Genomic DNA, 108,800 nt, shown 5'->3' with positions numbered 1-108,800 from the left:
CAGAAGCTGGACACCCGCTACGGACCGTCCACCCGGCTCCTCGTCTCCTCGACCCCGCCCGAGCTGCTGCTCGAGGGCGAGGGCGCAGGAACGGACCTCTCCCGCGCCTTGGAGCTGAACCCGGCCGTCCCGGAGGGCGTCCTGCATGTCTCCGCGATGGCCGCGTCCTGCGACGACGACCCTTCCAACGAATACCCGGCCTGCCACGTCCACCAGCAGGACTGGGGCGTACCGGTCCGGCTCACGGAGGGTGGCGCGGAACGGCTGCCGCTCGTCCTCGCGGGCATGGACGACTGAGCCGGCGGAGCTCCGTCATCTCCCGCGTGTGAGCGGCCGGATTACCCCTCCAAGAACGCCACCAGCACGTTCGCCAGCAGGAACGGGTCGTCTGCGCCGCACAGTTCGCGGGCGCTGTGCATGGACAGGATGGCGACGCCGATGTCGACGGTCTTGATGCCGTGGCGGGCCGCGGTGATGGGTCCGATGGTGGTGCCGCAGGGCATCGCGTTGTTGGAGACGAAGGACTGGAAGGGCACGCCGGCCTTTTCGCAGGCGGCGGCGAAGATCGCGCGGCCGGAACCGTCCGTGGCGTAGCGGTTGTTGACGTTCACCTTGAGGATGGGGCCGCCGTTGGCGCGCGGGTGGTGTGTCGGGTCGTGCCGTTCGGCGTAGTTGGGGTGGACGGCGTGGCCCGTGTCGGAGGAGAGGCAGATGGTGCCCGCGAAGGCTCGCGCCCGGTCCTCGTACGAGCCGCCGCGCGCGAACACCGACCGCTCCAGCACGTTGCCGAGCAGCGGACCGTCCGCGCCGGTGTCCGACTGCGAGCCGTTCTCCTCGTGGTCGAAGCCCGCGAGGACGGGGATGTACGACAGGCCGGCGTCGCCCGTCGCGACTGCGACCAGCGCCGACGTCCCCGCGTGCAGGGAGAGCAGGTTGTCCATGCGCGGGCCCGCCACCAGCTCGTTGTCGCGGCCCAGGTAGGAGGGCCGCTCGACGGAGTGGGTCATCAGGTCCCATCCGGTGACCTCGCCCGCGGCAAGGCCCGACTCCTCCTCCAGGAAGGCGATCAGGTCGCCCTCGCTGGGGTCGCCGAGCCCCCAGACGGGCTGCAGATGCCGCTGCTTGTCGAGCTTGAGCCCGTCGGTGGTGACGGAACGGTCCAGGTGGACGGCGAGTTGCGGCACGCGCAGCAGGGCCCGGTCGATGTTCACCAGACGCGTCGTGCCGTCCCGCAGCGACAGCCGCCCCGCGAGGCCCAGGTCCCGGTCAAGCCAGGAGTTCAGCAGCGGCCCGCCGTAGATCTCCACGGCCACCTGCCGCCAGCCGTGCGCGCCGCTGTCCGGCAGCGGCTTGACCCGCAGGTTCGGGGAGTCGGTGTGTGCGCCCACGATCCGGAACGGCGTATGCGCCTCGGCGCCCTCCGGGACGTACCAGGCGATGATCGCGCCCCCGCGCAGCACGTACTTGCCGCCGCTGCTCCCCTCCCACGCGTCCGTCTCGGCGACCTGACGGAATCCGGCCTTCTCCAGCCGCTCGGCGGCGTTCGCCACCGCGTGGTACGGCGTCGGGCTGGCCGCCAGGAAGGACATGAGGTCGTCGGTGTGGCCGCGGTCGAAGCGTGAGGGTGTGCGCATAGGTTCACCTTAACGACGCCCGAGGGCCCGCTCCCGGCGACGGGAGCGGGCCCTCGTAAGGGGGGTGTGGGGGGTGTGCAAGGGCGGACACCTGACCGGACGTGCAGGTTCCGGTCGGGCGTCCGCCCAACTTCTGCCCGAAGCGGTTCGGGGACGCCGCCTCGCCACTTCTGCCCGAAGGGGCTTCAGACCGAGGCGGCCTTAGAACGCCGCCTCGTCCAGCTCCATGAGGTCCAGGACCACGCCCTCGGCGAGCTTGCGCGCACCGGTGACACCCGGCAGGACGTTGGCGGCGAAGAACTTCGCGGCCGCGATCTTGCCGGTGTAGAAGGCCTGGTCCTTGGCGGAGGCGGTCTCCAGCTTCTCGGCGGCTACCGCGGCGCCGCGGAGGAGCAGGTAGCCGACGACGACGTCGCCGGAGGCCATCAGCAGGCGGGTCGTGTTCAGACCGACCTTGTAGATGTTCTTGACGTCCTGCTCGGTGGCCGCGAGGTCGGTGAGCATGAGGCCGACGATGGCCTCCAGCTCGACGGCCGCCTTGGCGAGCTGCTCGCGGGCGGCGGCCAGCTCCTCGCCGCCGGTGCCGAGCGCCAGGAACTTCTTGATGTCCTCGGCGAGGGAGTTCAGCGCCGCGCCCTGGTTGCGGACGATCTTCCGGAAGAAGAAGTCCTGGCCCTGGATCGCGGTCGTGCCCTCGTACAGGGTGTCGATCTTGGCGTCGCGGATGTACTGCTCGATCGGGTACTCCTGCAGGAAGCCGGAGCCGCCGAAGGTCTGCAGGGACTGCGCGAGCTGCTCATAGCCCTTCTCGGAGCCGTAGCCCTTCACGATCGGCAGGAGCAGGTCGTTGAGGGCCTCAAGGGCGGCGGTGTCTTCGCCGGCCGCTTCCTTCAGCGCGATCTCGTCCTGGACGGCCGCTGTGTGCAGCACCAGGGCGCGCATGCCCTCCGCGTACGCCTTCTGCGTCATCAGCGAGCGGCGCACGTCCGGGTGGTGCGTGATGGTGACCTTGGGCGCGGTCTTGTCCATGAAGTTCGCCAGGTCGGGGCCCTGGACGCGCTCCTTGGCGTACTCGAGGGCGTTCAGGTACCCCGTCGACAGCGTGGAGATCGCCTTCGTGCCGACCATCATGCGGGCGAACTCGATGATGCGGAACATCTGGCGTATGCCGTCGTGCTTGTCGCCGATCAGCCAGCCCTTGGCGGGGTGGCGGTCGCCGAAGGTCATCTCGCACGTGTTGGAGGCCTTGAGGCCCATCTTGTGCTCGACGTTCGTCGCGTACACGCCGTTGCGCTCGCCCAGCTCGCCGGTCTCGAAGTCGAAGAGATACTTCGGGACGAGGAAGAGGGACAGGCCCTTGGTGCCGGGGCCGGCACCCTCGGGGCGGGCCAGCACGTAGTGGAGGATGTTCTCCTCCATGTCGTGCTCACCGGACGTGATGAAGCGCTTCACGCCCTCGATGTGCCAGGAGCCGTCCTCCTGCTGGACCGCCTTGGTGCGGCCGGCGCCGACGTCCGAACCGGCGTCCGGCTCGGTGAGGACCATGGTCGAACCCCAGGTCTTCTCCACGGCGATCTTGGCGATGTGCTTCTGCTCCTCGGTGCCCTCCTCGAAGAGGATGCGGGCGAACGCCGGGCCGGAGGAGTACATCCACACGGCCGGGTTCGAGCCGAGGATCAACTCCGCGTACGACCAGATCAGCGACGGGGGAGCCGTCGTACCGCCGAGCTCCTCGGGGATGCCGAGCCGCCAGTACTCGGAGTCCATGAAGGCCTTGTACGCCTTCTTGAAGGAGGCCGGGACCGGAGCGGTGTTCGTCTCCGGGTCGAAGACCGGCGGGTTGCGGTCGGCGTCCGCGAAGGACTCGGCGAGCTCGTTCTCCGAGAGGCGCGTCAGCTCCTCCAGGACGCTCTTGGCGGTGTCCGTGTCCATCTCCGCGAATGGGCCGGTGCCGTACAGCTTGTCGCGCCCGAGCACCTCGAAGAGGTTGAACTCGATGTCGCGGAGATTTGACTTGTAGTGCCCCATGGCGACGGCTCCGTTAAGGGATCGGCGAGGCACTGACTCCTCGCACCTAGTTCACGTACCAACAAGTAGCTAAGATGATGCTACCCGCCAGTAACAACAATCAACCCCTGATGGCCCATATGTGGCCCACTACTCTGTGACCCATGTACGGCTACGACCAGAGCGCAGGCGCCCAGCAGGGGTACGCGCCGCCCCAGCAGCAGATGCCCGGGCAAATGCCGGGCGGGCAGATGCCCGGCGGTTACGGCCAGCAGCCGCCGCTCTACCCCGAGCCGTCGGCGCCGTCCCTCGCGGACGCGGTCCGCGCGTTCACCACGGGGTCGCTGACCGCGGAGGACTTCCAGCAGGTCTTCGCGACGTCGAAGGTGTACTGCCCGCGCGGCGACAACCCCGGATTCCTCGCGCTGCACAACACCCAGCAGCCGGTGATCCCCATGTTCACCTCGCTCAAGGAGCTGCGCCGGTACGCCGGCAAGGAGTCCAAGTACTTCGTGATCACCGGTGCCGAGGTGATCGACCTGCTGCCGACCGGCTACGGCTTCGTGCTCGACATGGAGGGCGAGCACCGCATGGTCTTCGACGCGAAGGCCGTGGAACAGATGGTGGACTTCGCGATGCGCCGTATGTACGGCTAGCGCTCCTCTCGTGTACGGCTAGCACCCGTTCTCGTACGACATCCCGGACGCCCGGAGGGAATGCCCTCCGGGCGTTCGTCGTTAGGGGTGGCGGAAAGTTCAACGTTCAACTAGAATCGCACCACAAGGAGGTACCGACATGCCTGCAGTGACCGTCGAGAACCCGCTGACCCTGCCCCGTGTGGCTGCGCCGGCCGACGCCGTTGCCCGTCCCGTGCTCACCGTGACGACCGCGCCCAGCGGCTTCGAGGGCGAGGGCTTCCCGGTGCGCCGCGCGTTCGCCGGGATCAACTACAAGCACCTCGACCCGTTCATCATGATGGACCAGATGGGCGAGGTGGAGTACGCGCCGGGCGAGCCGAAGGGGACTCCCTGGCACCCGCACCGCGGCTTCGAGACCGTGACGTACATCATCGACGGAACCTTCGACCACCAGGACTCCAACGGTGGCGGCGGCACCATCACCGACGGTGACACCCAGTGGATGACCGCGGGCGCGGGCCTTCTGCACATCGAGGCGCCGCCGCAGTCCCTCGTGATGTCCGGCGGCCTCTTCCACGGCCTCCAGCTGTGGGTGAACCTCCCGGCCAAGGACAAGATGATGGCCCCGAGGTACCAGGACATCCGCGGCGGCACGGTCCAGCTGCTGACCACCCCGGACGGCGGCGCGCTGCTCCGCGTCATCGCCGGTGAGCTCGACGGCCACCAGGGCCCGGGCATCACGCACACCCCGATCACCATGGTCCACGCGACCGTGGCGCCCGGCGCCGAGATCACGCTCCCGTGGCGGGAGGACTTCAACGGTCTGGCGTACGTCATGGCCGGGCGCGGCAGCGTGGGTGTGGACCGGCGCCCGATCCACACCGGCCAGACCGCCGTCTTCGGCACCGGCACCTCGCTGACCGTCCGCGCGGACGAGCGGCAGGACTCCCACACCCCCGACCTGGAGGTCGTCCTCCTCGGCGGACAGCCCATCCGTGAGCCCATGGCCCACTACGGCCCCTTCGTGATGAACACCCGTCAGGAGCTGCAGCAGGCCTTCGAGGACTTCCAGAAGGGCCGCCTGGGGACGATTCCGGCGGTGCACGGGATGTCGGACGGCGGGCTGTAAGCGCCTGCGCCGAGTAAGCCGCTCGTGCTGAGTCAGTCGCCTGCGCTGAAGCCAGTAGGGGGAAGCCCCGTCCGCCGTACCGGACGGGGCTTTCTCGTACGCGTGTGGCCGGCGCCGGTCCGGGCCCTCCCCCTTTCGGCCTTCCCGAGAAGACGCCCCGGCTGACGCATGGTCAGCTGGCAGGGTGCAGCTACTCCCTGAAGGTGCCCGGCGGTTGGCCGCGTGGTGTGCCGTGATCCTGCTCGTCGCCGGCGTCGGGTGGCTGGGGATCGTGCTGTGCGGGGAGTTCCGTACGGCGGTGGTGCCGGTGCTGCTCGCGCTGCTCGGGACCGCGTTGCTCGGGCCGCTGTACCGGCGGCTGGTGAAGATGCGGGTCAACCGGTCGCTGGCCGCCGGGCTCACCTGTGTCGCGGTGGTGGTGTTCGTGGGCGGCGCCGTCTACATCGTCGTGGCCGCGCTCATCGAGACCGGCGACCAGATCATCGCCTCGCTCAAGCAGGCGGCGAAATCCCTCACCGAGCACTTCGGGGCCGCGGGCACCTCCCTCGACGACCTCGCCTCCAACGCCAGGGAACTGCTGACCAAGTTCGGCGGCACGGCCGCGTCCAATGTCATCACCGGCGTCAGCGTCGTGGGCGAGACCATCGCCATTGCCGTACTGGCGCTCCTGCTCGTCTTCTTCTTCCTGCGGGACTCGCACCGGGCGGGCGGGTGGCTGCGGTCGCTGGCGCCCCGGGGGACCGCCGATGTCGTCGTAGCCATGGCCCGCCGTGCCTTCGAGGCCGTCGAGGGGTTCATGCGCGGGACGACGTTCATCGCGCTCATCGACGCGATCTGCATCACCGTCGGGCTGCTGATCCTGCGCGTCCCGGGAGCGGCGGGCCTGGGCGCGCTCGTCTTCGTGACGGCGTACATCCCGTATCTCGGCGCGTTCCTCTCGGGCGCGGTGGCCGTGCTGGTCGCGCTCGCGGACCGGGGGTTCGTCATCGCGCTCTGGGCGCTCGGGGTCGTCCTCGCCGTGCAGGTCCTGGAGGGGCATGTGCTGCAGCCGGTGATCCACAGCCGGACCGTGCAGATGCATCCGGCGGCGGTGATGCTGGCGATCACGGGGGGCGCGTCCGTCGCGGGGATCCTGGGCATGCTGCTCGCCGTACCGCTGACGGCGGCCGCGTTTGGGGTGCTGCACGAACTCCGGAAGCGTTACGCGTCACAGGCGTCAGACGCGTCAGACGCGTCGGAAGCCCCAGGCTCCCCGGGCGCGCCGGAGGCGTCGGGCTCGTAGCACTCGTAGAACTCGAACCAGATGCTCTTCCCCTTCCCGCGCGGGTCCACGCCCCATGAGTCCGCGAGGAGTTCGACGAGGACCAACCCGCGCCCGGAGGACGCCAGTTCGCCGGGATGGCGCCGGTGCGGCAGGTCGTCGCCGGCGTCGGTGACCTCGACCCGCATCCGCCGCTCGCCCGGGTCGCCGGTCACCTCGGCGACGAGCAGCGCGTCGGCGTCGGTGTGCACGAGGACGTTGGTGATCATCTCCGAGACGAGGAGGACCGCGGAGTCGACCCGGTCCTCGGAGTCCCAGTCATGGAGGAACTCCCGCAGTTGCTGGCGCGCCCCGGCGATGCACTCGGGCTCAGCCTGCGCCACGGTCAGCATCGTGCGGCGCGCCGGCCGTACGGTCGTGGCCGTGTCGCCGCGGCCCTCTTCCTCCCGGCACAGCAGCAGGAGGGCTATGTCGTCCTCGCGCCGGTCGATCAGCGGCCCGGGGGTGTGGTGCGAGGAGGGCCCGTGGACGGCCTGGACGAGGGCCTCCGCGAGGGACTCCATGTCGCCGTGGTGGGATTCGAGGGTCCGGCGGATGCGGCGCCAGCCGGTGTCGAGGTCGTGACCGCCGGTCTCGATGAGTCCGTCGGTGCACATGAGCATGGTCTCGCCGGGTTCCAGGACGAGCCGGGTCTTCGGATAGTCGGCGTCCGGGTCGATGCCGAGCGGTAGCCCACCCGCGGTCGGCCGCATCAGCACGGTTCCGTCGGCCATGCGTATCGCGGGGTCAGGGTGCCCGGCGCGGGCGATGTCGAGCGTCCCGGTCGCCGGGTCGACCTCGACGTACAGGCAGGTCGCGAAGCGATGATCGCAGCCCTCTCCTTTGCCGTTGCTGCTGCCGCCGTTGCCCGCGCCGCCGCTCGACCCGTACGTCACCGACTCCGTGACCCCGTACAGAAAGCGCGAGGCACGGGAGAGGACCGCGTCCGGATGGTGGCCCTCGGAGGCGTACGCGCGCAGGGCGATGCGGAGCTGGCCCATCAGCCCGGCCGCGCGGACGTCGTGGCCCTGGACGTCGCCGATGACCAGGGCGAAGCGGCCGGTCGGGAGCGGGATCATGTCGTACCAGTCGCCGCCGACCTGCAGGCCGCCGCCGGTGGGGACGTAGCGGGCGGCGACGCTCATGCCCGGTATCTGGGGGCCCAGGGTGGGCATCATCGAGCGCTGGAGCCCGTCGGTCAGCTCGCGCTCGGTCTCTTCGGCTCCGGCGCGCGTGAGGGCCTGGGCGAGCATGCGGGCGACGGTCGTGAGGACCGAGCGCTCGTCGGGCGTGAAGGTGACGTGGTACGTGAAGGCCGCCATCCACGCGCCCATGGTGCGGCCCGCCACACTGAGGGGCAGGAACGCCCAGGACTGCCGGCCGAAGTGCTGGGCGAGCGGCCAGGAGCCGGGGTAGCGCTCCTTGTACTCCTCCGGGGAGGAGAGGTAGACGGCACGGCCGGTGCGGACGACTTCCGCGGCCGGATAGTTCGTGCTCAGCCCCATGTGGGTGAAGGGTCCCTCGTCGCCCGGCTGGTGCCCGTGGTGGCCGATGAGGGTGAGCCGGTCGCCCTCCGCGCCGAAGACGGCGAGCCCGTCAGGGGAGAAGCCGGGCATCGACAGCCCGGCCGCGACCCGCAGCACCTCCTCCGTGGACCGTGCCTCGGCCAGTGCCCGCCCCGCGTCCAGCAGGAACGCCTCCCGTGATCGGCGCCAGTCGCCGGTGAGGGGCGTGCGAGCGGCGGCGTCCGGCGGCTGTTCGGAGACCTCCTGAAGGGTGCCGATCAGCTCGAACTCCCCGGTCTTCGGGTCGATGATCGGCCTGGAGCGGCTGCGGACGGTGCGGATCACCCGGCCGTGCTCGTCCATGATCCGCATCCGGGATTCGGCGAGGGTGCCCTCGGCGACGGCGAGGTGCACGACCCCGTCGATCTCGTTCCAGTCGGCGGGGTGGAAGTGGGAGCGCGTGGCGGCCACGGTGAGCGTCGCCGGCTGCGCGGGCAGACCGATGAGCCGGGCGGCCTCGGCGTCGAAGGTGACCAGTCCCGTGGCGTTGTCCCAGCGCCACAGGCCGGTCGCGAGGGCGGCCAGCACGTCCCCCACCGTGGGCAGGGCCTCACCAGTGAGCATTGACCCACTGTATGAAGAGGTGATCCGCACCTGCCACCGAGAATGACCTGTATCCGCCACCGAGGATGATCCGTATCCGCCACCGAGGATGACCCATTCCCGCCACCGAGAGTGATCCGTACTTGCCGCCGAGAGTATTGGGGGCGGCGATCTTGGGGTGCCCGGTACCCTTGGGAGGTCCGGGCCCAGGCCTTGGACGTTTCACGTGAAACAGACCCCGATCCGCGAAGACTGGATGAACGACGATGCATCGGTACAGGTCCCACACCTGCGGCGAGCTCCGCGCCTCTGACGTCGAAAGCGACGTCCGGCTGAGCGGCTGGCTGCACAATCGCCGAGACCTGGGCGGCATCCTCTTCATCGATCTGCGCGACCACTACGGCATCACGCAGCTCGTCGCCCGGCCCGGCACGCCCGCCTACGAGGCCCTCGACAAGCTCACCAAGGAGTCGACGGTCCGCGTCGACGGCAAGGTCGTCTCGCGCGGCGCGGAGAACGTGAACCCGGATCTGCCCACCGGCGAGATCGAGGTCGAGGTGAGCGAGGTCGAGCTGCTCGGCGCAGCCGCCCCGCTCCCGTTCACGATCAACGCCGAGGACGGCGTCAACGAGGAGCGGCGCCTGGAGTACCGCTTCCTCGACCTGCGCCGCGAGCGCATGCACCGCAACATCATGCTGCGTACTGCGGTCATCTCGGCGATCCGCCACAAGATGACGGCCCTGGGCTTCAACGAGATGGCGACGCCGATCCTCAGCGCCACCTCCCCGGAGGGCGCCCGCGACTTCGTCGTCCCCTCGCGCCTCAACCCGGGCAAGTTCTACGCGCTGCCGCAGGCCCCGCAGCAGTTCAAGCAGCTGCTGATGATCTCCGGCTTCGACCGCTACTTCCAGATCGCGCCCTGCTTCCGCGACGAGGACGCGCGCGCGGACCGCTCGCCGGGCGAGTTCTACCAGCTCGACGTGGAGATGTCCTTCGTCGAGCAGGAGGACGTGTTCCAGCCGATCGAGAAGCTCATGACCGAGCTCTTCGAGGAGTTCGGCAACGGCCGCCACGTCACCTCCCCCTTCCCGCGCATCCCGTTCCGTGAGGCGATGCTGAAGTACGGCTCCGACAAGCCGGACCTGCGGGCCCAGCTGGAGCTGGTCGACATCACCGACATCTTCGAGGGCTCCGAGTTCAAGGCCTTCGCGAGCAAGCACGTACGCGCCCTGCCGGTGCCGGACGTGTCCGCGCAGCCCCGGAAGTTCTTCGACCAGCTCGGTGACTTCGCGGTCTCGCAGGGCGCGAAGGGCCTGGCCTGGGTGCGGGTGGCCGAGGACGGCTCGCTGTCCGGTCCCATCGCGAAGTTCCTGACGGAGGAGAACGTCGCGGAGCTGACGAAGCGGCTGTCGCTGGCCCCCGGCCACGCGGTGTTCTTCGGCGCGGGCGACTTCGACGAGGTCTCGAAGATCATGGGCGCGGTGCGGGTCGAAGCCGCGAAGCGTGCCGGGCACTTCGAGTCGGATGTCTTCCGCTTCTGCTGGGTCGTCGACTTCCCGATGTACGAGAAGGACGACGACGGCAAGATCGACTTCTCGCACAACCCGTTCTCGATGCCGCAGGGCGGCCTGGAGGCCCTGGAGACCCAGGACCCGCTGGACATCCTCGGCTGGCAGTACGACATCGTCTGCAACGGCGTCGAGCTGTCCTCCGGCGCGATCCGGAACCACGAGCCGGAGATCATGCTCAAGGCGTTCGAGATCGCGGGCTACGACCGGGAGACCGTCGAGGAGCAGTTCGCGGGCATGCTCCGCGCCTTCCGCTTCGGCGCCCCGCCGCACGGCGGTATCGCCCCGGGCGTCGACCGCATCGTCATGCTCCTCGCGGACGAGCCGAACATCCGCGAGACGATCTCGTTCCCGCTCAACGGCAACGCGCAGGACCTGATGATGGGCGCGCCGACGGAGCTGGACGAGACGCGTCTGCGGGAGCTGAACATCTCGGTGCGCAAGCCGCAGCCGAAGTAGGTCACGCTTCGTGAAATGGCCCGGAACCGCCGTCGGTTCCGGGCCACTTCCGTATGTGCACGCGAAGACGGCGACGATCAGTCGCCGCGGCCCCGTGCGTGCTTTCCCCGGCGGGGTCGCCTGAAGAGTCTGCGCAGGGGGGATGTGCGTGGAAGGGGTTCGGGTGAGGGCGCCGGATTCGGGGGCAGGGCCGGCAGCGCGAACTGTGGGAAGGGAGCGATCAGGAGGCGCCTGCGCGGTGCGGGGAGCGTCTGTACGACCGTGCCGTGGCCAGTGGCGTAGTACGGGGGCGCGTAGCTGTCAGCGTTGTACGGGCCGGGGTAGCCGGCGTACGCGTGCGCGTTGTACGGGGCGGAGTGGTCGTACGGGAGCCCGTAGCCGTCGTACTGGAGCCCGGGGCCGTCGTACGGGTCCGGGAAGGCGCCGAACCAGGCGGAGGAGTCGTACTGCGTGCCTGGGTCCGTGAAGTCGGCGACGAGCGGGTGCGGTGCGAGGCTGTACCACGGAGGCAGGCCGGCGGCGGCCTGATCGGTTACGGCTGGAGCTGTGTTGGCGGGAGCGGTCGTGGCTGGAGCTGTGTTGGCGGGAGCTGTGGCGGCTGGAATGGTGTTGGCCGGGGCCGTGGCGGGGGACAGTTGTACGGCGGCCGACTCGCGGGCCCTCGTCTCGTTCAGTGTCATCGTCAGCGCGGCTAGTCGGTCGCGGGCTGCTGCCGCGTCGCCCTCCACACGCTTGAGGCGGGCGGTGAGACGCGCCTGTTGGGCCCGGTAGGACTCCTTCTGACGCCGGCGTACGTCGCGTTCGGCGTCCACGGCCCGTCCCCGAGGGTGTCGACTGGAGAAACCGGCTGGTCAGCGACGGCCGGTCCTGCCGAGACCGGGCCGTGCTTCCTGCTGCCCGCCGGTTCGCAACGGCCCGGTCTCTCCCACCCACTTCATTCAAAGGGGCGATATGTTCAAGCTAAGGCAACCGTGTGCGCGTGGGGTGCTTCCTGGCCGAAGCGGTGGCCGTGCGGCGCCACTGCGGTACCGTTTGCTCGTTTGCGCGCTTCTGCTGGCGAGCCTGCCCGTCGCACCGGCGGCTGGCGCTCCCACCGCGCCCGCTCCCGCGGCGCCCGCGGTTCCCGACGGAGCGACGGGCGGACACTCACTCGTACGTGACGCCCTGCCGGAGTTCCTCGGCTCGCTCGGTGCCGGCGTCCTGCTCGCCCTCGCCGCGGCCGCCATCAGGCAGAGCCGCGCCCGCCGGGCCCGGCGGGAGGACGGCAGTCGGGAATGAGCCAGGGAGCGGGCCGCTCAGAGGCCCTCAGGCCCCGTACGTACCGCAGGTGTCGTGCGTACTTCACGTGTCCTACGTACCGTCACGTGTCGTACGTACCGTCCCAGGGCTCGCCGAACCCGAGGTGGTCCGGGTAGAGCTCGGCCCAGCCCTCGCCCCCGTCCTCTCCCGTCAGCAGGCCGAACCGCACGCCGTCGAAGGTGAGTTGGAAGGGGCGGATCGCGATGTCGGTGTAGGAGCGGCGGGGCAGGCTGCGCAGCAGTTTCGCCAGGTGGACGCGGGCCTGGGAGAGGACCGAGTTGTCGCCGTGCGGGTCGCGCTGCTGCTCGGCCCAGGTGCCCGCGCACCAGATCTCCGAGTCGCGGTAGTGGCCGTCGGCGTCGAAGGTGTGGAGCACCGTGTACAGGCGTTTGTGCTCTTCCCAGCCGTCGTCGGGACGGAACCCTTCGGGGAACGCGTACGTGATCGACGCCAGGAACTGACCGTCCGCGTACCGTCCGATGGTCTCGGTACGGTGCTTCGGCTCATAGGCGATCGGAATGACCTCGGGGACTGCCATGGCGGAAACCATACGGGTGGGCGCGGACATGCCAGCGCCGGGGGCCGCTCCCCGGACCGGCCGCCGCGGTGGTGTCCCGGCGAGGGCCCCGCCCTCGCGCGAGTGAGCGGATGTCAGCAGGCGAGGGAGGGGCAGTGACCAGCGGATCTACCGCGCAACGAACTGCGTGAGGATCGCCTGGACCTCGTAGATGTCGACGCCCTTCGTGAAGGTCTTCTCGACGGGGACCGAGGAGCCGGAGATCCAGATCTTCAGCTCGGCGTCGAGGTCGAAGGTGCCGGCGGTCTCCACCGCGAAGTGGGTGATGCTGCGGTACGGGATGGAGTGGTACTCCACCTTCTTGCCGGTGATGCCCTGCTTGTCGACCAGGATGAGGCGACGGTCGGTGAACAGGATGGTGTCGCGTATCAGCTGGTACGCCGCGTGGACCTGCTCGTTCTGGCCCATCAGGCGCGCGAAGTCCTGCTGTGCCGAGGCCGGGTCGACGGTGTGCGCGTTCCCGAAAAGTGCCATGGATGAACCCCCCACTCAGATGACTCACATGTCGAGCCATGTCCCGTAAAGCCACTGGCTTCACATGATCTTCACGATGTATACCCTCTCGGAGATCGACGTGCATAGAGGACCGGGTGGTTCCGTGTCTGGGACAGACGTGTCCGCCGTCCGTTGCGGTCGTGCGGGTCGAGGGTGCGGGAACGTCCCGTCCGGGGGTGTGGGGCTGCCGAACGACGTGTGGCGTGATTAGAGTGGCGTCTCATCCACCCGCCGTGTCCTGTTTCCGGCGGGTGCCTCTTCGCTCCATAAGGGAGAAAGATGCGCAGACGCGCGATCTTTGCCGTGCTCGCCACCGCCACCGTGCTGGGCGGCTTCGCCGCTCCGGCCGCGCTGGCGGACGAGACCGTCGGCGATATCCAGATCAACCAGGTCCTGGTCAACGGTGGCAAGGACATCGTGATCGGCACGGCCGACCGTACCGTCACGATTTCCGTGACCGCCACCGACCCGTCGGGCATCTGGGACGCGGACTTCTACCTGTGGCGGGGCCCGTCCGGTGTCGACCCCTACGACAACGCCACCGACTACGTCCTGCCGAACGAGGACTTCACCCCCGCGGACTGCGTCGCCTCCAGCGCCACCACGTCCACCTGCTCGAAGACCTTCACCTTCGAACCCGACTCGTGGCTGACCAGCGCCGACGCCGGGACCTGGAAGGCCGGTGTCCAGGTGTCGGCCAACGACGACAGCCGGGCCGAGCGGTGGGCGGCCACCACCACCCGCCTCAAGCGCACATCCAAGCTCACCGTCAACGCGAGCCCGGAGCCGGTCGTCAAGGGCAGGACCCTCACCGTCAGCGGCAGCCTCACCCGCGTCAGCTGGGACACCCTCGATTACCGGGGCTACGCCGGCCAGCCGGTCAAGCTCCAGTTCCGCAAGGCGGGCTCCACCACCTACACGACGGTCAAGACGGTGAACACCTCGAGTACCGGCGCCCTGAGCACCACGGCCACCGCGTCCGAGGACGGCTACTGGCGCTGGTCCTTCGCCGGCACCTCCACCACCCCCGCCGTCAACGCGACCGGCGACTACGTCGACGTGCAGTAGGCGCGTGCGGACCGGGGTGTTTCCACGGTTCTGACGCCGAGGGCCCGGGAACTGTTCGTGACGCTGTCGGTCGGCGTCACTGTTCGTTCCCGGGCCCTCGGTTACGTGGCTGCCGTTACTCCGCGGCGCCGCCGAAGCGCTCCTTGTACGTTTCCAGGTCCTCGTCCGTGATCTTGGCGAAGAGGACCGGGGGAACCGTGAAGGGGGTGCCCGCCGGGACGGAGGACAGCGTGCGGGCCTCGTCCGGGGTCACCCACGTCGCGCGCTTTTGATCAGATGCAGTGTCCGCGAGGGTGAACGCCGAGCGCATGGCCTGGGCGGAGGCCGGGATGAAGGGTTCCGAGACCACCGAGTAGAGGTGGATCAGGTTCATCGCCGTACGGAGGGTCAGGGCCGCGCCCTCCGGGTTGGTCTTGATCTCCAGCCAGGGCGCCTTCTCCTCCAGGTAGGAGTTGCCCGCCGACCACAGGGCGCGCAGCGCGGCGGCCGCCTTGCGGAACTGGAGGGCCTCCATCTGGGTTTCGTACTCGGCCAGCAGGCTCGCGATCTCCTCGCCGAGCTTCGCCTCCGCCTCGCCGGCCTCGGCGCCCGCCGGGACCTCCTCGCCGAAGCGCTTCTTCGAGAAGGACAGGACACGGTTGACGAAGTTGCCGAGCGTGTCGGCGAGGTCCTTGTTGACCGTGGTCGTGAAGTGCTCCCAGGTGAAGGACGAGTCGTCCGACTCCGGGGCGTTGGCGATCAGGAAGTAGCGCCAGTAGTCGGCCGGGAGGGTGTCCAGCGCCTGGTCGGTGAAGACACCGCGCTTCTGGGACGTGGAGAACTTCCCGCCGTAGTACGTCAGCCAGTTGAAGGCCTTGACGTAGTCGACCTTCTTCCAGGGCTCGCGTACGCCGAGCTCCGTGGCCGGGAACATCACCGTGTGGAACGGGACGTTGTCCTTCGCCATGAACTCCGTGTAGCGGACCGGGTTCTCGCCGGAGTCCGCGTCATACCACCAGGACTTCCAGTCGCGGTTCTCCGGGTCCTGGTCCGCCCACTCCTTCGTCGCGCCGATGTACTCGATCGGGGCGTCGAACCAGACGTAGAAGACCTTGCCCTCCGCCGCCAGCTCCGGCCAGGTGTCCGCCGGGACGGGGACGCCCCAGTCCAGGTCACGGGTGATCGCGCGGTCGTGCAGGCCCTCGTTCAGCCACTTGTGGGCGATCGAGGAGGCGAGGTGCGGCCAGACGTTGTCGTGGCGGGCCACCCACTCCCTGACCTCGTTCTGCAGCTTCGACTGGAGGAGGAAGAGGTGCTTGGTCTCGCGGACCTCCAGGTCCGTGGAGCCGCTGATCGCCGAGCGCGGGTTGATCAGGTCCGTCGGGTCGAGGACGCGGGTGCAGTTCTCGCACTGGTCGCCGCGCGCCTTGTCGTAGCCGCAGTGCGGGCAGGTGCCCTCGACGTAGCGGTCCGGGAGGAAGCGGCCGTCCGCCGGCGAGTACACCTGGCGGATCGCGCGCTCCTCGATGAAGCCGTTCTCGTTCAGGCGGCGCGCGAAGTGCTGGGTGATCTCGCGGTTCTCCGGGCTGGAGCTGCGGCCGAAGTAGTCGAAGGCCAGCTCGAAGCCGTCGTACACCGCCTTCTGCGCGTCGTGCGCCTGCGCGCAGAACTCGTCGACCGGGATGCCCTGCTCCTTGGCCGCCAGTTCGGCCGGGGTGCCGTGCTCGTCCGTCGCGCAGATGTACAGGACGTCGTGGCCGCGCTGGCGGAGGTACCGGGAGTACACGTCCGCCGGGAGCATGGACCCCACCATGTTGCCCAGGTGCTTGATCCCGTTGATGTACGGAAGGGCGCTGGTGATGAGGTGTCGAGCCATCGCGGGCTGCTCCCAAGTCGCTACGTGGGGCGACGATCGTCGGCTTCAGGGTCGGCGCGTCGTCGTCGGTGAACCTTGAAATCGTAGCCGACATGGGTGGGCCGCCCGCTTCCCGTTTTGAGGGGTGGGAAGCGGGCGGCCGGGTTCTTCACGGGTGGGGCGGCTACGGGCGCCAGTTCGCCAGTACGCCCTCGTAGAGCTCCGCGTCCGTCAGCTCGCGCGGGGTGGGGCCCGCGTGGAAGAAGGCCGTGTTGTCGGACTTCAGCTTGCGGAGGTAGTCGAAGGCCTTGTTGTCGTGCTCGCCGAAGGCGACGAAGGAGAAGAACACCGTGGGGTGGTTCTTGGCCGCGTCCGTGAGGGACTGGGTGGCCGGGGTCTTCGCGTCCGGGGCGCCGTCCGTCTGGAAGATCACGAGGGCCCGCTCCCCGGCCGGGTGGTGCTTCTCGTGGTGGGTGACTACTTCCTCCACGGCCGCGTGGTAGCTCGTACGGCCCATGCGGCCGAGGCCGGCGTGGAGCTCGTCGATCTTGTTCTCGTGCTCGGAGAGGGTGAGTTCGCCGGTGCCGTCAAGCTCCGTGGAGAAGAAGACGACGTTCACCGTGGCCTCGGGGTCGAGGTGGGCGGCGAGGGCGAGGGCCTGCTCGCCGAGGGCCTGGGCGGAGCCGTCCTTGTAGTACGGGCGCATGGACGCGGAGCGGTCCAGGACGAGGTAGATGTTGGCGCGTGTGCCGGTGAGGTCCCTCTTCTGGAGGGCCGTCCCTGCTTCGGCGTACGCCGTTGCCAGGGTGGGGGCGGTTGTCTTGATGTGGGTGACGGGTACGGCGGGGGTGCCGTGGGGCTCGGTGTCCGCCTCGGCTTCGCCTTCGGCAGGGGTGTCCGCCTCGGCTTCGCCTTCGCCTTCGGCCGGGTCGTTCGCGCCCGCACCACCCGTGCGGCTTTCGCCGTCGGCGGCTGCGGGTTCGTCTGCCTGTGCGGGGATGGGCTCGGCCTCGGTGGGCGGTTCGGTCTCGGCCTCGGCTTCGCCTTCGGCCGGGTCGTTCCCGCTCGCACCACTCGTGCTGCCTTCGTCGTCGACTGCGGGTGGCCCCTGTGGGGCCTCGTCGCCGTCGGCGGCTGCGGGTTCGTCTGCCTGTGCGGGGATGGGCTCGGCCTCGGTGGGCGGTTCGGTCTCGGCCTCGGCTTCGCCTTCGGCCGGGTCGTTCCCGCTCGCACCACTCGTGCTGCCTTCGTCGTCGACTGCGGGTGGCCCCTGTGGGGCCTCGTCGCCGTCGGCGGCTGCGGGTTCGTCTGCCTGTGCGGGGATGGGCTCGGCCTCGGTGGGCGGTTCGGTCTCGGCCTCGGCTTCGCCTTCGGCCGGGTCGTTCGCGCCCGCACCACTCGTGCTGCCTTCGTCGTCGACTGCGGGTGGCCCCTGTGGGGCCTCGCCGTCGGCGGCCGCGGGCTCCTCGGCAGCGACAGGCTCGGCCTCGGCCGCAGCCTCAGCCACCGGCTCGGGCTCGACCACGAGCTCCGCCTCGGTCTCGGCGACCGGCTCAGCCTCGACCTCGGTCACCAGCTCCATCACAGGCTCCGCCTCGGCCGCAGCCTCCGGCTCCGTGGCCGGCTCGGCCTCGGCGGTCGGCACCGGCTCAGCCGCAGCCTCCGCCTCCGGCTCAGCCTCCGCCTCCGGCTCAGCCGCAGCCTCCGCCTCCGCCTCCGGCTCCGCCTGAGGCTCCGGCTCCGGCTGAGCCTGAGCCTCCGCCTGAGCCTCCGGCTCAGGCGCGGCCTCCGGGTCCGGGGAAGTCGTCGGCTTCGGGACCGTCACGTTGTCGAAGGCCGCCGATACCAGGTCGTCCACCACCGACGGGTTGGGCTCGGAGGCGGGGGACGGAATTTTCGGCTCGGGCTCCGCGGCAGGGGCCCGGTCGGCCTCCTGGGCGGGAACCCGGTCGGTCGCCTCGGGGGCGGCCTCCTTGGAGGGGGCCGGCTCCGGAGACGGGGACGGAACCGTCGGAGTCGAAGGCTCTCGCGAGGTCCCGGCGTCGGCGTCACGCCCCTTGCGTGAGCGGCCGAACGCGTTCCGCAGGAGAGTGAGAATGCCCATGTGCGCAACCCTTCGCGTGAGTTGATGCCCGCCAATCCCTGGCCAGGACGGACACGTAAGGTTAGCTGCCGCAGGTGGCGATCTTGGGGAGGGGCGGATCGCGGAAGGGTCACGTTGTCAACACCCCTGCAGATCCCGTGGGTTCACTCTCAGTTCATTCAGCCGCAGGGTTCCTGCACACACGCACCCCTAGCGTCACGCTGACACCAAAGCGCTCACAGGGGAGAGTGTCGTGCGCAGAATGCTGCCGTTGATCGGAACACCCAGCTCGCATCCCGGCGGCAGGTCCGCCATGACCTGCCGGTTCCGCTGTGGTGACGCCTGCTTCCATGAGGTGCCCAACACCAGCGACAACGCCTACGTCGGTGACGTCATCGCCGGCGCGCTGAGCCGCCGTTCGATGATGCGGGCCGCGGCCGTCGTCACGGTGGCCACGGCGACGGGTGCCGCCGTCGTCGGTACCGGCGCCCCCGAGGCCCAGGCCGCTGAGGCCCAGGCGGCCGGGGCCGGGGCGAGCGACGCGGCGTACTGGAGCAAGAAGGGGGCGCGCGGGCTTCGTTTCGCTCCCGTCGCTCCCAACACCACCGACGCCGTCGTCATACCCGACGGCTACCACCAGAACGTCGTGATCCGCTGGGGCGAGCCCATCCTCCGCGGTGCCCCCGCCTTCGACCCGGAGAACCAGACGGCCAAGGCGCAGGCCGGGCAGTTCGGGTACAACAACGACTTCCTGGCCCTCCTCCCCCTCCCGGGCGAGCGCGGGCGCGAACTTCTCGTCGCCAATCACGAGTACACCGACGAGATCCTGATGTTCCGCGGCTACGACGCCGCGAACCCCACCCGTGAGCAGGTCGAGATCGCGTGGGCCGCGCACGGTCTTTCCGCCGTCGTGGTCGAGGCGGACCGCAGGACCGGCAAGCTCACCGCCGTGCCGCGGCACCACCTCAACCGCCGCGTGACCGCCACCACCGAGTTCCGGCTCACCGGTCCGGCCGCCGGCTCGGACCTCCTCAAGACCTCCGCCGACCCGACCGGCACCAAGGTCCTCGGCACCCTCAACAACTGCTCGGGCGGTACGACTCCCTGGGGCACGACCCTGCACGGCGAGGAGAACTTCAACCAGTACTTCGCCAACAGCAGCCGCCCCACGGACAAGCGGTACGGCATCGGCACCGCCGCCTCCGAGCGCAAGTGGGAGCGTTTCGACAAGCGCTTCGACGTCGCCCAGGAGCCGAACGAGGTGCACCGCTTCGGGTACGTCGTGGAGTTCGACCCGTACGACCCGTCCTCCACGCCCCGCAAGCACACCGCCCTCGGCCGCTTCAAGCACGAGGCCGCGACCATCCGCCTCACCGCCGACGGGCGCCCCGTCGTCTACACCGGTGACGACGAGCGCTTCGACTACTTCTACAAGTTCGTCAGCAGCAAGCGGATGAAGCACGGCACCTCCCGCGCCGTCCGCGAGCACAACCTCTCCCTCCTCGACGAGGGCACGCTGTACGTCGCCAAGCTGACCGGCGACTCCCCGGCGATCGAGATCGACGGCACGGGCAAGCTGCCGTCCGACGGAGAGTTCGACGGCAGCGGCGAGTGGATTCCGCTGGCCACCGCCACCGCCAAGGGCGCCGTCTCGCACGTCGAGGGCATGACCGCCGACGAGGTCTTCGTCTTCACGCGGCTCGCCGGTGACAAGGTCGGCGCGACCAAGATGGACCGGCCCGAGGACATCGAGCCCAACCCGCGCACCGGCAAGGTGTACGTCGCGCTCACCAACAACAGCAACCGCGGTGTCGGTACGAACGCCAAGGCGGACGAGGCCAACCCGCGCAACGCCAACAAGCACGGCCACATCCTGGAGCTCACCGAGCGCTGGAACCGGCCGGAGAGCACCACGTTCGCCTGGCTGCTCTTCCTCGTCGCGGGCGACCCGGCCGACCCGGCCACCTACTTCGCGGGCTTCCCGAAGGACAAGGTCAGCCCGATCTCCTGCCCGGACAACGTGGCCTTCGACCCGCACGGCAACCTGTGGATCTCCACCGACGGCGCGCAACTCGGTTCGCACGACGGCCTGTTCGGCGTCGCGACCACGGGCGAGCGGCGCGGTGAGCTGAAGCAGTTCCTGACCGTGCCGAACGGCGCCGAGACCTGCGGTCCGGTCATCGGGGACCGTCAGGTGCTGGTCGCCGTCCAGCACCCGGGCGAGATCGACGGCGCGACCGTCGACAAGCCGGCCAGCACCTGGCCCGACGGCCCCGGCAAGATCGTCCGCCCGGCGGTCGTGGCCGTGTGGCGCGCGGACGGCTGCGACATCGGCAGCTAGCAGCGAGTAGCAGTACGAGAGCGGGGGCGCCCTTCCGGCTGAAGGGCGCCCCCGCTCTCGTACGCCTGCTCACCTATGTCTCCCCCAGCCGCCCCCTCAGTGCGGCGAAGCGATCGCCCGTGCCGCCGCGACCTCCTGCCGCAGGGGTTCGAGCACGCTGTCCGACGGCCCCATCAGATCCGTACGGACGGCCGTGAGTACGTCGCTCTCGCGCAGCCTGTCGGACAGGTCCCGGAGCTGGAGGACTACCTGGGCGACCTCGGCGGCGGACGGCGACGGTGCGCCCTGTCGGACGCGGACCCCGGCCGCGGTCGTGGCGTCCACGATCCGTTCGACGGCGACGACGAGCGGCCACCAGGCGGCGGCGCGGCGACCGGTGGGCGGCGGTTCGGTCAGGGCGCGCTGGAACTCCGTACGGATGGAGGAGAGGTCGCGGTAGAGGCCGCGGCGCCGGCGGGCGCGGGCGTCGGGATCGGCGTCGCTTCTGAAGGCGTACTCCACATACCCGGCCGTGTCGGCGACGGCGTCCGCGAGCCGGTCGCCGACCCGGGTGTGCCAGCTCTCCGGCCACAGCAGATACCCGGCGACGAGCGCGATCGCACACCCGATGAGCGAGTCGAGGAGGCGGGGCGCGAGGAGCCCGATGCCCTGGCGGTGGAGGGTGTCGGTGAGGACGAGGATCACCGGGGTGATGGCGGCGGTCTGGTAGCCGTAGCCGCGCGGGGTGAACACCGGGATCAGCGGGGCGAGCACGAGGACGACGAGCACGTCCCACCAGCCGGGCGGCACGAAGCTGAGGACCGCGGCCGCGACGACGAGCCCGGCCACCGTGCCCAGCGCGCGCAGCAGCGCCCGGGAGAACACGGACCCGAAGTCGGGCTTCATCACGAAGGTGACGGTGAGGACGACCCAGTACGAGCGCGGCACCGCAATGATCGAGACCAGCACCTGCGCGAGGCCGATGCAGACGGCGAGACGCAGGCCGTAGCGCCAGGAACCGGCGGACAGCAGGACGTTGCGGGCGGCTCGGGCGGCGCGGATGCGCAGGGCGGCGGGCCGGCCGAGGCGGTCGCCGACGTTGCGTGGGTCGGGGGCCTGGCCGGTCACGACGTCGGCGGCGTGGCGCAGGGCCTGGTCGACGGCGCGCGCGGTCTCGTTGGTGGGGGCGGGCAGGCGCAGCGTCAGGGGTCCGGTGGCGCCGGTCTCCACGACGTCGGCGAGACGGAGTGCGGCGGCGGGGACCGCGGCGGGCAGCGGCTTGCCGTACTGGTGGGCGGCGGGGGCGGCTTCGACGACGGGGGTGACGGCGTTGAGCTGGGCGAGCAGCCGGACGAGGTCGGGGCTGCGGCCGTGGTGGAAGGCACGCCGGGCGAGAACGACGTCGTACGACTGGTTGAGGGACTGGGTGACGGCGTGACGGGCCTCCTCGTATGTGCCGGTCCCGCCCGCGGCGAGCAGATCGGCGACCGCGCGGTAGGTGTCCGCGACGGCGGTCCGCTCCGGCACGCCCGAGCGCAGCGGCCAGGAGAGCAGCGCGAGGAGCAGGACGAGGAGCCCGCCGCTCGTCATCAGCAGAGGCACCAGCCACCACTGCCCCGGCAGCGGAAGTCCGGCGCCGATCACGCAGTTGAGGAGCAGCAGCAGTCCGGCCGCCGAGGACACGGCGCCGATCGTCGAGATCATCCCGGAGATCAGCGCGACCCCGGTGAGGGCGGCGACGGCGACCCAGCCGTGCCCGAACACGAGCGCGCCGATGGTGACGCCGAGCGCGCCGACGAGCTGCGGGACGGCGATGTTGACGATCCGCAGGCGGTAGGCGTCCGCCGTGTCGCCGATGACCCCGGACAGGGCGCCGATGGAGGAGAGGGCGCCGTAGCCCGGTTCTCCGACAGCGATGCCGATGGCGAGCGGCAGGGCCATGGCGACGGCGGCGCGGACGGCGGCGGCCCAGTTGACGGGGGCTTTCTGCGGTTGGAGGTTCCTGACCAGCCAGTCGGGAGGAGTGAGGCTGATGGGGAACTCGCGCGACATGACCCAAGTATGGCTTTCGTTCGGGTTTGGTACGGGGTCATTGGGACCTCTCCCGGTTTATCTGGGTCCGTACCGGTTCAGTTCATTCGGGTCCGTCGCGTTCATTCGTACTGGTGGAGGGTGAGATCGACGACGAGGGCGCGATGGTCGGTGCCGGACAGGCGCGGGAACATCGCCTCGTGCGCGGAGAAGTCCGCGGAGACGAGGACGTGGTCGATCTGGGCGCCGAGCGTGGGGGTGGTCCGCGCGGGCCAGCTCGGGGTGCGGGGGGCTCCGGCGAGGCGGGAGCTGTCGCGCAGGCCGGTGTCGAGGATGCGGCGGAAGGCGGCGTGGTCCTGGGAGGCGTTGAAGTCTCCGGCGAGGACGGTGAGGCCCTCGCTCGCGGCTGCGTAGTCGCGCAGCTCCCCGAGTTCGCGCCGCCAGACGCCGAGCCGGCCGGGGAGCGGGGGCATGGGGTGGGCGAGCTGCAGCCGTACGTCGTGGCCTTTCACGTCGGCGACGGCGCCGGGCATGCCCATGGTGCCGCGCACACCGTCGGCCCCCGTCAGCGGGAAACGGCTCATGATGACGGACCCGTCGGACGAGGCCCCCTCGACGGCCTCGCGATACGGATAGGCGCCGCCGCTCCCCCCGAAGGCGTCCTCCAGCGCCCGCGCGCATCCGTACTCGCACTCCTGCACAAACAGGATGTCGGGCCTGTGCCGCCGTACGGCGGTGATGAGCGAGCCGGTCCCCTGCCCGAACTCCACGTTGGAGGTCATCACCCGCACCTCGGCCACGGGCGCGCCGCCGGGTTCGCCGGTCTTCCCGTACGGCTCGATGAACCACGCGAGGAGCCCCAGGGCGACCACCCCCCACACCAGCCCGAACCGCCACCGCGCGAGCAGCGCGAGCAGCAGCCCCAGGCCGGTGGGCACGAGCAGCCACGGCAGAAACGCCAGCAACTGCGGCACGGGCGTGATCCCGTCGCTGTCGGCCACCCGGAACCCGGCCACGACACTCACCCCGGCCAGCGACAACCCCGCCGCCCAGGCCGCGACGCCCCGCCCACCGCCTCGCCGCCCGACGGCCCCGTCGGCCCCCTCGGTCCCGGCCCACCCGGCCGCCGCAGTCTCCAAGTCCCGGCCTTCCGCTCGTCCGCTCGGGGTGCGGGCATCCTCCCTCAGAGACGGGGAGCGCGCGGGGAAGGTTGCCCGCCCCGGGCGTGGTCAGCTCTCGAGCCGGGCCAGGTACGCCGCCAGCACTCCGTTGAACTCCTCCGCCCGCTCCAGGTTCGGCAGGTGGGCCGCCGCGTCGATCACGTGAAGGGTGGAGTCGGGGAGTGCCGCGTGCATCGCCTCCGCGTCGGAGACGGGGGTGTACTCGTCGTCGGCGCCGACGACGACCAGGGCCGGGACGGTGACCTGGGTCAGCAGTTCGCGGTAGTCGGGGCGTTCCGCGCGGCCTCTCAGGGCGGCTGCCGCGCCCTCGGGCGGGGTCGAGGTCATCATGCGGTGGACGTGGGCGGCGACCTGCGCGTCGGCGTACGGCGCGACCATCTTGAGCAGCACCTCGTCGGCGTACCCGCGCATCCCCTCGCGCAGCAGACGGTCCGCCATGGCGCCGCGCGCCTTCTTGCCCTCCGGCGTCTCGGCGGCCGGGAAGGTGTCCGCGAGGACGAGTCCCCGGATCCGCTCCGGGAACTGCCGGTAGCACTCCATGACGATCTGGCCGCCCATGGAGAGCCCGGCCAGGGCGAACTCCGGAACACCCAGCTCGTCCAGCAGCGCCGCAATGTCCTCGGCGAAGGTGGCGAGCGGGGTGACGCCGGGGACCACCGGGGACGCGCCGTAGCCGCGCAGATCAGGGGCGATCACCCGGCGGCCCGGCGAGAACGCGGCGATCTGAGGAGCCCACATGGTGTGGTCGAAGGGGTGGCCGTGGATCAGGACGAGGGGCAGCGCCGTCGAGTCGGCGCCCCCTTGGTCCTCGTATGCGAGGAAGGGTGCCATGACCATGACCCTAGGCACCCCCAACTCCTCAGTGCAATAAGGTCTTTGCCCTCGGTGCAATCCTGCCCCGGGGCGTACGAAAGGGGGCTCGCGTGGTGGAGGACGACCGGCGGGACTACCGGCGGATCGCCGATCGGATCGCCGACGACATCGCCGCGGGGCGGCTCAAGCCCGGCGAACGGCTGCCCCCGCAGCGGGTGTTCGCCCGGCGGCGCGGTATCGCCGGGTCGACGGCCGGGCGGGTGTACGGCGAACTGGTACGGCGCGGACTGGTCGTCGGCGAGGTCGGTCGCGGCACGTTCGTGCGGGCCGCACCGCTCCCCTCGGGCCGCGCGCTCACCGAGGCGACGGCCACCGCACCGGTCAACCTGGAGCTCACCTACCCGTCCGCGCCGGGCCAGTCGGAGCTCCTCGCCCCCGCCCTGGCCCCGCTCCTGCGCCCCGACGTCCTCACGGAGTCCCTGCGCACCGCCCCCGCCACCGGTACGGCTGCCGCCCGCGAGGCCGCCGCCGCCCTCCTCGCCACCCCGGGCTGGCACCCCGCCCCGTCCCGGCTGACCTTCGCGGGCAACGCCCGCCAGGCCATCGCGGCCGCGCTCGCCTCCCTCGTACGGCCGGGGGGCCGTGTCGGCACCGAGTCGCTCACGTATCCCCTGGTCAAGGAGATCGCGACCCGCTTGGGCATCACACTGGTCCCGCTGCCCATGGACGCGGAGGGGCTCCGCCCGGAGGCGGTCACGGCCGCCCACCGCTCGGCGCCGCTCTCCGCCGTCTACGTCCAGCCGACCCTGCACAACCCGACGTCGGTGACGATGAGCGGACCCAGGCGGCGGCAACTGGCCGCCGTCGTACGGGACCTGGACCTCCCCGTCGTCGAGGACCGCGTCTGGTCCTTCCTCCACGAGGGTCCGCCCGACCCCTTCGGCGCGTACGCCCCCGAGCGCACCTACGTCGTCGACGGGCTCTCCAAGCGTGTCGCCCCGGGCCTCACGGCCGGCTTCCTCGTCGCACCGGAGGGGCGGGTCGAGCAGGTGGCGGCGGCCCTCCGCTCGGGCGCGTGGACCGCGAGCCGGTTCGCCCTGGAGGCGGCGGTGCGCTGGATCGCCGACGGCACGGTGGACCACCTGGTCCGCGCCAAGCGGGCGGACTCGGCCGGGCGGCAGCGACTGGTCGCCGAGCACCTCGACGGGTACCCCGTGCACGCCGACCCGCACGGCTATTACGCCTGGTGGGAGCTGCCGTTCCCGTGGCGGGCCGACACCTTCGCGGGGGCGGCGGCCGAGCGGGGGATAGCGATCACACCGGGGTCCGCCTTCACCGTCGCCGCGGCGGGCACGGTGCCGGCGGTGGGAGCGCGTGCCCCGGACGTCAACGCGGCGGGCGCGCGGGCCCAGGACTGCGTCAGGCTCGGACTCGCGTCGACTGCTCCGCGGGATCTCGCTCAGGCGCTCCGGGCGCTCGCCGGGATCGCCTGTACGCGCCCGTGAGCAGGGCGGTCAGGGCCACGGTGAGGCCCAGGGCCAGCAGCAGCCAGGAGACGAGCCGGAGCGTTTCCGTGAGCGCGTCGTACACCGCGCCCGCGGCCGTGCGGGACACGTCGGGCGGCAGATCGGCGAGGGTGAGCCGGCGCCCCACGGCGATCGCGATGCCGAGGAGCGCGGCGCCCAGCGCCGTGCCGAGCCCGGTCGCCAAGACCGCCCGGCGGCGGCACACCGCGAGGAGAATGCCCGCGACGGCGAAGACGACCGCGGCGACCGGCAGCCAGAAACCGGCGACTTCGAGCACGTGGAACCCCTTCCGGAGCTGGGCCAGATCCTCCGCTTCGAGCACCGTGATCTCGGTGTGCTCGACGGGGATCCGGTTCGCCAACGGCACGTGGTCGTCGACGAGTTGATCTTTCAGTCGCTCGGTGACGGGTGCGAGGTCGACGGTCACCGCCCTCGCGTGGTCGTCGCGCAGCGCCCCCATCACGGCGTCGTGCGCGGCCATGCTCGCGGCCTCCCACGCCGTCCGGTACGCCTCCGTCTCGGTGAACGAGCGCGCCGCGTCCCGCACGAAGAGGTTCACCGGCCCCTGCAACCGCGGCCGTACGTGGACCTCGCGCAGGATCCCGTCGCTGACACCGGCCGCGATCGCGGCGCGTACGTCCGCGTCGGTGGCGAGCGGCGCCATCGTGGCCTCGTACCGCCCGGAGTCGCCGATCCCGTACATCGCCCAGGCCGACAGCGCGCCGAGCGGCGCGAGCAGGCAGGCGAGGACGATCAGTACGGCCGACAGAGCGCTCCGGACAGCTGGGGACACCCTTCCAGGCAAGGCCGCCCGGCCGCCCCGCGCGAGGGGTTTGACTGCACATGGGTGCATAGCGCAAGCCGAACGGGACCCCCAGGTCACCCGGCCGGAGCCCGCCGACGGGCGCGGCCTGAGCCCCACTAACCACACGGGCCACACCTGCTCCGGTGGAGCACTCACCCGAACGGGTGTTTCCTGGATTGAGGAGCTTGACCATCGACATCTCAGGCTCCTGGGACTGGGGTCCCAGGAGGTAGGTGAGTGAGGGAGACGCAGGGGGCCCCGGCGGGCAGCCGGGGCCCCCTGCGCCATATACCGCGCGGCCCTGGATGCCGCTCGGCAGGTCGGCATGACCGACACAGCCAGGTCCTGTCGTCAAACTCCCGTCGTCCGCCCGGAGGGCGCGCCCTGCGCCCGCCGCGGAGCGGCTGACGTCGCTGTAGGTGCGTGCTCTCGGCGTGCCGGGCCTGGCCCCCGTACTGGATGTACTTGGGCTTGGGCCCGGTGCGGCGAGTGGGGGCACCTCCCACGCCCTCAAGGCAGTGGGGGAGCGTGCATGGCGTCGCGGGGCTGGGGGCACCTCCCACGCCCTTAAGGCAGTGGGGGAGGGAGTTTGACGACAGGGCCTAGCGCGGTACGCGATGCCCCTCCGCGTCCTCGTGTGTGTAGTAGCGGTAGAAGGTCACCGCGAACACGCTGGCCCCGATCCCCAGGGCCATCCACGTGGACCGCACCACGCTGTGGCCGCTCTGGCTGTACAGGAACCCGGACGTGATGCCCGCGAACACGAACCACAGCACCGCGTGCAGTTCGCGCTTCAGCAGCGGCGCCAGCGCGCGCAGGCCCATGTAGAGCGCCGCGAACGCGAAGGCGGTCACGAAGCCGAACAGGAGGTTCCAGCCCGTGATCGGGCCGGCGTCGCGGTTGATGGCCGCGGCCCAGTAGCCGTAGACGAGCCCGACGAGGATGGGCCCCGCCCACCTCGCGACGGCGTGAGTGCGTGCGTCGAAGACATCCGGTGTGCTGGGTCTGCTGGGTACGGCGGGTGTCTTCGGAGCGGGTGACACAGGTGCCGCATGAGCCATGGGAGCACTCCTCTCTCCTCGCCCCGCCTTCCAGGGCACACCCCGCCGGAGCGCCTGGCAAGTCGGGATGCGGGCGCCCTGACCCCGTGTTTCGCTGAGCTTCATGAAGCTCGTACTCTTCGGCGCCACCGGCATGGTCGGGTCCCGTATCGCCAAGGAGGCCTCCGCGCGCGGCCACCAGGTCATCGCCGTGAGCAGGTCCGGGCAGTCCCCCATCCCCGGGGTCACGGCCACGGCGGCCGACGCGTCGGACACGGCGAAGGTGGCCGAGCTGGTGGCCGGAGCGGACGCGGTGGCGTCGGCGGCCGTACCGCCCAGAGACGGCTCGGACCCCCGGGCTCCGTTCCTCGCGATCAACGAGGGGCTGGTGGAGGGCCTACGGCGGGCCGGAGTGCGGCGGCTCGTGGTCGTCGGCGGCACGGGCAGCCTGGAGATCGCGCCCGGACAGGCGCTGGTCGACCAGCCCGGCTTCCCCGAGGCCTACCTCCCCGAGGCCCTGGCCCACCGCGACGTCCTCGCCTACTACCGCACCCTCGGCGACGACGTCGACTGGACCTACATCTCGCCCGCCGCCGAGATCGGCCCCGGCGAACGTACGGGCACGTTCCGTATCGGCGGCGACCAGATGCTCACCGACGAACACGGAAACAGCCGGATCAGCGCCGAGGACTACGCGATCGCCTTCGTCGACGAGCTGGAGAAGGGCGCCCACCCGCGTGCCCGGATGTCGGTCGCCTACTGAAGCGGACGAGGACGAGGTGGGCGACGGCCGGAGACCCCCGTTCGGCCCACTGCCGCGCGCCGGGCGGCCGGACGACGTCGAGCGGCTGGACGGCGCCGAGCGGCAGCTGATGCGGGTGCGCGGCCGCAGCGTCGCGTGGCTGGCGCCGCTGCTCCTGCTCGTCGCCATCGCGCTGATCGACTGGAACACCGCGAGCGAGTTCCGGATCATCTCCTGGCTCGTGCTGGTACCCGGAATCTCGGCGGCGATCTGCGGGGTGTGGGTCACGGCGGCGCTCGCCGCGCTGTCGCTCTTCACATGCGTCGTCCTGGACGCGTCCTGGCCGGACCAGTTCCAGGCCGGCCTGCCCGACTTCATCCTCGTCGCGATCGGCGGCATCCTCGTGACCCTCGCCTGCACGGTCCGGGTCCGCAGTGAGCGGCGCATGCTGCACATGAAGGACGTCGTCGAGACCACGCGGCGCACCGTGCTGCGTCCCCTGGCGCCGGGCTGGGGCGGCCTGGACCACGCGGCCGTCTATCTGGCCGCGGACAGCGAAGCCCGCGTCGGCGGCGACTTCTACGACATCGAGCCCGGCCCGCACGGCACGCGTGCCCTCCTCGGCGACGTCCAGGGCAAGGGGCTCGCGGCGGTGGAGGCGGCGGCCTCGCTGCTCGGCGCGTTCCGCGAGTCGGCGTACCACGAACCGCTCCTCCACACGGTCGCCGACCGCCTGGAGGTCCAGATGGTGCGGCACGGCCGCTACCACGCCGCGCTCGGCCGCGACGACGACGACCGCTTCGCCACCGGCATCCTCATCAGCTTCCCGGAAGCCACCCCTGCCACCATCGAGGTCGTCAACTTCGGCCACGAACCACCGCTCGTGGTCGCCCCCGGCGGCGTACGCCCTCTGCCGCCCGGCGACGGACTGCCGCTCGGGCTCAGCGAGGTGGCGTACATCCCGCCGCCCGTGCTCACCGTCACCCTGGCCCCCGGCGAGACCCTGCTCCTGGTCACCGACGGCGTCACGGAGGCCCGCGACGCGGACGGCGTCTTCTTCCCCCTGCACGACCGGGTCGCCCGCGCCCTCGCCGAGGACCCGCGCACCACCGAACCGCACCACCTCGTCCGCTTCGTCCGCGACGCCACGCTGCGCCACTGCGGCGGCCGCCTGGCCGACGACACGACGATCTTCGCCCTGCGACGGTCGGAGCGACCCATGCCCTAGAAGGCTGCTGAAAATCTTGTTGTTGGGGCTGTCCGGCCGTGGGCCGGGCGGCCCTTGTCGCTATGCGGTGGCCGGGGTGAGGTGCCAGGTGGTGCCGGTTCGGGTGAGTCCGAGGTTGATCAGTCGGCGGAGGTTGAGGGCGGCGGCGCGGTGGTGGAGCCAGATGTTGTTGGCGATGATGCCGCGGTGCGGGACGCGGCGGTTGCCCTTGGCGACCAGCCAGGCGATGGCGCGTTCGACCGGGGGCCGCCATCTGCGGTATTCGGCCTGCCAGGCTGGGTCGGCCGCCTCTCGCCGGGCGGCGGTCAGCAGTTGGTGCTGGGGATGGACGTTGAGGGTGCGTCCGGTCTTGGAGGTGGTGCAGCGCCCGCGCAGGGGGCAGTCGGCGCAGAGGTGTTTGAACTGGGCGGTGCGGGCGCCGTCCGCTTTGACCTGGCCGAGGTTGGCGGTGCGTCCGGCCGGGCAGGTCGCGGTGCCGGCGGCTGGGTCGATGCGGAAGTCGTCGATGGTGAAGCCGCCGGGGATCACCTGTCGCAGCGGCGGTGGCTTGATGACCAGGGTGTGGCCTGCGGCCTGCAACTGTTCGCGCAGGTCGCCGGTCCCGTAGGCGGAGTCGCCGAGCACGGTTAATGCGCCGTCCTCCCCGTCCAGCAGATCACCGGCAACGGCCGCTTCGTGGCTGCCGGGACCATAGCCGCCGGTGAGGGCGACGGCGGTGAACAGCCCGCTCTCCGGCTCGAAGGAGACGTGTCCTTTGAAGCCGTCCTGGTGGCGGGTGCGGTTTTTGTGGATGTGCCGGGCGTCGGGATCGACGGTGGACACCGTCCGGTCGGGCACGGTGCGCTGGGCGATGCGCCAGCGCCCGTCGCGTCCGTCGGAGTCGGGGGCCGGCTCGACGTCCTGCCCGGCGACCAGGGCCAGCAGGCCCACCGCGTTCGCGGCCTTCTCGCCCAGCTCCCGCTCGGGCAGGTGCCCGAGCAGGTTGAGGGCGTCGGTGACCAGCGCATCGACCAGCGCGGCGCGCGCCTGCTCGTCGTTCCAGGCGATCTTCGGTTTGCCCGGGTCGGTGTAGTCGTGCGCGTGGCAGTGCTCTGCGGCCACCTCCTGGGCTCCGGGGACCTCGCGGATCACCCGGCGGATGGCGGAGATGATCTGGGTAACGGTGTCCTGGGTGGCCACCGCGTCATCGAGGACGGTGGAGTCCAGCGCCCGCCGCTGCCTGCCCTTGAGTACGCCGGTCGCGGCCACGACTTCCTTGACCTTGGTGAAGATCCGCATCGGATCGGCCGAGTGGCGCAGACGGCGCCTAAAGTACGTCAGCAGCGACGGATCGAATGCCATGTCGTACAAGCCCAGCCCGCAGGCCGCTTTCCACCGCAGATCACACCGCAGTTCCTGGACCGTCTCGAAGTCCGACAACCCCTGCAGGCTCTGCAGCACCACGGTCGCGGCCAGGACCTGCGGCGGCAGACTCGGACGGCCGTTGGACGAGGGATACATGTCGGCGAACATCGACGGCGGGAACAGTGCCTCCCGGTGCTCGGCCAGGAACGCAAACACGCTCCCGGCCGGGATCAACTCCCGGCAGGTCTCCCACACATCCGGCCCGGCCATCTCCCCGGCCCATTCCCCCTGCATGCCTACAAGACTGGCCCCGGCCCGGCCGGGCCGGGGCCAGAACCCGCAACATTTTCAGTGATCTTCTAGGCAGGTGGTTCGCCGTCCTGCCGTCCCCCCTTTGCATGCGCAGCGGTTACGGTGCTGCCGTACGTGATCGATGGGGAGGGAACCTATGCCCGGAACCGTGCTGCTTCTCGCGGCCTCGCCGGTGGGCAAGGAGCGTCTGGGCGGGCCCACCACCAGTGCGGCCGCGTCGGTGACGCGGCGCGGGCCCGTGAACTCGGCGCCGCACTGGCGGACTTGAGGCTAAGCTTCCCCGGCCGTCGCGAAGGTGCCCTGGACCACGTCCAGCAACACCTGCGCCAGCTCCAGACGCAGACCTGAGCAGGCCGGCTCAGGAAACAGGCCTGAGAGGGCCGGTCAGACCGACAGGATGGCCAACGCCCCCGACACCAGCGTCCGTACGCCCGGCGCGAGCGTGGACAGGTCCGGGGCGAAGTACGGGCTGTGGTTGCTGGGGACGGAGTCGAGCCTCGTCAGCGGGTCGGAGCCCGGCGCCGCGTCCCAGGTCGCGGGCGGGGTGCTCGTCACGAACCAGTAGGCGTACGGCAGTTCACCCTCGGCGAGCTGCGAGAAGTCCTCGCTGCCCATCGCCGGGCCCGGGTCGAAGACCGTGTCCGCGCCGAAGACCTCGCGGTGCACGGCGGCCACACGGCGGTCGGTCTCCGCGTCGTTCACGGTCGCCGGGAACGAGCCGCCCAGCGTCACCTCGGGCTCGCGCGGGCACCCGGCCGCCCGGCACTCGCCCTCCGCGATACGCCGGATCGCGGCGACCATCCGGTCCCGGACCGCGTCGGACTGCGTACGGAGGTTGAGGGAGATACGGGCGGTGGCCGGGATGATGTTGGCGGCCGTGCCCGCCTCGATCCGCCCGACGGTCAGGACGGCCTGCTCGCGCGGCGCGATCTCCCGGCTGACCACGGTCTGCAGCCGGGTCACGATATACGCGGCCGTCACCACCGGGTCGACGGTCGTCTCCGGCCGCGACCCGTGCCCGCCCCGCCCGTGGACGACGATGTCGACGTCCGTCGTGGCCGACATGATCAGGCCGGGGCGGTGCGCGTACTGGCCGACGGGCCCGGGCGTCACATGCTGGCCGAGCAGCACATCGGGCCGCGGAAAGCGTTCGTAGAGCCCGTCCGCGACCATCGCCGCCGCGCCCGAGCCGGCCTCCTCGGCGGGCTGGCCGACCAGGAGCAGCGTCCCGGACCAGACGTCCCGCCCGGCGGCCAGCGCCTCGGCGGCGCCCGCCAGCCAGGTCACATGCAGATCGTGCCCGCAGGCGTGCATCAGGCCGGGCGTCTCGGAGGCGTACGGCAGTCCGGTCAGCTCCTCGACCGGCAGCGCGTCCATGTCGGCGCGCAGCAGCACGGTCGGCCCGTCGCCGTTGCGCAGCAGCCCGGCGACCCCGGTGCCGGCGATGCCGCCTGTCGTCTCGTACCCCGCCTTGGTGAGGCGCTCTGCGAGGAGGGCTGACGTCCGGTGCTCCTGGAAGGACAGTTCGGGGTGGCGGTGCAGGTCCCGGTAGAAGTCCTCCAGGGCCGGGACCGGGAGGTCGGCGGTGAGTTCCAGCGCGGCGCGAGCGGCGGCAGAGGTCATGGGGGCAGCGTAGGCGGGATACGGGGACGGTGCCGGGCATGCGCTGAGGAGCGGGCCGCCGGTGAGACCGAGGGGCTGCCCACGAAGGGCGCCCGGCCTACGGCGACCGGTCCGAGGACGCCTCCGGCGTGTGGTGGGTGAGGTGAGGCGGTTCCTGCGCTCGGGCCGGGCCCACGTTCGCCGCTGTGACCAGTGCGGCGATCGCGATGAGCGCCGCGGCGAAACCTCTGGAGTAGCGCGCGGAAATACGTCGGAGCACGGTGACCTCGCAACATCAGCGGCGTAGAGCTGCGTATGGCGGCGTATTAAGCGGGCTTAACCTCTCGCTTAACGTAGGGGCTGCCGGAGCCAAAGGGCAAGAGGGCCCGGAGAGTTGAACCTTGGTCAGCAGAGAACCTGAATGTAAGTCGGCTTAATGGCATGCTTAACCCATGGCGGACCGCGATGACCCGGAGACCATCGGGCGCAGAGTGCAACGGCTGCGTACCGAGAGGGCGTTGACGCAGAAGCAGTTGGCCGAGCCTGCCTATACGCCGGCGTACATCTCCACGCTCGAGGCAGGGCGCGTCCGCGCCTCCGAACCCGCCCTGCGGCACATCGCCGAGCGGCTCGGCGTCGCCTACGAGGAACTCGCCACCGGGCGGCCCGCCCACCTCGCCACCGACCTGCGGCTACGGCTGACCGACGCGCAGCGGACGCTCGCCACGGGGGAGGCGGAGGTCGCGGCGGAGCAGTACGCCGGGCTCCTCGCGGAGGCGGACGCGCATGGGCTGGTCGCCGAGCAGGCCGCCGCGCTGCTGGGGCTCGGCGAATGCGCCCTGGAGACCGGCGACCTGGCCGCGGCCCAGCAGCGGTTCGAGGAGTCGGAGCGGAGGATGGGCGACGCGCCGCTGCCGCAGCGGGTCCCGGCGGTGCGCGGGCGCGCCGTCGCCCACTACCTCGCCGGTGAACTCCGGTACGCCTGCTATCTGTTCGAGTCCACCCTCGACGAGCTGAACCGGACCGGACTGCACGACCCGGACGCGCTGCTCCTCCTCTATACAGGCGTGATAGCGCCCTACATGGACATGGGCGCCCATGCCCGGGCGGCCCAGGCGGCCGAGTTCGCGCTCGCCCTCGCGCCCCAGGTCGGCGAACCGGCGCTGGTGGCCCGGATGCACCGCTCGGTGGCCCGGACGATGATCGCCGAGGGGCGGATCACCGAGGCGGACGCGTCGCTCGCCAAGGCCGCCGAGCTGTATCGCCAGCTCCAGATCCGTACCGAGCTCGCCAACTGCCATTGGATGCGGGGGTATTTGTACGCCCAGAACGGTGATCTGATGCGGGCGGAGGGCGAGTTGCGCGAGGCGCAGGCCATGCTCTCCGCCAAGCGGGCCGCGCTGTACACCAGCCAGGTGGCGGTGGAGCTGGCCGACGTGCTCCATCGGCGGGGCAAGTCGGACGAGGCCGCCGCGCTGCTGCACGGGGTCCTCGGGGACCTCAGCCCCGAGCGCGGGGCCATCCACTCGGCGGGGGCGCATCGCCTGCTCGGCATCATCGCGGAGGACGCGCGGGACACGGAGGCCGCCGAGGAGCACTACGTGCGGGCGATGTCCCTGCTGGAGCGGGCGGGGGCGGCGGGGGATCTGGCCGACCTGTGCCGGCTCCTCGGCGACCTGCTCCGCCGCACGGGTCGCGTCGAGGCCGCGCTGGATGCCTACCGCACGGGCCTGGGCCACCGCACGGCCCCGGGCACCACAACCCTGGGCCCGGCCCCGGCCCAGCCCCCGCTGTGAGTTTTTTCGCCCCCTCCGCCCCTGCCCGTCCCACCCTGAGGCTCCGCCCCAGACCCCGCTCCTCAAACGCCCCTGGGGCTGGTTCTTCAGTCAGGGCGTGACGACGGGAAACGCCCTGTCCGGGTCGGAGGCGTACGACAGCAGGCGGGCGAGGAGCTCGGTGTCGCCGTCCGTTTCGATGCCGGCGAGGCCCTGACCCGCGAGCAGCCCGTGCAGCTCGGGGCGGGTGAGGATGAGCGTCAGGCCGGCGTGCGGCTTGGGCGTGTGGTGGATCGGCATGCCGCGGTGCGTCAGGGCGCCGTGGTGGAGGTTGACCCGGTGACGTCGCTGTTCGTCGATGACGATGAAGTCGAGGGTCAGGTGCTCGTTCCAGGCGCGCGGGCCGTCGATGCGGACGGCGAGCGCGTCGAGGAGCATGCTCACGGTCAGCGCGGACGCCATCTCGGGGCCGCTGGTGTCGATGTCGACGGCGCTCGCGCCCTCGCGCAGTTCCAGGGCGGCCGTCAGATAGAAGTTGCGCCAGGTGCCGTTCTCGGCGCCGTGCGCGAGCCGCTCGTAGACGCCGGCGAGGGCCTCCTTGGCGGCCGGGTTCTCCGGATCGGCGAAGACGACGTGATTGAGGAGCGTGGCGGCGAAACGAAGGTCACCGTCCTCGGCGTACGTACGGGCCTTCGCGAGCGCCTGTTCCGTCCCGCCCGCCAACTCCACGTACCGGAGGGCGAGTTCGACGGGCGGATGCTCCCAGAGGTGGGCGGGGTTGCCGTCGTACCAGCCCATGTACCGCTGATAGACGGCCTTGACGTTGTGGCTGACCGACCCGTAGTAGCCGCGCGCGTGCCAGGAGTTCTCCAGGGCGGGCGGCAGGCGCAGTTCCTCGGCGATCTCGGGGCCGGTGAGGCCGTTGTTGAGGAGGCGCAGGGTCTGGTCGTGGAGGTAGGCGTACAAGTCCCGTTGCTCGCCGAGGAATCGGACGATGTTCTCGCGCCCCCAGGTCGGCCAGTGATGTGACGCGAAGGCGACGTCGTACAGATCGCCGAAGACATCGATCGTCTCGTCGAGGTACTGGGCCCAGACGCGGGCGTCGCGGACAAGGGCGCCGCGCAGGGTGAGCAGGTTGTGCAGGGTGTGGCTGGCGTTCTCGGCCACGCACAGGGCGCGCTGATCGCGCAGCAGGAAGTTCATCTCGGCGGGCGCCTCGGTGCCGGGCGTCAACTGGAAGAGGAACCGTACGCCGTCGACGGTCTCCTCCTGCCCCGTATGGGTGATGTCGACGGTCGGCGCGATGAGGCTGATGGTTCCGGTGGAGATGACGGTGCCGAGCCCGGTACCGATCTGCCCGTCGGGCCCCTTCGGCAGCCGTGAACCGAACATGAACTCGGCGCGCCGCAGCATCGCGTTGCCGGCGTGGACGTTCTCACTGACCGCGTGCTCCAGGAACCCCTCGGGCGCGAGCACGGGCACCCCGCTGTCGCTTCCGCGCGGCAGGACGCCTCGGGCGCCGCCGAAGTGGTCGACGTGGGAGTGCGTGTAGACGAGCCCGGTGACGGGCCGGGGGCCCCGGTGCGCGCGATAGAGCGACAGAGCGGCGGCCGCACACTCGACGGAGATCAACGGGTCGACGACGACCACGCCCCGCTTGCCCTCGACGATGGTCATGTTCGAGAGATCGAGACCCCGAACCTGATACACACCCTCGGTGACCTCGTACAACCCTTGCCGCGCACACAACCGCGACTGCCGCCACAGACTGGGATGCGCACTGTCGGGACACTCCCCGTCCAAGAACCCGTACGCGTCCCCGTCATAGACCACCCGCCCGTCAGCGTCCCTGACGACACCGGGCACCAACGTCGCGATGAACCCCCGGTCGGCGTTCTCGAAGTCGGCGAGATCGTCGAACGGAAGCTCATCACGCGCCGGGGCAGTCATACGTCCAGCCTGTGGCGCGGGCTGGAGGGCTGCTAGCGGTGTGGGCCGTTCGGGGAGTGGGTCAGAGCCGGTCCATCCGGGAGTACGGGCTGAGGACGCGGACCTGGCGGGCGCCGAAGTCGACGAGCATCGCGATGCCCTCTTCGACGCCGACGATCGTGCCCAGGCCGTACTGGTCGTGGGAGACGCGGTCTCCGAGGCTGAACTCCTTGGCCACGGGGGTGACGGGGGCGGCGAAGGGGCTGGTGGGCAGGTGGCGCCGGGGCGCGGAGGGTTTCGTCATCGTGATGCCAGTATGGGCCCTGTGCCGGTGGGCGGGAGGATCCGAGAGGTCTCGATCCCGCTGCGGTCCGGGGGGCAGCGTGAGAAAACCTCGTCATCGCGAGAAATCCTCGTCGGCGATCACTCCGCCCTTCGCGTCGTACACCGTGATGCTCTCGGTGACGCCGGTCATGGTGTTCGCGGACGTCGCGGACTCCGGGAGCTTCGCCACCAGGTACCAGACGCCCCAGCCGGGCCTGCCCGCGAGGGTGAGGGCGGTGCCGTTGAAGTCGCCCGCGACGGTCCGCACCTCGACGCGGGCCGGTTCGCCCTTGCCGTGGAAGATGCCGGAGAGGAAGTAGCGGTCATCGTCTCCCGACTGCTGGAGGGAGACACCGGGCCGGGTCAGGTCGAGGTTGCCGTCGGTGACGCTGCGGAACTGGGTGCCGGGCGCGCCGGGCTCCAGCCAGTGCTTGCCGTCCTCGGTCAGCCAGATCGTGAAGCCGGGCGCGGCCTGCACCCGCTCGCCGGGCGTCACGACCCGTACCTTCCCGGCCGGCACCGAGGGGGAAGGGCTCGTGGTGGCGGCGCTCGCGACGGGCGGCTTCACGTGGTCGCTCGGCCCCGCGGACGCCCCGTCGCGGAGCACCACCACGGCCAGCGGCACCAGCAGCGCCCCGCAGGCGGCCCCCAGCACGGCCGTCCTGCGGCGGCGCCGGCGGGCGCTGCCCTCGCGCTCGATGGCGGCCAGCGGCACCGCGGAGGGCGAGATCTCGTACGCGGCCCGGGCGAAGGCCTCGCGCAGCCGCTCGGCCTCGGCCGGGGGGTGCGGGGAACGGAACGGGTGGTTCATGGGCGGGCTCCGGAAACGGGGGATCCGTCGGCGAACAAGGGGTGGGCGCGCAGGGCCTCCAGGCCGCGCCGGGCATGGGTCTTGACCGTGCCGACCGAGCAGCCGAGCAGGTGGGCTATCTCGGGCTCGCCCAGGTCCTCCCAGTAGCGCAGCACCATGACGGCACGCTGCCGCGCCGACAGCGTGGCGAGCGCCTGGTCCAGGGCGGCCCGCTGCTCGACGGCCTCCGCGTGCCCGGGCTCGCGCTGGTGCACCCGCTCCGGCAGGAACGGCGTCAGCAGATGCGTGACCCGTCTCCTGCGCACCCGGCTGAGGTTGTTGTTGACCAGCGAGCGGCGTACGTAGAAGTCGACGTCGTCGCCCGGGATCCGCTGCCAGCGTGCGTAGACCTTGGCCAGCGTCGTCTGGACGAGGTCCTCGGCCTCGTGGAAGTCGCCGGTGAGCATGTGCGCGGTGCGGACGAGGCGGGGCCAGGCCGCGCTGGCGTACGCGACGAAGTCCCCGCTCTCGGCGGGGACGCGGGAGGCGTCGGTGGGGGTCTGCGGCACAGCCGGCGGTCCCTCGGGTCGGGTACGTGGGGTGTGGACGGTGCGGGGGAGCCGGGACCTGAACCACCCGGCTCCCCCGCCCGCCCGCTCACTTCAGCTGCGCGTAGACCTTGCCCTTGGTGGTGAAGACGGTGACGTTGCCGAAGTAGCCGAAGCCGCCGCCGTCATCGCCGGCCGGCACGTCGGCGGTGGCGTACCAGACGCCCCAGCCGGGCTTGCCCGCCAGCTCAAGGAGGCTGCCGTGCACGGTCCCGGCCTCGGTCTCCACCTCGACGCGCGACGCGGTGCCCTTGCCGCCGTAGTAGAGGCCGGAGAGGAAGTAGCGGCCGTCCACTCCCTCCGCCTGCATCGACACGCCGGGCCGGCCGAGGTCGATGTTCCCGTCGACCACGCTGCGGAACTGCGGCTCAGGGTAGTCGGGCGTCATCCAGTACTTGCCCTCCTCCGTGAGCCAGATCTCGGCACCACCAGGGACCGTCACATGCTCGCCCGGCGCGACGATACGGGCGGTGGGGGCCTTCTTGGCGGCCTTCTTGGCGGTCTGCTGGGTGACCACCTGAAGGTGGGTGCCGTGCGCCGCCTTCCCCTGTGAGGCGGCGTACGACACCGTCTGCGCCCCGACCAGTGCGACGGCGACCGCGGTGGCGGCGACGTACTTCTGCATCCGTGTCATCGAACGGACAACTCCTCGTGGTGCGTGGACCCTTGAGGGTCCTCGGGTGAAACGGGCCGGAGGGCGCCTCTCCACCCCCTCAAACTCCTGGCGGCCGCGTCCGGGATGACACGACCGCCAGGAATTTTTCGCCGACCGGGGCTGGAACCCTCGCGCCTCAGCCCTGGGTGGGCGGCGGGGTCTTGCCCGCGAGGGTGTCCTCCAGGCGTTTGGTGCCTGCCTGGATGGCCTGCACCGTGGAGTCGGAGTCCGCGCCGTCGAGGCCGCCGTTGGTGAGGTAGAGGGCGTTGTCGCCGACCCGTACGGCGCCGACGTCCAGGGTCAAGGTGTAGGGCTCGCCCTCCAGTTCGCCGGCCATGGTGACCTTGAGGCCAACGTTGGCGTCACCCGCGTCGTCGGGCGGTTGCGCCTCGGTGACCTGCACGGTCTGGCGTCCGCCCTTGTTGTCGACGGCCGTGAACTCGTCGCACTTGTCCGGCAGCGTCTGCAGCCACGCGAACTTCTCGTCCAGCTCGGCCTTGCCGTACGCGGCGACCTGGTAACGCATCTGCGCGTCGTTGTCGCTGTCGTCGAAGCCGGCGACGGCCCGGGCGCCGCTCGGCTCGCCGAGCAGCTCCTCGGCGTACAGGCCGTCGAGCAGTTTCTGGCAGTCGGCGGCGGCGGCCTTGTCCGTGACGAAGGCCTCGGCGTCGACCTTGCTCTTGAGCAGCGCGTCCCGCCAGGTCGCCGCGCCCTCCGTCTCGGACCACTGCGAGCCCAGGTCGGTGTTGGTGATCAGTGCGGTCTTGGCCTGGTCCTCGCTCAGCGTCGGAATGTCCGACGGGGTGGGGGACTGTCGGGCCGCGGGGGACGCGGAGACACCCGTTCGGCCGGAGTCACCGCTGTCACCGAGGCTCGCGCACGCGGCCGTCGACAGCAGCACGCCCGCGGTCAGGGCGGAGGCGAGGAGGCTGGTCGGACGGGACGGAAAGGACGAGAGAGATGTGCGGGACGGACGGGGCGGACGGTTCATGGTGGAGGCCTCCCGGCGGCGCGGTGTGTCCCTCCACGCCACCACCGGGCACCGGCTCCCACCAGCGCAACGGGCCGTCCGGGTGAGCTCGGCGTCACCTGCGCCTCGGATGCGTCGGTCCCTCTGCCGGAGGGATCTAGAGGGATCTGTCAGAGGGATCTGTCAGAGTGGAGGTGATGCACTTTCCCCAGGGATCTTCAGAGACCCCCACCGACCGGTTCGAAGACGACGACTACCCCGCGTACACCATGGGCCGCGCGGCCGAGATGATCGGCGCCACCCCCGCGTTCCTGCGTGCCGTCGGCGAGGCGGGTCTGATCACCCCGCTGCGGTCCGAGGGCGGCCACCGCCGCTACTCGCGCGGCCAGCTGCGTGTCGCCGCCCGCGCCCGCGAACTGGTCGACCAGGGCACGCCCGTCGAGGCGGCGTGCCGCATCGTCACCCTGGAGGACCGCCTCGACGAGGCCCTGCGGCTCAACGCGGAACTGCTCCGGTCGACGGCGACACAGGACGCCTGACGGCTGGCACCTGAGGGCTGACGGCGGGGTCGGTTGGGCGGGGATGAATATCTGCATTGGCCAATGGAGAAATTGGCTCGCGGCGGCGTCAGATTTGTCTATTCCCCGGCCTCGGGTGAGATAGTGCGCCCCCTTCGAGGCCAGTACCGTGCTAGGGTCGATTTCAGTTGCAGTTGTGGTTCCCATAGTTTTTCCGGTGCATTTTCCGGACGGGGCAATCATTGCGGCGACGCGAGTCCACACAGTGTGGGCTTTCGAGCTTTGCCCCGAAGGAGATATGACATGGCTACTGGCACCGTGAAGTGGTTCAACGCGGAAAAGGGCTTCGGCTTCATCGAGCAGGACGGCGGCGGCGCCGACGTTTTCGCTCACTACTCGAACATCGCCACCTCCGGCTTCCGTGAGCTCCAGGAAGGCCAGAAGGTGACGTTCGACGTCACGCAGGGCCAGAAGGGCCCGCAGGCGGAGAACATCGTCCCCGCCTAGTCCGGGACGCCCCGCGTAAGTACGGGACGCAGGATGGCCGGTGCCGCACCGCAAGGTGCGGCACCGGCCATCCGCTTTTCCCGTTCCTTTCGGATGAATTCCCCGCGAATTTCCAGACCTCGTCCTCGAAGTCTTCGAAGTACTTGAAGTACTTGAAATTCGGACAGGTCAGACCGTCAGCACCGCGCGCACCGTCTTGCCGCCGAAACCGGCGCTGACCACCTCGAGGCTGTACGCGAGCTGCTCAACCATCGCGAGGCCGCGCCCGCTCTCCGAGTCGGCGTCCAGCAGGCCGACGCAGGGCCGGCCGGGGCTGTCGTCATGGACCTCGACGGTCAGTTGCCCGTGCCCCAGCTGCAGGCGCAGCCGGCAGCCGGTGCGGCCGTGCCGTACGGCGTTGGCGACGAGCTCGGAGGCGATCAGCGTGGCGTCGTCGACCTGGTCGGCGGTCGGCGGCGCCATCCGTGGCCGCGGCCGGGTGAGGAACGCCGACGTCAGCCTGCGGGCCCTGCCCGCCGAAACGGCCGCGCGCGGCAGGGTGTACTCCACACGGGCGGCCGACCGGACGGCGCGCTGGTGCGCACGCATGACGGACACCTCTCTTCCCCTCCCAGGACGACGGACAACCCAGCACCCGGCGCCAACCCCACCTGCCGGGCGCCGCGCGAAACAGTGCGCGGCCGGTCCTGCCTCCGGGTGATGCCCGCCCCTGGCGATCCGCAACCAACGCCGTACGTCACAAAGCCGCCAAGGGCGTCGGGGCCGTACGGGCCGTACGGGGCTCGGGTGACGGCCTGGAAGAGGTCACCACGTGGCTTACCACGCAGAGGGAAGCAGTTCAACCAACTCCCGGTGCATGCCCCGGGAAGTCTGAAAGGGTGTGGCCATGCCGACCCTTCATAGAAAACTGCTAGGGCTGCTTCCCCGGGTAGGGGTGCGGGTACTGGATCTCGGTTCGGGTGCGGCGGTGGTCTACCGGCGCGGCGAACGCACCCGCGTTCCGGTGGGGCGGGGCGCCGACCTGGTGCTGCGCGGCAGCGCCGCGACGTGGACGAACGTGCCCCTCGGTGACACCGGCGCCCGCCTCATCCTCGACGAGAAGGCGACGGCGGCCGACGAACGCCGTTTCCAGATCGCGGCGGCGAGGTACCTGTGCGGCCAGCACGTCGCCGCCCTCCTCGACCGGTACGAGGTGAACTGCGTCTTCGACGTGGGCGCCAACTCCGGTCAGTACGGACGGCAGTTGCGCCGCCTCGGCTACGCCGGCCGGATCGTGTCCTTCGAACCCACGGCGGAGGCGTTCGCCAAGCTTCACAAGTCCGCCGAGGAGGATCCCGACTGGTGGGTGTACCAGATCGGCCTGGGCCGCGAGGACGCCACCCAGTCCATCCATGTGGGCTGGAACACCATGAACTCCCTGCTCCCGCCCAGCGATTACGGCAAGGACCGCTACAAGCGGTTCGCGAAGACCCGTACGGAGGACATCGAGATCCGGCGGCTCGACGGGGTGATGGACAAGGCGCTGGCCGGGATCGCCGACCCCCGGCCCTACCTGAAGATGGACACCCAGGGGTACGACCTGGAGGTGTTCGCGGGCGCCGGGGAGCGTGTGGCCGAATTCGTCGGGATGCAGTCGGAGGTCGCGACGCTGCGGCTGTACGAGGGCAGCCCGCGGATGAACGAGGCGATCGCCGTGTACGAGGAGAGCGGGTTCGAGATCACGGGCATGTACCCGGTGTCGAGGGAAGCGGCCACGGGGAGGGTCGTGGAGTTCGACTGCGTGATGGTGCGCGCGGCTGCCGTACCGGCCGCTGACTAGTTGCGGCGGAGTGGGTGCCGTACCCGCCGCTGACCGGTCACGGCTGAGCGGCTCCCGTACCGGCCGCTCGCTGGTTACGCTGGATAGGCGTGTGTCTGTGCCGCCTTCACCGTCGCCCAGACCGGGGCGCCCGGCTGCAGGTCGAGCTCCGCCGCGGCGACCGTCGTCAGGTCGGCGGCGAGCGGGAGTTCGCCGGTCAGGTCGGCGCGGATCAGGTCGCCGTGGGTTTCCAGGCCACCGACCCGGCACTGCCACAGATTGCGGGCGCTGGAGCCGGTGGGGCGGTCTCGGTGGAGGGTGACGGCGCTGGGCGGGAAGGCCACGAAGACCGGTCCGGTGAGATTCTCGGTCGTGGTGATCGCCGGGCCCGCGTCGAGGCGTACGGTGTGGCCCTCGGCCTGCCCCCGGTAGAGGTTGAGGCCGACCAGCTGGGCGATGTAGTCGGTGCGCGGATGGCGGGCGATGTCCGACGGCGTCCCGTCCTGGACGACCCGGCCGTGCTCGACGACGACCAGCCGGTCGGCCAGCACCATCGCGTCCAGCGGGTCGTGCGTCACGAGGACGGCGACGGCCTCGAAGTCGGCGAGATGGAGCCGGAGTTGGGCGCGTACGTCGAGGCGCGTCCGGGCGTCGAGCGCGGCGAGCGGTTCGTCCAGCAGGAGCAGCCGGGGGTGGGTGGCAAGGGCGCGGGCGAGCGCGACCCGTTGCGCCTGGCCGCCGGAGAGGCGGCGCGGCTTGGCCCCGGCGTGGTCGGCCAGGCCCATGCGGTCCAGCCACGCGGCGGCCTGCGCCCGGGCCTCCGCCTTCGGTACGCCCTGACAGCGCGGTCCGAACGCCACGTTGTCGAGGGCGGAGAGGTGCGGGAAGAGCAGGTAGTCCTGGAACACCACGCCGACGGGGCGGGATTCGGGCGGCGTACGGTCCAGCGTCGCGCCGTCCAGCCGCAGATGGCCGCCGTCGGACAGCGGGGTGAGCCCGGCGAGCGCACGCAGCGCGGTGGTCTTGCCGGCGCCGTTCGGACCGAGCAGCGCGACGACGTCGCCTGGCGCGGCGGTCAGCGTGACGTCGAGGTGGAAGGCGCCGCGGTGGACGACGAGGCGGGCGTCGAGTCCCGCGCTGTCGGCGGTCGTGGTGTGGGTCATGACGCCGCCGTCATCCAGCGGTCGCGCAGGCCGGCGAGGACCGCGATCGAGACCGCGAGCAGGACCAGGCTCAGCGCGATCGCGGCGGCCGGGTCGTTCTGGAGGGCCAGGTACACGGACAGCGGCATCGTCTGCGTACGGCCGGGGAAGTTGCCGGCGAAGGTGATGGTCGCGCCGAATTCGCCGAGTGCGCGGGCCCAGGCCAGGACGGACCCGGCCGCGATGCCGGGCGCGATCAGCGGCAGCGTGACCCGGCGGAACGCGGTGAAGCGGGAGGCGCCCAGCGTCATGGCGGCCTCCTCGTAGCGCGGATCGGCGGCCCGCAGGGTGCCCTCCACGCTGATCACCAGGAACGGCATCGCCACGAACGCCTCCGCGACGACGACCCCCGCCGTGGTGAACGGCAGCGTGATCCCGAAGGACGAGTCCAGCCACTGCCCGATGACGCCGTTGCGGCCGAGGGCCAGCAGCAGGGCCACACCGCCCACCACGGGGGGAAGGACCAGGGGGAGGGTGACGAGGGCGCGTACGAAGCCGCGTCCGGGGAAGTCCGTGCGGGCGAGCAGCCACGCGAGCGGCACACCCAGCACCAGGCTCACCGCGGTCGCCGCCGTGGCGGAGACCAGGGACAGCTGGAGCGCCTGCCAGACCTCCGTGCTGGTCAGCTGGTCCGGCAGGCTGCGCCAGGGAGCCCGTACGAGCAGGGCGACCAGCGGCAGCAGCAGAAAGGCCAGGCCGACGACGGCGGGCAGGAGCAGCGGCAGAGGCGCCCCCCGGCGGCCCAGCGCGCGCGTGCGGGCGCGCCCGCGCCGTGACCCGCCGGTCAGGGTGTCGGCCTCGCCGCCGGACTTGACCAGCTCCGTCACGGCGTGAGGAACCCGGCCTCGGTCAGCACCTTCTGGCCCTCGGCGGACTTCACCAGCTCGATGAACGCCTTTGCCGCGTCCGCGTTGGGCGCGTCCCTGAGCAGGGCGATCGGGTAGTCGTTGACGGCCTTGGCCGACTCGGGGAACGCCACGCCCTCCACCTTGTCACCCGCCGCCTTCACATCGGTCTGGTAGACGACGGCGGCGTCGGCCTCCTTCAGCTCCACCTTGATCAGGGCGCTCTTGACGTCCTGCTCGTACGAGACCGGGGTCAGCTTGAGGCCGCCGGCGTCCAGCGCCTTCTGCGCGGCGGCGCCGCACGGCACCGTCTTGTCGCACAGGACGACCTTGAGGCCGGACTTGGTGAGGTCCTTCAGGGAGGCGACCTTGTCGGGGTTGCCGGGCAGGGTCGCGATCTCCAGCTGGTTGCGCACGAAGGTGACGGGGGCGGTCGCCGTGTCCTTCTTGTCCGTCACGATCGCCATCGTCCTGGGGCTCGCGGCGGCGAAGACGTCGGCCGGGGCGCCCCCGGTGATGCTCGCGGCGAGCGTGTCGCTGCCGCCGAAGCTGAAGGTCACCTTCGTACCGGGGTGGTCCTTCTCGAACTCCTTGCCCAGTGTCGTGAAGCTCTCCTTGAGCGAGGCGGCGGCGAAGACGGTCACCGTGCCCGAGATCTTCTCCGGCGCGGAGGCGGACGCGTCGGATGCCGAGGAGGCCGGGTCGCCGGAGGCGGCGGAGGAGCAGGCGCTCAGGGTGAGTAGCGTGGCGGCACCCACGGCGGCCACCTGCAGAGTTCGGCGGCTTCGGCCGGTTCGGCGGTCGTAACGGGCCACCACGGGCTACTCCTCTGACTCTGTGCAGCAGACAGGCATGCGACAGCCATACACCGATCATATAGTCGCAGATGCCAGCCGAAAGCCCCCTGTCGCATCGCAAGAGCGAGATGATGGGGCTGGAGTGAACGCATGTGCGTTTGCGTGGGGCCGTCGCCCGTGTGGCATGTGGGGCCGATGCCGATGTGGCGTGCGCGGTCTTGAGTCGTGTGTGCGTGGCCCGTGTGGCTTGCGTGCCTTGTGTGATCTTGCGTGACCCGTGTGGCTTGCACCGTCACGTGCGGTCGATGTGCACGTTGGTCGACTTCACGCGGGCGGTGGCCTCCATGCCGACCTCCAGGCCCAGCTCCTCGACGGCTTCCCGGGTCAGCAGGGAGACCAGCCGGTGCGGTCCTGCCTGGATCTCCACCTGCGCCGCGACATCGCCGAGTTTGATGGCGGTGACGATGCCCGGGAACGCATTGCGGACGGAGGTGTAGGAGGCCTCCTCCTCGCCACCGGATCTGGCCAGCTCGACCGAGAACGCGGCGAGATCCCGCCCGTCGATGAGCCGCCGCCCGCCCTCGTCCCGATGTGTGGGCACCCGCCCGGCGTCCGCCCACCGCCGGGCGGTGTCGGAGCTCACCCCGAGGAGCCGGGCGGCCTGGCCGATTGTGTAGGACTGCATGGGCGTGACGATAACCCGACGGGGACGGGCGACGACCACGGCTCTACTGCGGCTCGCGCCGCGCGTCCGGTACGGCCGGGGGAAGCTGGACATCCGCGTTCACCTGGCCGCCCAGTGTCATCACGTTGAGCGTCGCGGAGTTCTCGTTCGCGATCGCCTTCTCCACGCGGGTGACCAGCGTCCGGAACGCCTCGCTCTCCGAGAGGCCCGTGTAGGGGCCGACCTTGGTCTCGAAGTAGATGCGCTCGTGGACCAGGAGTTGTTCGGTCGAGCGGTAGTTCTTCCACTGTTCCCGGTAGCGGTACACGCTCTCCAGGGACACCGAGCCGACGACTATCAGGCTCAGCACGGTCGCGGTGAGCTTGGCGAACGACAGGTCTAGGTTGACTAAAACCGGCACCAGCGCGCCGCCGACGACGGAGATCGTCCGCATTCGCAGGTGCATGGCCTTCATCTTGACGGCTTTCCTGTCGTACCAGCCCTGGTACTGGCGAAGCCGGCTCTCCACATAGCCCTGAGCCGTGGCCGCCTCCGGGCCGGGCGCGAGCGGGTGGCCGTCGAGCGTCTGTTCCGGCTGTTCCGACTGTTGGTCATGCGTCCCTGGCATGCGAGGGAGTACATCGGTGGGCCCGCGCGGCGTCAACCCGGCCGCATGCCCCGCGGGAGACGGCGTACTCGTTCAGGGAACCGCGAAGGCGACTGGTGTCTCATAGGAGTTGACGCCTCATCGGCGCTGAAGTACGAGTCGGACGAACCCGGGTATGGCGTACCGAGAGGACTGTCTGTTGGACCGTCAGCTGTCCCGCCGCAGGTTCATGGTCTACACGCTCGCGGCGTCCACCCTGACCGTCGCGGCGCCGCTCGGCTGCGACACGTCGCCGGAGGGCGCCGAGCCCACCGCGCCCGGTGTCCGCACGCCGTCCGGCGTCCTCGTGACCGGCGCCGACGAGGAGATGCTGGTCCTGGAGGTCACCGAGGCCAACAAGGTGGTCGTACGGCTGCCGCGCGCGGAGGTCGGTCAGGGCGTCACCACCGCGGTCGCCATGATGATCGCCGAGGAGCTGGACGCCCGGCTCGCCGACATCAGGATCCCGCTCGCCGAGGCCCGGACCAAGGGGAACCAGGTCACCGGCGGCTCGAACTCGGTCCGTTCGCTGTACGGCCCCGCCCGCGAGCTGGCCGCCACCGCGCGCGCCCGGCTGGTGACCGCGGCCTCCCGGCGGTGGCACATCCCCGCGCGACGGCTGCGCACCCGGGACACGATGGTGGTCGCTCCCGACGGGCGTACGGCCACCTTCGGGTCGCTGACCGAGAGCGCCGCCCGGATCCGGCGCCCCGCCGTGCCGGCCGGGCCCAAGCCGGCGTCCGAGCACCGGGTGATCGGGAAGCCGGCGACCCGGATCGACGCGCGGGACATCGTGACGGGCAAGGCGGAGTACGCCGGAGACGTGGCGGTGGCGGGGGCGAAACCGGCCGTCGTCGCCCGGCCGCCGACGCTCGGAGGGAAGGCCGTCTCGGTCGACGACCGGGCGGCGCGTGCGATGCCGGGCGTCCTCGCGGTCGTCCGGACCGACGGTGGAGTCGCCGTCGTCGCGGAGTCCTTCCATCATGCGTTCAAGGCCAGGGACGCCCTGCGGATCACGTGGGCCCCCGGCCCGCTCGCGGCCCTGTCCGACGCCGCGATCCGCTCCCGGCTGCGTGCCGCCGTCCCCCGGCTCGGCACCCCGCCGCGTGGATCGACGCAGGTGGAGGGCGAGTTCGAGTTCGCCTTCGTCAGCCATGCCCCGATGGAGGTGCTGACGGCGGTGGCGGACGTACGGGACCACGGCGCCGAGATGTGGTTCTCCTCGCAGACCCCGATGAACGCGCGCGACACCATCGCCTCGGCGGTCGGGCTGCCCGCCTCGAAGGTCCGGGTCCATGTCACGCGGGGCGGCGGTTCCTTCGGTCGGCGGCTCACCTTCGACGCGGCGGTCGAGGCGGCCCTGATCTCCAAGGCGGCCCATCGCCCGGTCAAGCTGATGTGGAGCCGCGCCGACGACCTCCGGCACGGCAGGATGCGCCCGGCCAGCCACCACCGGATCCGCGCCAGCCACGCGGACGGCCGGGTGGTGGCCTTCACCCACCAGATGGCCTCGGTGAACGAGTCCCACGAACAGGACGGCCCAGCCGCGCAGGGCGGCATGACCAGCGTCGTTCCCCTCGGCGGGCGCTCCGCGGCGGCCGGCCCGCTGCCCAGCGACAGCGGCCTCTACAACTTCGGGCCCGTCTTTGGGGACTCGGCCGGGGTGGATCTGCCGCTGCCCCTGGGCGCCTGGCGTTCGGTCAACTCCGGGACGATGCGGACCGCGGAGGAGATCGTCGTCGACGAGGTCGCGCGGAGCCTGGGCGAGGATCCGGTGGCGTTCCGCCGTACGACGCTCAGGAGCGAGGCCGCCAAGGCCGTACTGGACAAGGCCGCGAGCGCCGGGAACTGGGGCCGGACCCTGCCGGACGGCCACGGGCAGGGCGTGGCCGTCCACGAGGAGTACGACTCCTGCGTGGCCTGTCTGGTCGAGATCGACGCCACCGACCCGGAGAACCCCCGGGTGACCAAGGTGGTGATGGCCGCCGACGTCGGAACGGCCGTCAACCCGAGCGGGCTCGAGGCCCAGCTCATGGGCACCGCGATCGACGGCATCTCCACCGTGCTGCTGGCCGGTCTGCACATCGACCGGGGTGCCGTCCGCGAAGGGAGCTTCGACGACTTCCGCTACGCCCGCCAGCGGCACGCTCCGCTGCACTTCGAGGCGCACATCATGCCGTCCCGGCAGGATCCAGGCGGGGCCGGCGAGCTCGGTGTCCCGGCCGCGGCGGGGGCCGTCGCCAACGCCTACGCCCGTGCGACGGGGACCCGCCCTCGCCGCTTTCCCCTCACCTTCTGAGACGTCCGACTTCCTACTCCTGACTTCCGACTTCCGACTCAGAGAAGGCACCGATGCCGTCCTACTCCTTCGTCCTCAACGGGAAGCCGGTCACCGTCGAGGCACCGGCCGATATGCCGCTGCTGTGGGTGCTGCGTGATCTGCTGGACGTCACCGGGCCCAAGTACGGCTGTGGGGTCGGTGTCTGCCGGGCCTGCACCAGTCATCTCGGCGGTGCGGAGATCCAGCCGTGTGTCGTGCCGGTCGCGGACTGTGCGGGCCGCGAGGTCACCACGATCGAAGGCCTGGCCGACGGGGACCGGCTTCACCCGGTTCAGCAGGCCTGGCTCGACTGCGATGTCGCTCAGTGCGGTTTCTGTCAGCCGGGGCAGATCATGGCCGCGGTGGCCCTCCTCAAGAAGACGCCGAGTCCGGCGGACGCCGATATCGATCGCATCGAGAACGTCTGCCGTTGCGGTACCTACTCCCGCATCCGCGAGGCGATCAAGAGAGCCGCGCGGGCCTGAGCCGTTCGGGTGGCGGAGGGGGCGAAAACCGCACCCGTCACCAGCCGGTCATCAGCAGATGGTTGAGGAGCAGGGCGAGAACGGCCTGCGCGGCGAGCCAGGCGCGCGGCCGGGACAAGAACGCGCCCGCCGCCAGCAGCCACATCGCGAACGGCAACCAGATGCGCTCCGTCTCCGCCTTGCTCATACCGGAGAGATCGGCGACGAGAAGGGCGAGCAGAGCGCCCAGGACGAGCACGGCAAGCCGAGGTTCGGGCGTATGCGGACGGACGAGCGGCGCCAGGCGCGTGAGGATCCCGGCCCGGCCCGCCTCCCCGCGGGCCCTCTCCCGGTCGCCTCCTTCCCCGTCGCCCCCCTGCCGTACGAGCACGACGCCCGCCCTCCGCAGCCCCGCCACCGTCGCCGGGCCCACGACCAGCACCGTGCAGGCGAGGTTCGCCCAGATCCAGTAGCCGTACGGGCGTACCCGGGCGGCCCCTTCGAAGTAGCGGGTGACCAGCAAGTGGTAGGCCTCCCACCAGTTGAATCCGAGAAGGGTGAAGGTGAGGGGGGCGACCGCGAGCCCGGCGAGGACGTACGGCAACGGGCGGAGCCGCTCGCGGCCGAGCAGCAGGACGGCTCCCAGGATCAGGGCGATCAGCGTCAGGCCGTACGAGAGATAGCAGGTGAGGCCGAAGAGGAGCCCGGCGGCGAGGCCGGTCGTCCGCGGCCGGTGGCCCGTGACCGCGAGGGCGAGGAACGCGACGGACCAGGCGGCGACCGCGGCGAAGTAGCCGTCCGCCGAGGTGCCCAGCCACACGGCGGCCGGGGCGAGGACGAGGAAGGGCGCGGCACGCCGGGCGAGGGCCTCGCCGGCCAGTGTCCGTACGGTCACGAGGATCGCGACCGCCGCCGTCGCGCCGACGACGACGCACCACAGGCCCGCCCAGACGCCGCCGCTCAGCCCGATCCGGTGCAGGAAGACGAAGGTGAGGGTGGCCGCGGGGGGATGTCCGGCGATGTGCGCGGGCCAGTGGAAGCCGGGGGAGTGGATCAGGATGTGCTGGGTGAAGTCCTGCAGCGCGGCGGGGATGTCGTGGAAGCGGTCGGGGCCGACGGGGGCGATGACCTGGAGGTACTCGTACCTGGTCGTCAGCCGGTCCGCGATCCCGCGCCGCCAGCCGTCGATCAGCGCGAGCGAGAACGTCCACGCCATGGCGGTGCCCCAGACGGTCCACAGCAGCGCGCGCCAGGGCAGCCGGGCGGCGAGGAGCGGCCCGTACGCGACGACGGCGACGGCGACCGCGATCGCGGCCGCGGTTCCGGGGCCGAGGTGTGGCCCCCAGTCGGCGAGCAGCGGGGGCCAGTTGACGTGGAGCGTGCCGTAGCGGTCCTCGATGGCACGGCCGACCACGATGGCGGCCGTCACGAGCAGCGCGGCGGCGGCCACCGCGGACAGGTCGCGGAGGAGATCGCGGGGACGGTCGAGGGGGAGGTCCGGCGGACGGTTCTGGGGAAGGTCGCCGGGACGGTCGCTGGGGAGGTCCGACGGACGGTCGCGGGGCAGATCCGACGGACGGTCCCGGGAAAGGCCGCCGGGGCGCTCGTGGGGAAGGCCGCCGGGGCGCTCGTGGGGAAGGTCGCGGGGAAGATCGCGGTTCACACTGGCACGCTAGGGCCGGGACCGGCCTGCGGAGCCGCCATCAGGGCGGACGTCAGAGTTTCGTCATGGTTCGTGGACCCTTTCGAGGGGCGATCCAGGCCTACGGTCGACGTATGCGGTCTCCACGATCTCCTTCCTCCCCGGCGTTCTGGCGCAGTCCGTTGCGCGGCACCTGGTTCACCTCCGTGCTCGGTGTGGTGCTGCTCGTCGGGATCACCGTGCTGTTCGTGACGGGTCTCGTGTCGTACGCCGCGTACAACCCGAATCTGTCGCGCGTGAACGACATGACCCCGGACAAGGGCCTGCTCGGCTTCTACCTCTTCTCCTGGCCGACCGGCCCGGTCTGGCTGTACCGGCTCAACCAGGGCGTCCACGTCACGCTCGGCATCGTGCTGATCCCCGTCCTGCTGGCGAAGCTGTGGTCGGTCGTGCCGAAGCTGTTCACGCTGCCGCCCGCGCGGTCGCTCGCGCACGCGCTGGAGCGGATCTCGCTGCTGCTGCTGGTCGGGGGCGCGCTGTTCGAGTTCACGACGGGCGTGCTGAACGTCCAGCTCGACTACATCTTCCCCGGCTCCTTCTACACGCTGCACTTCTACGGAGCGTGGGTGTTCTTCGCGGCGTTCGTGGTGCACGCGGCGCTGAAGATGCCGACGGTGGTACGCAACCTGCGGGCTCGCCGCGACGCTCGTGATGCCCGTGATGCTCGCGATGTCCGCGATCCCGACGCTCCTCGCGACGAGCCGGACGAGCCGGACGAGCCGGACGAGCCGGACGAGCAGGACGAGCAGGACGAGCAGGACGAGCAGGACGAGTTGGTGTCCCCGAACCCCGCCGAGCCCACCGTCTCGCGGCGCGGCGCCCTCGCTTTCGTCGGCGGCGGATCGCTGCTTCTGTTCATCACGACCGCCGGGCAGAGCTTCGACGGGCCGCTGCGGCAGACGGCCGTACTCGCCCCGCACGGCGGGTCGGAACCGGGCTCAGGACCCGGCGGCTTCCAGATCAACAAGACGGCCGCCTCGCGCGGGATCATCCCGGCGGAGACGAGCGAGGAGGCGTGGCGGCTGGTCGTCGCGGGACCCGGCGGGACGGTCCGGTTGAGCCGGGCCGAGCTGCTCCAACTCCCGCTGTACAGCGCCGCGTTGCCCATCGCTTGCGTGGAGGGCTGGTCGACCTCCGACCAGTGGTGGCGGGGCGTCCGGTTGCGGGATCTGGCGGCGCTCGTCGGGTACGAGACGGACGCGGCGCCCGACGTGATGGTGGAGTCGTTGCAGCGGCGCGGGGCGTTCCGCCAGGCGGCGCTGCGCGACAACCAGGTGCGCGACCCGCGCTCCCTGCTCGCCCTGTTCGTCAACGGCGAGGAGCTGACCCCCGACCACGGCTACCCGGCGCGGATCATCGTCCCGGCGGCTCCGGGTGTGCTCAACACCAAGTGGGTGGCCCGGATGACGTTCGGAGACCTGTGATGAAGCGACTCCAGTTGCCGCAGGTGCCGAAGTTGCCCCTCCTGCCCCTCGGCAGCCCCTTCCAGATCCTGCTCCTGGCCTGCTCGTTCGCGCTCGCCGGGTATGCGGGGGTGCAGCTGCTCGCGGGCGACTGGTTCGGGGTGGCCTTGTGGTTCGCGGGGGCGGCGCTCCTGCACGATCTGGTCCTGGTGCCGTTGTACGGGGTCGCGGACAAGGCGCTCGTACGTTCGCTGGGCGCGGTGGGCCGCCGGGAGTGGACGCTGTACGTCCGTGTCCCGGCGGCGTTTTCCGCGCTGCTCCTGCTGGTGTGGTTTCCGCTGATCAGCGGGCAGGTGGCGGACCGCTACCGGTCGGCCACCGGCATGTCAGGCGACGGCTTCCTGGCCCGGTGGCTGCTGATCACGGCGGTCCTGTTCGGGGGCTCGGCGGTGCTGTTCGTGCTGCGCGGGCTGCGGTCGCGGTCCCGGTCGCGGCGCAGGGCGACGAAGGAGCGGCCGCCGGCCGTCCAGTGATCCTCCGGGCGCCATCCCGCGCGTGCCGCGTGCCGGAACAGGGCCGGGGCGCCCAGGCGGGCCCAGGGGAAGGGCGTACCGGTGGCACCGCGGCCGTCGGCGACGCGGACCCGCACCCGTTCGTCGACGTCCAGGTCGGGGACGGTCTCGGCGATCAACAGCCCGTGGGGCGCGACGAGGTGGGCGATCCGTCGGAGCAGGGCGGACGGATCGCCCCCGATGCCGAGGTTGCCGTCGATGAGCAGGGCGGTGTCCCAGCGTCCCTCGCCCGGGACCGTTTCGAACACCGACCGGCGCAGGGCCTGCCCGCCCAGCCGCACGGTGTGATCGACGGCCGCCGCGCTGACGTCGATGCCCAACGCCCGCCTGCCCTGGGCGGCCAGCGCGGCCACCAGCCGTCCGGGCCCGCACCCCACATCCAGCACGGCCCCCTCGCACCGCCGCACCACCTCCAGATCCACGTCATCGGCCCCGGCGCACCACCGCTCGACCTCCAACGGCAGCAGCCAGCCGTCGGAGCGGCGCAGGTAGAGGGGGCCACGACCGGCGCGGAGGGCGTCGGTGTACGGGTCGTCGGACCAGGGATGGCGGGGTGCGGGGTTCGCCCGTCCCGGCGCTGGAGCCGTCTCGTCCGCCGCCGTCATCGGTTCCACCGCCGCCGTCATCGGTTCCACCGCCGTTGTCATCGGCTGCACCGTCGTGGTCATCGGCTCCGTCGTCGTCATCGGCCCGCCCCCGCCGTCAGCCGGGCCAGTTCCCGGGCGAAGCGCCCGTGCGGCGCCGCGGCGGCGACCAGCTCCGCGTCGTACGCCGTGTCGACGTCGCGCAGCAGGGGCAGGTCCCGGACGCGCAGGCCCGCGGCCGTCAGGCGATGTCGCTGTACGGCCCCGGTGGTGTCCGTGGACATGGGGACGCCGCGCAGGAGTTCCGGGGCGGGGGCGGCGAGGCCGAGGGCCCAGAAGCCGCCGTCCTCGGCGGGGCCGAAGTACGCGTCGCAGTCGGCGAAGTCGACGGTGAGGAGGCCGGGGGTCACCTGAGGCGTGTCCATGCCGATGAGCAGGGCGGGACCGTCGCAGCCCGCGAAGGCCGCGGCGAGCCGTTCGTCGAGGCCGCCCGCGCACTGTGGTACGACCTCGAAGCCGGGCGGCAGCCACGGGCCGGTCTCCCCGTCGAGGACGAGGACCCGCCGTCGCGCGGGCGTCGCCAGCACCGCGTGCAGGGTGTCGACGAGCGACGCCTCGGCGAGTGCGGCCGCCTCCCGGGGCGTGAACGGCGGGGTGAGCCGGGTCTTCACCCGGCCCGGCCGTGGCTCCTTGGCGATGACGAGCAGGGTGCTCACCGGGCGGTTCCTTTCTGGGCCGGCGCGGGGGCGACCGGCGGCTCGGCCAGGACGCGGCGCATGTCCCGTACCGCCTGCCAGGTGCCGCGCCAGGTGCCGGTGACCTTGGAGGCGCCGGTGCGCGGGAGATACGGCACGTCGTGTTCGGTGATGCGCCAGCCGGCGTCGGCGGCGCGGACGACCATCTGGAGCGGGTAGCCGCTGCGGCGGTCCGTGAGGGCGAGGCCGAGGAGGGGTTCGCGGCGGGCGGCGCGCAGCGGGCCGAGGTCGTGCAGACGCAGTCCCGTGCGGCGGCGCAGCATGCGCGCCAGCGCGAGGTTGCCCGCGCGGGCGTGCGCGGGCCAGGTGCCCCGCCCCTGGGGACGGCGCCGCCCGAGCACGAGGTCGGCCCCGCCCGCGCGCACCTCCCGTACGAACGGCACGAGCAGGGCCGGATCGAGCGAGGCGTCGCAGTCGCAGAAGCAGACGTACTCCGCGGTGGCGGCGGTCAGCCCCGCGTGGCAGGCGGCGCCGAACCCGCGGCGCTCCTCGCGCACGACGGTCGCGCCGAGCTCGCGGGCGATGCGGTCCGAGCCGTCCGTGGAGCCGTTGTCCACGACCAGCGCGCGCCAGCCGGACGGGATGCGGTCCAGCACCCAGGGGAGGGCCTCGGCTTCGTTCAGGCAGGGCAGGACCACATCGACTTCGGCGGCCGGGGAGTGCTGCTCGGGAGAGGTTGTCACGGCTTTCACCCTACGAACGCAAAAGGGAGGAAGGGGACTTCGGCTCCTTACGAAACACGGACGTCGGGGCGGGCGTACGCCACGGGAGCGGGGCCGGTGCGAGGCTGTAGGCATGCAGCAGCCGTACGAATCTCCAGGTGCCGGTCCTGACCCGAACGGGGACGGGGGCCTCCCGAGCGGGGACGGGGGCGTCCCGGGCGGTGGGCGCGCAGACGCCTGGAACGGGTACGCGGAGGTCTCCGGCGGGCGCGCAGAGGTCCCGGGCGGGTACGGAGACGCGATGCGCGTCCTCGTCGTCGACGACGACCCGACCGTCGCCGAGATCGTCTCCGGCTACCTCGACCGTGCGGGTTACGTCGTGGACCGCGCCGCGGACGGCCCCGGCGCGCTCGCCCGCGCCGCCGCGCACTGGCCGGACCTCGTGGTGCTGGACCTGATGCTGCCGGGGATGGACGGTCTGGAGGTGTGCCGCCGGATGCGCGGACGCGGGCCCGTGCCGGTCATCATGCTCACCGCGCGCGGTGACGAGGACGACCGGATCCTGGGCCTCGAGGTGGGCGCCGACGACTACGTCACGAAGCCCTTCAGCCCCCGCGAGCTGGTCCTGCGCGTCGAGTCCGTACTGCGCCGTACCCGGCCCGCCGGCGCCGCGCACCCCCTCCACGCGGCCGGTCTCACCGTCGACCCCGCGGCCCGCCGCGCCACCAAGAACGGCTCCGAACTCGCCCTCACCATCCGCGAGTTCGACCTCCTCGCCTTCTTCCTCCGCAACCCCGGCCGGGCGTACGGCCGCGAGGACCTGATGCGCGAGGTGTGGGGCTGGGACTTCGGCGACCTGTCGACGGTCACGGTCCACGTCCGCCGCCTGCGCGGCAAGGTCGAGGACGACCCGGCGAACCCCCGCCTGATCCAGACGGTGTGGGGAGTCGGCTACCGCTTCGACGCGGCGCCCGCCGTCGAGGAGGCGGACTGACGATGCGTGACATTTTGCTCATGGCCCTCTTCGCCTTCCTCGGTGCCGCCGCGGCCGGGGTGCTCGGCGCGGGCGTGCTGTGGCTGATCCGGCGGCGCTCGCTGACCGCGTCGCTCACCGTGGTCGCCGCCGTGGCCGTCACCGCGATGCTCGCGGGGACGCTGGCCGTGGCGTGGGCGATGTTCCTGTCCTCGCACGACCTGACCGTCGTCACGACCGTCGTGGCCATGGCGGCCGTCGTGTCCCTCGCGACCGCGCTGCTCCTCGGCCGCTGGGTCGTCGCCCGCAGCCGGGCGCTCACCCTCGCAGCCCGCTCCTTCGGCGACGGCGGCGACTTCGCGCCGCCCGTCGGCCCGGCGACCGCCGAACTCGCCGCGCTGGGCCGCGAGCTGGCGGCGACCAGTGCGAAGCTCGCCGAGTCCCGCGACCGCGAACGCGCCCTGGAGACCTCGCGCCGCGAACTGGTCGCGTGGATCTCGCACGACCTGCGCACCCCTCTCGCCGGGCTGCGCGCGATGTCGGAGGCCCTGGAGGACGGGGTCGCCGCCGACCCGGACCGCTACCTCCGCCAGATCCGCACCGAGGTCGAACGCCTCAACGACATGGTCGGCGACCTCTTCGAACTTTCTCGCATCCACGCCGGTGCCCTCGCCCTCTCCCCCTCCCGCGTCTCCGTGTACGACCTCGTCGGGGACGCCCTCGCGGGAGCGGACCCGCTCGCCCGCGAGCTCGGGGTCCGCCTGGTCGGCGACCGCATCGAGGCGGTGCCGGTCGAGGTGGACGGCAAGGAGATGAGCCGCGTCCTGGGCAACCTCCTCGTCAACGCGATCCGCCGGACACCGGCCGACGGCACGGTGGCGGTGGCCGCCGAACGGTCGGACGCGGGGGTCGTCCTGTCCGTCACGGACGGCTGCGGCGGCATCCCCGAGGAGGACCTTCCGCGGGTCTTCGACACCGGCTGGCGCGGCACCCACGCTCGTACACCCCCCGCCGGCGCCGGCCTGGGGCTCGCCATCGTGCGCGGCATCGTCGAGGCCCACCAGGGCCGGGCCGCCGTCCGCAACGTCCCCGGCGGCTGCCGTTTCGAGGTGACCCTGCCGATGGCCGGGGCGTGAGCGGGGCGGTTTCTCGCCCCCTCCGCCCCTGCCCGTCCCAAACCTGGGGGCGGCCGCCCCCAGACCCCCGCTTATCGCGCTTCGCGCTCGTCCTCGAACGCCGGACGGGCTAAGAATCAGCCGCGAACTCCCGCATTCCCTCCCCGAATCCGACCTCGGGCTTCCACCCCAGTTCGGCGCGCAGCCGGGACGAGTCCGCCGTGATGTGGCGTACGTCGCCCAGGCGGTACTCCCCGGTGACGACGGGATCGGGGCCGCCGCAGGCGGTGGACAGGGCGCGGGCCATCTCGCCGACCGTGTGCGGCTCCCCGCTGCCGGTGTTGTACACGGTCAGTACCCCCTCCCGCGGCTCGGCCTCCAGGGCCGTCACATTCGCCGCCGCCACATCCCGTACGTGGACGAAGTCCCGCCGCTGGCCGCCGTCCTCGAAGACGCGCGGGGGCTCGCCCCGGGCGAGCGCGGACCGGAAGAAGGAGGCGACACCGGCGTACGGGGTGTCGCGGGGCATCCCCGGCCCGTACACGTTGTGATAGCGCAGCGACACCGCCGAACCGCCCGTCGACCGGGCCCACGCCGCCGCCAGGTGCTCCTGGGCGAGCTTGGTCGTCGCGTACACGTTGCGGGGGTCGGCCGGGGCGTCCTCGCCGACCAGGCCCGGCGTCAACTCCTCACCGCACCGCGGGCACCGGGGCTCGAAACGCCCCGCGTCGAGGTCGGCGACGGAACGCGGCCCCGGCCGCACCACCCCGTGCCGTTCGCACGCGTACCGCCCCTCCCCGTACACCACCATCGACCCGGCGAGCACGAGCCGCCGTACCCCCGCGTCGGCCATGGCGGCGAGCAGCACCGCCGTACCGAGGTCGTTGCGCGACACGTACTCGACCGCGTCGCCGAATCCCGTCCCCAGCCCGACCATCGCCGCCTGATGGCACACGGCGTCCACACCCGGCAGGGCGGCCGCGACCGCCTTGGCGTCGCGTACGTCCAGGCCGTCGCGCAGGTCGAACACGACCGGCTCGTGCCCGTGCGCCGTCAGAGCCTCGACGACATGGGACCCGATGAACCCGGCACCGCCGGTGACCAGTACTCGCATACCTCAAACGCTAGGACGCCGCGCCCGCCGCAGAGCAGCACCGCACCCGAAAGGTCACGGGTCCGTAAGAAGACAGGGAGGCGCGCAAGCCGGTGGGGCGCGCCTCAGGCCGCCGGCACGGCCGGAGGTACGGCCCCGGCCGTAAGGGTTCTGTCATCTCCTGGCCGGGTCGGCAGCGCCGCGGACCACGTTGAATGTGGGGCGACGGATTTCGAGGAAGGCGGGGATGGTGAACGTGCGCGGGGTAGGAGGCAGGCCGGTGTTCGTCGGGGTTCTGGTGGCCTTCGTCGTGGTCGTCGGTGCCGGGTTGTACTGGTTCCAGCCGTGGAAGCTGTGGCAGGACGAGACCGTACGGGAAGCGCTGCCCGAGGTGACGGGCACGTCAACTGCCGTGGCGGGCACGCCGGCTCCGGAGCCGGGTGCGTCAACTCCGGTGGCGGGCACGGCGACCCCGGAGGCCGTGCCCTCCCGGACCACCGCCTCCGCGTCTGCGGAACCTGCCTCCCCGCAGACGCTGGCGCGCGGTGGTCTGATCAGCCACGAGCACGCCACCTCCGGCGGCGTCAGGCTGCTGCGGCTGGCCGACGGCTCCCATGTGCTGCGGCTGGAGAACCTCGACACCAGCAACGGCCCGGACCTGCGGGTCTGGCTGACCGACGCGCCGGTGAGGCAGGGCCAGGCCGGCTGGCACGTGTTCGACGACGGTGAGTACGTCAGCCTCGGCAGGCTGAAGGGCAACAAGGGCGACCAGAACTACCGCCTGCCCGCCGGCGTCGACCCGGCCGCGTTCACGAGCGTGAGCATCTGGTGCGACCGGTTCAACGTGTCGTTCGGCGCGGCTGAACTGGCCCGTGTCTGAGGGGAGCGCAGCCGGCGGCGTCCGGCGTCCTCGGTGCGTGACGGCGTGGCCCGGACCGGTGGGTACGCCGCGGGAGCTGCCTCTCGCCGGGTCGAAGGCCCCCGGCCGGACCGGCGGTATCGTGCTGGTGCGACCAGGCGTTCCGGCCGTTCACACCTGGAACGCGGCGGCCGTCGGTACGTCGGGAGCGAGACAGGAGCCGGGTATGCGTGCGCATGACTTGGCGGTCTCCCTCGGCTATGTGTGGCTGCGGTACTTCGGGCCACCGTAGGAAGGGGGGCGGAGTGAGAGGTCCCCGGCCGGTCCGCGGTCAGCCGATGGTCGGACTGGGCGTCGGGGACGCGGCGTTGCTGGGCGACGGGGCCGTGGTGTTCACGTCCAGGCCGGGGGGCTCGGTGAGGGCCAGGACCGGTGCGCCCGGCTGCGGCGGCGGCGGGGTGAGCTGCTCCTTGGGGAGCTTCGGCGGGGTGGCCTGCTGGTAGTTGACCTGGTCGAAGTTGACCAGCTCGGTCTTCTCCAGGACCGTGATGTGGTCGAGGACGGTGTCGTTGGTCTGGTCGGCCAGCTGACGGATCAGGGTGTTCTTGGTGGTGGCGCGGATCTTGGCGACGACCGGGAAGATCTGCCCGTGGGTGATGCGCATGATGTTGACCGCGGTGGTGTCGAACTGCTTGCCGGTGCTTGCGTCTACGGTCGCCACGAACTGCTGCTGTTGCGGGCTGGCCTGGTTCGGCAGCGTGATGCCGAGCTCGGGTGCGATCTTGCGGCAGGTCGCGTCGAGCCGCGCGTGCCCGGCGACCAGATGCTCGCCGGCCTCCTTCATGGCCGCCGTCGTGCCCCGCTCCATCGCCATGAGGCCGAGGGGGTGCTCCCACAGCCCTGCCGCGCGGACCTTGACCACGAAGTCGCGGTCGGCCTCGGTCAGCGGCCCGTACCGGGTGTTGGCGATGACGCGGTCGGAGGAACTGGCCGTGTTCTCTATCCCGAGCATGGCGGGGTAGGCGAGGGCGGCGATGGTCAGGGACACGGCGCCGCCGACGAAGACGGTTCCTGCCAGATTGCGCGACATGCGCATGATGCCTCCAGGCGTGAGCAGCTCGTACACAGGGGGTACGGATGCTCGGGAGGATTCCATCATCGCGCCGGGGAAATTTTGCACTCCGCCAGATGTCCTGGATGTCACACGGACGTCCAGGGCCCGGGGATGGGGCGAGTACGGCATCGAAGACTGAGCCAGTGCGGCATCAAAAACGCGTAAAGATTGCCGGAACATGGCAATGAAACGTTCTGCCTCCCCGTGTGAGGATCCCGTCAAGCCGGAGACCAGCGACGGGTGAAGGGGGACGGTACGGATGGCCTTGTTTCTCGGACTCGGCATCACGGGGGTCGTACTGCTCACCCTGTCGCTGGTCTTCGACGGGGTGCTGGACAGCGCACTGGACGGTGCGCTCGGCGGCGCCCTCGACGGGTGGCTGTCGCTGCCGGTCGTCGCCGGATTCCTGGCGATGACCGGCTTCGGCGGCGCCATCGTCCTGGGGACCACGGGTGTCGGTCCCCAGGCCGCCACGGGCGCCGGCGCGCTCGCCGGCGTGGGGGCGGCCTGGCTGACGTACGGCCAGGTGCTGCGCCCGCTCGTACCCCTCGGCGAAGGCGTCCACGGCCTGCGCCACCGCGGCCAGCACGCTGTCCGCCGAACCCGGCGTCGCGGTCCAGGCGGCCCGGGTGGCGTCCAGATGCTGTCGTACGAGACCGCGCACGGTGTGTCCGTCGTCCGCGGCCCGCTCCCCGAGGGCGCCGCGGGCGTCGAGTTCACCGCGCGTCAGGCGCCGCCCGGTTGCGGAGACTTCGGCCAGGATCTCGACGTACCCGGCCAGATACGGCCGCGCCGCCTCTGTCTCGGCCACTCCGCCCCCTTGTTCGCTTCCTTGCCGTGCCGTTGACGTGTTCTTGACAGCATCCGGCACGGGGAGGGTAGTCAACGCTGCCGGAAAGCGGCAATCCGCTCGAGGGACAGGGCGCCCGCGACGACCGGACCCTTCGGTCCCCGCGGCGCTCAGGGTGCGAGGCCCTCGATGGCCACAGGCAGATGGCGGGGGCCGCGCAGCACGGCATTGGTGCGGTACGGCGGTGGGTCTTCCAGCAGCCGTGGGTTCTTGATCCGGCGGAACAGCTGAGGCAAGGCGATCAGCGCCTCCATCCGGGCGAGCGGGGCGCCGAAGCAGTAGTGGATGCCGGTGTAGAAGCCGAGGTGCTGGTTGTCCTTGCGGTCGGGATCGAACCGGTCGGGGTCCTCGAAGCGCTGGGGGTCGCGGTTGGCCGCGGCCAGCATGAGCCAGACCGGCGCGCCCTTGGGGATGGTGGTGCCGGCGACGTCGATGTCGTCCAGGGCGGTCGTCCACGGGACGAACTGGACCGGGGGCTCGTACCGCAGGACTTCCTCGATGAGGGGGACGGCCAGGTCCGGTTCGTTCTGGAACCGCCGGAGGATGTCGGGGTGGCGCAGCAGGGTGAGGGTCGTGTTGGCGATCAGGTTGACGGTGGTCTCGTGACCGGCGATCAGGAGCAGGGCCGCGGTGGCCACCAGATCCGCCGGTGTCATGCCCCCGCCGGGGCCGGTTTCCGGGGCGAGGGCGCTGAGGATCCCGGGGCGTGGGCGGCGGCGTGAGGCCTCGATCAGGTCGGACAGGTAGACGTTCAGCCCCTGGCGAGCCGTGGCCACTTGTTCCTCGCTGTAGCCGGGCTGGGGATCGATGCCGGCCGCCAGGGCGTCGGCCCAGCCGTGGAAGCGCGGTTCGTCCTCGCGCGGGACGCCGAGGACCTTGCAGATGGCCGTGACGGGAAGGGGGTAGGCGAAGTCGTCGACGATGTCGACCTCGTCCTTGCCCTCGAACGCGTCGAGCAGGTCCGTGACGACCCTGGCCAGGTCTCCGCGCAGGCCGTAGAGGAACCTGGGGCTGTGCGGGGGGCCGAACGGCCGGTTCGCCGCACCGCGCAGCCGGTCGTGCACAGGCGGGTCGGTGAAGATGAAGCTCGGCGGCAGGCCCGCCTCTTCCCCGGGATCCGGGCGGCGGGCTTCGGGCGCGCGGTTGCGCGTGTCGTTGCTGAGCCGCGGGTCGTTGGCCAGGTTCCGCACCTCGTAGTAGGTGCTGACCAGGTAGCTGCCGTCGTCCTCCCGCGTGACCGGATGCTTGCGCAGTTCCGCGTAGAGCGGGTACGGATTGGCGCGGTTGGCGTAGTCGCTGATCTGCGCGGACAGGGTGCCGAGCGTCATGGTGTCTCCTGAGGGCTCCCGGTGGTCCAGGGTCGGTGGTCAGGCGCGCCGCGGGACGAACTCGACACGCTGCTCGCTCGGTGAGTGGCCCGTCAGCCTTACGGTGGCCCCATGGGTGGGCAGATGGGGGTCGGGGAACTCGGGATCGACCGGCTGCGGCTTTTCGGTCCGGCCGTCGACCACGCGGTACTCCGGCGGGAACGGCGCGGCGTTCTCGATCTGCTCCTGGTAGAACCCCAGCCACTTGGCTCCGTCGAAGGACGCCGCGGCGATGACACGGCCGTGGTACCCGTACACCGCGACGAACCGCTCCTCGGCGAGCGTCCCCTGGGCGATGACCAGTTGGTCGCCCAGCGTCGGGACGCCCACGGACTTGATGTTGACGCCGAACTGGGCGGACCAGAACATCGGCAGCCACAGATGCGGACGGCGGTCGGGACCCGCACAGATCATGTTGTGGGCGGCGATCTCGGCCTGTTCGACCGCGTTGCCCCAGTGCTCCAGCGCCAGGAACTCGTAGTCGAACAGCGGATGGGGGCTGCGTGCGACGTCGCCGGCGGCGTAGATGTCGTCGGTGACGATGCCGTTGGCGTCGAACGCCCGGCATCCGGCGTCGCAGGCGATCCCCCAGCGGGGACCGGCGGCCAGCCCGGAGCCGTCGAGCCATTCGGTGTTCCGGATGGCGCCGAGCGCGGTCACCGCCACCCCGACGTCGATCGCCGAACCGTCGGACAGGTGGGCGCGCCTGAGCCGGCCGGCCCGGTCGCCCTCCAGTGCGGTGACGCTGACGCCGCAGCGCAGGTCGACACCGTGACTGCGCTGCAGCCGGGCCGCCACCGCGCCGATCACCCCGCCGAGCGCGCCCACCAGCGGCGCCGGGCCGAGCTCGGCGACCGTGACCTCCAGGCCCCGCTCCCGGCACGCAGAGGCGACCTCCGAGCCCGCGAAACCGGCGCCGATCACCAGCACCCGGGAGGGGCCGGCGGCCAGTTTCCGGTACAGGCGTGCGGCATCGTCGCGGGTGCGCAGCACGAACACCCCGTCCAGCGCGGCCTGTTCAGGGACGAACCAGCGCCGCGCTCTGGTCCCGGTGGTGATCAGCAGGCGGTCGTACGGAACGGTGTCGCCGTTCGCCAGGCGTACCCGCTTGGTGTCCCGGTCCAGGCCCTCGGCGGCCACGCCCAGGATCCATTCGGCGTCGATGTCGCGCCTGCGCGGCAGCGCGGTGTCCCCGGCCTCCTCCCGTCCCAGCAGCACCTGCTTGGACAACGGCGGCCGGTCGTACGGCTCGTACGGTTCATCGCCGATCATGGTCAGCGAGCCGGTGAAACCCTTGGCGCGCAGGGTTTCCGCCGCGCGCAGACCGGCCAGCGAGGCACCGACGACGACGATGCGGCCCTCCCGCCGGAGGACATCGACGTCGGCTTCAGCCGACACGGGGCTCCGCCCCCTTCGTCGGTTCGTCGGAGTAGTCGACGAGGATGGCCTGGACCGGGCAGGCCGCCGCGGCCTGTTCCACCTCGTCGCGCAGTGCCTCATCGAAACGAGAGGCGAAGAGCAGTGCCTCCTCGCCATGCAGGGCGAACACGTCCGGAGCGAGAAACGCGCACTGCGCGAATCCCTGACACCGGTTGAGATCGACGACAAGCCTCATCTGGAACCCGCTCCCTGCCCGGGCCGCGGTAGCCGCGGGCCCCGAAGCCTTCTGCGTTCGGTCCACACGATCGGTTGGCATGCCTCCCCTCAGGATCAACCCTCTCCGGGGGGCCTGCAACGCGAGTGCCGCCCGGTCACCGGGGCGGATCCTCCGGTCCCTGGACGGGCTCGGCCGCGGCGGGCGCGGGTGGCCACGCCTGTGGTGAGAGGACCCCTTTCACGTAGACGCGTGCCACCAGAGCCGTTCTGTTCGTGACTCCCCAACGCCGGGACAGGCGCGAGGTGGTAGTTGACCCCGTCCGCGGTCAGGCTCACCGCTGTGGCGATACGGGTGCTCGTGCAGCCGGCCGCGGCCAGGGCGAGGATGCGTGCGTTTGTCGCTGGTCTGTCCGGAGCCGTGCGCCGGCGGGGCCGGCGGGCCGGACGGTTCGTCGAAGGCGCGCAGGATCAACAGCAGGTTCAGCGGGGCGTCGGGCGCGCTGCCGGGGCATTTCCGGCGGCGGGACGGCTGATGGGTGCCGCCCCTCCGGCCGGACCGCCCCGGACCACCCTGGACCGCCCTGGGCCGCTCGGGGGCTACCGGGATTCATTCGCAGTGCATCGGCCTTCAGGCCGGTGGTGAAGCGAATCTGTGACTGTGGCGCGGAGCGTCACGGATGCTGTCCTGCGGAGCATGAGAGCGCAGGCGCCACCACGGCCGGCGCGGAGCGTCACGGGGTCCGATCCGGAGAGGCCGGGCAACGCCTCCCCCGTTCGGCCCGCTCTGTCCTGCCTGGTTTCAAGGGAGTACCGACCGTTCATACGTTCCCTCTGGTAGCGGGCGGCGCTCGTTCGTACGATCACCGCATGCAGCTTCGGTACGCCTTCAGGCTGTACCCGGAACCTGGCCAACGCCTCGCGCTGGCCAGGGCGTTCGGGTGCGCCCGCGTCGTGTACAACGATGCCGTGCGCGCCCGCGAGGACGCCCGCGGGGCGGGCGAACCCTTCCCGACGGCGGGTGTGCTGTCCCAGAAGCTGATCACCCAGGCCAAGCAGACACCCGAGCGGTCCTGGCTGGGCGAGGTCTCCGCGGTCGTCCTCCAGCAGTCCCTGCGCGACGCGGAGGCCGCCTACAAGAACTTCTTCGCCTCCCTCAAGGGCGAGCGTAAGGGCGCGAAGACCGGTGCGCCCCGCTTCAAGTCCCGCAAGGACAGCCGTCAGTCGATCCGGTTCACGGCCAATGCCCGCTGGTCGATCACTGGTTCCGGGAGGCTGAACCTCCCGAAGATCGGCGCGGTGAAGGTGAAGTGGTCGAGGACCTTGCCCGCGCGGCCCTCCTCGGTCACCGTGGTCAAGGACGCGGCCGGACGGTACTTCGCCTCGTTCGTCGTTGACACCGACCCGGGCGCGGACGCCGCCCGGATGCCCGGCACCGACCAGACGGTCGGCATCGACCTGGGCCTGACCCACTTCGCCGTCCTCTCCGACGGGACGAAGATCGGCTCTCCTCGGTTTCTGCGCCGGGCGGAGAAGAAACTGAAGAAGGCCCAGCGGGAGCTGTCCCGCAAGCAGAAGGGATCGAAGAACCGGGCCAAGGCCCGTCTGAAGGTCGCCCGCGCCCACGCGAAGGTGGCCGATGCCCGCCGCGATTTTCACCACCAGCTCTCCACTCAGCTGATCCGCGACAACCAAGCGATCGGCGTGGAGGACCTGGCGGTCCAAGGACTCGCGCGCACCAGGCTGGCCAGGAGTGTCCATGACGCCGGATGGTCGGCGTTCGTGAACATGCTGGAGTACAAGGCGGCCCGGTACGGGCGGACCCTGGTCAAGATCGGCCGGTTCGAGCCGACCTCCCAGACCTGCTCGGCCTGCGGTATCAAAGACGGCCCCAAGCCCCTGAACGTCCGGGAATGGACCTGCACCGCCTGCGGCACCGTCCACGACCGGGACCACAATGCCGCGAAGAACGTCAAAACGGCCGCCGGACGGGCGGTGACAGCCTGCGGAGCGCCGGTAAGACCAGGACTCGTCCCGGCACAGCGCGAAGAAACAGGAAGCCACGGATTCCCGCCCGAACCCTGTGCCGCGTAGCGGCACAGCAACGGACGAGAAGGCCAGAATCCTCGGGCTTCAGCCCGAGGAGCAAGTCAATTCGTGAGGTGCTTCTCCAGGTCGGCGAGCACCTCGTCGGCGGACGTCACGCCGAGGCCGAGGTACCAGGTCTCGTCGGGGACGTCGTAGGCGTGCCCGGCCTTGACGGCGCCGAGGTTCTTCCACAGCGGGTTGTTCTGCGCGGTGGACTTGTCGGTGGCCTTCGGGTCGCCGTAGACGCCGGTGAAGATGTAGTCGGCGTCGGCCTGGTCGATGTTCTCGGCGCTGATCTCGGCGGCGAGGTCCTCGATGTCCTGGTTCTTCGGCCGGGGGATGCCGGTGTCCTTCAGGATCGTGCCGATGAACGAGGCGTTGGCGTACAGGCGGATGACACCGTCCGGCAGGTAACGGACCATCGAGACGGTCGGCTTGTCGGTGCCGAGCTTCTTGCCCAGCGCCTCGGCCTTGTCCTCGTACGCCGCGAGCTTCTCCTTCGCCTGCGCCGTCTTGTCGAGGGCGGCCGCGTTGAGGAGGTAGTTCTCCTTCCAGGTGAAGCCGGGGCGGAGGGAGAAAATGGTCGGCGCGATCTGGGACAGCTCGTCGTACTTGTCGGCGGCGCGCAGCTGGCTGCCGAGGATCAGGTCGGGCTGCAGCGCGGCGATCGCCTCCAGGTTGAGGTTGTTGATCGTGCCGACGTTCTTCGGGCTGCCCGCGTCCTTCTTCAGGTACGACGGCAGCTCGGGGGAACCCTCGGTGGGGGCGAGGCCGACCGGCTTGATGCCGAGGGACACGACGTTGTCGAGCTCGCCGACGTCGAGGACGACCACGCGCTTGGGCTGGGCCTTGATCTCCGTCTTGCCCATGGCGTGGGTGACGGTGCGGGGCCACTCGCCGGCCTTGGCGTCGGTGCCCATCGCGGCGGTCTTCTTCGCCGCGTCCGAGAAGTCCTCCCCGCCCTGGGCGACCGCCTTCTTGTCACCGGCACCGGCGGAGGCCTCGGCGGCCGTGCCTTCCCCGCCGTCGGAGGAACCGCACGCCGTCAAGGAGAGCGTGGCGGCGAGGGCGAGGGCGAGGGCTGCGGCGGCGGTGCCGCGGCGGCGGAGGGACATGGGAGGACTCCCGTCGTACGAGCAAGAAAAAACTAAGGTGAGGCTTACCTTATGAGAATCTTGTGAAGGGGCCACACCCGGGCGGTGTGGTACCGATCACGTGACGGTTCACGTGGCCGCCTTCTGCGCGGGCACGGGGCCCGGCCCCACCTCTCGCGGAGGGCCGGGAACCACCAGCGGATCACCCGTCACCGGATCAGGCACGACGACCGAGTTGAGCCCGAAGACCTCGTGGACGAGGCCGGCCGTGACGATGTCGGCGGGCGGGCCCTGCGCCACGATCCGCCCCGCCCGCATGGCGATCAGGTGGTCGGCGTAGCGCGCCGCCTGGTTCAGGTCGTGCAGCACCGCCACCACGGTCCGGCCGCGCTCACGGTTCAACTGCCGTACGAGATCCAGCACTTCGACCTGATGGGCGATGTCCAGGTACGTCGTCGGCTCGTCGAGCAGCAGCAGGTCGGTGTCCTGGGCCAGGGCCATCGCGATCCACACGCGCTGGCGCTGACCCCCTGACAGTTCGTCGACCGGGCGGTCGGCGAGGTCGATGGTCCCCGTGCGCTCCATCGCCTCGGAAACGGCCCTCTCGTCGGTCCCGGACCACTGCTGCCACCACTTCTGGTGCGGCTGCCGTCCGCGCGAGACCAGGTCGGCGACCGTGATTCCCTCCGGCGGCACCGGGGTCTGCGGCAGCAGCCCGATCACCTGGGCGATCCGCCTGGTGGGGATGCGGGCCAGCTCGGCGCCGTCGAGGAGCACGGCGCCCCGACGCGGCTTCAGCAGCCGGCCCAGGGCGCGCAACAGGGTGGACTTGCCGCAGGCGTTGGGGCCGACGATGACGGTGACCTTTCCGTCCGGGATCTCCAGGTCCAGGTCCTCGACGACCGTACGGTCCTCGTAGGCGAGGGTGAGTCCTCGTGCGGCGAGACGGTTGTCCCGGGTGGTGGGACGGTTGCCCTGCGCGGTGAGGGGGGTGTCCTGGTCGGCGAGGGGGTTGTCCTGCGCGGTGGGACGGTTGCCGGTCACGCGGTTCCTCCGGAACGGCTGCTGCGGGTACGGACGATCAGCCACATGAGATACGGGGCGCCCACCAGGGCGGTGAACACGCCGACCGGCAGTTCCAGCGGGGACAGGAGCCTGCGGGCCAGCAGATCCGCGACGACCACGATCAGTGCTCCCGTCAGCGCGGAGCACACCAGCGGAACGTGCGGGGTGCGGGTGAGCCGACGGGCGATCTGCGGGGCGAGCAGGGCCACGAAGTCGACGGGACCCGCGGCCCCGGTCGCGACGGACGCGAGGACGACACCGAGGACGCTCAGCCCGAACCGCACCCGGCCGAGCCGGATACCGAGTGCGGTGGCCGTGTCCTCGTCGAACGCCGCGCTCCGCTGCGCGCGGGCCGCCCACAGCAGGAACGGCAGGAGCAGCAGCAGGGCCGTCGCGAGCGGTGCCGCCTGGTCGTAGCCGCGGCCGTTGAGCGACCCGGTGAGCCAGGTCTTGGCCTGCTGGGCGATCAGGTAGTCGCCCTTGGTCACCAGCAGCCGGGTCAGCGAGCCGAGCGCCACCGAGATGCCGATGCCCACGAGGACGAAACGGGAGGCGGTCAGGCCGCCCCGCCACGCGAGCAGGTAGACCAGCAGGGCGGCCAACAGCCCGCCCACGACGGACACGTACGGCAGGACGGCGTACGAGCTGAGACCGAAGGTCATCGCGGCGACCGTCGCCGCTCCCGCGCCGTGCGTCACGCCGATGACGTCGGGACTGGCGAGCGGGTTGCGGGCCATGGTCTGGATCAGCGCGCCGGACAGCCCGAAGGCGACCCCCACCAGCAGCCCGGTCACCAACCGCGGCAACCGCAGCGTGCCGACCACCAACCCGTCGGGACTGGGCAGCCCGAACAGCACGCGGACGACCTCGGCCGGCGGCACGAACGACTCGCCGACGCACAGGGACGTCACGACGGCGGCCGCGAGCAGGGCGGCCAGGACGACGGCCACCACAAGGGCCCTGCGGTGCACCAGGAAGCTGCTGCCGCGCCCGGCCCGCAGGACGGTGTGCCCCGCGGGACGGACGGCGGCAGGGGACTTGGACGGGACACCCCGATCGACGGACGTCATGCCGCCGCCACCGCCTTCCTCCGCACCAGCACGACCAGGAACGGCACACCGGCCAGGGCAGCCATGACGGCCACCGGTACTTCCGAGGGCCGTACGACGATCCGGCCCAGGACGTCCGCCAGGAGCAGCATCACCGGCCCGAGCAGCGCGGCCATGGGCAGCAGCAGGCGGTGTGCTGGTCCGACGAGCGCGCGGGCGATGTGCGGTACGGCGAGACCGACGAAGGCGATGGGGCCGGCCGCGGCGACCGCGGCGCCCGTCAGGACGGTCGCGCCCAGGGCGCCGGTCGCGCGCAGCAGGGCGACGTTGTGGCCGAGCCCGCGCGCGATGTCGTCGCCGAGCGCGAGCGCGTCCAGCCCGCGGGCCATGGCCAGCACCAGCAGCAGACCGGCGAGCAGGAAGGGCCAGACCTGGCCCGCGATCGTCGCGTCCCGCCCGCTGATCGAACCGACGTCCCAGAACCGGAACTCGTCCAGGGCCCGTGCGTTGGTGGTGAGAACGGCCGAGATGACGGAGGCGAGGAACGCGTTCATCGCGGCCCCCGCCAGTGCCAGCTTGACCGGAGACGCGCCGCCGCGTCCGCTGCTGGCGACGGCGTAGATGCAGACCGCCGCAACTCCCGCGCCCGCGAAGGCGTACCAGACGTATCCGGTCAGCGTGTGCACCCCGAGAAAGGCGATGGCGAAGACCACGCCCACCGAGGCACCCTGGCTGATGCCGAGGATGCCGGGCTCGGCGATCGGGTTCCGGGTGATGCCCTGCAGAACCGTTCCGGCGACGGCCAGTGCGACGCCGACCAGCACACCGATGACCGTCCGCGGCACGCGCAGCGACCGTACGACCTGGGCGTCGTCGCTCGTACCACCGTGCGCCAGAGCGTCCCAGACCTCGGAGGGAGGGACGGTACGACTGCCGACCGCGAGGCTGAGCAGCACGGCCAGCAACAGGAGAAGGGCGGCGGCTGTCCAGCCGACGCGGCGTCTTGCGGCTCCTGGCATGCACCGTTCTCCGTATCAATTAGCTAAGGCTTGCCTAAGAGTACGTGGTGGCAGGAGAGCGACTTACGTCTGTCTCGGACCGCGGGCGCAGGCATGCCAGGGCCGAGGTTCGCGAGCTTCCGGTAAGGCACTGATGGCGGGCAAGCGACTGGGTAGGCGTCGTGGCCGGTCTCTCAGGGGGGGTACAGCCGGTCCAGATGTACGCGGCCGACGACTAGTAGGACTCCGTTAGGTTGCTCTGGCTCTTGGGTTTGGGCTGGTGGTGGACGTTCTGGGCAGGGGGCGGTGGCAGGTGCCGGACCAGCAGTTCAGCAGGTCTTGGATGGCGTCGAGGATCGCACGCAGGAGCTGCCCGCCCCGTCCCTGCGCCGCGGGACCTTCCGGGCCCCGCGGGACCGGTTGCTGGTCATCACATGGTGGACGCCGCGTACGACGCCGACCGAGCCGAACTCCCGGAGCCCGAAAGGGGGTTGGTCACTCGGGCGGTGTATCGGTGGCGGTTCGAGTCGGTGGCGACGGCCTGACCGGGGAGTACGAGAGCTCCCACGGACTGCCCGGGACGTGCCCCCGCCACAACAGCACGGCGTTCCTCTTCTCCCAGCGCGCTGCGATGCCGGCCCGCATCAGCCAGTCCAGAGACATCCACAGGGGGGTCAGGGACAGCCAGGGGCTCAAGGTCAGTCCCATGACCAGTGCCGGCACCAGCAGCACGGTGAGGAAGCCCTTATCGACGAGGTTGTGGCGCAGGGAGTAGTCGGCGGGTCGGAGGATTTCGGGGTCGTCCAGCGGAACCGCTTCCTCGAAGGTGCGAACCTCACTGACCCACTTGAGCCGGGAAGCCTCGAGCAGTCCGAAGAGCACGTTGCAACCGAGCATGAGAAGGATGACCTTCCACACCGCGTCGTCGACCACGGCAGGTATCCCGCGCACGCCGAAGGCCACCGGCGCACTGACGACGCAGGCGCACACCGCCATCGCGACGCCTATCAGCTGATGGTGGACGCCCCCGTACTCCCGACGCTGAGGGTCACTCCACCCCCGACATCTCCACCTCGCACCGCAACCTCCAGTCCAGGCCCAGCATCCGTACCGGTCCCGTGAGGGTCAGCCGCGCCGTGTGCCGTATGTCCGCGCTGGAGGCCGCCAACCGTAGTTTCAGCGGCCCGGTTCAACCACCCGGCGGCCTGAACGGTCGATGAAGACCGAGAGATCTCCGTGGAAAGTCAGCTCCAGCCCAGGCACGCACCGAAGGACCAGAAACCCCCGCCCCCCGACTGCCAGCGCCTCTGCCGCGGCGCCGAGGCGGGCGTCCGTCGACTTTCTCCACGGGTGATGACCCGGCCGCCACACAGGTCGAATGCGGGACCAGCATCCTGACGCGCCATCGGACCGTGCCACGAGGCGCGATGCTCTCGCGGTCCGCCTGCTGGCGACCGGGCCGGTCGCGGTCCTCAACCGGCGCTATGACCTGCAGGTTCGCGACAGACCTTGACCGAGTTCCGCTGCCGGCATGGGGGCCGTCTTGAACGCATATCGGGAGCCGACCACTCAGACGTGGACCCGCGAATGTTGGTGACGTATTCTTCTATGTACATCACCAACATGGTGCGGGAGGTGCCGCATGTCCGTGACGCAGATCGACATCGACGACGACGCTCTGGAACGTGCCATGGCTCTGGCCAAGGTCAGGACCAAGAAGGAAGCGGTCAATCTCGCTCTGAACTTCTACGCCGAGCAGCAGGAACGTGCGGCACGCATCAGCCGTCACTTCGAGCGTGCGCGTGAGTGGGGTGCCGTCGAGGACGCCGAGCGTCTGCATCGGGCGGAGAAGCACAGCCGGTGATCTACTTGCTCGACACGTCCGGCCTGGTCCGGCTGCTCCGCGATCCAAAACTGCAATCGGCCTGGTACGACGCGATCGATGCAGCGGCCATCGCATCCTGCTATGTGCAACGTGCCGAGTTTCTCCACAGTGCCCGGAACGGACGCGAGTACGACGAGATCGCGGAGATGTTCACTGATCTTTACCCCGACGTGTCGGTGCCGAAGAACGCTGGGCGCTGGATCGGCGCGGTGCAACACCGTATGGCCCAGGCCGGGGAGCATCGCAGTGCCTCGGCGGTGGATCTCATCATCGCCGCCACCGCGGCCCACCACGGTCTGGCTGTCCTCCATGACGATGCCGACTACCGTGCTATTGCCCGGCACGCATCCGACCTGACCGAGCACAACGTCCACGACGTCGCCTGAGGCGCTTCCGCCGCCCCACAGGTTGTGGATGAGGAAGTAATCCTGACAGGTGCCCCCCTGTCCCCGCGCCGTGTGACCCGAGCCCTCGGGTTGTCCGATGTCAGGAGAAGGTGGCGATCAATGAGAGAGCGGAAGTCACGAGGGAAACGAGTCCGGGGATGCCGTCGCACTTGGCCAGGATCTGTTCCAGCGTGCCCCTCGCCACGGTGCGGCCGACGGTGTCGTCGAGGCGTTGCTGGGCGATGAGGTCGAGAAGGACGACGCACTGCTGGTAGTCGTTGACGCGGCCTTGCTCGGCCGCCAGTTGCCGTCGGATGCGGTCGAGCAGGGCGGTGAATTCCTTCAACTGGTCCGGGCCGGTGCCTGTGTTGGTCTGGTTCTGCTCGGAGTTGGTGGCACCCGGCTGGTTCTGGACGTTGCCCATCGACCCGTAGTTCACGATGCCGGAATTGTCGCCCGAGGGCTGGCTGTTGCTGCGGATCACGCTTTTCCTCCTGTCATCGGGGGCTGGGCGTTCATCTGGGAGCCGACGGCTCCGGGCTGGTTCTGTACGGAGCCCATCTCGCCGTAGTTGATGACGCCGGAGTTCTGGAGAATGACCGTGGTCTGCTGCACGTAGGAGCCGGTGTCGACGTTGTGCTCCTCGAGGAACTTCTCGACTGAGTCGAAGATGCGCCGTTGCATCATCTCGATGTAGCGGCGTGCGTCGTCGTACTGGAGCATGTCGTCCATGTACCGGGTCGAGTACGCCTCGCGCAGGCTCACGGGCCCTTTCTGCTTGTCGAGTTCGGGGCGTCGGCGGTCCTTGCCGTGGTTGAACAGCCGGACAAACATCAGCACCACGTCCACGGCCGAGGCGAGCCAGGCGCGGCGGTGCCAGGACCAGCCAGAGGCGGTGGCCTCGCCGTCGGCGGCGCGCAGATCGGGGTGGAGAGGGTTCATCACGTGGGGACGGACAGTGACCCTCAAGTAGTGGTCCTCATAAGCGAAGCCCACGAAGACCGAGGCCGCCAGTTCACCGTCCCAGGAGATGACGCGGGCGCACAGGAACCGGCGGGCCACCTTCGGGGCGCGTTCCGCACCGACAGCCTGGGGGCCGTGTTCGGCAAGGACATTCAGTGACGTCCACTGCTCGGGAGTGATGCCCTTCCAGCGCTCCGCGGAGATCGCGGAGACTCCGTACGCCTCGAGCCGGCTGTCCGGGTGGAAGGCGGGGCTGGGCGCGGTACCGCGCTTGAGGTCGCGTACGACATGCGCGAGCAGCTCGTCCGGGGTGAACCGTTTGACGACAGCCGGCTCCGGCCCGGGAGGGGTAAAGAGATCTTTGGCGCGGGGGCCCGGGATGGGGGAGCCAGGTCCGTCGTCGTTCTCGGGCTTTGTCCGGGCAGGCAAGACGTCGATGCCGATCGGGGCCTCGTACCAGACTTTCCCCGCTCCAACGAAGTGGTATTTGGGGCTGCCCGCGCGGATCTCGGTGACGTACGGAATTACCGTCCCGAACTTGAGCTGCCTGACGGCTTCCAGGGCGTGACGGCTCTTCCGGGTGATGCCGCGTGCCCGGGTGCCCGTGTCGATGGATTCTCCGGTCATCTGCACGAGGCGGCGGTGGGCGAGGAGCCGATCAAGATAGAAGGCGGTCCATAAGCCCGCGACCACCACGACCGCGGCCAACTCGGTGGCTGTGGTGAGCAGACACGCGAGTCCGGCCAGTACGGCCAGCGTCATCACGGCTCGCCGGAGATGCAGCAGATCCTCGGCGGCGGCGCAGCGCTCGATGACCGGCGTGAGTTCGAAACCGAATGATGGCACAGGGCGGCCGGAGGCGACGCGGTTGCGTACCCAGCGAACGTAGCCGTGCCCGATGATCACTTTCGGTTGTGGTTTCTCGGGCACCTCGTCCGCGGCGGCGTCCTTCTGCGCCTTCTGTTTCTTGTCCAGCCACTTCTGCACGGACTCGGACGTCAGCTTCGTCTTGAGCTTGGCCCGTTTTTTCTTCCGCCATGTGCGGAACTTTGCCGGGGAGTCAGGTCGCAGGTAGGCCGCCATACTTAACAGCCGTGTCGTCTCTGTCTGCTCCGCCCCCTGGCCGTGCATGCCGCCCGCGACACCCAGTGGTAGGGAAGGCGCATTGAACAACAAGCTGTCGATGGCCGCGGAACTGTCCGCGTCCTTGCCGAGCTCCCTGCCTAATCCCATCGCTAGCGCTCACCCCCGTCCGTGCCCGGCGTGCCCCCCTTGGCTGCCGGTGATTCATGCTGCCGCGCGTCCCGGACTCTGGCTACACCACCAACCACAACAAAGCCGGCAGGCAGGGGAGCATGGGCGGCGTTCAGGTTGCGCCGCTCCGGGGCGAGGAGGACAGCACGGTCGAGGTCCCATGAGAATGCGAGAGCCCAATACTGGTTGGTGGGAGGAACCGGGGGCGTCGGCGACAGAGGTGTCGATTGCCTCAGGGACTCCGTGCCCAAAATAAACCCCAGGCCGCTGACCTGGGGTTTCTGGAGCGGGTGACGAGAATCGAACTCGCGCTCTCAGCTCGGGAAGCTGATGTGATCTAGGGCCGGTTGCAGGGCTGGCCTCGGCGAATGGTGGTGGGCGGCTTACGTGGGTGCCCGGGGGTTCCCCGTGATTCCCCGCTGTTCCCCGCTAGATCTGGTGCGCTTGTGGTGCGGCCGTGGTGCGCGCCCACAGCCGCACCTTCTGATCCGTAGCTCTACAGAGATCGGTCAACGAAGGTCATAGAGGCCGCCGCACGGTCCGCCAGAGTGGGTGTCGGTCATGGTCGGTTGCTGTGGTTGCTGTACTTCGCTGCTGTACAGCAGGGCGCTACGGTTGTGCTGCTGTTCGGGCTTGAGCGGATATGGCAGCAGTCTGGGCATTGGTTGGGGATGGGGGGATGGCGCGTGGGCGTCGGTAGACGCGTGGTTCAGGCCACGTGGTTCTTCACAGTGGGAGCCGTGATTGCTTGGCTCGTAGCAGCCTCGCACGATTTTGAAGGGACCATCTGTTACGGCGGTGATGCCAGTGGTCTGGTCTGCGACGGCGTCGGGTTCGAGGGCGAGACCGTTCTCTGGCTTGCGCCTGTGGTCATCGTTGCCTGTGCCGCCATCCGCGCGATTGCTCGACGTGTTGTATTGAGGGCTATCGCTGCTGACGTCAGTGGCATGCATCTAGGGCCGACGGTGTATCGGATGATCAGCCCCAGCGGACCCGTGGAGGCCTTCGACTTGTCTGGTCGTCCCTCTCCAGCTCGGATCACTGCACGTGGTGAAGCGCTCGTCGCCATGCTCACTCGCAAGCACATGGCGGGCCCCGGGTCAGCATGGTTCGAACCGACGAGTCCCCTCGTGTTTGAGCTCGATTCTGGTGATATCCACGTCATCCCACTTCAGCACATCATGGCTGTTGAGCGATACGAGGGCGACGAGCCCTGCAAGGCTGATGAGCAGATCTTGAAGATCACTCTAGGCTCCGCATCATCATTGATGTCAGTCATCGTCTTCGCGAAGCTGGCAGAGCAGGATAAGTGGCTTGATCTGGGGGCGAAGAGCGACTGAGGTCGGCGGAGCGGCATTGGGCTCGGGGCAGTGGGCAAGCATGGAGATCATGTCGCCCTCGGCTAACATTGCAGCTGCAGAAGCCAGAGATCTAGCAGCCTCACTGCAGGCCTCAGGCGAGTAAGAGCGCGCCACAAGGTGCTTATGTTCACGAATCCCCTCAGCTATTCTATCCGCCTCATTACGAAAGCCGATACGTACATTGATATCGCCATCATCTAGACGCCTTGAAGATGAGACCAGATATTGTGCAGCCCGCGCAACGCTCTCTATCTCTCGGCAAATATTCTGCGCATCCTTGTCACTCCGCCACTTGTCACACGCCTGGTGAAGCTTCCCGGCGATCGAGATCAGATCGAGCACTACCCGATCGTACGGCTTTCCGTGATGATTTCGCCGATCAATCGATTCCATGAATCGGTTGATGATCGCCACCGTTGAGACTATGGCGAAGAACGCCGTGGCAATAGAACAAGCGCCTTTGTTCGTCTATGTCAACTAGAGATTTGATTATGTTCAAGTCCTCGCGGACCTCAAAGCTCAACTGGCGATGACGGCGTGCCTTGACGTTGCTTCGCGCCTCGGCGAAGCGCGAGGTGAGTGATCTGTGTGGCATGTCGCGAAGGTACTTGCCACATCGCCGCACCGTAACGGGAACCAGAAACTAGACGCCCACGCCATGCGGTTATTAAGCGGCCGATTGCTGTAGCGCGCGGCGAGCGGAGCGAGCCGCCTTGAACAAGCAGAGAAAGTCGAAACTCGGTCGGTCGCGGGTTCGTGTAACCCTCTGCCGCGTTCTCGGCCTCCGGCGTCCCCGAATTCTGTCCTAGGCGCTGGTCGCCTCTCACACGGCCCGTGTGCCTCTGGCAGGGGGCCGCCGAGGGCGCTCACCGCGGGCCACCGATCGTGCCGCATGATGTCCGTCATGTCACTGACCTTTGGCCCGGACCGGCAGACCCGCGAATTTCAGTGTGACTGCTGCCAAGCTCCGATCGAACGGGCGTGGAACTTCATCTACGCCGACGGTGCCGCGTATGCCGTCTACTTCGCGAACTGCTACCACCACAAGGACAGGGATCACGATGCGTGGATAGACGTGATCTTCGGGACCTGGGGCGCTGGCTCTGAGCAGTGGACCGATCACGTCTCGTTCGCCTGCCGCGTCGGACCAGTGGCTGGGCAGGACACCCCGGCTTCGACCCTGGTAACGGCCGGGCTCGCGCATCCCGACGGGCCACTGTTCGGCACCAAGCTCGATCGTGAAACTGCTCTCCAGCACCCGAAGCTTTCGGAGTTCTGGGAGGTTTCCGACTTCATCTTGGAGAACGACCCGCTGGTACGCGGCCACGTCTACGGGCGCTGACACACGAGGTCGGCGGAGTCTCACTGACGACAGGGGCGGCCAGACCGTCAGTACCGGAAGCGTGCGAAGTTCCCATCGATGCGCAGCAGGAACTCCGTGATCGGCTCGCCTCCGTCTTCCGGCACCAGCTCGAGGCCCAACGCGTAGATGGCCTCGTCGGCCTCCAAGGCCGCTTCTGTGTCTCCTTGTTTCCAAGCAGCCCGAGACGCCTCGACGAAGGGCTTAAGGGTCGGCCAGCCGGTCGAAGCCTCGAAGCGGCAGTCGTGCCAGAACATGTCGATCGCTTCGAGAGTCATCCTGCCGATCACTTCGTCCCCCCGGCGTAGCTGCCATACGCGGTCCTGCATCGCTCATCCCTTCGGCGCAGAGAGCCGCAGAGTACGACAAGGTCGGCGGAACGACTTCGGCCTGGAGCTGCTTTGGCGCGAGTGATCACGGCCCCGTAAGCTTCCGGCGCGTCGGGCAGTCTGTGGACCGGTCTGGGACCCGGTAAAGCATGACGTTGGGGCCATGATCTTCGAGGCTCGCGCCAAAGGGGCCACTCCGACGAGGAGCGGCCGTGCGGTGTTCGGCAGTTTCGCGGGATTCGCGGAGCGATGTATCGCGCGCAGAGACCGACACAACCGCTCACGAATGATGTTGCGTGCGCAATCCGTCGGGGGGCGTACGACGCTCGGGGCGGGGCGACACGATCCGGCCGTGGCCGACCGTAACCAGTCTGGCAGCGGAACGGTCTGCGTGGTCAGCGCGATCGCCGTTGGTCGACGGCATGCGGGCAGAAGCCGCACGGCATACGTCAATCTGGTACATGAGCTACGCTTGGTACATGTCCATGAAGCGCACCAATGTCTACGCCGATCCCGAGGACCTGGCGATCATCAAGGAGGCCGCCAAGCGTCGGGGGATAAGCGAGGCCGAGATCATCCGTCAGGGGATCCACCTCGCGGCCATGGCAAACCGTGTCTGGGATGAGCCGCTGTTCTCGCGCACCTTCGAGGGACCGGGCCGTACGCCGGCCAAGGACGAGGTCCGTGACGCGGTCGCCGACGCCGTCCGGCGTGAGGCCGACTCTGGGTCCGGGACAGCGGCGTGATCATCGTCATTGCCGACACGTCCGGCCTCCTGGCGGCTCTCGACTCGACTCACCCGGAGCACGGGGCGGCGAATGAGGCGCTCATGGCGGCCGGTCTCCTGGTGATGTCACCGCTCCTGCTTGCGGAACTGGATCACGTCGCCACGCGCGAGTTGGGGCGGGAGGCGGCCGTGAGCGCGGTCGACGACCTCCGGCGCTGGATGAGCCGGGGGCGTGTCGTCATGCCGGAGATCACGGAGGGCCACCTGGGCGCTGCCCAGTCCGTCCGCACCCGCTACCGCTCACTGGACCTCGACCTGGCCGACGCGGTGAACGTGGCCCTGGCCGCCGACTACGACACCGACGCGATTCTCACCCTCGATCGCCGCGATTTCCGCGCCGTGCGCCCGCTGGGCCGCCACAAGGCATTCCGGGTGCTGCCCGACGACCTGCCACTCTGACGGGAGCGTCCCGGCGCCGAAGTCATAGCCGTAGAAGGGACTTGGGCACCTGGCTCAGCAGATTGCGGGCCCCGTCACGGTTCCCCGTGACCGTCAGCCGACCGGCACGGTCACGGCACGCATCTCGCTGTACGGCGAGTAGTTCCCGGCCGTGTCATAGGAACGGGCCCGGTACTCATAGGTGCGCCCGTCGGCGGGCAGCGGGTCGCAGACGGTGGCCGTGGCGGTGGCCAGGCGCGGGTCGTAGCCCTGGTGCAGGACGACCGACCAGGTGTTCGTGCCCGCCTCGCGGCGCTCGATCTCGAAGCCGTTGAAGTCGCGGATCGGGGCCGGCGTGCTGTCGCTGGCGGTCGCCTGGATGCCGCTCGCGCACGAGCCCAGGGTCAGGTCGGGGGCGTAGGCAGGGGCGATGCCGTCGGGGATCGTGAGCCAGAGCTCATGGGGGGCGTAGGCGTCGAGCCAGTTCGGGTTGTAGGTGGTGGTGCCGCCGTCGTTGGTGACGAGGACGCGGTAGTGGCGGGTCTCGCCGTCGGCGGTGACGGGGCCGGTGGTCCAGGTGTTGCCGGTTGTCGTGCCCAGCGGGACCCACTTGTAATAGCCGTCCACCAGGTCGTTGCTGAGGACCGTGTAGTGGTCGAAGTGCGGCTCGGTGTTGAGGGGCCAGTTCAGGGTGACCTTGCCGGTCGCCTTGTCGTAGGTGCCGGTCAGGGAGGTGACGATCGGCAGGGGACGGACGATGGTGTCCGTGCTGCCGGAGGAGGTGTTGCCCGCCTTGTCCATGGCGCGCACCTCGTAGTAGTAGGGCGTGCGGTCGTCGGGGTTCACGAGGGGGTCGGTGTGGCTGCGGGCGGTGGTCGTGGTGACCTTCGTCCAGGTGCTGGAGCCGACGGGCCGCCGGTAGAGGGAGTAACTCGCCAGGTCCATCTCCTTGTTGGCGGACCAGGAGAGGATCGTCTTGCGGGTGGTGGTGTTGTAGGCGGTCTTCGCGCCGGTGGGGGCGAGTGGCTTCGTCTTGTCGTACGTGGCCGAAGTCCGGGGCGTGTACGTGTACTTGACCTTCGCGGCGCCGCTCCAGTTCACGTAGTCGACGCGGAGGGTGTGCTTGCCGGAGGGGACGGTGAGGTTGACGCTCTTGGAGCGGGCGGTGTCACCGGTGCCCGTCCACAGGTCGATCTTGCGGACGCCGTCCAGGTAGACGCGGACGCCGTCGGTGGCGGAGACGGTGAACGTGAAGGGGCCGCCGGAGCCGAAGTCGCGGGTCACCGACCAGCGGACACCGAAGTTGTTCGACGGCATGCCGGAGAACGGGCTGCCGGACCAGCTCTGGTCGATGGTGCTGTCGCAGTCGGTCCTCGCCGGGGAGCCGGAGAACGAGGTGTTCTTGTAGAACGTCCGCTTGTGGACGTTGGTCGAGCAGGTGACGTCGGCGGCTGCCGCCTGCGGGGCGGCGGCCAGCAGGCTGCCGAGGACGACGGCGGACATGGCGCCACCGGTCACGGCGGCGACGAGACTCTTCTGGCGCACGGGGACCTTTCGCGCTGTGCGGGCAGGACGTACAGCGTGGAGACCCGTGACCTGGGAGGAAGGTTGCACGGCGCGCCCGATGGCGCCGACCACCACACCCGGACCGGAACCCCCGTCGACACCGCCACCCTCCGCGCCCACGTCACCCGTTCAGGCGGTGACTGAAGATTGGCAGCTTCGCGTTTCACCAGTCGAGGCGGTGATGATGGCGGAGGGATTGAGCCTGACCGGAGTGCCATCTGGCGGAGCCGCAGCAAAAGGCCGCGGAAACCAGGCGTGGATGGCCGCTCACCGTCACCTGTTTGACTGGTGACGATCTTTGTGGAACAGTCGGCCATCGCACAAGCCGGTACACGTAAACGCGCGGAGGGCATTCCCATGATCAACAGGCGTAGCTTCAGCAAGGCCCTGGGACTGGGCACGGGTGCGGCAGCCGTCTCACTGACCGGCCTGCAGGGCCTGCAGGCCGCGTCCGCCGTCACCCGGAGCGGCGCATCCCCGGCGTCGACCGTTTCCACGGTCGTCCCCGCCGCGCACAGCACCTTTCCGCGGCTGAAGCAGATCAGGGCCGGTCTGCTGAGCGTCGGCTACGCGGAACTGGGCCCCGCCCACGGTCCCGCGGTCATCTGCCTGCACGGCTGGCCGTACGACATCCACAGCTACGTCGACGTCGCCCCACTGCTGGCCGAGGAGGGCTACCGGGTGATCGTCCCGTATCTGCGCGGCCACGGCACGACGCGCTTCCTCTCCGACCGGACGTTCCGGAATGCCCAGCAGTCGGCCATCGCCCTGGACATCATCGCCTTGATGGACGCCCTCAAGATCGAGAGGGCCGTTCTGGCCGGCTTCGACTGGGGATCGCGCACCGCCGACATCATCGCCGCACTCTGGCCCGAACGCTGCAAGGCCCTCGTGTCGGTGAGCGGATATCTCATCACCAACCTCGAGGCCAACCTGAAGCCGCTGGCACCCAAGGCCGAACACAACTGGTGGTACCAGTACTACTTCTCCACCGAGCGAGGCCGGCTCGCCATGGAGGACAAGACCCTGCGCCACGACCTGGCCAGGCTCGTCTGGGACACCGTCTCCCCGACGTGGGACTTCGACGACGCCACGTTCGAGCGCACGGCGGCGGCCTTCGGCAACCCCGACTACGCGGCCATCGTCATCCACAACTACCGCTGGCGGCTGAGCCTCGCCGACGGGGAGCGCCGCTACGACGGACCCGAGAAGCGGCTTGCCGCGCGGCCGGTCATCGAGGTGCCCACCATCACCCTCGACCCCGAGCGGGATCCCTTCACCGCTCCGGGTGACGGCGCCTCGTACCGGGACAGGTTCACGGGCAAGTACGAGCACCGAACCCTGCTGGGGATCGGCCACAACCTGCCCCAGGAGGCACCCACCGCCTTCGCCCAGGCCGTCATCGACGTGGACCATTTCTGACGAAGCATCGATCAGCCCGTACGCCCTCACTCCGAGCGACGGCACCGCCCGACCCTTCGTCCCCTTCTTGGCGGGTGACTGACATGGGATGAATCCGGCCCCGGAACCGGAGGATCCAATCTGCCCGAGGGCGCCGATCCGTCACAGGACCCTGATCCGCCAGAGACCGAACGGAGTTCGACCATGGAAAGCCAGAACAGCACGGACAGCGCCGCGGCGGCACGCCGAGCGTGGTTCGGCAAGTTGCCCGAGCGTATCCGCCATGAGGACATGGCCGAGCCGAAGACGGCTACGCCGAACGACCCGACGCGGTACGCCTACGAAGCCGAGAGATCGTGGATGTCCCTCTCCTGCCTCGTCGCCGACCTGGGCCTTTGAGTCGGAGTGGCCGATGGGTCGTCGCTTCGGCAGATGACGGACCTTGCCCGGCGCAGCAGTCACCTGTCAGAATGGTGATGTGAACCTCGACCATGCTTTCGTGTGCGGAAACCCGGCACTCGACTTCGCCGCAACGCTCCGAGCGCGCCGTTCGGTGCGCTTCGAGATGTTCACGACGCCGGACAGGCTGAACGCGTGGTACGTGGAGTCCGGCATCGTCGATGCGGTCTCCCCCAGTCAGGAGGCCGACGTCGAGCAGGCGACGACCGTACGGGAAGCCATTTACGAGCTGGTTACCGCCCGTCGGCTCGCGGAGGACTACGACGGGGCGGCGCTGACCGTGCTGAACAACGCGGCACGCAAGCCGCCCGCGGTGCCGCAGCTCACTCCGTCGGGGCGATGGACGCAGGCAACGCCGGAAGAAGCCCTTTCCATGGTGGCGCGCCACGCCGTCGAGCTCCTGAGCGGGCCGGACGTGCCCCTGCTCAAGGAGTGCGACAACCCGGAGTGCACCCGCACCTACATCGACCGCTCTCGGGGCAAGCGCCGGCAGTGGTGCGGGATGGAGTCCTGCGGCAACAAGATCAAGGCAGCCGCGTACCGCGCCCGCAAGAAGACCGCGCCCGCGGCGGCCCACTGACCCTGCCCGCGCCGCCGGTCATGGCGACGGCCCGAGGCCGTCAGGTCCGTACCGGCTCGCCTGCCGTCGCGCGGAGGTGTTCGATGCCGGTGTCGAGCGCGCCGAGGGGCCCACGTCATCGTGTCCGGGCGCAATCGGGAACGGGGTGCACAGGTCGTCGAAGGGATCCGCGCATCCGGCGGCCGGGCCGGGTCTCTGACCTGGGCCTTAGTCATGGAGCGGGTGACGAGAATCGAGCTCGCTCTCTCAGCTTGGGAAGGTACTGCGCTTGGGCCGGCTCCGCGGTCCTGACCGGCGATCGGATGCGCGTGAACGCAGGGCGTGCCGACGAAGGCGGATTGCGCGGCGTGGCCGCGCGTCGAGCTGTGAGGCCCGGTCAGCCGGAGGCCGGGGTGCCGTCGGCCGCGTCGGTGGAGCGCAGCAGGCGCAGGAACGCCTTCACGCCCGCGATGATTTCCTGGTTGTCGGTGAGGCGGTTCACCGTGGACTCGAACTCCCTGCCCAGCGCGGCGATCCTGCGGTCCGCCTCCTCGGTCCGCTCGTACGTGCTCATGGCCAGCGCGTCCACGGTGCGGCGCAGTTCGGCGAGGGCTCGGTACTGTTCCTCCGCCTTCTCCTCCAGGACCCGCGTCCCGGCCTCGGCGCGGTTCAGCCGGGCCTGTAGCTCAACGACGTCGTCCCGCGGATACGTGACGTCCTTCAGGAGGGTGCCCAGGCGCCGCCGGAGCTGGCCGAAGTAAGCGCCGGCCGGACGGAAGAAGGTGCTCAGCAGGAAGAACGCGGCGAACCAGTAACCCGTGAACTCGCCCGTCGCCCAGGTGACCGCGAAGACAACCGCCGCCGTCAGGACGTGACCCGCGACCGCCGCCCGGAGCATCGTGCGGGCGATGCGCGCGGCCTCGGCATCCCGGGCCGGGGAGACCTTCATGCCCTTCTCACGGCTGACCGCGATCTCGGCGAGCACCGCATGCGCGCGGAAGTACAGGTTCCAGGGCAGCGTGAGCAGGAGCAGCAGCCACAGAAGGCTCAGCACGCCCGCCCCGACGGCGAATACCACCGCGGGCGGCGCCCCCGCCACGTATGCGAAGACCAATGCTGCGGCCGCCGCCACGACAGCTACGACCGCCCCCAGAAATCTGCCCATGCCCCCGCTCCCGTCTGTACGCCGACACAGCCCATCGTCCCCGGCCCGGTGCGGGTCGGCATGAGTAGGCGTACTCAGTGGAGCGTGCGGCGCGGCACCGCAAGTCCCCTGTTCCGCCCGGGGGCGCCTCCCGGACACGGAGGAGGGTGCACCGCTGGTCATACCGTTGCGAGATCTCGCGAATTTTCGGCAGCGGCCGGTGATGCGCTGTCAGCATGTACCGCTCGGCGCTCCCATTCACGCAGTCTGACCTGCGAGTTTGCGGGCCGGTGCCCTTGAATGGGTCCCGCGGCGCTGCTACGGTCCGCGTTTTCGCGGCCGCTTGATCCGGCCTGCCGCGCTGTCACCCGTACACCTGGTGTGCGGTCACCGGGCCCGTGGCGGCCTCCTCGGCATCCAGCACGTCGCGTAGCCTCGCGCGCACTGCAGCGTGATCAAATGGGGCATGGCATCGTCCTGGACTGGTAAACGGGTACGCCTACGCGCTATCGAGCCCGACGACTGGACAGCGTTCATGCGCTTCGCCGACGATGACGGGCAGCGAGGGAACCGGCTGGATCTACCGCGGTCCGCCGAGAGCTACCGTGCCTGGGCGAAGGAACAAGCCGTTGCCAAGTACGATGACGACCGCTTCCGGTTGGCAGTCGAATCGACGGCCACGGGAGCGCTGGTTGGCACAGTCGGCTCACATCGCACCGGCCCTCGTTCAGGCTGGTTCGAGTTCGATATCGCGATCGGCTCTGACCACCGGCGCAAGGGCTACGCGGCAGAAGCCGTAATGCTGCTGCTGCGCTTCATGTTTGCCGAGCGGCGCTATCACAAATGCCTGGCAGCGATCTTCGCCCACAACGAGGCATCGCTGGCACTTACCCGTCGGCTCGGCTTCACCGAGGAGGGGCGCTTGCGGGAACACGTTTTCTTCGCCGGCCGGCACCACGACCTCGTCATGATGGGCATGCTCGCCAACGAGTTCGACCAGCGACACACGATGAGAGAACCATGAGCTGGTCATCCCAGCGTGTGCGGAACGGCACTCGAACTTGATCAACGTTCGCTGTTCGCGGGTGGAGGCGGCCTGTCACTGAAAGCAGGACTGCCCTCAGCTGAGCAAGGTGGCACGCAGGCGCAAGCCGACAGTTGCGAGACCTTCGAAGGTGGTGACCTGGTAGCTGGGTTCCGGTCCGGGCGGCTCGCTCAAGCGGTAGCGGCGGGCGGTCTGCGCAGTCAGGAGCGTCAGCATCGCCATGGCCAGAGCGGCTCCCTCGCAGCCATGCGGCCCGGTACCGAAGGAGAGGAAGGCCCCGGGTTTCGCCGGCGAGCCCGAATCATCGAGCCAGCGCTCGGGCTGGAACCGGTCCGGCTCGGGGTGTTCCCGTGCGTCGCGGTGGGCGGTGTAGGGGCACACGAGAACGGTGGACCCGGCGTCGATGGTGTAGTCGGCGAGCTGGGTCTGTCGCGTGGCGCGCCGGGTCAGTAGCCAGCTCGGGGGGTGCAGTCGGAGCACCTCGCGTACCAGTGCCTGGGTGTATTGCAGGCTGTCGAGGTGGGTGCTGGTCGTCGCGGCCGGGTCCGCGGGCAGCGAGGCGGCTTCGGCCGCGACGCGGTCCGCTGCCTGGGGGTGCCGGGCCAGGTGGAGCAGGATCCATCCGGCTGCCCGGGAAGGTGTCTCGAAGGTCGCGACGGTGATTCCGGGGAGAGTGTCGAGGATGGCCTCTTCTGGCAGTAGGCCGTAGCGGGAGGAGGACCGGAGCATCTGTCCCAGCATGTCGTCACCGAGCCGGCCCGATGAACGGCGCCGGCGGACGATGGGCCGCAAAGCGTTGGTGAAGGCGACTTGCTGCCGTGTGCGGAACCGCCGTGCCGGTGTGGGGATCCAGCGCGGCCATACCCAGCGCGAGGGGCGTACGAGCACCTCCCGGGCCAGGAAGAGCTGTGAGGCAAAGGGCAGCAGGGTGGGAGCGTCTTCGGAGAAGAGGTAGCGCACGCCGATCTCTGCCAGGGCGTGCCGGACCGGGGGCAGAATCTCGACGTCCTGGCCCGTGGGCCACTGGTCAGCAAATAGAGCGGCCCTGGGCGCAATCTCACCGATCCGGGCTGCAACCGCCTGCGGGCGTAGTCCGCGCATGCGGGCGGCGTGAGCGTGCGCACGCTCCTCAGACGTCGGTGCTCCGCTCGACCGCTTCAACGGCGGGAAGAGAGGCGAGGATGCCTTGGGGAAGTCCTGCGCGCGGCGCAGGACTTCTTCACACGGCCCGGCCGTAGCGGCTACGTAGACACCCGACTCCAGCTGCCAGACGTCCCCGCACTCGTCAGCGCCACGGCGCGCTAGTGCTAGCCGGTCGTGGCTCCAGGCCGCGAAGCTGCCTTCGGGCAACCGCGGCGGCTCATTCATTCGGCCCATGAGATCGTCACTGACTCTCGTACTTTGCCGACTGTCCAGGCCGATATCGTCGGCAGCGTGGCTGGGAGCCGGTGGGCGCCCGGGGGCGCCCGCCGGCAGTGCGGTCAGACCCGGTCGTCGCCGGCGTACGCATCCCATTCGTGGGCCCCGTACGCACCGTACTGGCGGGTGAAGGACAGCTTGCCGAGCAGCTTGGCGATCATGATCCACTCCTCTCGCCTGTTTGAGCCCTCTCAGCCGAGGGTTCAACAAAGAAATTCCCACAAGCACCAAGTGCCACACAGGCCATATTGTCACACATGCCACATATGTCACATTCCGGGCATCGGCCGCGGCGGGGTTGAGGTGACCGGCGCCACCACACCTCGCGGCCGGGGGCGGCACTGACCTCCAGCACGGACCGATGCGTCGTGAGCAGGGCTGGACGAGTGGTTCCGTTTGCAGGGTTCACGGACGCGGGGAGGGTGTCCAACATCGGGTTGTGACGCCCGAGTTAGACACCCTCTTGACCGCACTGTACGTGCACGTCGATGACCATCTGAAGACCCCGCGGTGGCGGGGGCGACCGCCCCGGCTGACCGACGCGGAACTGGTCACCCTGGCCGTGGCCCAGGTGATGCCGGGCTATCACTGCGAGGCCCGCTGGCTGCAGGCCCGGCCGGTGGGCTGCGCGCCACGCGGTGCCGGGGTGATCAGTCCTGATGACCACCGGGTCGTGCCGGCGCCGGAATGGCCGCGGTGTCGAAGTCGCCCGCAACGATCCGGGCGGCCAGCTCCGACAGACGCAGGTGATGGGCGCGTGCGTACGAGCGGAAGGCGGCGAAGGCGTCGTCGACGGAGGCGTTCCAGCGCTCGGCCAGCACGCCCTTGACCTGCTCGACCAGGATGCGGCTGGTCAGGGCGGTCTCCCAGCTGGCTGTTCTCGACGTGCGACTGTTCCAGCGTGCGCTGCTGCAGGATTGCGATGGTCGCCATGTCGGCCAGCGCCTGGGCGAGCGCGATGTCGTCCTCGCCGAGCGGCTGCGGTGTGCGCTGGAAGAGGTTGAGCGCACCGACGACCCGGTTGCGCAGACGCAGCGGCAGCGCGTGCGTGACCGCGTAGCCCGTCTCGCGGGCCCGTACAGCGACGCGGGACCAGCCCGCCGTTGTCCCCGGACAGCTCAGGCCGATGTTCGTCCGGGCCGTACCGGTGCGGTAGCACTCCACGCTCGGGCCCTGGTCGTGCTGGAGCGCGAACAGCTCCAGGAGCCTGGTGTGCTCGTCCGAGGCGGCGATGACCTGCAACTCGTCGTGCGCGTCGACGAGCAGGATCCCGGCCGCCGAGACGTCCAGCAGCTCGACACAGCGCGTGGACAGCCGTTGCAGCAGGTCGATGACGTCGAAATCCTCGACCAGGGAGTCCGCGACCTCCACGAAGATCTCGGCCAGACGTCTTTCGCGGGCCATGCCGATCATCCCTTTCCACCGTCGGGCGAATACGGCCCGCTCACATCGTCGTCGAAACGGAGCCTGCGGGCGACCACGTCCTCCGCCACTTCCCCGAGGGGGCGCTCGCTGCTGTAGGCGTGGGCCCGCAGGCGCAGGAGGGCCTCCTCCATGGGCGCCCCGAGCTGGACGCTGATTATTCCCGTGGCCTGGTGCACTGCCGCGCGGTTCAGCCCGGACGGCCGCTCCAGGAACGCGTCGAGCCCGGGACCGTCTCCGCTCCCACTCCGGCTTCCTCGCCGGTCCCCGTTCAGGATCGCGCCGGTCAGTGCGGCGGCCAGGGCCTGCGCGTCCGCCGACGGTTGCTCGCTCATCCTGCGGTCCGCGGCGCACAGCACGGTCAGTACGCCCACTCGGATCGCCCCGATGCCCAGCGGGAAGCAGCACACGCCGTGCACGCCCATCTCCTGCGCGGGCCCCAGCAGCGCGGGCCACCGGTCGGAGCGCACCCGGTCGAGGTCGGGCTCCAGGACGGGCGCTCCGGCGCTGACCGCGTCCGGCCCCGGGCCCTCGCCCACCGTGAACTGGAGTTCCTCGAACCGCGCGCTCACGTCGGGGTAGTGCCACAGCGGCTCCGCCGTCCGTCCGCTGCCCACGAGCAGCGACAGCGCGACACCGTCGGCGCCCAGCGCACGCGCGCACGCCCGCGCCGGGTCCCCGCCCCCGTCGAGGCGCAGCGACCGCAGGACATCGGCCATGCCGTCGCTGATCACCGGTATCCATTCCGCAGCGGCCGGCACAACTCGGGGCGAGGTGCTGTCCAGTTCCCGCCGCACACTACGCGGATCGGTCCGCCGGCGGGGGACGCTGCTCTCCACGGTCGGCGGGTACGCCCTGCCAGGCGTCCTGGGCGCTCGCGTACCGGGGGAACCGCTCCAGGAGGCCGCCGGCCAGGAACACGAGACCCGTACCCGGCCGCGTGTAGACGACGCGCATCCACCCGAGCCGCTCGTGGCAGTCCTCCCATGCCGCGCACAGCGGCTCCAGGATGCTCCCGTCCACGAACGTCACACCGCTCAGATCGACGATGAGGAAGACGCGGCAGGTGCCGTGACGGACGCTCTCCAGGTCGTGGGCGAAGGCCGGGGCGGTCGTCAGGTCCAGCTCACCGCCGGCCCGCACCACGCGGCACTCGTCGAACAGGTCGGGATACGAGCCCATACGGCCCATCTCCTAGGTCTGCCGGGTGGCTTTCGCCTTGCGCAGAGCCTCTGTTGCGCGGAGCGGGACTGCACGGAGAGGACCGGGGTCACGGGCGGCCGCACGGCCAGCGTACCGCCGTGCGAGGCGGCCGGCGGTGCCGCTTCGGGTATGCACGGAGGTGTTGACCGGCGAGGCGGTATCCGACCGGTCCTGGCGGTCGTGGGGGTGGGATCCGATCGGGGAGAGGCGGTGCGAGTGAAGGCGCCGGGAGCCTCGGACCCTCCGAAGTCCCTTTCCCACCGGGCCGGGTACGGAAGTCCCTTTTCCCGCCGGACCGAGTACGGTGGGGATACCGAGGGCACGTCGTACGCCGGTGATCGGACCGGTCTCGTCCTCGGCTCACGACGACTCCGCGCAGCGCACCGCTTGGGCGGGTTCCGCCCTCTGACGGCCGAAGCCGTTCTCGTCCTTCCGCGGGGCCGTCACCCGACGCTGCTGTGCCCACGTACGGACGGCCCGAGACCCCGGCAGCACCGCCCGCATCGAGGCCGGGGAACCCCGTTTGCCGCCTGGTTCGACCGAACCGCTTTTCCCGCCCGGGGCTGTCCCTCCGGTCGCGGGGTACGACGGGACGGCATCGCGGCTGTCCGACGGACGGCCGCGATGCACCCTGCCGGTGAGCCTCCCGAAGGGAGTCCGTTCCGTCCTGCGGTCCGCCGCAACAGAGTCCCGGCACGCCCCGGGGCCGTGTCCCCAGACAGGAGCGCCTTCATGGCCGCCGTCCTTCAGCACCTTCCTTCCCCGCCCGTGGCACGCCTGCGGCTGGCGCCACACCGCGCCCTGCCGCGGCGCATCGACGGGGCGTGGTGGCCCCGCTCGCGCAACCTGCTGGTCGAACTCCCGCTGCTGATCGGCGCGTTGCCCCCTGTCTGGGGACAGATCACCGGCGTCACGGTGAACGCGGCGATGTGGTCGCCGTCGCCGGGACGGATACTCGTCGCCCACCACGTCGTACGACTGCGCAGGGAGTCCGGAACGCGGGACCGGCACACCATCAGCCTGTTCAGCCTGGGCCACAGCCGCTGGCACCTGCTGGTCGTGCCCCCGGAGTTGGCCGCGGCGGACGCCGAACACCTGATGGCAGCCACGGCGACCATCACCCGCTGACGGGAACCGGGTCACGGCCGCCCGCACCGCAGGAGCGGCTCGTCCCCGCCCGGCTGCCATGAGGGCGCTCGCGGTGAGCCGTCGGACCGGTGCCGCTCGTATACCGAGGCGGAGGTGTGCTGCCTGTCCGCCGACAGCTGATGGTGCCGCCCGTACGCGTGTGTCTGGCGGGGCGCTCGCGGCAACGCCCCCAAGAGCGTGTGTACATCGATGCTTCGCGGGGCTGTGCACACCCCGCCCGCGGGGCATACGCTCGGCCGAGTGAGGCTCCTTCGGGAGCCCAGTGTGCCCGCCACTCCACGAACGTCGGCTGCGCCGACCGGCTTCCCACCCGCGTCGTGGAGGAAACTGCGTGCCGCGTGCGAACTCCCGTGTCTCCTCCGGTTCTCGGGCCCGGTCGGCCCACCAGCTGTGCGGGGATGGGCGTAGCCATGCGTCACACCGGGTGATTGCGGTGCGAAATGCCCGGTGATGCGGTGCGAGACGCCCGGTGATCGGCCGCGCGAGCCGGGACCGGCTCCTTGCGGCCGCGCAGGAGTACGGTGGAGGCGGCGAGGACCTTTCGTATGCCGGTGTTCAAGCCGGTCTCGGCCTCGCGGTTCCACGACACCGGGTGCTTCGCGCTCGAGGCAGGTTCCGCCATATGACCGCCGAAGCCCCTCCGATGTCCGACTGCCCGTCGGACAGGCAAGAGGCCGACGGATCGTCAGCATCCGCTCCTGCCGAAATCCGGATCGGACCGCCGCTGTCCGGGTGCGCAGAGGTCCGGATCGTCTCCGCGTATCCGGAAGTGGCGCGACAAGTCGCCGATGCGCTCAGCTGGTTCTTCGCCTACGACGAAGGCCGCAGCTACCCGGCGGGCCCCGAAGGCAGGGACACGCACCTGCATCTGACCCTGGATCCGTCGCACTCCGTGCGCCCGTTCCGGCCTTGGAGCGAAACCAGCAGACGGCCGACCGACCGTACGCATCCGCACGAGGCCGTCTGACCGTCCCTCCGCAGCACGCCACCCGTCCGTGCAGGGGCAGCCCGTTACCCCGGCCGCGCCACCGGCACCGAGGTCAAGGAGCCCCACATGTTGCGCAGTTCCACCATGTCCACGGCCGAACCCCCTTCAGGGGTCGTGCCGTCGAGTGCTGCCCATCGGTCCGAGGGATACGACGGAGCGGGGCCGTTCCCCGCCGAGGAACCGGCCGCCCCGCGCGGCGCCGGCGAGCGGCTGTACGTGACCGTGACGGCAGTGATCGTCGTCGCCCCCTTCCTGGCGCTCGGTTTGACCGGCTGGTTGCTGTGGGGGAGTCTCATCCATCCCGCCGACATCCTGCTCGCCCTCGTCCTCTACACGGTCACCGGCCTCGGCGATGGGGGTCCCTCCCTGTTCGAGCGAAGCCGAGAACTTGGGGGAGGTCGGCTTCCATCGCGGGCTCACACACGGCGGATACCGTGCCGTCTGTCCCGTACGCATCGCGCTGGCGGTGGCCGGATCGATGAGCTTCCAGGGCGACGTCATCGGCTGGGTCGCCACCCACCGCCGCCACCACGCCTTCACCGACCGGCCTGGCGACCCGCACTCCCCGCACCGCTACGGCACGCACCTGCGCCAGTTGCGCGGGCTGCTGCACGCGCACGTCGGCTGCCTGTTCCGCAACGACCCGACGCCGCCGCCGTCATCCGCCTCCTCGAACGCCTTGGCTGGGTGTACGACGTGCGGTGGCCGGCCCCGGACCGCGTCGCCGCCCGCCGCGTGTGAACCCGGCCCACCCCTTCGTCTTCCGCACGGCAGTAGACAGGAGCCCTCATGACCGCCGCCCTGCAGCCCCCGCTCCCCTCGCATCCCCTCCTCCGTCTGCGTCTCGCGCCCCGCGGCGGCCTGCCGCACCATATCGACGGCGCGTGGTGGCCCCACTCGTACGACCTGCTCGCCGAACTCCCGCGGCTGCTCGCCGGGCTGCCGAGGACCTGGGGTCACATCAGCAGCGTCACGGTCAACGGGGCGACGTGGTCCGCGACCCCCGGCCGGATGCTCGTCTTCAACCAGGTCGTGCGCCTGCGCAGGTCCACCGCCGCGTCCGCCCCGCACACGGTCTGTCTGCTCGCCCCCAACCGGGGCAGGTGGGACCTGCTGGTCGTACCGCCCGACACCGCGCAGGACACCGCCGAGCCGCTTATGGCCGCCGCGGCGGGCGGTGACACCTGACCGGGCGGCGGTGCGCGGAGAGTACGGACCGTGGGCGGGAGCGCCAGAGGACCGGCGCCTGCCCCGCGTCCCAGGAGTGATCCGAAAGACAGGCCCTAGCGGCGAGCGTTCCGGCGCCGGGGGCGCAGTCGGCCCCGGCCGCCGTCCCGGTCGTCGCGCCGGGGACGGACCGTGGTGGGTTGGGTGACCAGTCCGGGACGTGGCCGTCCGACGGCTTGCCCGGGATGCTTCTGCTCGGTCGACGGGCTGCTGTACGACTCGGTCGACGGGCCGCCGTACGAGTGGAGAGCGATGCGCTCCGCGTGCTGTGCGTTGAGCCGGTGGATCACACGCGTTGCCGCAACGGTCAGGATCAGCAGGGCACTGAAGGCCACGCCGGTGACGATGGGGGTCACATCCCTGTGATCAGGCGGCTCGACCGGGCCACAGCGACCGGGTAGGACAAGGCGCCGCCCTCGTCCTCCCGGGTCTCCTCGGAATCCTGGTCCCGGTCGGCCACGGAGCTTCCGTGGAGGGCTTGTTCCGCTGCCATGAGCGCGCTCGCGGTCGTCAGAGGGCCGGCGCTCTCGCTCGCGGCAGCCATCAGTCGGGCGGCTGCCGGGGCGCTGGTCTCCGGTGGTATCACCAGCAGGTCCCAGAGTCCGGCGGTGTGGGACAGCAGCAGGATCTTGTGGGGGTCCAGCTCCCGCGTGAACCAACCGATCCTCACCACATGGCCGTTGACGGGGAGCCGGCGCGGGACGGCCGGCCAGTACCGAGGGTTGACGGCGATCCGGGTGATCCGTCCCCACAGGGGATCCAGCACATCGGCCAGAGCGGAGAGTTCGTGTGTCAGGTCCCGGGAGCGGGGCCACCAGGCGCCGTCCAGAAGCCCCTGGGAAGTACTCACGGGCTTCAGCGCGAGGCGAGCGGTCGGAACCCTGAAGGGCACGATCCGCAGCGGGGGTTGGTCGGTGGTCGCGGACATCGCGCGAACCTGTCTCCCGGCCGCTGCTCGTAGGCGGCGGCCCGGTGTCGTCACTCGCCGAGAACGGCACCGGCATGGAGGCCGGTGTGCGACATACTCTCGATGCCTTCACGCTACTCCCCCGGCACGTCCAACGGGCCCCGGCGAGGCACCGGTTCCCAACGCTGCCCAGCATGCCTGCGACGAGTGCCGCGCCACCCTCTGCGCCCGGGGCGCCTCAGACTTCGTCCGTCTGCCGACCGTCATTCTGCGAGGACTGACTGGTCTCCAGCCAGGACCGTGCCGGCTCTGCCGTGCGGGTGGTGTCCACGGTGAGGTGCAGGCGGGTCCCGCCACCGCGGCCCGCGGGGTAGCTGCGCTGCTCGGTGGCGGCGAAGCAACGACGGAGAGCCTCTGCGACCCGACGGGCGGACTCGGGGGACGCGGCAACGATGCGTACCTCGGCGTGCCCGGCAGAGGGAGTTTCCAGTGGCTCCATGGTGACCTCGTTCGTCAGGGGCCTCGTTCGTCAGGCCGATGTGGTGGTGGGCGTGAGCCCGTCGCTCCGGACCGACCGTCCCCCGGCAAGGCGAAGGCCGTACGGGGATCGGAGATCTTGGCGATGACCGCGGTCACGGTTCGACGGTCTCCACGTCCTCACATCCCGTGGGCGGGGCTCAGGGAGTCCGACCGGTTTTGAGGCGGACGGAGCGTCTTGAACGTTCCGGCCTTTTCACTCTACTGCGGCGTGCCCCGGCCGCAGGAGGAGTGAGGAGTACCGTGAAATGAGGAAGCCCCTGTGGTTTTCCCGGCAGCCGCACCACCATCGCCGTACGCGAGGGGTGTCCACCGAATTCCCGCAGACAGGCGAACGCCATGTCCGACTCCGAACCTCCGCGCGTGTCGAAGCTTCTGCCGGACGCCGTCCACGAGGCCGTCAAACCCGGGACAGCCTTGCTGCGTCTGGAGACGACACACGACCGTCAGGGAATTCTCGACGGTGCCTGGTGGCCGCGTTCCCGCGACATCCGTGCCGAGCTCCCCGGCCTGATCGCCGCGCTGACCGAACACCTCGGGCCGGTTACGCGGGTCGGTCTGGACTCCAGTGCCTGGGAAGAGATGCCGACGCGATTGATCATCGACGGCCGCGTCGTGCACCTCGACTTCTCTCCGGTCGGGGACGACACCGTCCTCATCACCCGGGGCGATCAGGACTACTTCTCCCTGTTGGTGGTCCCGCCGCACGCGACGCCCGACGCGGCACGCGCCGCGATGGCCAAAGCCGTCCGCGCCGACAACCTCACGCAGGCCGGACAGATCCTTATCGACACCGGCACCGGTCGCGTCGACACCCGCACCGGCACCGATCGAGCGCGTCCGATTGCCACGGAAGAGCCTCCCTGAGGCGGGGCACACCCCTCGTCACCGCGCACGGCGGCGGGACGGTACGTCGGCAGAGCTCACTTCTCGGTGCGATGCCACAGCCGGAGCCGCCACAGTCCGTTCCTCGCGGGGCGTGCCGCGGCGGTTCGGCCCGAACCTTCGACCGGCGGCCGGGACCGGCCGGAGGACAGGGTCGCGATGCGATCGTGGTGACTCGTGGTGAACAGCTGAATCGCGAGTACGCCCAGGGCGATCATCGCCAGGAGCGTGAGGACGGTCGCGAAGGTCTCCATGCCTGTCACATTCCTTCCGCCGGATTCGGCACCTGGCCGGTGACGGCCCCCGCGGGGCTGCGAGAGGGCGGGCGACGGGCCTCGTGCCCGCCTTCGGAGTCCCAGACCCTCTCCCGGTCCGAGTCCCAGTCGGCCTCGGCCGCGATCCGGAAGAAATCGGCCTCCTGGATCAGGCCGCTCGCAGTGAGAAGCCGCGACGGATCAGTGGCAGTGGTCATCAGCCGGGCAGCTGTGGCGGCACTCGTCTCCGGCGGTATCACCAGCAGGTCCCAGCGGCCTACGGTGTAGGAGAGCAGCAACAGCTTGTGCGGGTCCTGCTCGGCCTTGAACCAGCCGACCCGCACGACACGCCCGTGGACGGGCACCTTCCGCGGGACGACCGGCCAGAACGTGGGGTTCACCGTGACTCGGGTGATCCGCCCCCACAGCGGGTCGAGTACTGCGGTGAGCGCCGGCAGTTCCGCCGTCAGATCGCGGGAGTAGGGCCACCACGCACCGTCGATCAAGGACGAGGCGGTGCCGGCCGGCGCCAGCATCAGGCGGAGCGGCAACGAAGAAGAGGCCCGGTCGTCGACCGCCGGTTTGTCCAACATGGTTGCGATCATGACGCGGACCCTGCCCCGGACCAGTGTGAACCGGCCCGGTGTTGTGAATCGCCGAAAACGACACAAGCATCAAAGCCGGTGTACGAAGTGCCCTCGGTAGGTCCGAGGTTACTCCTGGCCAGTGCCCGGCGGACCGGTGCGAGGGCACGGGTTGAAGAACGGCACGGGTTGAAGAACTCGGGCACCGCTGCCGTCGTCAGCGGACGGGACGCCGCCCGGTACGCCGGGATCCTCGCACCGCGATGAAGGCCACATCGGCCACGACGAGCACGATGCCGATGGCCAGCAGATAGCCCAGGCCGTCCGCTGCCGCGCCGATGATTCCCAGTACGACGGCCACGAGGACGAGCAGCAGGAAGAGCACCATCACCCGAGCACCTCCTTGTGCTGCGTGTGGGCGGTCAGCGGCGCGCGAGTTGGCGTTCGCCGTTGACACCTGGTTGGTACGTCATGCTGTAGTGCCGGAAGATCGCTTCCTCCTGTTCGGCGGGCAGTACGTCGTCCGTCCCGATCGAAGGGGCCTTGCGTACCTGCCCCTTGGTGTACGAGACCTTGACGTAGCCCGGCCCGAGGACTGCCTCGTCGAGGGGGACGAAGACCAGTCGCTGGCGGCTGAGCAGGCCGGTCCTGACGGTGGCCATGGCGGGTTGGTCGGTGGCGGTGTCCACGTAGATCGCTTCGAGCATGCCGATCTTGCGCTGCTTCAGGTCAACCACGTCATGGTTGCGCCACTCGCGGATGTCGGCCGAACGGATCATGCCCTGCTCCTTGTCTGCGCGCGCCGCCGGTGGCACAACGGCCCCGGCGTATACACACCGGGGCCGCCCTTCCGGGTCATTGCACGTGAGAGTGCACTGGCCCACTTGTCATCGTAGAACCGAAGCACTCTTCCGGCATTGGGAATTTTTCGGGCAATATGGCCCCTGGGACCCCAGGGGCCCCAGGGGCCCCTGGGACCCCGGTGCGGCCTCGTCGCCTCAGCCGCGTTCCTCCTCCTCGGCCTCCATGCGCCGTATCCCCTGATGCGTCAACATGACCATCGCGGGTGTATTTCCCTGGGCCCAGTCGACGGTCATGAACCCTTCGCCCTCCAGATACCCGCAAGCCGCGGCCAGATCCTGCTCAGGGATCCGGAGGTCATCACGCAGCTTCGCCCCGGTGATGCCGAGGAGGCGATTGCCTTCCGTGGCCTCGTACAGGGCTTTCATGATCGCTTCGCGGTAATTCTTACGCTCGTGCAGTGTTGCCATGATCGCCGCCACTCGTGCCGGGCACCGACGAAGAGTCCATGGGACCTGAGCGACGGCACCTTGCCGCTCCTGCCGACGGCCGTCGCTGCTCTGCGGCCTGCCGGGCGGCGTCGGGGGACGTGGGAATGATGCACACCCACTACCCACGGTCAGGAGAAGGTCGTGCGTCACCCGTGGCCGCGTCACGGCGTCCGCGGAGGGGCCGGGCGATCCGGCAGACCCCGTCGGCACAGCATGGGAGCCGGTGTGTGAGGAACTCCCGGTGCTTCACTGTACTCCGGGCCGGTTCCTGAGAACCTGCCCATGACCAGCGGCTTCCTCGGGGACCAGGGCCTTGGGCCGCAGCGCCTGGGCGAGCCTGGTCGTGGGCGCCGCGGAGTGCCGTGGACTGAGGACGCGCCTCTGGTTTCCCGGCAGCGACACCGACGTCGCCTCGGGCGATCGGCGAACTGCCGAATCCCGCAGGCAGGCGATGACGATGCCCGACCCCGATCCGCCACCTGTGATGAAGCTGCTGCCGGACGCGATCCACCAGGCCGTCCAATCCGGGGCAGCCCTGTCAACAAAAGCGCGGGCACGAAGTCGCCGCTGGACAGGCGGATGCTGGCCGCCGCACCGCGCACCCGTCGTGAGCGTCTGGGGTTGCGGTATGGCGCTGCTGTACTGCAACCGCCCCGCAGCCCCCCCACTGAGACGGCGCACGCTTTCCAAGTCTGTTGGTGGGTAGCGGCCGAGTCCGTGCCGGGCAGTCAGTGCCACGACGTCGACACCGTGCTCGGGCAGGGCCTCATCGATGTAGTCGCACAGCTCCTCGCGTTCGCCGGTTGAGTACCGCGAGCAGTAAATGAAAAAGACCTGTCGGTCAAAGGGCATGGGTGGCCTTCTCCTTTCGGCGAGGGCCACCCCGAGGAATTACTTCTGCTGCGCGAGCCAGTCGGCGAACTTGGTCTCGGCGATGTGCGCGTCCGGCCCCGGGAGGAGCGTGTCCTCCTGGAGAGCGGCGCCCCAGTACGTCGCCTGCGGGTCGGTGAGGACCTTGCGGGGGTCGTTCTTAGCGGCGAGTCCCATGCGGATGAACTCCTCGAGCTCGAACGTCTCGGGGCCCGCGACCTCCACCACGCCGCCCACCGGGGCGCCGACCGAGGTGCGGCCGACGGCCGCGGCCACGTCGTCGGACACCATGGGCTGGATCTTCGCCGCGGGCAGGCGCACGGTGTCGCCGTCGGTCATCCCGTCGGCGAGCCCCTTCGCGAACTCGAAGAACTGGGTCGCGTGGACGATGGAGTAGGGGTTGCCGGACGTCTTGATCAGGTCCTCCTGGGCCTGCTTGGCCCGGAAGTAGCCGCTCCCCTGGAGGCGATCGGTGCCGACGACGGACAGCGCCACGTGGTGCGTCACGCCGGCGTCGGCCTCCGCCTTGAGGAGGTTGGTCGTGGAGGTACGGAAGAACTCCATGACCGCGTCGTCCTCGAACGAGGGGGAGTTGGACACGTCGACCACGACCTGCGCGCCCTGCAGGACGTCGGCCAGCCCCTCGCCCGTCAGCGTGTTGACGCCAGTGTTGGGTGCGGCCGCGACCGCCTCGTGCCCGTGCTCGCCCAGCCTGGCGACCACCTTCGAGCCGATGAGCCCGGTTCCACCGATTACTACGACCTTCATGACGGAATTCCTCTCGGAGTTATCCTGATCCAGTACCAGAAGAGACCGGGCAGTCGTTCTGCTTGTGACACGCGATGCGGAAAATCGAGGACAATTTCCTGCTGCCGCTCCCGCGATGGCCTATTCGGCGGGTTTCCCGTCGGTCGAGACCCAATGCCACGTACTACAGCCGGAGATCTTGAGGATCGGTGATGGGTGGGATCGGCTGGTGGTGGGCCCAGGGTCGTAGGCGGTCCGGAAGCGGGTCTCCGCGGCGTCGGTAGTGACTGACCAGGGCACGGGTCTGGTGGAGCCGACGCCATAACTCGCAGGCCAGGACGGTCTCCACGGGGTGGCGGGAGTTGAGGCGGGTGGCGGTCAGGCAGTGCCGGATGGTGTGGACCGATGGCCGCAGGAGCGGGCCGGGGATCAGCCGGCGATCTCGCTCTCGTCGAAGCTCGGGGCTTTTCCCTGATCGGTTCCGGGGTCTGGGGCCGGGACGCAGGCCCGGCCCCGCGTTCCGGCTCCGGTCCCGGGCCCCGGCTGCGCGAACCTTGGGTCTGCGCAGCCGAGCTCGATACGGTTCTGCAGAACCGTCAACCACCAACGAACTGGGCTTTACGGCTTGATGCCGAAGGGGCCGAGCTCGCCGGCGTCGATGCGCAGCGACTCGTACATCGTGAAGGCGTTGTCGTACGTGAAGACGTCCGCACCGCCGAGCAAGCCGATGTATTTCTCGATGATGGGGCGGGCCGCTTCCTCGGTGACGGCGTCGAAGTAGGTCTTGGTGATGGCCCAGCCGTTGCCGGTCGGACCGTACTTCTCGAAGTACGGCGTCGGGTCGACCGACGCCGAGGCGGCGCGGGTGCTGGCCATGAGGTCGTTGACGTACTGCTTCTGCAGGTCGCCGTCGGCCCGGACGCCGAGGCGGCCGAGGTGGCCGCCGACGAGGGTCGTCCAGGGGTACTTCATGGCGATGTCGTGGGCCTTGATCCAGGCGGGGATGTCCACTGAGACGGCGAGGTTCCTGAACGGCACCCAGCCCGGGTAGATCACGTCCACCACCATCAGGGTGGCGTAGGCCGGGGCGTAGATGAAGATGTTGTCGGGCGAGTGGTTCGCGCCGTGGTGCGCCAGCTCGAGGGTCTCTCCGCCGACGCGCAGGGTGTAGCGGTCGGTGAACGTCACAGACGGGGCCGGGCGGTTGACGTCGCCGTCGAGGCGCAGCAGGCGGCGGGTCTCCCCGTGGCCGACGATCGTCACGTCCTTGCCGAAGATGGAGGCGGCACCGATGTGGTCGGCGTGGGAGTGGGAGTAGACCAGGTGGGTCACCGTGCTGGGGCGGCCGTTGGCCTCGGTGACCTTGTCGATCGCGCGCTTCAGGTTGTGCCCGATGGTGGGCGGCGCGTCGACGAGCACGACGCCGTCCCGCGTGGTCAGGAACATGGCCTGGTAGCTGCCGTCCGTGACCCAGTAGAGGTTGCCCTTGATCTGGCCGACGAAGTAGCCGTCCTCGTTGAGCGCGGGACCGAAGGAGCCCGAGGGGACTGGTGCGTAGTCGGGCAGGCCGGCGGCCGGCCCGGCCGCAAAGGCGGTGCCAGGCAGCGTAGCGCCGAGCACGGCCGCGGCGGTGGGAACTGCGGCGGCGATCGACGCGCGCTTTAGGAACGTGCGGCGGTTGGTTCCGCTCGTCTCTGCGGACTCATCAGTCATGTTTTGTCCTTGTGAGCATGATTCACAGGTCATCGCCAGCATGTGCTGCGGCAATCGCTGTTTTAGGACTGACCGGCGACACTGGCGGGATGTGACAACCATGCTTTTGTTGACGACGACCTGATCAGCCGCAATCCGTGCCGGATCAAGGGGGCGGGGAAGGAGTCGGCCGCTGAACGCCGTATCGCCACCGTCGCCCAAGTCGACGCCCTCGCCGAAGCCGTCGGCATCCGCTGGCGTCTCATGGTCTACCTCGGGGCGTACGGTCCGATGCGGCCCGAGGAACTGGCCGGCCTCCGGCGCCGAGATGTCGACCTCGACGATCTCGTGATCCGTGTCCGTGTCCGTGTCCGTGTCCGTGTCGCCGAGCCTGAGCGCACCAACGGCAAGCGCGCTCCGGGTGCCACCAAATCCGAGGCGGGCGCTCGTTTGGTCGTCCTTCCCGTCTTCCTGGAGAAGGAGGTGAAACGCCATCTCGCCTGGTACGCGGAGAAGGGGCCTGACGGTCTCCTCTTCGTCGGCGAGAAGGGCGCGGCCTTCCGCCGGACCTCCTTCGGTCGGAAGTGGCGTCGCGCCCGTGCCGTTGCAGGCCTGCCGGACGGCTTCCGCTTCTACGACCTTCGTCACACCGGGCACACGCTCTCGACCCGCTCCGGTGCCACCCTCAAGGACACCATGGTCCGCGCCGGCCAGTCCTCCGAGAAGGCTGCGCTGATCTATCAGCACTCCGACGAGGAGCGGCAGCGTGATGTGGCGGCCGGGCTCGACGAGATGGTGCGCGCCGAGCGTGCGAAGCACCACAAGGACAACCCCGCGCACCACAACGAGGAGTCCACCGGAAGCTAGCCGAGAGCTAATGGTGCGGTTGTCGTGCGCGGGTCGCCCACCGGTCTAGACAACAAAGAACCCCCGGGTCAATGACCTGGAGGTTTCGCGTGGAGCGGGTGACGAGAATCGAACTCGCGCTCTCAGCTTGGGAAGCGACGGCGCTTGGACGGGCTGGATGGCTCTGACCAGCGCAGATACCTGGTTCTTGGGGCGGTCGTGTGGGTCGGATTGCACCGCTGTTGACCGTGGCTTTCCGTCCTTACGGGCACGCGGAGGGCACGGAACCTCGGAAGGGGAGAGGCTGGCGCTTCTGACGGTACAACTGCGCATGGTTGCCTCATACGGAGACGAGCTGTTGAAGTGACGTTGCAGCTGCATACGAGCGGCCCGGCTGGGGCATCGCGGAGGCACCGTCACAGAAGAAGGTACGTCCAGGTCTCACGGCGCCCGAAGCGCCCGCGCTGGTGTTGTCGTACGCGTTGATGTAGACGAGTCGGAACTTTGGTCTGCACTTGCCACTTGCGCTGTAGAGCGCCTCGTCACCGAGCAGTTGGTGGGCGGTCACCGAGAAGACGCAACCGGCGGAGCCGACGACCTTGCCGCTCTTGTCGAGGAAGTCGTATCTGATGTCATAGGCCATCGAGTGCGCCGCATGATTCCTGAGCCAGAAGGTGATTCCCGGCTCGCCGTCGGCTTCGCTGTGGGACTCGAACCCACAACCAATGGATTGAGAGTGGGATCGAATCCTTGATCGCGGGTGCTGGTTCATGCTGGGCGGTGCTGTCCTCGCAGGCCAGCGCCGTCCGGCATGGTTCTTGTTCCTACTTATGACGGGTGCTGCTCCGCCATCCGCTCACGCATCGCTCACGCGGGCGTTCTTACCTGCGGCGGAGCGGGCACGGGTGGGTCAGTAGCCAGTTGTGGTGAGCGTGCGGGACCGCTGTGAGCGGAGCGCTGTACGTCGGGGGCGGCCAGGTCTTCCGTGGTGCCGGCGATGATGGACGAACTGCCGGTGTTATCGGATGGGGCGGTGACGGGAGTGCTGGGACCGGCGCACGGCGGTGAGGCCCAGCGCGGCCACGAGGACCACGATGCCGATAATCAGCAGGTAGCTCAGCCCATCCGCTGCGACTCCGATGATTCCCAGCACAACGGCGACCAGAACGAGAAACAGCAAGAGAGCCATGATGCGAGCACCTCCCTTGGGTAGCTGAGCACCGGACGGTCAGCGGCGCGCGAGTTGCCGCTCGCCGCCTGCGCCCGTCTGGTAGGCCATGTCGTAGTGCTGGAAGATCGCTTCCTCTGACTCGGCAGGCAGGATGTCGTCCATGCCGACCGAGGGCGCCTTCTTCACCAGCGCCTTGGCGTAGGAGACCTTGACGTAGTCGGGTCCGAGGGTCGCCTCGTCGAGGGGTACGAAGGCCAGGTGGTGGCGGGTGGGGAGTCCGGTGCGGACCGTGGCCACTGCCGGTTCGTCGGTGGTGGTGTCCACGTAGATCGCTTCGAGCACGCCGATCTTGTGGCCCTTCGGGTCGAGGACGCTGCGGTTGCGCCACTCGCGGATGTCGGCTGAATGGATCATGGCCTGCCTCCTGAGCCGTTGATCCGGGCCGGTGCGGCCGCCGGCGCCCCTGCGGGAAGTCGCCGCCCGCTGCGGGGCCGGTAGGCCCTTGCCCTTCCAGGTTATCGAGGAACCTCTGCGTCGCGCCCTCGCGCGGTGACGGTACCGAGCGTAGTAGTCGACAGGCATGCCGATGAAGCCTCCCGGTGCCGCGGACCGTCGGTTGGCAGTCGTTGTTCCGTGAGGGAGCCGTGCTGCTTGACGCGCTCACTGAGTTCCCGTTCTGCCGCCTTGGTGTCGCCGTCGTGGTCGGCGACGGCACGGTCGTACTCGGGTCCGAAGCGGTGCTTCAGGCCGCGCCCACCGCCGTCCCGGATTCGTCCACGTCCGACGATGAGGACGGCGACCGCCGCGATGACGATCACGGCGATGATCACGATGGTGAGCATGGCTTCCTTCTCTGGCTCTCGGTTCGTGGGTTGCACTGCTTCATTGCCGTGCCCGTCACTTCCTGCGGGCTGACTCCGCGTTGGCCTGCCGGGTGGTGTCCACGGGAGGTGGGCATCACCCGGGGCGCTTGTCGTCAGCGCCTGAAGGCGTCCTTGGCCTTGTCGCCGGCCTGCTTCAGGTTTCCGGAGACCCGGTCGGTCCTGCCTTCGCGCTGCAGGCGCCTGTTGCGGGTGGTGCGGCCGATGCGTTCGGTGATCCGGCCCTTGAGTTCCTGTGTCTTGTGCTTGATCGTCTGTCCGACGCTCATGGTTGTCCTCTGCTCGTTCGCTGGATGGGTTCCCGCGCGATTGCCGTACAGGCCGCATTTCCGCGGGCGGGGGCGCCTGGTGTGGACTACCTGTGACCGCGGCTGTACCTGCGGCCGCCACCACGGCGGCCGCGCAAGCCGAACCCGACCACCACCAGGATCAGCAGAAGGAGAAGAATCCATAACATCGCCGGGCCTCCAGATCGCGGGAAGTTCCTGGTTCCGCGGGGTCCGGGCGAAGCGGGAAGGTGGAATGCGTCGCCCGAGTGATCCGGAGCGGCATAGCCCTACGCCGTGCTGCCAGTCAACGCCTGGCGACTGCCTGTGTCAACGCAGCGTCGACATAGGGGAGTTCCGGGAGCTGGGCAGGGGACGCTGGGATAAACGGAGCCTCAGCGGGTGCTTCGGCCGGCTCGGCCGGCGGCGTCGGCAGGATGTGGTCCTCCCACCAGGACAGCCCCATCACGGTGGCGAGCAGGACGAAGGGGACCGAAGCCGGAACGATCAGTACGTACATGCGTACCGCCTGTGGTGAAATGCGTGCGACGCGGCGGGCAGCAGATGAACGGTGCCCGCATGGGGCGCATCGAGGCTGCGCAGGATCGCGTAGCGAGGGCGAGTGCGGGAGCGGCCCGTTGGGGGCGGGGCGGGTCCGGCACTGATGCGCGAGGTGCGCCCTCGAAGGAGCGCGAGAGGTGATCGACGCTGCCGGGGGCTCGGGCGTACCTAGCACGCTAGGCCTTGCCGCACTCCCTGGACAGATGTCAAGTGGCCATCTGCTCCAGGTGCAAGACCGTTGCACGCGGCGCTGTCCGTAATCCCTGCGCAGGGCTAGTCTGTTCGAACAGGCCCCGGCCCCCGGCAGTGATGCCTTGTTCCGCTCCGGGGAGGCCCATCGTGTTCGTTCTCCTTCTCGTCCTGATCTTGGTCTTGTTCGGCCTCGGTTTCCTCAGCCCCCTCTGGTGGGTGGCCGCAGCCGTGCTGGTCTTCGGCGTCACCCGCCACGGCCGCGATCGCGGTGGAGGCTGGATCCGTGGTGACGGCTCCGATCGCAGGGAGTACCGGGACTACGAGAACCGCCGGGAGCGTCAGGACCGCTGGGACCGGCGCTACAGCCGTCAGCACCGGGCGCGCTGGAGGCGCGAGGACCGTCGGGACCGCGAACGCCGCGGGTGACCGATGAACTGGCCTGGCATCAGAGATTCCGGGACGGCTGCAGCCACACCGGACGCGCCGAAATCGTGGAGAGGTACGTGCCATGCATCGCACAACCATGCTCCCGGGGGATTGGTGGGATCTGACGGCCGAGACCTCGGTAGAGGACCCGGCGGGTCAGGATGTCGTGGCACTGCGCGCCGAGAACGATCAGCTGCGGCGGGCGCTGGCCGGCCGTGCGGTCATCGATCAAGCCTGCGGCATGGTGATGGTCCTGGCCCCCTGCCGCCGTGGGCCGGCCAGGAACCTGCGATCTTCAAGCACTACGGACTGGCCTACAAGCCAGGTGCGGCCGGCGAACGGCAACTGGCGCGCCGCTGACCACCTATGGACAGGATGACTGCCCTGTGAGGTACGGACCATGCACCAGGTGACCACGCCCCGTGAGGAACGGCGACTGTTGAGGAACGTTCCTCCGGCGAGGGATGCGGCGTTGCTGGCCGAGGTCGTCGAACTACGCGCCACGAACGAGCAGTTGGGGCGGGCGCTGGCGAGCCGTGCGGTGATCGACCAGGCGCGCGGCATGGTGATGGTCCTGGCACCGTGTTCCAGCGACCGGGCCTGGGACCTGCTGGTGGACGTGTCGCAGCACTGCAACATCAAGCTCCGTGACGTGGCTGCGGCCCTGGTCGCCACGACGAAGGACCAGACGCTCCCGCAACCGATACAGCGGGAGCTGTGCCGAGCACTGCGGCGCCTCCGTCTGGCGAACGGGAGATGACGGCGTACGTGCCCAGCGGACGGCACCGGGAGCTGTGAGCTCAACTCTCCGGTGCCTTCGTCCAGGACGGCCGTCGGACGCCCCTGCTGAGTAGCCCACCTAGTGGAACTCAAACGCCGGCCTGGCTCCGCCACTCGCCAGGCCACGGACGATGGAGTCGACGCGGTTTCAACTCTGCTTTCAAGGCTAGTCGTTGGACATGCCCAGACGCTACGGCGGAGGCCCGCGGGGACCGTCATCTCCATCATCGTGGACATCGCGGCACTGATCCTGATCCTTTGGATCGTCCTCTACCTGTTCGACGCCAACACCGCCGGCAGGACGGTCTCCTGGTCCACGACGCGGCGAACTGGCTCTCGGGCTGGTCGCACAATCTGTTCACCATCCACTCGGACGACCGGCGCACCGTGGTCAACTACGGCCTGCCCGCTGTCGTCTACCTGCTGATCGGTCACGCGGTGGCCAGCTGGGTCATCCGAACCTAGCCCCTCCGCCGAGGCGCAGCGGCGCGTGGAACATCCGGGTGGATCAGGCCGCGCATAGCTCGTCACCCCCGATGCCCACGTGCCGGAGCCTGAAGGTGACGTCGACTGTCCACGAGGCGCGGACGGAACTGAACTGCCAGGCACAGACACGGTATCCAGCCCCAGCCCCGGCAGCGTGACAGTCCACCCCGAGGAAGCCCATGGTGTCTACAGGTACCGCAACTCCCCTCATCCCCGCGGAAGCTCTCCCAGCTCCGTGCCGACGGCCTGTGGTCGCTGATATGCCGGAGGACTGCGAGACGGTCGTCGTCAGTGGTGGTCTCACTCGCGCCACTCTTCGGGACTGCGCCAGCGTCTTCTGGGCGCATGTCACAGTCCCGGAGGGCAGGTGGCCCTCGACCTGTCGCCCGTGGTGCGGCCGGGGTCCCCGGGCTGCTGTTGAGGCTCTGATCGGCCCGGCTCAGCCGGGCGAACTCTGCGGTACGTCGCTCCGGTTGGCCCGGGGGATGCCGGTGGAGGCCAGAATCCGCTCGGCCGAGTCGGCGTTGTCGTCCTGTACGGCCCTGACCATCGCGGCGTGCGCGGGGCCGATACCGGTCTCCGGCGGGATCACGAGGAACAGGAAGTGGTCCTGGTCGCCACGGGTGACGATCATGGTGTTGTCGCCCACGGCGGACCAGTCGATGCGGACCAGGTGCCCGTCGACGAACAGATGGCCCGGGGTCTCGTCCCAGTCGCTCGCGTCGAGGCCCACGCGGGCGATGGGGCCCAGGCGAGCCGTCAGCGCGGTGAGTAGACCCGACAGCTGGCTCTTGAGGTCGCGCGTCCGCGGCCACCACGCTCCGTCGAACGTCCCCGTGCGCTTGGCTGTCGTCTCCAGCCGCAGGACCGCGGTGCCGGGAAGCACCGGCTCACTGCTGGTGTCTGCCAGAAGCCTGACGGGGTGCGTGGCGGGGAGCATGGCGGCTCACTTCCCCGCCGTCCGGGTCCGGCGCCGTGGCCGGAGCCGTCCGCGTCCCCCGTCGCGATGGTCGCGGCGATCGCCTGCGCCACTCGTAACGGCACGACCGCGAAGCATCTGCGGGGCCGAAGGCGCCAGCCCCCGAACAACCGATCGGGAGCGGCCGTAGTGGAAAGCGGCGATGCGCTCGTCGTGCTGGTTGTTGAGCAGGTGGATCAGGAGCACGCCCGCAGCGACGATCGCCAAGAGCACCAGCACAGTCACGAAGATGTCCATGACCCTCACACCCCCTTTGCCGGATTCGGCGTCGGCAGAGCGACTGTCGGGATACCGAATACCGGAGCAGTGACTGCCGGGATCCGTGGACGTGAGGTCGGACCGCTGGCTTCATGGCCGCTTTCGGCGTCCCAGACGGCCTCCACGGCCCGGTCGGTCGCCGCCACGGTGCGCAGACGCGCGGCCTCCTCCATCAACTGGCCCGTGGTCGACGTTCGCAGTGGGTCGCTCGCGGTCGACATCAGCCAGGCGGCCGAGACGGGAATCGCAGTCAATGAGAGAAGTTCCGCCCCCGGATCACGGGAGCGGGGCCACCAGGCGCCATCCACCGGAGCCGGTGCCGAACCGGTGAGAACGGGCGACATGCGGAGAGATGGAGAGGAGGGCCGGTCTTCGAGTGCCGGCGCGTAAGAAACGGTCGCAGTCATGATGCGAACCCTGCTCCGGACCGGTCGGAACCGGCCCGGCGTATTCAATCGCCGAAAACGACACAAGCTTGGAGGCCGGTGCGCGAAATACCCTCGGTAACACCAGCCTACTCCGCCGGCCTGCCGTACGGACTGTGCCCAGCAGTCGCGGTGACCCGGGACGCGTTACCGAGGCGACCAGGACTGCTGAAGGCGCGAACGTCTCGCCCCGCCCGCAGGTCGACCGATCCGAGATGGCGAGCTGATGAACAGATCTGGCGAGCCGTTCCACGGACGCGATCCGTGCAAGTGTGAGAAGTGGACGGGCCGACGCCGAGCACCCGGATACTGATCGGCTGCCGTGGTCGGCCGTCTGTGACAGTGAGGAGCGCGCCATGGGCGCGAACACGGTCGAGGCTGCGTTGCCCGACACCCTTCAGAAGCTCACAGACCACCTGACGGCCTCCTACGCCAACCTGCTGACGGCCGCGGTCGTGCGGGAGGTGGTGCAGGACTGCTACCAGCCGCTCAGTAACGCTCGAATCGCCAACTACGTGCCGATCCTCGTCGAGCACAACAGCCGCACCAAGCTACGGCAACTCGTCCGACGCCCCGATCCCACGG

115 protein-coding genes and 7 pseudogenes (2 of these 122 only partly in view) are annotated in these 108,800 nt (G+C 70.1%); 48 read left to right on the top strand and 74 right to left on the bottom strand.

The annotated features are described in order from the left end of the window. Positions 1-297, top strand: partial view of a thioredoxin-like domain-containing protein gene (locus C4B68_RS19500; RefSeq protein ID WP_099502127.1) — the 3' end only. The gene continues 1,572 nt to the left of window position 1, outside the view; only the last 297 of its 1,869 coding nucleotides appear in the window; the start codon falls outside the window, past its left edge; its stop codon occupies positions 295-297. Between the two features lie 41 nt (positions 298-338). On the opposite strand, the gene C4B68_RS19495 is transcribed toward C4B68_RS19500, so the two are convergent. Next, complete coding sequence (locus C4B68_RS19495) at positions 339-1,634, bottom strand: M18 family aminopeptidase (protein WP_099502128.1); 1,296 nt, start codon at positions 1,632-1,634, stop codon at positions 339-341. 201 nt (positions 1,635-1,835) lie between these two features. Then, positions 1,836-3,662 carry an acyl-CoA dehydrogenase gene (locus C4B68_RS19490; protein ID WP_099502129.1) on the bottom strand — a complete coding sequence of 609 codons (1,827 nt, stop codon included), beginning with the start codon at positions 3,660-3,662 and terminating at the stop codon, positions 1,836-1,838. 143 nt (positions 3,663-3,805) lie between these two features. Here C4B68_RS19490 and C4B68_RS19485 point away from each other — a divergent pair, with 143 nt between their 5' ends. The 3 genes from C4B68_RS19485 to C4B68_RS19475 all read left to right on the top strand — a co-directional run bounded on the left by C4B68_RS19485 (position 3,806) and on the right by C4B68_RS19475 (position 6,690). Next, a complete protein-coding gene (locus C4B68_RS19485) occupies positions 3,806-4,297 on the top strand; it encodes an SseB family protein (protein WP_099502130.1) in 492 nt (163 codons plus the stop codon). A gap of 139 nt (positions 4,298-4,436) precedes the next feature. Next, the gene (locus C4B68_RS19480; protein WP_099502131.1) at positions 4,437-5,408 is read left to right on the top strand and encodes a pirin family protein; all 972 of its coding nucleotides are present in this window, start codon (positions 4,437-4,439) and stop codon (positions 5,406-5,408) included. 184 nt (positions 5,409-5,592) lie between these two features. Then, the gene (locus tag C4B68_RS19475; protein ID WP_099502132.1) at positions 5,593-6,690 is read left to right on the top strand and encodes an AI-2E family transporter; all 1,098 of its coding nucleotides are present in this window, start codon (positions 5,593-5,595) and stop codon (positions 6,688-6,690) included. On the opposite strand, the gene C4B68_RS19470 is transcribed toward C4B68_RS19475, so the two are convergent. Beyond that, entirely contained in the window at positions 6,609-8,837 is a 2,229-nt protein-coding gene (locus C4B68_RS19470) for a SpoIIE family protein phosphatase (RefSeq protein ID WP_099502133.1), read from the bottom strand. The two genes, C4B68_RS19475 and C4B68_RS19470, sit on opposite strands and share 82 nt — an antisense overlap. A gap of 245 nt (positions 8,838-9,082) precedes the next feature. Here C4B68_RS19470 and aspS point away from each other — a divergent pair, with 245 nt between their 5' ends. Next, positions 9,083-10,843, top strand: coding sequence for an aspartate--tRNA ligase (gene aspS, locus C4B68_RS19465; protein WP_099502134.1), 1,761 nt, complete (start codon positions 9,083-9,085; stop codon positions 10,841-10,843). A 77-nt stretch (positions 10,844-10,920) separates the two neighbouring features. Here the strand turns inward: aspS and C4B68_RS42485 are convergent, their stop codons facing one another. Next, positions 10,921-11,655, bottom strand: a complete 735-nt coding sequence (locus C4B68_RS42485; RefSeq protein WP_180289257.1) for a hypothetical protein — start codon at positions 11,653-11,655, stop codon at positions 10,921-10,923. Between the two features lie 220 nt (positions 11,656-11,875). On the opposite strand from C4B68_RS42485, the gene C4B68_RS19455 reads away from it, so the two are divergent. Further along, positions 11,876-12,121, top strand: a complete 246-nt coding sequence (locus C4B68_RS19455; RefSeq protein ID WP_099502135.1) for a hypothetical protein — start codon at positions 11,876-11,878, stop codon at positions 12,119-12,121. A gap of 82 nt (positions 12,122-12,203) precedes the next feature. Here the strand turns inward: C4B68_RS19455 and C4B68_RS19450 are convergent, their stop codons facing one another. Further along, positions 12,204-12,680, bottom strand: coding sequence for a hypothetical protein (locus tag C4B68_RS19450; protein ID WP_099502136.1), 477 nt, complete (start codon positions 12,678-12,680; stop codon positions 12,204-12,206). A 147-nt stretch (positions 12,681-12,827) separates the two neighbouring features. Beyond that, positions 12,828-13,193, bottom strand: coding sequence for a PH domain-containing protein (locus C4B68_RS19445; RefSeq protein WP_099502137.1), 366 nt, complete (start codon positions 13,191-13,193; stop codon positions 12,828-12,830). Between the two features lie 300 nt (positions 13,194-13,493). Here C4B68_RS19445 and C4B68_RS19440 point away from each other — a divergent pair, with 300 nt between their 5' ends. Further along, on the top strand, positions 13,494-14,282 hold the full coding sequence (locus C4B68_RS19440; protein ID WP_099502138.1) for a DUF5707 domain-containing protein: 789 nt from the start codon (positions 13,494-13,496) through the stop codon (positions 14,280-14,282). Positions 14,283-14,397: 115 nt separating this feature from the next. Here the strand turns inward: C4B68_RS19440 and metG are convergent, their stop codons facing one another. Then, entirely contained in the window at positions 14,398-16,137 is a 1,740-nt protein-coding gene (gene metG, locus C4B68_RS19435; protein WP_099502139.1) for a methionine--tRNA ligase, read from the bottom strand. A gap of 163 nt (positions 16,138-16,300) precedes the next feature. Then, complete coding sequence (locus C4B68_RS19430) at positions 16,301-18,220, bottom strand: VWA domain-containing protein (RefSeq protein ID WP_104880001.1); 1,920 nt, start codon at positions 18,218-18,220, stop codon at positions 16,301-16,303. Between the two features lie 232 nt (positions 18,221-18,452). On the opposite strand from C4B68_RS19430, the gene C4B68_RS19425 reads away from it, so the two are divergent. Beyond that, positions 18,453-20,540 carry a PhoX family protein gene (locus tag C4B68_RS19425; RefSeq protein ID WP_099502140.1) on the top strand — a complete coding sequence of 696 codons (2,088 nt, stop codon included), beginning with the start codon at positions 18,453-18,455 and terminating at the stop codon, positions 20,538-20,540. 96 nt (positions 20,541-20,636) lie between these two features. Here the strand turns inward: C4B68_RS19425 and C4B68_RS19420 are convergent, their stop codons facing one another. The 3 genes from C4B68_RS19420 to C4B68_RS19410 all read right to left on the bottom strand — a co-directional run bounded on the left by C4B68_RS19420 (position 20,637) and on the right by C4B68_RS19410 (position 24,562). After that, a complete protein-coding gene (locus C4B68_RS19420) occupies positions 20,637-22,571 on the bottom strand; it encodes an FUSC family protein (protein WP_099502141.1) in 1,935 nt (644 codons plus the stop codon). Positions 22,572-22,672: 101 nt separating this feature from the next. Then, positions 22,673-23,689, bottom strand: coding sequence for an endonuclease/exonuclease/phosphatase family protein (locus C4B68_RS19415; RefSeq protein WP_099502142.1), 1,017 nt, complete (start codon positions 23,687-23,689; stop codon positions 22,673-22,675). A gap of 90 nt (positions 23,690-23,779) precedes the next feature. Next, the gene (locus C4B68_RS19410; protein ID WP_167459113.1) at positions 23,780-24,562 is read right to left on the bottom strand and encodes an alpha/beta fold hydrolase; all 783 of its coding nucleotides are present in this window, start codon (positions 24,560-24,562) and stop codon (positions 23,780-23,782) included. A 92-nt stretch (positions 24,563-24,654) separates the two neighbouring features. On the opposite strand from C4B68_RS19410, the gene C4B68_RS19405 reads away from it, so the two are divergent. Further along, positions 24,655-26,049, top strand: coding sequence for an aminotransferase-like domain-containing protein (locus C4B68_RS19405; RefSeq protein ID WP_240634415.1), 1,395 nt, complete (start codon positions 24,655-24,657; stop codon positions 26,047-26,049). Here the strand turns inward: C4B68_RS19405 and C4B68_RS19400 are convergent. Continuing rightward, the gene (locus tag C4B68_RS19400) at positions 25,964-26,863 is read right to left on the bottom strand and encodes a hypothetical protein (protein ID WP_099502144.1); all 900 of its coding nucleotides are present in this window, start codon (positions 26,861-26,863) and stop codon (positions 25,964-25,966) included. The genes C4B68_RS19405 and C4B68_RS19400 overlap by 86 nt on opposite strands. A gap of 614 nt (positions 26,864-27,477) precedes the next feature. Continuing rightward, complete coding sequence (locus tag C4B68_RS19395; RefSeq protein ID WP_167459112.1) at positions 27,478-27,936, bottom strand: hypothetical protein; 459 nt, start codon at positions 27,934-27,936, stop codon at positions 27,478-27,480. A gap of 103 nt (positions 27,937-28,039) precedes the next feature. Between C4B68_RS19395 and C4B68_RS19390 the strand changes: the two genes are divergently transcribed. Beyond that, a complete protein-coding gene (locus tag C4B68_RS19390; protein WP_099502146.1) occupies positions 28,040-28,678 on the top strand; it encodes an NAD(P)-dependent oxidoreductase in 639 nt (212 codons plus the stop codon). Positions 28,679-28,787: 109 nt separating this feature from the next. After that, the gene (locus tag C4B68_RS19385; RefSeq protein ID WP_099502163.1) at positions 28,788-29,885 is read left to right on the top strand and encodes a PP2C family protein-serine/threonine phosphatase; all 1,098 of its coding nucleotides are present in this window, start codon (positions 28,788-28,790) and stop codon (positions 29,883-29,885) included. Positions 29,886-29,945: 60 nt separating this feature from the next. Here the strand turns inward: C4B68_RS19385 and C4B68_RS19380 are convergent, their stop codons facing one another. Then, positions 29,946-31,523, bottom strand: a complete 1,578-nt coding sequence (locus C4B68_RS19380; RefSeq protein WP_104880000.1) for an IS1182 family transposase — start codon at positions 31,521-31,523, stop codon at positions 29,946-29,948. Positions 31,524-31,677: 154 nt separating this feature from the next. On the opposite strand from C4B68_RS19380, the gene C4B68_RS44085 reads away from it, so the two are divergent. Next, positions 31,678-31,809 carry a hypothetical protein gene (locus tag C4B68_RS44085; protein ID WP_257217548.1) on the top strand — a complete coding sequence of 44 codons (132 nt, stop codon included), beginning with the start codon at positions 31,678-31,680 and terminating at the stop codon, positions 31,807-31,809. A 116-nt stretch (positions 31,810-31,925) separates the two neighbouring features. Here the strand turns inward: C4B68_RS44085 and C4B68_RS19370 are convergent, their stop codons facing one another. Continuing rightward, positions 31,926-33,164: an amidohydrolase gene (locus C4B68_RS19370; RefSeq protein WP_099506496.1), complete on the bottom strand. Its 1,239-nt coding sequence runs from the start codon at positions 33,162-33,164 to the stop codon at positions 31,926-31,928. A 431-nt stretch (positions 33,165-33,595) separates the two neighbouring features. On the opposite strand from C4B68_RS19370, the gene C4B68_RS19365 reads away from it, so the two are divergent. After that, positions 33,596-34,939, top strand: coding sequence for a helix-turn-helix domain-containing protein (locus C4B68_RS19365; protein ID WP_099506497.1), 1,344 nt, complete (start codon positions 33,596-33,598; stop codon positions 34,937-34,939). 90 nt (positions 34,940-35,029) lie between these two features. Here C4B68_RS19365 and C4B68_RS19360 read toward each other — a convergent pair whose 3' ends face one another. From C4B68_RS19360 to C4B68_RS19335, 6 genes are all read right to left on the bottom strand, one after another. Beyond that, the gene (locus C4B68_RS19360) at positions 35,030-36,868 is read right to left on the bottom strand and encodes an alkyl/aryl-sulfatase (protein ID WP_099506498.1); all 1,839 of its coding nucleotides are present in this window, start codon (positions 36,866-36,868) and stop codon (positions 35,030-35,032) included. Between the two features lie 61 nt (positions 36,869-36,929). After that, positions 36,930-37,151 carry a hypothetical protein gene (locus C4B68_RS19355; RefSeq protein WP_099506499.1) on the bottom strand — a complete coding sequence of 74 codons (222 nt, stop codon included), beginning with the start codon at positions 37,149-37,151 and terminating at the stop codon, positions 36,930-36,932. A 93-nt stretch (positions 37,152-37,244) separates the two neighbouring features. Further along, positions 37,245-37,982, bottom strand: a complete 738-nt coding sequence (locus tag C4B68_RS19350; RefSeq protein WP_099506500.1) for a hypothetical protein — start codon at positions 37,980-37,982, stop codon at positions 37,245-37,247. Continuing rightward, the gene (locus C4B68_RS19345; RefSeq protein ID WP_099506501.1) at positions 37,979-38,530 is read right to left on the bottom strand and encodes a SigE family RNA polymerase sigma factor; all 552 of its coding nucleotides are present in this window, start codon (positions 38,528-38,530) and stop codon (positions 37,979-37,981) included. Before C4B68_RS19345 ends, C4B68_RS19350 begins: the two co-directional genes overlap by 4 nt. Before the next feature lie 88 nt (positions 38,531-38,618). Then, on the bottom strand, positions 38,619-39,203 hold the full coding sequence (locus C4B68_RS19340; protein WP_306511586.1) for a hypothetical protein: 585 nt from the start codon (positions 39,201-39,203) through the stop codon (positions 38,619-38,621). 157 nt (positions 39,204-39,360) lie between these two features. Then, entirely contained in the window at positions 39,361-40,215 is an 855-nt protein-coding gene (locus C4B68_RS19335) for a hypothetical protein (RefSeq protein ID WP_099506502.1), read from the bottom strand. A 176-nt stretch (positions 40,216-40,391) separates the two neighbouring features. On the opposite strand from C4B68_RS19335, the gene C4B68_RS19330 reads away from it, so the two are divergent. Beyond that, positions 40,392-40,733, top strand: coding sequence for a MerR family transcriptional regulator (locus C4B68_RS19330; protein WP_099506517.1), 342 nt, complete (start codon positions 40,392-40,394; stop codon positions 40,731-40,733). 282 nt (positions 40,734-41,015) lie between these two features. Continuing rightward, the gene (locus C4B68_RS19325; protein ID WP_020871138.1) at positions 41,016-41,219 is read left to right on the top strand and encodes a cold-shock protein; all 204 of its coding nucleotides are present in this window, start codon (positions 41,016-41,018) and stop codon (positions 41,217-41,219) included. A gap of 168 nt (positions 41,220-41,387) precedes the next feature. Here the strand turns inward: C4B68_RS19325 and C4B68_RS19320 are convergent, their stop codons facing one another. After that, positions 41,388-41,807 (bottom strand): ATP-binding protein, encoded by a 420-nt coding sequence (locus C4B68_RS19320; RefSeq protein ID WP_240634414.1) that lies wholly within the window; start codon positions 41,805-41,807, stop codon positions 41,388-41,390. Positions 41,808-42,153: 346 nt separating this feature from the next. On the opposite strand from C4B68_RS19320, the gene C4B68_RS19315 reads away from it, so the two are divergent. After that, the gene (locus tag C4B68_RS19315; protein ID WP_240634413.1) at positions 42,154-43,038 is read left to right on the top strand and encodes an FkbM family methyltransferase; all 885 of its coding nucleotides are present in this window, start codon (positions 42,154-42,156) and stop codon (positions 43,036-43,038) included. A gap of 74 nt (positions 43,039-43,112) precedes the next feature. On the opposite strand, the gene C4B68_RS19310 is transcribed toward C4B68_RS19315, so the two are convergent. The 5 genes from C4B68_RS19310 to C4B68_RS19290 all read right to left on the bottom strand — a co-directional run bounded on the left by C4B68_RS19310 (position 43,113) and on the right by C4B68_RS19290 (position 47,153). Beyond that, entirely contained in the window at positions 43,113-44,180 is a 1,068-nt protein-coding gene (locus C4B68_RS19310; protein WP_099506503.1) for an ABC transporter ATP-binding protein, read from the bottom strand. Continuing rightward, the gene (modB, locus tag C4B68_RS19305; protein ID WP_099506520.1) at positions 44,177-45,037 is read right to left on the bottom strand and encodes a molybdate ABC transporter permease subunit; all 861 of its coding nucleotides are present in this window, start codon (positions 45,035-45,037) and stop codon (positions 44,177-44,179) included. Before modB ends, C4B68_RS19310 begins: the two co-directional genes overlap by 4 nt. Before the next feature lie 5 nt (positions 45,038-45,042). Continuing rightward, positions 45,043-45,879, bottom strand: a complete 837-nt coding sequence (modA, locus tag C4B68_RS19300; protein ID WP_099506521.1) for a molybdate ABC transporter substrate-binding protein — start codon at positions 45,877-45,879, stop codon at positions 45,043-45,045. 274 nt (positions 45,880-46,153) lie between these two features. Further along, positions 46,154-46,546, bottom strand: coding sequence for a TOBE domain-containing protein (locus C4B68_RS19295; RefSeq protein WP_099506504.1), 393 nt, complete (start codon positions 46,544-46,546; stop codon positions 46,154-46,156). A 43-nt stretch (positions 46,547-46,589) separates the two neighbouring features. Then, positions 46,590-47,153: a DUF4231 domain-containing protein gene (locus tag C4B68_RS19290; RefSeq protein WP_099506505.1), complete on the bottom strand. Its 564-nt coding sequence runs from the start codon at positions 47,151-47,153 to the stop codon at positions 46,590-46,592. 208 nt (positions 47,154-47,361) lie between these two features. Here C4B68_RS19290 and C4B68_RS19285 point away from each other — a divergent pair, with 208 nt between their 5' ends. Both C4B68_RS19285 and C4B68_RS19280 read left to right on the top strand, forming a co-directional pair. Continuing rightward, entirely contained in the window at positions 47,362-49,470 is a 2,109-nt protein-coding gene (locus tag C4B68_RS19285; RefSeq protein ID WP_099506522.1) for a xanthine dehydrogenase family protein molybdopterin-binding subunit, read from the top strand. Between the two features lie 53 nt (positions 49,471-49,523). After that, entirely contained in the window at positions 49,524-49,976 is a 453-nt protein-coding gene (locus C4B68_RS19280; RefSeq protein WP_099506506.1) for a (2Fe-2S)-binding protein, read from the top strand. Positions 49,977-50,013: 37 nt separating this feature from the next. Here C4B68_RS19280 and C4B68_RS19275 read toward each other — a convergent pair whose 3' ends face one another. After that, the gene (locus C4B68_RS19275; RefSeq protein ID WP_373682286.1) at positions 50,014-51,405 is read right to left on the bottom strand and encodes a hypothetical protein; all 1,392 of its coding nucleotides are present in this window, start codon (positions 51,403-51,405) and stop codon (positions 50,014-50,016) included. 326 nt (positions 51,406-51,731) lie between these two features. Between C4B68_RS19275 and C4B68_RS19270 the strand changes: the two genes are divergently transcribed. Both C4B68_RS19270 and C4B68_RS42480 read left to right on the top strand, forming a co-directional pair. Then, positions 51,732-53,081, top strand: coding sequence for a molybdopterin-dependent oxidoreductase (locus tag C4B68_RS19270; RefSeq protein WP_099506507.1), 1,350 nt, complete (start codon positions 51,732-51,734; stop codon positions 53,079-53,081). Continuing rightward, a complete protein-coding gene (locus tag C4B68_RS42480; protein ID WP_240634412.1) occupies positions 53,081-53,593 on the top strand; it encodes a hypothetical protein in 513 nt (170 codons plus the stop codon). Before C4B68_RS19270 ends, C4B68_RS42480 begins: the two co-directional genes overlap by 1 nt. A gap of 176 nt (positions 53,594-53,769) precedes the next feature. Here the strand turns inward: C4B68_RS42480 and C4B68_RS43360 are convergent. The 3 genes and pseudogenes from C4B68_RS43360 to C4B68_RS19250 all read right to left on the bottom strand — a co-directional run. Then, positions 53,770-54,237: pseudogene (locus C4B68_RS43360) on the bottom strand (class I SAM-dependent methyltransferase); the annotation flags it as partial. A 77-nt stretch (positions 54,238-54,314) separates the two neighbouring features. After that, complete coding sequence (locus C4B68_RS19255) at positions 54,315-54,932, bottom strand: TIGR04282 family arsenosugar biosynthesis glycosyltransferase (protein WP_099506509.1); 618 nt, start codon at positions 54,930-54,932, stop codon at positions 54,315-54,317. Beyond that, positions 54,929-55,663 (bottom strand): glycosyltransferase family 2 protein, encoded by a 735-nt coding sequence (locus C4B68_RS19250; RefSeq protein WP_167459111.1) that lies wholly within the window; start codon positions 55,661-55,663, stop codon positions 54,929-54,931. The genes C4B68_RS19255 and C4B68_RS19250 overlap by 4 nt, the downstream gene beginning before the upstream one ends. Positions 55,664-55,934: 271 nt before the next feature. Here C4B68_RS19250 and C4B68_RS19245 point away from each other — a divergent pair, with 271 nt between their 5' ends. Then, the gene (locus C4B68_RS19245; protein ID WP_099506510.1) at positions 55,935-56,627 is read left to right on the top strand and encodes a response regulator transcription factor; all 693 of its coding nucleotides are present in this window, start codon (positions 55,935-55,937) and stop codon (positions 56,625-56,627) included. Between the two features lie 2 nt (positions 56,628-56,629). Continuing rightward, positions 56,630-57,742 (top strand): sensor histidine kinase, encoded by a 1,113-nt coding sequence (locus C4B68_RS19240; RefSeq protein ID WP_099506511.1) that lies wholly within the window; start codon positions 56,630-56,632, stop codon positions 57,740-57,742. A 109-nt stretch (positions 57,743-57,851) separates the two neighbouring features. Here C4B68_RS19240 and C4B68_RS19235 read toward each other — a convergent pair whose 3' ends face one another. Beyond that, the gene (locus C4B68_RS19235) at positions 57,852-58,835 is read right to left on the bottom strand and encodes an NAD-dependent epimerase/dehydratase family protein (protein ID WP_099506512.1); all 984 of its coding nucleotides are present in this window, start codon (positions 58,833-58,835) and stop codon (positions 57,852-57,854) included. A gap of 226 nt (positions 58,836-59,061) precedes the next feature. On the opposite strand from C4B68_RS19235, the gene C4B68_RS19230 reads away from it, so the two are divergent. Beyond that, positions 59,062-59,694, top strand: a complete 633-nt coding sequence (locus C4B68_RS19230) for a DM13 domain-containing protein (protein WP_099506513.1) — start codon at positions 59,062-59,064, stop codon at positions 59,692-59,694. Positions 59,695-59,731: 37 nt separating this feature from the next. After that, complete coding sequence (locus C4B68_RS41380) at positions 59,732-59,965, top strand: hypothetical protein (RefSeq protein WP_143674549.1); 234 nt, start codon at positions 59,732-59,734, stop codon at positions 59,963-59,965. A gap of 39 nt (positions 59,966-60,004) precedes the next feature. Here C4B68_RS41380 and C4B68_RS19225 read toward each other — a convergent pair whose 3' ends face one another. Beyond that, positions 60,005-60,769 (bottom strand): DUF4142 domain-containing protein, encoded by a 765-nt coding sequence (locus C4B68_RS19225; RefSeq protein ID WP_099506526.1) that lies wholly within the window; start codon positions 60,767-60,769, stop codon positions 60,005-60,007. Positions 60,770-61,046: 277 nt separating this feature from the next. Here C4B68_RS19225 and C4B68_RS43355 point away from each other — a divergent pair, with 277 nt between their 5' ends. Further along, a complete protein-coding gene (locus C4B68_RS43355; RefSeq protein WP_240634411.1) occupies positions 61,047-61,634 on the top strand; it encodes a hypothetical protein in 588 nt (195 codons plus the stop codon). A 113-nt stretch (positions 61,635-61,747) separates the two neighbouring features. Here the strand turns inward: C4B68_RS43355 and C4B68_RS19210 are convergent, their stop codons facing one another. The 3 genes from C4B68_RS19210 to C4B68_RS19200 are packed head-to-tail and all read right to left on the bottom strand — an operon-like array spanning position 61,748 to position 64,619. After that, on the bottom strand, positions 61,748-62,965 hold the full coding sequence (locus C4B68_RS19210) for a cytochrome P450 (RefSeq protein WP_099506514.1): 1,218 nt from the start codon (positions 62,963-62,965) through the stop codon (positions 61,748-61,750). Positions 62,966-63,004: 39 nt separating this feature from the next. Beyond that, complete coding sequence (locus C4B68_RS19205; RefSeq protein ID WP_240634410.1) at positions 63,005-64,402, bottom strand: NAD(P)/FAD-dependent oxidoreductase; 1,398 nt, start codon at positions 64,400-64,402, stop codon at positions 63,005-63,007. Next, the gene (locus C4B68_RS19200) at positions 64,392-64,619 is read right to left on the bottom strand and encodes a ferredoxin (RefSeq protein WP_099506527.1); all 228 of its coding nucleotides are present in this window, start codon (positions 64,617-64,619) and stop codon (positions 64,392-64,394) included. The genes C4B68_RS19205 and C4B68_RS19200 overlap by 11 nt, the downstream gene beginning before the upstream one ends. An 848-nt stretch (positions 64,620-65,467) precedes the next feature. Here C4B68_RS19200 and C4B68_RS19190 point away from each other — a divergent pair. Beyond that, positions 65,468-66,691, top strand: a complete 1,224-nt coding sequence (locus tag C4B68_RS19190; protein WP_104879998.1) for an RNA-guided endonuclease InsQ/TnpB family protein — start codon at positions 65,468-65,470, stop codon at positions 66,689-66,691. Positions 66,692-66,747: 56 nt separating this feature from the next. Here C4B68_RS19190 and C4B68_RS19185 read toward each other — a convergent pair whose 3' ends face one another. The 4 genes from C4B68_RS19185 to C4B68_RS19170 form a co-directional block, all read right to left on the bottom strand. Continuing rightward, on the bottom strand, positions 66,748-67,800 hold the full coding sequence (locus C4B68_RS19185; RefSeq protein ID WP_104879997.1) for an ABC transporter substrate-binding protein: 1,053 nt from the start codon (positions 67,798-67,800) through the stop codon (positions 66,748-66,750). A gap of 108 nt (positions 67,801-67,908) precedes the next feature. Then, the gene (locus tag C4B68_RS19180; protein ID WP_099505871.1) at positions 67,909-68,823 is read right to left on the bottom strand and encodes an ABC transporter ATP-binding protein; all 915 of its coding nucleotides are present in this window, start codon (positions 68,821-68,823) and stop codon (positions 67,909-67,911) included. Continuing rightward, positions 68,820-69,914 (bottom strand): FecCD family ABC transporter permease, encoded by a 1,095-nt coding sequence (locus C4B68_RS19175; RefSeq protein ID WP_099505872.1) that lies wholly within the window; start codon positions 69,912-69,914, stop codon positions 68,820-68,822. Before C4B68_RS19175 ends, C4B68_RS19180 begins: the two co-directional genes overlap by 4 nt. After that, positions 69,911-70,912 carry a FecCD family ABC transporter permease gene (locus tag C4B68_RS19170; RefSeq protein WP_099505873.1) on the bottom strand — a complete coding sequence of 334 codons (1,002 nt, stop codon included), beginning with the start codon at positions 70,910-70,912 and terminating at the stop codon, positions 69,911-69,913. The genes C4B68_RS19175 and C4B68_RS19170 overlap by 4 nt, the downstream gene beginning before the upstream one ends. A gap of 318 nt (positions 70,913-71,230) precedes the next feature. Here C4B68_RS19170 and C4B68_RS43345 point away from each other — a divergent pair. Then, a pseudogene (locus C4B68_RS43345) lies at positions 71,231-71,436 on the top strand (hypothetical protein). On the opposite strand, the gene C4B68_RS19160 reads toward C4B68_RS43345, so the two are convergent. Together C4B68_RS19160 and C4B68_RS43340 are read right to left on the bottom strand one after the other, a co-directional pair. Next, positions 71,387-71,887, bottom strand: coding sequence for a hypothetical protein (locus tag C4B68_RS19160; protein WP_099505874.1), 501 nt, complete (start codon positions 71,885-71,887; stop codon positions 71,387-71,389). The pseudogene C4B68_RS43345 and the gene C4B68_RS19160 overlap by 50 nt on opposite strands. 52 nt (positions 71,888-71,939) lie before the next feature. Next, positions 71,940-72,133 (bottom strand): annotated as a pseudogene (locus tag C4B68_RS43340) (hypothetical protein); the annotation flags it as partial. A gap of 400 nt (positions 72,134-72,533) precedes the next feature. Here C4B68_RS43340 and C4B68_RS19150 point away from each other — a divergent pair. Together C4B68_RS19150 and C4B68_RS19145 are read left to right on the top strand one after the other, a co-directional pair. Further along, positions 72,534-72,755 (top strand): type II toxin-antitoxin system VapB family antitoxin, encoded by a 222-nt coding sequence (locus tag C4B68_RS19150; protein ID WP_180289380.1) that lies wholly within the window; start codon positions 72,534-72,536, stop codon positions 72,753-72,755. Then, positions 72,752-73,162, top strand: coding sequence for a PIN domain-containing protein (locus tag C4B68_RS19145; RefSeq protein ID WP_099505875.1), 411 nt, complete (start codon positions 72,752-72,754; stop codon positions 73,160-73,162). The genes C4B68_RS19150 and C4B68_RS19145 overlap by 4 nt, the downstream gene beginning before the upstream one ends. A 100-nt stretch (positions 73,163-73,262) precedes the next feature. On the opposite strand, the gene C4B68_RS19140 is transcribed toward C4B68_RS19145, so the two are convergent. Together C4B68_RS19140 and C4B68_RS19135 are read right to left on the bottom strand one after the other, a co-directional pair. Further along, entirely contained in the window at positions 73,263-73,646 is a 384-nt protein-coding gene (locus C4B68_RS19140) for a hypothetical protein (protein WP_099505876.1), read from the bottom strand. Next, positions 73,643-75,358, bottom strand: coding sequence for a hypothetical protein (locus tag C4B68_RS19135; RefSeq protein ID WP_143674490.1), 1,716 nt, complete (start codon positions 75,356-75,358; stop codon positions 73,643-73,645). Before C4B68_RS19135 ends, C4B68_RS19140 begins: the two co-directional genes overlap by 4 nt. Positions 75,359-76,119: 761 nt before the next feature. Between C4B68_RS19135 and C4B68_RS19130 the strand changes: the two genes are divergently transcribed. After that, positions 76,120-76,719 carry a hypothetical protein gene (locus tag C4B68_RS19130; RefSeq protein WP_143674491.1) on the top strand — a complete coding sequence of 200 codons (600 nt, stop codon included), beginning with the start codon at positions 76,120-76,122 and terminating at the stop codon, positions 76,717-76,719. Here the strand turns inward: C4B68_RS19130 and C4B68_RS41375 are convergent. Then, positions 76,651-77,154 carry a hypothetical protein gene (locus C4B68_RS41375; RefSeq protein WP_143674492.1) on the bottom strand — a complete coding sequence of 168 codons (504 nt, stop codon included), beginning with the start codon at positions 77,152-77,154 and terminating at the stop codon, positions 76,651-76,653. The two genes, C4B68_RS19130 and C4B68_RS41375, sit on opposite strands and share 69 nt — an antisense overlap. Before the next feature lie 490 nt (positions 77,155-77,644). Here C4B68_RS41375 and C4B68_RS19125 point away from each other — a divergent pair, with 490 nt between their 5' ends. Then, positions 77,645-78,082 carry a hypothetical protein gene (locus tag C4B68_RS19125; protein ID WP_143674494.1) on the top strand — a complete coding sequence of 146 codons (438 nt, stop codon included), beginning with the start codon at positions 77,645-77,647 and terminating at the stop codon, positions 78,080-78,082. A gap of 47 nt (positions 78,083-78,129) precedes the next feature. On the opposite strand, the gene C4B68_RS19120 is transcribed toward C4B68_RS19125, so the two are convergent. Next, the gene (locus tag C4B68_RS19120; protein ID WP_099505880.1) at positions 78,130-78,429 is read right to left on the bottom strand and encodes a hypothetical protein; all 300 of its coding nucleotides are present in this window, start codon (positions 78,427-78,429) and stop codon (positions 78,130-78,132) included. 479 nt (positions 78,430-78,908) lie between these two features. On the opposite strand from C4B68_RS19120, the gene C4B68_RS19115 reads away from it, so the two are divergent. Together C4B68_RS19115 and C4B68_RS19110 are read left to right on the top strand one after the other, a co-directional pair. Continuing rightward, entirely contained in the window at positions 78,909-79,175 is a 267-nt protein-coding gene (locus tag C4B68_RS19115; RefSeq protein WP_099505881.1) for a ribbon-helix-helix domain-containing protein, read from the top strand. Then, positions 79,172-79,615 carry a PIN domain-containing protein gene (locus tag C4B68_RS19110; protein WP_099505882.1) on the top strand — a complete coding sequence of 148 codons (444 nt, stop codon included), beginning with the start codon at positions 79,172-79,174 and terminating at the stop codon, positions 79,613-79,615. Before C4B68_RS19115 ends, C4B68_RS19110 begins: the two co-directional genes overlap by 4 nt. A 93-nt stretch (positions 79,616-79,708) precedes the next feature. On the opposite strand, the gene C4B68_RS43335 is transcribed toward C4B68_RS19110, so the two are convergent. Beyond that, positions 79,709-81,139, bottom strand: a complete 1,431-nt coding sequence (locus C4B68_RS43335; RefSeq protein ID WP_240634409.1) for a PA14 domain-containing protein — start codon at positions 81,137-81,139, stop codon at positions 79,709-79,711. 378 nt (positions 81,140-81,517) lie between these two features. Between C4B68_RS43335 and C4B68_RS19095 the strand changes: the two genes are divergently transcribed. The 3 genes from C4B68_RS19095 to C4B68_RS19085 all read left to right on the top strand — a co-directional run bounded on the left by C4B68_RS19095 (position 81,518) and on the right by C4B68_RS19085 (position 83,600). Further along, entirely contained in the window at positions 81,518-82,582 is a 1,065-nt protein-coding gene (locus tag C4B68_RS19095; RefSeq protein ID WP_099505883.1) for an alpha/beta fold hydrolase, read from the top strand. 183 nt (positions 82,583-82,765) lie between these two features. Continuing rightward, complete coding sequence (locus C4B68_RS19090) at positions 82,766-82,960, top strand: hypothetical protein (protein WP_099505884.1); 195 nt, start codon at positions 82,766-82,768, stop codon at positions 82,958-82,960. A gap of 79 nt (positions 82,961-83,039) precedes the next feature. Next, complete coding sequence (locus tag C4B68_RS19085) at positions 83,040-83,600, top strand: CGNR zinc finger domain-containing protein (protein WP_099505885.1); 561 nt, start codon at positions 83,040-83,042, stop codon at positions 83,598-83,600. Between the two features lie 376 nt (positions 83,601-83,976). Here the strand turns inward: C4B68_RS19085 and C4B68_RS19075 are convergent, their stop codons facing one another. After that, positions 83,977-84,744 carry a hypothetical protein gene (locus C4B68_RS19075; RefSeq protein WP_099505886.1) on the bottom strand — a complete coding sequence of 256 codons (768 nt, stop codon included), beginning with the start codon at positions 84,742-84,744 and terminating at the stop codon, positions 83,977-83,979. A 445-nt stretch (positions 84,745-85,189) separates the two neighbouring features. Between C4B68_RS19075 and C4B68_RS19070 the strand changes: the two genes are divergently transcribed. Continuing rightward, complete coding sequence (locus C4B68_RS19070; RefSeq protein ID WP_099505887.1) at positions 85,190-85,747, top strand: GNAT family N-acetyltransferase; 558 nt, start codon at positions 85,190-85,192, stop codon at positions 85,745-85,747. Between the two features lie 96 nt (positions 85,748-85,843). Here C4B68_RS19070 and C4B68_RS19065 read toward each other — a convergent pair whose 3' ends face one another. Beyond that, positions 85,844-87,136: a cytochrome P450 gene (locus C4B68_RS19065; RefSeq protein ID WP_099505888.1), complete on the bottom strand. Its 1,293-nt coding sequence runs from the start codon at positions 87,134-87,136 to the stop codon at positions 85,844-85,846. Positions 87,137-87,626: 490 nt separating this feature from the next. Here C4B68_RS19065 and C4B68_RS43325 point away from each other — a divergent pair. Further along, positions 87,627-87,797 (top strand): annotated as a pseudogene (locus C4B68_RS43325) (IS982 family transposase); the annotation flags it as partial. A gap of 40 nt (positions 87,798-87,837) precedes the next feature. Here the strand turns inward: C4B68_RS43325 and C4B68_RS44415 are convergent. The 4 genes and pseudogenes from C4B68_RS44415 to C4B68_RS19045 all read right to left on the bottom strand — a co-directional run bounded on the left by C4B68_RS44415 (position 87,838) and on the right by C4B68_RS19045 (position 89,791). After that, the gene (locus C4B68_RS44415) at positions 87,838-88,008 is read right to left on the bottom strand and encodes an ANTAR domain-containing protein (RefSeq protein WP_338059750.1); all 171 of its coding nucleotides are present in this window, start codon (positions 88,006-88,008) and stop codon (positions 87,838-87,840) included. 154 nt (positions 88,009-88,162) lie between these two features. Continuing rightward, positions 88,163-88,591 (bottom strand): annotated as a pseudogene (locus C4B68_RS44410) (GAF domain-containing protein); the annotation flags it as partial. Positions 88,592-88,596: 5 nt separating this feature from the next. Continuing rightward, a complete protein-coding gene (locus C4B68_RS19050) occupies positions 88,597-89,343 on the bottom strand; it encodes an ANTAR domain-containing protein (protein ID WP_099505889.1) in 747 nt (248 codons plus the stop codon). Positions 89,344-89,407: 64 nt separating this feature from the next. Continuing rightward, positions 89,408-89,791, bottom strand: a complete 384-nt coding sequence (locus tag C4B68_RS19045; protein WP_099505890.1) for an STAS domain-containing protein — start codon at positions 89,789-89,791, stop codon at positions 89,408-89,410. A gap of 753 nt (positions 89,792-90,544) precedes the next feature. Here C4B68_RS19045 and C4B68_RS19040 point away from each other — a divergent pair. Both C4B68_RS19040 and C4B68_RS19030 read left to right on the top strand, forming a co-directional pair. Further along, on the top strand, positions 90,545-90,940 hold the full coding sequence (locus tag C4B68_RS19040; RefSeq protein WP_099505891.1) for a DUF5994 family protein: 396 nt from the start codon (positions 90,545-90,547) through the stop codon (positions 90,938-90,940). Between the two features lie 643 nt (positions 90,941-91,583). Further along, positions 91,584-91,928 (top strand): hypothetical protein, encoded by a 345-nt coding sequence (locus C4B68_RS19030; protein WP_240634408.1) that lies wholly within the window; start codon positions 91,584-91,586, stop codon positions 91,926-91,928. 44 nt (positions 91,929-91,972) lie between these two features. Here C4B68_RS19030 and C4B68_RS43320 read toward each other — a convergent pair whose 3' ends face one another. Further along, positions 91,973-92,245 (bottom strand): hypothetical protein, encoded by a 273-nt coding sequence (locus tag C4B68_RS43320; protein ID WP_240634407.1) that lies wholly within the window; start codon positions 92,243-92,245, stop codon positions 91,973-91,975. A gap of 92 nt (positions 92,246-92,337) precedes the next feature. Between C4B68_RS43320 and C4B68_RS43315 the strand changes: the two genes are divergently transcribed. Continuing rightward, positions 92,338-92,742, top strand: coding sequence for a hypothetical protein (locus C4B68_RS43315; protein WP_240634406.1), 405 nt, complete (start codon positions 92,338-92,340; stop codon positions 92,740-92,742). Next, positions 92,739-93,137 carry a DUF5994 family protein gene (locus C4B68_RS19020; RefSeq protein ID WP_099505893.1) on the top strand — a complete coding sequence of 133 codons (399 nt, stop codon included), beginning with the start codon at positions 92,739-92,741 and terminating at the stop codon, positions 93,135-93,137. Before C4B68_RS43315 ends, C4B68_RS19020 begins: the two co-directional genes overlap by 4 nt. 95 nt (positions 93,138-93,232) lie before the next feature. Here the strand turns inward: C4B68_RS19020 and C4B68_RS19015 are convergent, their stop codons facing one another. From C4B68_RS19015 to C4B68_RS19005, 3 genes are all read right to left on the bottom strand, one after another. Beyond that, positions 93,233-93,511, bottom strand: a complete 279-nt coding sequence (locus tag C4B68_RS19015; protein WP_240634405.1) for a hypothetical protein — start codon at positions 93,509-93,511, stop codon at positions 93,233-93,235. Between the two features lie 17 nt (positions 93,512-93,528). Beyond that, positions 93,529-94,104, bottom strand: coding sequence for a DUF5994 family protein (locus tag C4B68_RS19010; RefSeq protein ID WP_206337084.1), 576 nt, complete (start codon positions 94,102-94,104; stop codon positions 93,529-93,531). 217 nt (positions 94,105-94,321) lie between these two features. Next, positions 94,322-94,582, bottom strand: a complete 261-nt coding sequence (locus C4B68_RS19005; protein WP_099505894.1) for a hypothetical protein — start codon at positions 94,580-94,582, stop codon at positions 94,322-94,324. A 377-nt stretch (positions 94,583-94,959) separates the two neighbouring features. Here C4B68_RS19005 and C4B68_RS19000 point away from each other — a divergent pair, with 377 nt between their 5' ends. Then, positions 94,960-95,487 (top strand): DUF5994 family protein, encoded by a 528-nt coding sequence (locus tag C4B68_RS19000; RefSeq protein ID WP_099505895.1) that lies wholly within the window; start codon positions 94,960-94,962, stop codon positions 95,485-95,487. Positions 95,488-95,543: 56 nt separating this feature from the next. On the opposite strand, the gene C4B68_RS18995 is transcribed toward C4B68_RS19000, so the two are convergent. From C4B68_RS18995 to C4B68_RS18965, 8 genes are all read right to left on the bottom strand, one after another. Next, entirely contained in the window at positions 95,544-95,759 is a 216-nt protein-coding gene (locus C4B68_RS18995) for a hypothetical protein (protein WP_099505896.1), read from the bottom strand. A gap of 5 nt (positions 95,760-95,764) precedes the next feature. Further along, the gene (locus C4B68_RS18990) at positions 95,765-96,364 is read right to left on the bottom strand and encodes a DUF5994 family protein (RefSeq protein WP_099505897.1); all 600 of its coding nucleotides are present in this window, start codon (positions 96,362-96,364) and stop codon (positions 95,765-95,767) included. A 196-nt stretch (positions 96,365-96,560) separates the two neighbouring features. Beyond that, complete coding sequence (locus C4B68_RS41945) at positions 96,561-96,734, bottom strand: hypothetical protein (RefSeq protein ID WP_167458943.1); 174 nt, start codon at positions 96,732-96,734, stop codon at positions 96,561-96,563. Between the two features lie 31 nt (positions 96,735-96,765). Beyond that, positions 96,766-97,122 (bottom strand): PRC-barrel domain-containing protein, encoded by a 357-nt coding sequence (locus C4B68_RS18985; RefSeq protein ID WP_099505898.1) that lies wholly within the window; start codon positions 97,120-97,122, stop codon positions 96,766-96,768. A 219-nt stretch (positions 97,123-97,341) separates the two neighbouring features. Beyond that, positions 97,342-97,614, bottom strand: a complete 273-nt coding sequence (locus tag C4B68_RS18980) for a hypothetical protein (RefSeq protein WP_099505928.1) — start codon at positions 97,612-97,614, stop codon at positions 97,342-97,344. 267 nt (positions 97,615-97,881) lie between these two features. Continuing rightward, the gene (locus C4B68_RS18975; RefSeq protein WP_099505899.1) at positions 97,882-98,487 is read right to left on the bottom strand and encodes a hypothetical protein; all 606 of its coding nucleotides are present in this window, start codon (positions 98,485-98,487) and stop codon (positions 97,882-97,884) included. 39 nt (positions 98,488-98,526) lie between these two features. Then, positions 98,527-99,273 (bottom strand): SDR family oxidoreductase, encoded by a 747-nt coding sequence (locus tag C4B68_RS18970; RefSeq protein ID WP_099505900.1) that lies wholly within the window; start codon positions 99,271-99,273, stop codon positions 98,527-98,529. Between the two features lie 597 nt (positions 99,274-99,870). Continuing rightward, positions 99,871-100,965: an MBL fold metallo-hydrolase gene (locus tag C4B68_RS18965; RefSeq protein WP_099505901.1), complete on the bottom strand. Its 1,095-nt coding sequence runs from the start codon at positions 100,963-100,965 to the stop codon at positions 99,871-99,873. A 108-nt stretch (positions 100,966-101,073) separates the two neighbouring features. Between C4B68_RS18965 and C4B68_RS18960 the strand changes: the two are divergent. Next, positions 101,074-101,811 (top strand): annotated as a pseudogene (locus tag C4B68_RS18960) (tyrosine-type recombinase/integrase); the annotation flags it as partial. 319 nt (positions 101,812-102,130) lie between these two features. Here C4B68_RS18960 and C4B68_RS18955 read toward each other — a convergent pair. The 6 genes from C4B68_RS18955 to C4B68_RS18935 all read right to left on the bottom strand — a co-directional run bounded on the left by C4B68_RS18955 (position 102,131) and on the right by C4B68_RS18935 (position 104,628). Then, the gene (locus tag C4B68_RS18955; RefSeq protein WP_099505903.1) at positions 102,131-102,433 is read right to left on the bottom strand and encodes a hypothetical protein; all 303 of its coding nucleotides are present in this window, start codon (positions 102,431-102,433) and stop codon (positions 102,131-102,133) included. A 375-nt stretch (positions 102,434-102,808) separates the two neighbouring features. After that, positions 102,809-102,979 carry a hypothetical protein gene (locus C4B68_RS41940; protein ID WP_167459110.1) on the bottom strand — a complete coding sequence of 57 codons (171 nt, stop codon included), beginning with the start codon at positions 102,977-102,979 and terminating at the stop codon, positions 102,809-102,811. A gap of 39 nt (positions 102,980-103,018) precedes the next feature. Beyond that, entirely contained in the window at positions 103,019-103,375 is a 357-nt protein-coding gene (locus C4B68_RS18950) for a PRC-barrel domain-containing protein (protein ID WP_099505904.1), read from the bottom strand. 101 nt (positions 103,376-103,476) lie between these two features. After that, on the bottom strand, positions 103,477-103,803 hold the full coding sequence (locus C4B68_RS18945; RefSeq protein ID WP_099505905.1) for a hypothetical protein: 327 nt from the start codon (positions 103,801-103,803) through the stop codon (positions 103,477-103,479). A 134-nt stretch (positions 103,804-103,937) separates the two neighbouring features. Next, complete coding sequence (locus C4B68_RS18940; RefSeq protein ID WP_099505906.1) at positions 103,938-104,111, bottom strand: CsbD family protein; 174 nt, start codon at positions 104,109-104,111, stop codon at positions 103,938-103,940. Positions 104,112-104,415: 304 nt separating this feature from the next. Then, on the bottom strand, positions 104,416-104,628 hold the full coding sequence (locus C4B68_RS18935; protein WP_099505907.1) for a hypothetical protein: 213 nt from the start codon (positions 104,626-104,628) through the stop codon (positions 104,416-104,418). A 380-nt stretch (positions 104,629-105,008) separates the two neighbouring features. Between C4B68_RS18935 and C4B68_RS18930 the strand changes: the two genes are divergently transcribed. The 3 genes and pseudogenes from C4B68_RS18930 (at position 105,009) to C4B68_RS18915 (ending at position 106,532) form a co-directional block, all read left to right on the top strand. Then, positions 105,009-105,287 (top strand): hypothetical protein, encoded by a 279-nt coding sequence (locus C4B68_RS18930; RefSeq protein ID WP_099505908.1) that lies wholly within the window; start codon positions 105,009-105,011, stop codon positions 105,285-105,287. Positions 105,288-105,687: 400 nt separating this feature from the next. Further along, a complete protein-coding gene (locus tag C4B68_RS18920; protein WP_099505909.1) occupies positions 105,688-106,047 on the top strand; it encodes an ANTAR domain-containing protein in 360 nt (119 codons plus the stop codon). Positions 106,048-106,284: 237 nt separating this feature from the next. Next, positions 106,285-106,532, top strand: a pseudogene (locus tag C4B68_RS18915) (hypothetical protein). A 460-nt stretch (positions 106,533-106,992) separates the two neighbouring features. Here the strand turns inward: C4B68_RS18915 and C4B68_RS18910 are convergent. From C4B68_RS18910 to C4B68_RS18900, 3 genes are read right to left on the bottom strand one after another with little or no spacing between them, the layout of a single operon-like run. Further along, a complete protein-coding gene (locus tag C4B68_RS18910) occupies positions 106,993-107,493 on the bottom strand; it encodes a DUF5994 family protein (RefSeq protein WP_099505910.1) in 501 nt (166 codons plus the stop codon). A gap of 6 nt (positions 107,494-107,499) precedes the next feature. Beyond that, positions 107,500-107,769 (bottom strand): hypothetical protein, encoded by a 270-nt coding sequence (locus C4B68_RS18905; protein ID WP_099505929.1) that lies wholly within the window; start codon positions 107,767-107,769, stop codon positions 107,500-107,502. Between the two features lie 5 nt (positions 107,770-107,774). Next, entirely contained in the window at positions 107,775-108,197 is a 423-nt protein-coding gene (locus C4B68_RS18900) for a DUF5994 family protein (RefSeq protein WP_099505911.1), read from the bottom strand. 374 nt (positions 108,198-108,571) lie between these two features. Here C4B68_RS18900 and C4B68_RS18895 point away from each other — a divergent pair, with 374 nt between their 5' ends. After that, a protein-coding gene (locus C4B68_RS18895; RefSeq protein ID WP_099505912.1) for a three-helix bundle dimerization domain-containing protein crosses the window boundary here: on the top strand, positions 108,572-108,800 show its 5' portion. 92 nt of this gene lie beyond the right edge of the window; only the first 229 of its 321 coding nucleotides appear in the window; it begins with the start codon at positions 108,572-108,574; its stop codon lies beyond the right edge, outside the window.

Source organism: Streptomyces dengpaensis (genome assembly GCF_002946835.1).
GTDB classification, from domain to species: Bacteria; Actinomycetota; Actinomycetes; order Streptomycetales; family Streptomycetaceae; genus Streptomyces; species Streptomyces dengpaensis.
The sequence above is the reverse complement of the archived record's forward strand: the minus strand, read 5'-3'. Positions and strand labels throughout refer to the sequence as shown.

Bases quoted from the DNA above. Each gene is read 5' to 3' on its own strand.
- C4B68_RS19045 (WP_099505890.1), bottom strand. From the start codon at position 89,791: ATGGGCTCGTATCCCGACCTGTTCGACGAGTGCCGCGTGGTGCGGGCC.
- C4B68_RS19485 (WP_099502130.1), top strand. From the start codon at position 3,806: ATGTACGGCTACGACCAGAGCGCAGGCGCCCAGCAGGGGTACGCGCCG.
- C4B68_RS19115 (WP_099505881.1), top strand. From the start codon at position 78,909: ATGTCCATGAAGCGCACCAATGTCTACGCCGATCCCGAGGACCTGGCG.
- C4B68_RS19190 (WP_104879998.1), top strand. From the start codon at position 65,468: ATGCAGCTTCGGTACGCCTTCAGGCTGTACCCGGAACCTGGCCAACGC.
- C4B68_RS41940 (WP_167459110.1), bottom strand. From the start codon at position 102,979: ATGGCTCTCTTGCTGTTTCTCGTTCTGGTCGCCGTTGTGCTGGGAATC.
- C4B68_RS19065 (WP_099505888.1), bottom strand. From the start codon at position 87,136: ATGAATGAGCCGCCGCGGTTGCCCGAAGGCAGCTTCGCGGCCTGGAGC.
- C4B68_RS18955 (WP_099505903.1), bottom strand. From the start codon at position 102,433: ATGGCCTATGACATCAGATACGACTTCCTCGACAAGAGCGGCAAGGTC.
- C4B68_RS19440 (WP_099502138.1), top strand. From the start codon at position 13,494: ATGCGCAGACGCGCGATCTTTGCCGTGCTCGCCACCGCCACCGTGCTG.
- C4B68_RS19230 (WP_099506513.1), top strand. From the start codon at position 59,062: ATGGTGAACGTGCGCGGGGTAGGAGGCAGGCCGGTGTTCGTCGGGGTT.
- C4B68_RS19335 (WP_099506502.1), bottom strand. From the start codon at position 40,215: ATGAACCGTCCGCCCCGTCCGTCCCGCACATCTCTCTCGTCCTTTCCG.
- C4B68_RS19430 (WP_104880001.1), bottom strand. From the start codon at position 18,220: ATGGGCATTCTCACTCTCCTGCGGAACGCGTTCGGCCGCTCACGCAAG.
- C4B68_RS19290 (WP_099506505.1), bottom strand. From the start codon at position 47,153: ATGCCAGGGACGCATGACCAACAGTCGGAACAGCCGGAACAGACGCTC.
- C4B68_RS18995 (WP_099505896.1), bottom strand. From the start codon at position 95,759: ATGGAGACCTTCGCGACCGTCCTCACGCTCCTGGCGATGATCGCCCTG.
- C4B68_RS19470 (WP_099502133.1), bottom strand. From the start codon at position 8,837: ATGCTCACTGGTGAGGCCCTGCCCACGGTGGGGGACGTGCTGGCCGCC.
- C4B68_RS19240 (WP_099506511.1), top strand. From the start codon at position 56,630: ATGCGTGACATTTTGCTCATGGCCCTCTTCGCCTTCCTCGGTGCCGCC.
- C4B68_RS19135 (WP_143674490.1), bottom strand. From the start codon at position 75,358: ATGGGATTAGGCAGGGAGCTCGGCAAGGACGCGGACAGTTCCGCGGCC.
- C4B68_RS19410 (WP_167459113.1), bottom strand. From the start codon at position 24,562: ATGGCACCCTTCCTCGCATACGAGGACCAAGGGGGCGCCGACTCGACG.
- C4B68_RS19225 (WP_099506526.1), bottom strand. From the start codon at position 60,769: ATGCGCATGTCGCGCAATCTGGCAGGAACCGTCTTCGTCGGCGGCGCC.
- C4B68_RS19235 (WP_099506512.1), bottom strand. From the start codon at position 58,835: ATGCGAGTACTGGTCACCGGCGGTGCCGGGTTCATCGGGTCCCATGTC.
- C4B68_RS19150 (WP_180289380.1), top strand. From the start codon at position 72,534: ATGTCCGTGACGCAGATCGACATCGACGACGACGCTCTGGAACGTGCC.
- C4B68_RS19010 (WP_206337084.1), bottom strand. From the start codon at position 94,104: ATGTCCGCGACCACCGACCAACCCCCGCTGCGGATCGTGCCCTTCAGG.
- C4B68_RS19005 (WP_099505894.1), bottom strand. From the start codon at position 94,582: ATGGAGCCACTGGAAACTCCCTCTGCCGGGCACGCCGAGGTACGCATC.
- C4B68_RS19380 (WP_104880000.1), bottom strand. From the start codon at position 31,523: ATGCAGGGGGAATGGGCCGGGGAGATGGCCGGGCCGGATGTGTGGGAG.
- C4B68_RS19450 (WP_099502136.1), bottom strand. From the start codon at position 12,680: ATGGCAGTCCCCGAGGTCATTCCGATCGCCTATGAGCCGAAGCACCGT.
- C4B68_RS19360 (WP_099506498.1), bottom strand. From the start codon at position 36,868: ATGACTGCCCCGGCGCGTGATGAGCTTCCGTTCGACGATCTCGCCGAC.
- C4B68_RS19185 (WP_104879997.1), bottom strand. From the start codon at position 67,800: ATGTCCCTCCGCCGCCGCGGCACCGCCGCCGCAGCCCTCGCCCTCGCC.
- C4B68_RS19160 (WP_099505874.1), bottom strand. From the start codon at position 71,887: ATGGCGGTGTGCGCCTGCGTCGTCAGTGCGCCGGTGGCCTTCGGCGTG.
- C4B68_RS19325 (WP_020871138.1), top strand. From the start codon at position 41,016: ATGGCTACTGGCACCGTGAAGTGGTTCAACGCGGAAAAGGGCTTCGGC.
- C4B68_RS19355 (WP_099506499.1), bottom strand. From the start codon at position 37,151: ATGACGAAACCCTCCGCGCCCCGGCGCCACCTGCCCACCAGCCCCTTC.
- C4B68_RS18900 (WP_099505911.1), bottom strand. From the start codon at position 108,197: ATGACTGCGACCGTTTCTTACGCGCCGGCACTCGAAGACCGGCCCTCC.
- C4B68_RS19445 (WP_099502137.1), bottom strand. From the start codon at position 13,193: ATGGCACTTTTCGGGAACGCGCACACCGTCGACCCGGCCTCGGCACAG.
- C4B68_RS19270 (WP_099506507.1), top strand. From the start codon at position 51,732: ATGCGGTCTCCACGATCTCCTTCCTCCCCGGCGTTCTGGCGCAGTCCG.
- C4B68_RS18940 (WP_099505906.1), bottom strand. From the start codon at position 104,111: ATGAGCGTCGGACAGACGATCAAGCACAAGACACAGGAACTCAAGGGC.
- aspS (WP_099502134.1), top strand. From the start codon at position 9,083: ATGCATCGGTACAGGTCCCACACCTGCGGCGAGCTCCGCGCCTCTGAC.
- C4B68_RS19340 (WP_306511586.1), bottom strand. From the start codon at position 39,203: ATGACACGGATGCAGAAGTACGTCGCCGCCACCGCGGTCGCCGTCGCA.
- C4B68_RS19385 (WP_099502163.1), top strand. From the start codon at position 28,788: ATGCGGGTGCGCGGCCGCAGCGTCGCGTGGCTGGCGCCGCTGCTCCTG.
- C4B68_RS19075 (WP_099505886.1), bottom strand. From the start codon at position 84,744: ATGGGCAGATTTCTGGGGGCGGTCGTAGCTGTCGTGGCGGCGGCCGCA.
- C4B68_RS43355 (WP_240634411.1), top strand. From the start codon at position 61,047: ATGGCCTTGTTTCTCGGACTCGGCATCACGGGGGTCGTACTGCTCACC.
- C4B68_RS19030 (WP_240634408.1), top strand. From the start codon at position 91,584: ATGACCGCCGAAGCCCCTCCGATGTCCGACTGCCCGTCGGACAGGCAA.
- C4B68_RS18945 (WP_099505905.1), bottom strand. From the start codon at position 103,803: ATGCTCACCATCGTGATCATCGCCGTGATCGTCATCGCGGCGGTCGCC.
- C4B68_RS19000 (WP_099505895.1), top strand. From the start codon at position 94,960: ATGTCCGACTCCGAACCTCCGCGCGTGTCGAAGCTTCTGCCGGACGCC.
- C4B68_RS19280 (WP_099506506.1), top strand. From the start codon at position 49,524: ATGCCGTCCTACTCCTTCGTCCTCAACGGGAAGCCGGTCACCGTCGAG.
- C4B68_RS19090 (WP_099505884.1), top strand. From the start codon at position 82,766: ATGGAAAGCCAGAACAGCACGGACAGCGCCGCGGCGGCACGCCGAGCG.
- C4B68_RS19330 (WP_099506517.1), top strand. From the start codon at position 40,392: ATGCACTTTCCCCAGGGATCTTCAGAGACCCCCACCGACCGGTTCGAA.
- C4B68_RS19320 (WP_240634414.1), bottom strand. From the start codon at position 41,807: ATGCGTGCGCACCAGCGCGCCGTCCGGTCGGCCGCCCGTGTGGAGTAC.
- C4B68_RS18950 (WP_099505904.1), bottom strand. From the start codon at position 103,375: ATGATCCATTCAGCCGACATCCGCGAGTGGCGCAACCGCAGCGTCCTC.
- C4B68_RS18975 (WP_099505899.1), bottom strand. From the start codon at position 98,487: ATGCCCTTTGACCGACAGGTCTTTTTCATTTACTGCTCGCGGTACTCA.
- C4B68_RS18920 (WP_099505909.1), top strand. From the start codon at position 105,688: ATGCACCAGGTGACCACGCCCCGTGAGGAACGGCGACTGTTGAGGAAC.
- C4B68_RS18905 (WP_099505929.1), bottom strand. From the start codon at position 107,769: ATGGACATCTTCGTGACTGTGCTGGTGCTCTTGGCGATCGTCGCTGCG.
- C4B68_RS19200 (WP_099506527.1), bottom strand. From the start codon at position 64,619: ATGAGGCTTGTCGTCGATCTCAACCGGTGTCAGGGATTCGCGCAGTGC.
- C4B68_RS19175 (WP_099505872.1), bottom strand. From the start codon at position 69,914: ATGACGTCCGTCGATCGGGGTGTCCCGTCCAAGTCCCCTGCCGCCGTC.
- C4B68_RS19070 (WP_099505887.1), top strand. From the start codon at position 85,190: ATGGCATCGTCCTGGACTGGTAAACGGGTACGCCTACGCGCTATCGAG.
- C4B68_RS19420 (WP_099502141.1), bottom strand. From the start codon at position 22,571: ATGTCGCGCGAGTTCCCCATCAGCCTCACTCCTCCCGACTGGCTGGTC.
- C4B68_RS19245 (WP_099506510.1), top strand. From the start codon at position 55,935: ATGCGCGTCCTCGTCGTCGACGACGACCCGACCGTCGCCGAGATCGTC.
- C4B68_RS19365 (WP_099506497.1), top strand. From the start codon at position 33,596: ATGGCGGACCGCGATGACCCGGAGACCATCGGGCGCAGAGTGCAACGG.
- C4B68_RS19480 (WP_099502131.1), top strand. From the start codon at position 4,437: ATGCCTGCAGTGACCGTCGAGAACCCGCTGACCCTGCCCCGTGTGGCT.
- C4B68_RS19040 (WP_099505891.1), top strand. From the start codon at position 90,545: ATGGCCGCCGTCCTTCAGCACCTTCCTTCCCCGCCCGTGGCACGCCTG.
- C4B68_RS18910 (WP_099505910.1), bottom strand. From the start codon at position 107,493: ATGCTCCCCGCCACGCACCCCGTCAGGCTTCTGGCAGACACCAGCAGT.
- C4B68_RS19120 (WP_099505880.1), bottom strand. From the start codon at position 78,429: ATGCAGGACCGCGTATGGCAGCTACGCCGGGGGGACGAAGTGATCGGC.
- C4B68_RS18970 (WP_099505900.1), bottom strand. From the start codon at position 99,273: ATGAAGGTCGTAGTAATCGGTGGAACCGGGCTCATCGGCTCGAAGGTG.
- C4B68_RS19020 (WP_099505893.1), top strand. From the start codon at position 92,739: ATGACCGCCGCCCTGCAGCCCCCGCTCCCCTCGCATCCCCTCCTCCGT.
- C4B68_RS19295 (WP_099506504.1), bottom strand. From the start codon at position 46,546: ATGCAGTCCTACACAATCGGCCAGGCCGCCCGGCTCCTCGGGGTGAGC.
- C4B68_RS19170 (WP_099505873.1), bottom strand. From the start codon at position 70,912: ATGCCAGGAGCCGCAAGACGCCGCGTCGGCTGGACAGCCGCCGCCCTT.
- C4B68_RS42480 (WP_240634412.1), top strand. From the start codon at position 53,081: ATGAAGCGACTCCAGTTGCCGCAGGTGCCGAAGTTGCCCCTCCTGCCC.
- C4B68_RS18935 (WP_099505907.1), bottom strand. From the start codon at position 104,628: ATGTACGTACTGATCGTTCCGGCTTCGGTCCCCTTCGTCCTGCTCGCC.
- C4B68_RS19495 (WP_099502128.1), bottom strand. From the start codon at position 1,634: ATGCGCACACCCTCACGCTTCGACCGCGGCCACACCGACGACCTCATG.
- C4B68_RS18985 (WP_099505898.1), bottom strand. From the start codon at position 97,122: ATGATCCGTTCGGCCGACATCCGCGAGTGGCGCAACCATGACGTGGTT.
- C4B68_RS19490 (WP_099502129.1), bottom strand. From the start codon at position 3,662: ATGGGGCACTACAAGTCAAATCTCCGCGACATCGAGTTCAACCTCTTC.
- C4B68_RS19350 (WP_099506500.1), bottom strand. From the start codon at position 37,982: ATGAACCACCCGTTCCGTTCCCCGCACCCCCCGGCCGAGGCCGAGCGG.
- C4B68_RS19370 (WP_099506496.1), bottom strand. From the start codon at position 33,164: ATGACCTCTGCCGCCGCTCGCGCCGCGCTGGAACTCACCGCCGACCTC.
- C4B68_RS18965 (WP_099505901.1), bottom strand. From the start codon at position 100,965: ATGACTGATGAGTCCGCAGAGACGAGCGGAACCAACCGCCGCACGTTC.
- C4B68_RS44085 (WP_257217548.1), top strand. From the start codon at position 31,678: ATGCCCGGAACCGTGCTGCTTCTCGCGGCCTCGCCGGTGGGCAAGGAG.
- C4B68_RS18980 (WP_099505928.1), bottom strand. From the start codon at position 97,614: ATGGCAACACTGCACGAGCGTAAGAATTACCGCGAAGCGATCATGAAA.
- C4B68_RS19390 (WP_099502146.1), top strand. From the start codon at position 28,040: ATGAAGCTCGTACTCTTCGGCGCCACCGGCATGGTCGGGTCCCGTATC.
- C4B68_RS19125 (WP_143674494.1), top strand. From the start codon at position 77,645: ATGTCACTGACCTTTGGCCCGGACCGGCAGACCCGCGAATTTCAGTGT.
- C4B68_RS19285 (WP_099506522.1), top strand. From the start codon at position 47,362: ATGGTCTACACGCTCGCGGCGTCCACCCTGACCGTCGCGGCGCCGCTC.
- C4B68_RS19095 (WP_099505883.1), top strand. From the start codon at position 81,518: ATGATCAACAGGCGTAGCTTCAGCAAGGCCCTGGGACTGGGCACGGGT.
- C4B68_RS19210 (WP_099506514.1), bottom strand. From the start codon at position 62,965: ATGACGCTCGGCACCCTGTCCGCGCAGATCAGCGACTACGCCAACCGC.
- C4B68_RS19310 (WP_099506503.1), bottom strand. From the start codon at position 44,180: ATGACCCACACCACGACCGCCGACAGCGCGGGACTCGACGCCCGCCTC.
- C4B68_RS18990 (WP_099505897.1), bottom strand. From the start codon at position 96,364: ATGATCGCAACCATGTTGGACAAACCGGCGGTCGACGACCGGGCCTCT.
- metG (WP_099502139.1), bottom strand. From the start codon at position 16,137: ATGGCTCGACACCTCATCACCAGCGCCCTTCCGTACATCAACGGGATC.
- C4B68_RS43320 (WP_240634407.1), bottom strand. From the start codon at position 92,245: ATGAGACTCCCCCACAGCAACCAGCCGGTCAAACCGAGCGCCAGGAAG.
- C4B68_RS19395 (WP_167459112.1), bottom strand. From the start codon at position 27,936: ATGGCTCATGCGGCACCTGTGTCACCCGCTCCGAAGACACCCGCCGTA.